Annotated in this window: 108 protein-coding genes and 1 pseudogene (2 of these 109 cut by a window edge); 71 read left to right on the top strand and 38 right to left on the bottom strand. The window is 56.8% G+C overall.

The features are described from left to right. Together BKP64_RS16445 and BKP64_RS16440 are read left to right on the top strand one after the other, a co-directional pair. On the top strand, positions 1–993 hold the 3' portion of the coding sequence (locus BKP64_RS16445) for a P-loop ATPase, Sll1717 family (protein ID WP_157755437.1). Its footprint begins 528 nt before the window's first position; 993 of the gene's 1521 nt are visible here — the last part of the coding sequence; its start codon lies off the left edge, out of view; it ends in the stop codon at positions 991–993. A gap of 158 nt (positions 994–1151) precedes the next feature. After that, the gene (locus tag BKP64_RS16440) at positions 1152–1931 is read left to right on the top strand and encodes a hypothetical protein (RefSeq protein WP_070972575.1); all 780 of its coding nucleotides are present in this window, start codon (positions 1152–1154) and stop codon (positions 1929–1931) included. Positions 1932–2122: 191 nt separating this feature from the next. Here the strand turns inward: BKP64_RS16440 and BKP64_RS16435 are convergent, their stop codons facing one another. Together BKP64_RS16435 and BKP64_RS16430 are read right to left on the bottom strand one after the other, a co-directional pair. Continuing rightward, a complete protein-coding gene (locus BKP64_RS16435; RefSeq protein ID WP_070972573.1) occupies positions 2123–3592 on the bottom strand; it encodes an OmpA family protein in 1470 nt (489 codons plus the stop codon). 216 nt (positions 3593–3808) lie between these two features. Continuing rightward, positions 3809–6607, bottom strand: a complete 2799-nt coding sequence (locus BKP64_RS16430) for a bifunctional diguanylate cyclase/phosphodiesterase (protein WP_070972571.1) — start codon at positions 6605–6607, stop codon at positions 3809–3811. Between the two features lie 345 nt (positions 6608–6952). Between BKP64_RS16430 and BKP64_RS16425 the strand changes: the two genes are divergently transcribed. Beyond that, positions 6953–7213 (top strand): acyl-CoA-binding protein, encoded by a 261-nt coding sequence (locus BKP64_RS16425; protein WP_070972569.1) that lies wholly within the window; start codon positions 6953–6955, stop codon positions 7211–7213. A gap of 137 nt (positions 7214–7350) precedes the next feature. Beyond that, positions 7351–7665: a site-specific integrase gene (locus BKP64_RS16420; protein ID WP_070972567.1), complete on the top strand. Its 315-nt coding sequence runs from the start codon at positions 7351–7353 to the stop codon at positions 7663–7665. On the opposite strand, the gene BKP64_RS16415 is transcribed toward BKP64_RS16420, so the two are convergent. Then, positions 7662–8135, bottom strand: a complete 474-nt coding sequence (locus BKP64_RS16415; protein ID WP_227515441.1) for a hypothetical protein — start codon at positions 8133–8135, stop codon at positions 7662–7664. The two genes, BKP64_RS16420 and BKP64_RS16415, sit on opposite strands and share 4 nt — an antisense overlap. Before the next feature lie 221 nt (positions 8136–8356). Here BKP64_RS16415 and greB point away from each other — a divergent pair, with 221 nt between their 5' ends. Together greB and BKP64_RS16405 are read left to right on the top strand one after the other, a co-directional pair. Further along, positions 8357–8833, top strand: coding sequence for a transcription elongation factor GreB (gene greB / locus BKP64_RS16410; RefSeq protein ID WP_070973732.1), 477 nt, complete (start codon positions 8357–8359; stop codon positions 8831–8833). 275 nt (positions 8834–9108) lie between these two features. Then, positions 9109–9390 (top strand): hypothetical protein, encoded by a 282-nt coding sequence (locus tag BKP64_RS16405; protein ID WP_070972565.1) that lies wholly within the window; start codon positions 9109–9111, stop codon positions 9388–9390. Positions 9391–9393: 3 nt separating this feature from the next. On the opposite strand, the gene BKP64_RS16400 is transcribed toward BKP64_RS16405, so the two are convergent. The 8 genes from BKP64_RS16400 to ftsY all read right to left on the bottom strand — a co-directional run bounded on the left by BKP64_RS16400 (position 9394) and on the right by ftsY (position 17396). Continuing rightward, the gene (locus BKP64_RS16400; protein WP_070972563.1) at positions 9394–10866 is read right to left on the bottom strand and encodes a HAMP domain-containing sensor histidine kinase; all 1473 of its coding nucleotides are present in this window, start codon (positions 10864–10866) and stop codon (positions 9394–9396) included. Further along, a complete protein-coding gene (locus BKP64_RS16395) occupies positions 10853–11533 on the bottom strand; it encodes a winged helix-turn-helix domain-containing protein (RefSeq protein WP_070972561.1) in 681 nt (226 codons plus the stop codon). Before BKP64_RS16395 ends, BKP64_RS16400 begins: the two co-directional genes overlap by 14 nt. Positions 11534–11648: 115 nt before the next feature. Continuing rightward, positions 11649–12428, bottom strand: a complete 780-nt coding sequence (gene hyi, locus BKP64_RS16390) for a hydroxypyruvate isomerase (RefSeq protein ID WP_070972559.1) — start codon at positions 12426–12428, stop codon at positions 11649–11651. Between the two features lie 4 nt (positions 12429–12432). Next, positions 12433–13344, bottom strand: a complete 912-nt coding sequence (locus tag BKP64_RS16385) for an NAD(P)-dependent oxidoreductase (protein WP_070972557.1) — start codon at positions 13342–13344, stop codon at positions 12433–12435. 131 nt (positions 13345–13475) lie between these two features. Next, on the bottom strand, positions 13476–14336 hold the full coding sequence (gene rpoH / locus BKP64_RS16380) for an RNA polymerase sigma factor RpoH (protein ID WP_070972555.1): 861 nt from the start codon (positions 14334–14336) through the stop codon (positions 13476–13478). A 192-nt stretch (positions 14337–14528) separates the two neighbouring features. After that, the gene (gene ftsX / locus BKP64_RS16375; protein ID WP_070972553.1) at positions 14529–15533 is read right to left on the bottom strand and encodes a permease-like cell division protein FtsX; all 1005 of its coding nucleotides are present in this window, start codon (positions 15531–15533) and stop codon (positions 14529–14531) included. Beyond that, complete coding sequence (gene ftsE / locus BKP64_RS16370; RefSeq protein WP_070972550.1) at positions 15523–16212, bottom strand: cell division ATP-binding protein FtsE; 690 nt, start codon at positions 16210–16212, stop codon at positions 15523–15525. Before ftsE ends, ftsX begins: the two co-directional genes overlap by 11 nt. A 32-nt stretch (positions 16213–16244) precedes the next feature. Next, positions 16245–17396, bottom strand: coding sequence for a signal recognition particle-docking protein FtsY (gene ftsY / locus BKP64_RS16365; protein WP_070972548.1), 1152 nt, complete (start codon positions 17394–17396; stop codon positions 16245–16247). Positions 17397–17557: 161 nt separating this feature from the next. Here ftsY and rsmD point away from each other — a divergent pair, with 161 nt between their 5' ends. Beyond that, positions 17558–18241, top strand: a complete 684-nt coding sequence (gene rsmD, locus BKP64_RS16360; protein ID WP_070972546.1) for a 16S rRNA (guanine(966)-N(2))-methyltransferase RsmD — start codon at positions 17558–17560, stop codon at positions 18239–18241. Between the two features lie 57 nt (positions 18242–18298). Here the strand turns inward: rsmD and BKP64_RS16355 are convergent, their stop codons facing one another. Continuing rightward, positions 18299–19477 carry a DesA family fatty acid desaturase gene (locus BKP64_RS16355; protein ID WP_070972543.1) on the bottom strand — a complete coding sequence of 393 codons (1179 nt, stop codon included), beginning with the start codon at positions 19475–19477 and terminating at the stop codon, positions 18299–18301. A 227-nt stretch (positions 19478–19704) separates the two neighbouring features. Between BKP64_RS16355 and mutM the strand changes: the two genes are divergently transcribed. The 8 genes from mutM to BKP64_RS16315 all read left to right on the top strand — a co-directional run bounded on the left by mutM (position 19705) and on the right by BKP64_RS16315 (position 26327). After that, entirely contained in the window at positions 19705–20517 is an 813-nt protein-coding gene (gene mutM / locus BKP64_RS16350; protein ID WP_070972541.1) for a bifunctional DNA-formamidopyrimidine glycosylase/DNA-(apurinic or apyrimidinic site) lyase, read from the top strand. 171 nt (positions 20518–20688) lie between these two features. Continuing rightward, positions 20689–21021, top strand: coding sequence for a hypothetical protein (locus BKP64_RS16345; protein ID WP_070972539.1), 333 nt, complete (start codon positions 20689–20691; stop codon positions 21019–21021). Positions 21022–21103: 82 nt separating this feature from the next. Next, on the top strand, positions 21104–21793 hold the full coding sequence (gene yrfG, locus BKP64_RS16340) for a GMP/IMP nucleotidase (protein WP_070972537.1): 690 nt from the start codon (positions 21104–21106) through the stop codon (positions 21791–21793). A gap of 41 nt (positions 21794–21834) precedes the next feature. Beyond that, positions 21835–22242: a ribosome-associated heat shock protein Hsp15 gene (hslR, locus tag BKP64_RS16335; RefSeq protein WP_070972534.1), complete on the top strand. Its 408-nt coding sequence runs from the start codon at positions 21835–21837 to the stop codon at positions 22240–22242. A 79-nt stretch (positions 22243–22321) separates the two neighbouring features. Further along, complete coding sequence (hslO, locus tag BKP64_RS16330) at positions 22322–23176, top strand: Hsp33 family molecular chaperone HslO (protein WP_070972532.1); 855 nt, start codon at positions 22322–22324, stop codon at positions 23174–23176. Between the two features lie 171 nt (positions 23177–23347). Further along, on the top strand, positions 23348–24880 hold the full coding sequence (locus tag BKP64_RS16325; RefSeq protein WP_070972530.1) for a phosphoenolpyruvate carboxykinase: 1533 nt from the start codon (positions 23348–23350) through the stop codon (positions 24878–24880). Between the two features lie 91 nt (positions 24881–24971). Next, positions 24972–25250, top strand: a complete 279-nt coding sequence (locus tag BKP64_RS16320; RefSeq protein WP_070972528.1) for a hypothetical protein — start codon at positions 24972–24974, stop codon at positions 25248–25250. A 42-nt stretch (positions 25251–25292) separates the two neighbouring features. Next, a complete protein-coding gene (locus BKP64_RS16315; protein WP_070972526.1) occupies positions 25293–26327 on the top strand; it encodes a DUF2157 domain-containing protein in 1035 nt (344 codons plus the stop codon). A 22-nt stretch (positions 26328–26349) separates the two neighbouring features. Here BKP64_RS16315 and BKP64_RS16310 read toward each other — a convergent pair whose 3' ends face one another. Continuing rightward, complete coding sequence (locus BKP64_RS16310) at positions 26350–28431, bottom strand: TRAP transporter large permease subunit (protein ID WP_070972524.1); 2082 nt, start codon at positions 28429–28431, stop codon at positions 26350–26352. A gap of 7 nt (positions 28432–28438) precedes the next feature. Then, positions 28439–29503, bottom strand: coding sequence for a hypothetical protein (locus tag BKP64_RS16305; protein WP_070972521.1), 1065 nt, complete (start codon positions 29501–29503; stop codon positions 28439–28441). Positions 29504–29711: 208 nt separating this feature from the next. On the opposite strand from BKP64_RS16305, the gene BKP64_RS16300 reads away from it, so the two are divergent. Beyond that, positions 29712–30065: an HU family DNA-binding protein gene (locus BKP64_RS16300; RefSeq protein ID WP_257785941.1), complete on the top strand. Its 354-nt coding sequence runs from the start codon at positions 29712–29714 to the stop codon at positions 30063–30065. 52 nt (positions 30066–30117) lie between these two features. On the opposite strand, the gene BKP64_RS16295 is transcribed toward BKP64_RS16300, so the two are convergent. The 8 genes from BKP64_RS16295 to gshB all read right to left on the bottom strand — a co-directional run bounded on the left by BKP64_RS16295 (position 30118) and on the right by gshB (position 37134). Further along, positions 30118–31143: a putative solute-binding protein gene (locus BKP64_RS16295; protein ID WP_070972517.1), complete on the bottom strand. Its 1026-nt coding sequence runs from the start codon at positions 31141–31143 to the stop codon at positions 30118–30120. A 214-nt stretch (positions 31144–31357) separates the two neighbouring features. Next, positions 31358–32665, bottom strand: a complete 1308-nt coding sequence (locus BKP64_RS16290; RefSeq protein WP_070972515.1) for a dihydroorotase — start codon at positions 32663–32665, stop codon at positions 31358–31360. Further along, the gene (locus BKP64_RS16285) at positions 32662–33675 is read right to left on the bottom strand and encodes an aspartate carbamoyltransferase catalytic subunit (RefSeq protein WP_070972513.1); all 1014 of its coding nucleotides are present in this window, start codon (positions 33673–33675) and stop codon (positions 32662–32664) included. Before BKP64_RS16285 ends, BKP64_RS16290 begins: the two co-directional genes overlap by 4 nt. A gap of 50 nt (positions 33676–33725) precedes the next feature. Next, positions 33726–34235 (bottom strand): bifunctional pyr operon transcriptional regulator/uracil phosphoribosyltransferase PyrR, encoded by a 510-nt coding sequence (gene pyrR / locus BKP64_RS16280; protein ID WP_070972511.1) that lies wholly within the window; start codon positions 34233–34235, stop codon positions 33726–33728. Positions 34236–34267: 32 nt separating this feature from the next. Next, a complete protein-coding gene (ruvX, locus tag BKP64_RS16275; protein ID WP_070972509.1) occupies positions 34268–34711 on the bottom strand; it encodes a Holliday junction resolvase RuvX in 444 nt (147 codons plus the stop codon). After that, a complete protein-coding gene (locus BKP64_RS16270) occupies positions 34704–35270 on the bottom strand; it encodes a YqgE/AlgH family protein (RefSeq protein WP_070972507.1) in 567 nt (188 codons plus the stop codon). The genes ruvX and BKP64_RS16270 overlap by 8 nt, the downstream gene beginning before the upstream one ends. Continuing rightward, on the bottom strand, positions 35267–36133 hold the full coding sequence (locus tag BKP64_RS16265; protein ID WP_070972505.1) for an energy transducer TonB: 867 nt from the start codon (positions 36131–36133) through the stop codon (positions 35267–35269). The genes BKP64_RS16270 and BKP64_RS16265 overlap by 4 nt, the downstream gene beginning before the upstream one ends. A gap of 38 nt (positions 36134–36171) precedes the next feature. Further along, the gene (gene gshB, locus BKP64_RS16260; RefSeq protein WP_083329245.1) at positions 36172–37134 is read right to left on the bottom strand and encodes a glutathione synthase; all 963 of its coding nucleotides are present in this window, start codon (positions 37132–37134) and stop codon (positions 36172–36174) included. Positions 37135–37430: 296 nt separating this feature from the next. On the opposite strand from gshB, the gene pilG reads away from it, so the two are divergent. The 12 genes from pilG (at position 37431) to BKP64_RS16200 (ending at position 54160) form a co-directional block, all read left to right on the top strand. Beyond that, positions 37431–37823: a twitching motility response regulator PilG gene (pilG, locus tag BKP64_RS16255; protein WP_008175635.1), complete on the top strand. Its 393-nt coding sequence runs from the start codon at positions 37431–37433 to the stop codon at positions 37821–37823. 32 nt (positions 37824–37855) lie between these two features. Continuing rightward, positions 37856–38218, top strand: coding sequence for a twitching motility response regulator PilH (pilH, locus tag BKP64_RS16250; RefSeq protein ID WP_070972503.1), 363 nt, complete (start codon positions 37856–37858; stop codon positions 38216–38218). 20 nt (positions 38219–38238) lie between these two features. Further along, positions 38239–38784 carry a chemotaxis protein CheW gene (locus BKP64_RS16245; protein ID WP_070972502.1) on the top strand — a complete coding sequence of 182 codons (546 nt, stop codon included), beginning with the start codon at positions 38239–38241 and terminating at the stop codon, positions 38782–38784. A gap of 92 nt (positions 38785–38876) precedes the next feature. Continuing rightward, positions 38877–40952, top strand: a complete 2076-nt coding sequence (locus BKP64_RS16240; RefSeq protein ID WP_070972500.1) for a methyl-accepting chemotaxis protein — start codon at positions 38877–38879, stop codon at positions 40950–40952. A 27-nt stretch (positions 40953–40979) separates the two neighbouring features. Continuing rightward, entirely contained in the window at positions 40980–41879 is a 900-nt protein-coding gene (locus BKP64_RS16235; RefSeq protein ID WP_070972497.1) for a CheR family methyltransferase, read from the top strand. Positions 41880–41890: 11 nt separating this feature from the next. Further along, positions 41891–49438, top strand: coding sequence for an Hpt domain-containing protein (locus tag BKP64_RS16230; protein WP_070972495.1), 7548 nt, complete (start codon positions 41891–41893; stop codon positions 49436–49438). Further along, a complete protein-coding gene (locus BKP64_RS16225; protein ID WP_070972494.1) occupies positions 49438–50490 on the top strand; it encodes a chemotaxis protein CheB in 1053 nt (350 codons plus the stop codon). Before BKP64_RS16230 ends, BKP64_RS16225 begins: the two co-directional genes overlap by 1 nt. Positions 50491–50501: 11 nt before the next feature. After that, positions 50502–50963, top strand: coding sequence for a chemotaxis protein CheW (locus BKP64_RS16220; RefSeq protein ID WP_070972492.1), 462 nt, complete (start codon positions 50502–50504; stop codon positions 50961–50963). A gap of 67 nt (positions 50964–51030) precedes the next feature. After that, positions 51031–51522 (top strand): Fur family transcriptional regulator, encoded by a 492-nt coding sequence (locus BKP64_RS16215; RefSeq protein ID WP_070972490.1) that lies wholly within the window; start codon positions 51031–51033, stop codon positions 51520–51522. Continuing rightward, positions 51515–52285: a zinc ABC transporter ATP-binding protein ZnuC gene (znuC, locus tag BKP64_RS16210; RefSeq protein ID WP_070972488.1), complete on the top strand. Its 771-nt coding sequence runs from the start codon at positions 51515–51517 to the stop codon at positions 52283–52285. Before BKP64_RS16215 ends, znuC begins: the two co-directional genes overlap by 8 nt. Continuing rightward, the gene (locus BKP64_RS16205; protein WP_070972486.1) at positions 52272–53084 is read left to right on the top strand and encodes an iron chelate uptake ABC transporter family permease subunit; all 813 of its coding nucleotides are present in this window, start codon (positions 52272–52274) and stop codon (positions 53082–53084) included. The genes znuC and BKP64_RS16205 overlap by 14 nt, the downstream gene beginning before the upstream one ends. A gap of 89 nt (positions 53085–53173) precedes the next feature. Continuing rightward, a complete protein-coding gene (locus BKP64_RS16200) occupies positions 53174–54160 on the top strand; it encodes a PAS domain-containing protein (RefSeq protein WP_070972483.1) in 987 nt (328 codons plus the stop codon). A 1-nt stretch (position 54161) separates the two neighbouring features. On the opposite strand, the gene BKP64_RS16195 is transcribed toward BKP64_RS16200, so the two are convergent. After that, a complete protein-coding gene (locus tag BKP64_RS16195; protein ID WP_070972481.1) occupies positions 54162–54410 on the bottom strand; it encodes a CDGSH iron-sulfur domain-containing protein in 249 nt (82 codons plus the stop codon). A gap of 70 nt (positions 54411–54480) precedes the next feature. Next, entirely contained in the window at positions 54481–55563 is a 1083-nt protein-coding gene (locus BKP64_RS16190; RefSeq protein WP_070972478.1) for a patatin-like phospholipase family protein, read from the bottom strand. A gap of 182 nt (positions 55564–55745) precedes the next feature. On the opposite strand from BKP64_RS16190, the gene BKP64_RS16185 reads away from it, so the two are divergent. Further along, positions 55746–56813, top strand: a complete 1068-nt coding sequence (locus BKP64_RS16185; RefSeq protein WP_070972476.1) for a GGDEF domain-containing protein — start codon at positions 55746–55748, stop codon at positions 56811–56813. A gap of 27 nt (positions 56814–56840) precedes the next feature. Here the strand turns inward: BKP64_RS16185 and BKP64_RS16180 are convergent, their stop codons facing one another. Continuing rightward, complete coding sequence (locus BKP64_RS16180) at positions 56841–57758, bottom strand: alpha/beta fold hydrolase (RefSeq protein WP_070972474.1); 918 nt, start codon at positions 57756–57758, stop codon at positions 56841–56843. A gap of 195 nt (positions 57759–57953) precedes the next feature. On the opposite strand from BKP64_RS16180, the gene folE reads away from it, so the two are divergent. From folE to BKP64_RS16120, 12 genes are all read left to right on the top strand, one after another. Next, a complete protein-coding gene (gene folE / locus BKP64_RS16175; protein ID WP_070972472.1) occupies positions 57954–58523 on the top strand; it encodes a GTP cyclohydrolase I FolE in 570 nt (189 codons plus the stop codon). Positions 58524–58548: 25 nt separating this feature from the next. After that, complete coding sequence (gene folX, locus BKP64_RS16170; RefSeq protein ID WP_070972470.1) at positions 58549–58923, top strand: dihydroneopterin triphosphate 2'-epimerase; 375 nt, start codon at positions 58549–58551, stop codon at positions 58921–58923. Between the two features lie 23 nt (positions 58924–58946). Then, positions 58947–59384: a CoA-binding protein gene (locus BKP64_RS16165; protein ID WP_070972468.1), complete on the top strand. Its 438-nt coding sequence runs from the start codon at positions 58947–58949 to the stop codon at positions 59382–59384. Positions 59385–59488: 104 nt separating this feature from the next. Then, on the top strand, positions 59489–60802 hold the full coding sequence (locus BKP64_RS16160; protein WP_083329244.1) for an HD-GYP domain-containing protein: 1314 nt from the start codon (positions 59489–59491) through the stop codon (positions 60800–60802). A 34-nt stretch (positions 60803–60836) separates the two neighbouring features. After that, positions 60837–63125, top strand: coding sequence for a putative bifunctional diguanylate cyclase/phosphodiesterase (locus BKP64_RS16155; protein ID WP_083329243.1), 2289 nt, complete (start codon positions 60837–60839; stop codon positions 63123–63125). A gap of 51 nt (positions 63126–63176) precedes the next feature. Then, a complete protein-coding gene (locus BKP64_RS16150; protein ID WP_070972463.1) occupies positions 63177–63491 on the top strand; it encodes a hypothetical protein in 315 nt (104 codons plus the stop codon). 136 nt (positions 63492–63627) lie between these two features. Further along, positions 63628–64059 (top strand): MerR family transcriptional regulator, encoded by a 432-nt coding sequence (locus BKP64_RS16145; RefSeq protein WP_070972461.1) that lies wholly within the window; start codon positions 63628–63630, stop codon positions 64057–64059. A 6-nt stretch (positions 64060–64065) separates the two neighbouring features. Then, on the top strand, positions 64066–66684 hold the full coding sequence (locus tag BKP64_RS16140) for a heavy metal translocating P-type ATPase (protein ID WP_070972459.1): 2619 nt from the start codon (positions 64066–64068) through the stop codon (positions 66682–66684). Positions 66685–66825: 141 nt separating this feature from the next. Then, positions 66826–67275 (top strand): DUF411 domain-containing protein, encoded by a 450-nt coding sequence (locus BKP64_RS16135; protein WP_070972457.1) that lies wholly within the window; start codon positions 66826–66828, stop codon positions 67273–67275. Positions 67276–67440: 165 nt separating this feature from the next. Beyond that, complete coding sequence (locus tag BKP64_RS16130; RefSeq protein WP_070972455.1) at positions 67441–69162, top strand: sensor domain-containing diguanylate cyclase; 1722 nt, start codon at positions 67441–67443, stop codon at positions 69160–69162. 132 nt (positions 69163–69294) lie between these two features. Then, on the top strand, positions 69295–71283 hold the full coding sequence (locus tag BKP64_RS16125; protein WP_070972452.1) for a ribonuclease R family protein: 1989 nt from the start codon (positions 69295–69297) through the stop codon (positions 71281–71283). Positions 71284–71345: 62 nt separating this feature from the next. Beyond that, the gene (locus BKP64_RS16120; RefSeq protein WP_070972450.1) at positions 71346–71558 is read left to right on the top strand and encodes a hypothetical protein; all 213 of its coding nucleotides are present in this window, start codon (positions 71346–71348) and stop codon (positions 71556–71558) included. Positions 71559–71565: 7 nt separating this feature from the next. Here BKP64_RS16120 and BKP64_RS16115 read toward each other — a convergent pair whose 3' ends face one another. Beyond that, positions 71566–72456: an acyltransferase gene (locus tag BKP64_RS16115; protein WP_070972447.1), complete on the bottom strand. Its 891-nt coding sequence runs from the start codon at positions 72454–72456 to the stop codon at positions 71566–71568. A gap of 195 nt (positions 72457–72651) precedes the next feature. On the opposite strand from BKP64_RS16115, the gene BKP64_RS16110 reads away from it, so the two are divergent. After that, complete coding sequence (locus BKP64_RS16110; protein ID WP_070972444.1) at positions 72652–73803, top strand: alpha/beta fold hydrolase; 1152 nt, start codon at positions 72652–72654, stop codon at positions 73801–73803. A gap of 18 nt (positions 73804–73821) precedes the next feature. Here the strand turns inward: BKP64_RS16110 and BKP64_RS16105 are convergent, their stop codons facing one another. Further along, entirely contained in the window at positions 73822–74493 is a 672-nt protein-coding gene (locus BKP64_RS16105; RefSeq protein WP_070972441.1) for a haloacid dehalogenase type II, read from the bottom strand. 129 nt (positions 74494–74622) lie between these two features. On the opposite strand from BKP64_RS16105, the gene BKP64_RS19580 reads away from it, so the two are divergent. From BKP64_RS19580 to BKP64_RS16080, 5 genes are all read left to right on the top strand, one after another. Continuing rightward, a complete protein-coding gene (locus BKP64_RS19580) occupies positions 74623–74898 on the top strand; it encodes a hypothetical protein (RefSeq protein WP_227515438.1) in 276 nt (91 codons plus the stop codon). After that, complete coding sequence (locus BKP64_RS16095; protein WP_070972435.1) at positions 74895–75806, top strand: LysR family transcriptional regulator; 912 nt, start codon at positions 74895–74897, stop codon at positions 75804–75806. Before BKP64_RS19580 ends, BKP64_RS16095 begins: the two co-directional genes overlap by 4 nt. A 219-nt stretch (positions 75807–76025) precedes the next feature. Further along, positions 76026–77246 (top strand): Bcr/CflA family multidrug efflux MFS transporter, encoded by a 1221-nt coding sequence (locus tag BKP64_RS16090; protein WP_070972432.1) that lies wholly within the window; start codon positions 76026–76028, stop codon positions 77244–77246. A 99-nt stretch (positions 77247–77345) separates the two neighbouring features. Next, positions 77346–77843, top strand: coding sequence for a thiol peroxidase (tpx, locus tag BKP64_RS16085; protein WP_070972429.1), 498 nt, complete (start codon positions 77346–77348; stop codon positions 77841–77843). A gap of 242 nt (positions 77844–78085) precedes the next feature. Beyond that, positions 78086–79375: an MATE family efflux transporter gene (locus BKP64_RS16080; RefSeq protein ID WP_070972426.1), complete on the top strand. Its 1290-nt coding sequence runs from the start codon at positions 78086–78088 to the stop codon at positions 79373–79375. Here the strand turns inward: BKP64_RS16080 and BKP64_RS16075 are convergent. Next, positions 79361–79786: a thioesterase family protein gene (locus BKP64_RS16075; protein WP_070973729.1), complete on the bottom strand. Its 426-nt coding sequence runs from the start codon at positions 79784–79786 to the stop codon at positions 79361–79363. The two genes, BKP64_RS16080 and BKP64_RS16075, sit on opposite strands and share 15 nt — an antisense overlap. A gap of 145 nt (positions 79787–79931) precedes the next feature. Between BKP64_RS16075 and BKP64_RS16070 the strand changes: the two genes are divergently transcribed. From BKP64_RS16070 to BKP64_RS16055, 4 genes are all read left to right on the top strand, one after another. After that, positions 79932–81569: an MBL fold metallo-hydrolase gene (locus BKP64_RS16070; RefSeq protein ID WP_070972423.1), complete on the top strand. Its 1638-nt coding sequence runs from the start codon at positions 79932–79934 to the stop codon at positions 81567–81569. Positions 81570–81876: 307 nt separating this feature from the next. After that, complete coding sequence (locus BKP64_RS16065; RefSeq protein ID WP_227515436.1) at positions 81877–83220, top strand: succinylglutamate desuccinylase/aspartoacylase domain-containing protein; 1344 nt, start codon at positions 81877–81879, stop codon at positions 83218–83220. A 46-nt stretch (positions 83221–83266) separates the two neighbouring features. After that, positions 83267–84211, top strand: coding sequence for a DMT family transporter (locus tag BKP64_RS16060; protein WP_070972417.1), 945 nt, complete (start codon positions 83267–83269; stop codon positions 84209–84211). Between the two features lie 13 nt (positions 84212–84224). Then, the gene (locus BKP64_RS16055; RefSeq protein ID WP_099092565.1) at positions 84225–84728 is read left to right on the top strand and encodes a carbohydrate-binding protein; all 504 of its coding nucleotides are present in this window, start codon (positions 84225–84227) and stop codon (positions 84726–84728) included. On the opposite strand, the gene BKP64_RS16050 is transcribed toward BKP64_RS16055, so the two are convergent. Next, positions 84729–85925: a MalY/PatB family protein gene (locus BKP64_RS16050; protein WP_070972414.1), complete on the bottom strand. Its 1197-nt coding sequence runs from the start codon at positions 85923–85925 to the stop codon at positions 84729–84731. A gap of 228 nt (positions 85926–86153) precedes the next feature. Here BKP64_RS16050 and BKP64_RS16045 point away from each other — a divergent pair, with 228 nt between their 5' ends. After that, positions 86154–87041 carry an AEC family transporter gene (locus BKP64_RS16045; protein WP_070972411.1) on the top strand — a complete coding sequence of 296 codons (888 nt, stop codon included), beginning with the start codon at positions 86154–86156 and terminating at the stop codon, positions 87039–87041. 22 nt (positions 87042–87063) lie between these two features. Next, the gene (locus tag BKP64_RS16040) at positions 87064–87954 is read left to right on the top strand and encodes a prenyltransferase (RefSeq protein ID WP_070972408.1); all 891 of its coding nucleotides are present in this window, start codon (positions 87064–87066) and stop codon (positions 87952–87954) included. Here BKP64_RS16040 and BKP64_RS16035 read toward each other — a convergent pair. Next, on the bottom strand, positions 87944–89587 hold the full coding sequence (locus BKP64_RS16035; protein ID WP_070973727.1) for a methyl-accepting chemotaxis protein: 1644 nt from the start codon (positions 89585–89587) through the stop codon (positions 87944–87946). The two genes, BKP64_RS16040 and BKP64_RS16035, sit on opposite strands and share 11 nt — an antisense overlap. Before the next feature lie 224 nt (positions 89588–89811). Between BKP64_RS16035 and BKP64_RS16030 the strand changes: the two genes are divergently transcribed. From BKP64_RS16030 to lhpI, 7 genes are all read left to right on the top strand, one after another. Further along, positions 89812–92319, top strand: a complete 2508-nt coding sequence (locus BKP64_RS16030; protein WP_070972405.1) for an acyl-CoA dehydrogenase — start codon at positions 89812–89814, stop codon at positions 92317–92319. Between the two features lie 245 nt (positions 92320–92564). Further along, complete coding sequence (locus tag BKP64_RS16025; RefSeq protein ID WP_070972402.1) at positions 92565–93338, top strand: ABC transporter ATP-binding protein; 774 nt, start codon at positions 92565–92567, stop codon at positions 93336–93338. Beyond that, a complete protein-coding gene (locus tag BKP64_RS16020) occupies positions 93328–94047 on the top strand; it encodes an ABC transporter ATP-binding protein (RefSeq protein WP_070972399.1) in 720 nt (239 codons plus the stop codon). The genes BKP64_RS16025 and BKP64_RS16020 overlap by 11 nt, the downstream gene beginning before the upstream one ends. A 64-nt stretch (positions 94048–94111) precedes the next feature. Continuing rightward, on the top strand, positions 94112–95329 hold the full coding sequence (locus BKP64_RS16015; RefSeq protein WP_070972396.1) for an ABC transporter substrate-binding protein: 1218 nt from the start codon (positions 94112–94114) through the stop codon (positions 95327–95329). A gap of 42 nt (positions 95330–95371) precedes the next feature. Beyond that, positions 95372–96262 carry a branched-chain amino acid ABC transporter permease gene (locus tag BKP64_RS16010; RefSeq protein ID WP_070972393.1) on the top strand — a complete coding sequence of 297 codons (891 nt, stop codon included), beginning with the start codon at positions 95372–95374 and terminating at the stop codon, positions 96260–96262. A 7-nt stretch (positions 96263–96269) separates the two neighbouring features. Beyond that, entirely contained in the window at positions 96270–97190 is a 921-nt protein-coding gene (locus BKP64_RS16005; protein ID WP_070972390.1) for a branched-chain amino acid ABC transporter permease, read from the top strand. Between the two features lie 12 nt (positions 97191–97202). Beyond that, complete coding sequence (gene lhpI / locus BKP64_RS16000) at positions 97203–98141, top strand: bifunctional Delta(1)-pyrroline-2-carboxylate/Delta(1)-piperideine-2-carboxylate reductase (protein WP_070972387.1); 939 nt, start codon at positions 97203–97205, stop codon at positions 98139–98141. Between the two features lie 33 nt (positions 98142–98174). Here lhpI and BKP64_RS15995 read toward each other — a convergent pair whose 3' ends face one another. Further along, the gene (locus BKP64_RS15995; RefSeq protein ID WP_070972384.1) at positions 98175–98480 is read right to left on the bottom strand and encodes a hypothetical protein; all 306 of its coding nucleotides are present in this window, start codon (positions 98478–98480) and stop codon (positions 98175–98177) included. A gap of 95 nt (positions 98481–98575) precedes the next feature. Further along, positions 98576–99517: a LysR family transcriptional regulator gene (locus BKP64_RS15990; RefSeq protein ID WP_070972381.1), complete on the bottom strand. Its 942-nt coding sequence runs from the start codon at positions 99515–99517 to the stop codon at positions 98576–98578. Positions 99518–99745: 228 nt separating this feature from the next. Here BKP64_RS15990 and BKP64_RS15985 point away from each other — a divergent pair, with 228 nt between their 5' ends. Further along, entirely contained in the window at positions 99746–100627 is an 882-nt protein-coding gene (locus BKP64_RS15985) for a DMT family transporter (RefSeq protein ID WP_070972378.1), read from the top strand. Between the two features lie 381 nt (positions 100628–101008). On the opposite strand, the gene BKP64_RS15980 is transcribed toward BKP64_RS15985, so the two are convergent. Genes BKP64_RS15980 through BKP64_RS15970 form a run of 3 tightly spaced genes read right to left on the bottom strand, consistent with a single transcriptional unit; the run spans position 101009 to position 102886 of the window. Further along, a complete protein-coding gene (locus tag BKP64_RS15980) occupies positions 101009–101704 on the bottom strand; it encodes a hypothetical protein (RefSeq protein ID WP_070972375.1) in 696 nt (231 codons plus the stop codon). A gap of 15 nt (positions 101705–101719) precedes the next feature. Continuing rightward, positions 101720–102454, bottom strand: a complete 735-nt coding sequence (locus BKP64_RS15975; protein WP_198402624.1) for a HupE/UreJ family protein — start codon at positions 102452–102454, stop codon at positions 101720–101722. 48 nt (positions 102455–102502) lie between these two features. Next, positions 102503–102886, bottom strand: coding sequence for a hypothetical protein (locus BKP64_RS15970; RefSeq protein WP_070972372.1), 384 nt, complete (start codon positions 102884–102886; stop codon positions 102503–102505). 80 nt (positions 102887–102966) lie between these two features. On the opposite strand from BKP64_RS15970, the gene BKP64_RS15965 reads away from it, so the two are divergent. From BKP64_RS15965 to BKP64_RS19655, 7 genes and pseudogenes are all read left to right on the top strand, one after another. Continuing rightward, the gene (locus BKP64_RS15965; RefSeq protein ID WP_070972369.1) at positions 102967–103245 is read left to right on the top strand and encodes a metal-sensing transcriptional repressor; all 279 of its coding nucleotides are present in this window, start codon (positions 102967–102969) and stop codon (positions 103243–103245) included. A gap of 382 nt (positions 103246–103627) precedes the next feature. Then, positions 103628–103954: a hypothetical protein gene (locus tag BKP64_RS15960; protein WP_157755436.1), complete on the top strand. Its 327-nt coding sequence runs from the start codon at positions 103628–103630 to the stop codon at positions 103952–103954. Positions 103955–104023: 69 nt separating this feature from the next. Further along, positions 104024–104755: a HupE/UreJ family protein gene (locus BKP64_RS15955; protein ID WP_070972363.1), complete on the top strand. Its 732-nt coding sequence runs from the start codon at positions 104024–104026 to the stop codon at positions 104753–104755. A gap of 11 nt (positions 104756–104766) precedes the next feature. Then, positions 104767–105366, top strand: a complete 600-nt coding sequence (locus BKP64_RS15950; protein WP_070972360.1) for a hypothetical protein — start codon at positions 104767–104769, stop codon at positions 105364–105366. A gap of 29 nt (positions 105367–105395) precedes the next feature. After that, positions 105396–105743 carry a DUF6488 family protein gene (locus BKP64_RS15945; protein ID WP_070972357.1) on the top strand — a complete coding sequence of 116 codons (348 nt, stop codon included), beginning with the start codon at positions 105396–105398 and terminating at the stop codon, positions 105741–105743. A 60-nt stretch (positions 105744–105803) separates the two neighbouring features. After that, positions 105804–107114 (top strand): MFS transporter, encoded by a 1311-nt coding sequence (locus BKP64_RS15940; protein WP_070972354.1) that lies wholly within the window; start codon positions 105804–105806, stop codon positions 107112–107114. Between the two features lie 536 nt (positions 107115–107650). Then, positions 107651–107902: pseudogene (locus tag BKP64_RS19655) on the top strand (DMT family transporter); the annotation flags it as partial. Positions 107903–108368: 466 nt separating this feature from the next. On the opposite strand, the gene BKP64_RS15930 reads toward BKP64_RS19655, so the two are convergent. From BKP64_RS15930 to BKP64_RS15920, 3 genes are all read right to left on the bottom strand, one after another. Continuing rightward, positions 108369–108944, bottom strand: a complete 576-nt coding sequence (locus BKP64_RS15930) for a gamma-glutamylcyclotransferase (RefSeq protein ID WP_070972349.1) — start codon at positions 108942–108944, stop codon at positions 108369–108371. A 33-nt stretch (positions 108945–108977) separates the two neighbouring features. Next, positions 108978–109601 (bottom strand): MarC family protein, encoded by a 624-nt coding sequence (locus BKP64_RS15925; RefSeq protein ID WP_070972347.1) that lies wholly within the window; start codon positions 109599–109601, stop codon positions 108978–108980. 100 nt (positions 109602–109701) lie between these two features. Beyond that, positions 109702–110322: a TetR/AcrR family transcriptional regulator gene (locus BKP64_RS15920; RefSeq protein WP_070972346.1), complete on the bottom strand. Its 621-nt coding sequence runs from the start codon at positions 110320–110322 to the stop codon at positions 109702–109704. 223 nt (positions 110323–110545) lie between these two features. Between BKP64_RS15920 and BKP64_RS15915 the strand changes: the two genes are divergently transcribed. The 3 genes from BKP64_RS15915 to BKP64_RS15905 form a co-directional block, all read left to right on the top strand. Beyond that, the gene (locus BKP64_RS15915; protein WP_070972343.1) at positions 110546–112642 is read left to right on the top strand and encodes a 3-hydroxyacyl-CoA dehydrogenase NAD-binding domain-containing protein; all 2097 of its coding nucleotides are present in this window, start codon (positions 110546–110548) and stop codon (positions 112640–112642) included. A gap of 62 nt (positions 112643–112704) precedes the next feature. Further along, positions 112705–113886 (top strand): acetyl-CoA C-acyltransferase, encoded by a 1182-nt coding sequence (locus tag BKP64_RS15910; RefSeq protein ID WP_070972340.1) that lies wholly within the window; start codon positions 112705–112707, stop codon positions 113884–113886. Between the two features lie 462 nt (positions 113887–114348). Continuing rightward, positions 114349–115343, top strand: the 5' portion of a protein-coding gene (locus BKP64_RS15905) for an acyl-CoA dehydrogenase family protein (protein ID WP_070972337.1). The gene runs 193 nt beyond the window's last position; only the first 995 of its 1188 coding nucleotides appear in the window; it begins with the start codon at positions 114349–114351; the stop codon falls past the right edge of the window.

The following is a 115343-nucleotide window of genomic DNA, read 5'->3' as shown; positions in this document are numbered from 1 at the left end:
ATTAACTTCCTACTTCGGACCTATGATCTAGAAAAAATTGATTTGCCTGACTCCAAGCAAGAGGAGAAAAGGCTTGGAGAAACTTATAAGTACCAGCTCGAAACTCTATTGGGTCTAGTGAGGAAAATTGGATTCCAATCAATTTATGTCTTGATTGATCGTCCCGACGAAACAGAGAAGACTGGGAATGATCCATCAGCGGCATACCAATTGATCCAGCCATTAATAAGGGATCTGGAGCTTTTAGGACTTAAGGGATATGCGTTCAAGTTTTTCTTGTGGGACAAGGTTGAACCCTACTATCGCGCTGATGCTCGTCCCGATCGAGTTCCAATGTATCAGTTAACCTGGAACAGGCCGGGTTTAAAAAGCGTCCTAGCGAAACGCATGGAAGCATACAGCGATGGTGGCATAAGTTCCTTTGACCAACTATTAGAGAAACCATGCGGTATTGATGACCATCTCTGCCTTCTCGCAAATGGGTCTCCCCGTAATCTCATTCGGATGTGCGAAACGATAATTGCGGTGCAGGCCGAGCGTGATGCAGCTGCGAGAAAAGTCTCCTTGGGGGCAGTCGACCAAGCTACAGTAATACATGGTGAAAAGGTCTTCATCGAAAATTACGGGGAGGCAGTGCTGAAGGACCTGCAACGTATCGGTAGAGAGCTATTTACTACTAACTTTGTGGCTAACGAGATACTGAAGATCTCAAGTAATGGCGCTCGGAACAAAATCACCGGCTGGGCTAATCAAGGCATCGTCGCACAGGTTGGTACCGTCATCGCTCCTCCCGCAACGCGACCAACTCATCTGTACGGAGTGCTAGATCCGTGTGCGGTTAGAATTATTCATAGAGCTGTGCCATTTGAAGAATTCGTACAAGATCGTTGGTTGCCTTGTGAGCATTGTGTTACCGACAATTTTATTGATCTAAATCTGTATCCTGAGGGAGAGGAACCGCTGTGTCGGGAGTGTGGGCGGGCGTTGGTTTGACGGCGCCCAACAATCGCAGGCACGGCGACGTCTTTTCCATTGCGGCTTCGCATCCATTTCAAAGCCGCGCATGCTGCGGGCGTTGTGCGGTCCTTGGTATACGTAGTGTGTTGTAAATAGTCTTTCTCTCAGGCGTGAATTGAATCAAAGGAGGATGGGTGCACCCGAAGGTTGAAACGGATGATAGAGGATGGGAGGTTTTTCTAACGGATTCCCTTTCTCCACGAACACACCGTCAAAAGATCCTGTTGCTGGTTGTATCTGCATATACTATTTTGGCTGCGGTTTTTGATGAGCAACCGCTGAGCTTGCTCCACCTTGGTGGGGTTACGAGAGAGCATGCCCTTGGGGCAGTTGCTGTGCTCCTTATCTATCTTTCCGTCTCGTACCTTTTTTACTTAAGGCAGGATTTGCTGAGCTGGTACTCAGTAAAAACAGCTTTTATTGGCGCAAAAGCTCGTGATTGTCTTTCTGAAATCCTCCAAGCGGAGCAGAGCATAATTTCCTCTTATGATGGTTTTTCGGAAAAAATCAACGAGTGGGAAAGAAAAATGAAAGAAACCTACTCTCAGCTCACCATACAAGTAGAGAATTGTGAACGCGCGATTTCAGAAGAAAATCCACACTGGGAAAAGATCGTTGAATACGTTGATAAGCATCATGAGAGAGCTAGGTTAAAAGGGCTCGATTCTTTACCAGAACAATGGAAGCAAAACTTTGCTATTCAAAATAAAATAATTAATGGTGCCCAAGGGCAGATTGAAATATCGCTCAAAAAATTGAACGCTCTAGATAAAGCGACCCGTAATCAAAGAGTTACCAAGTGGCTAGGAATCATAGGTTTTGAGATTATTGTCCCGTTTACTCTAGTGTACCTGGCTTTGATCAGAACGACTCAGTACGTCCCTGGTTTGTTGGAGAAAGTACTGTTTTTGTAGGCGCTTATTGTCACATCGCCCAACAAGTAGTTCCAGTTCGTTCCGGGCCTGCGGGCCCTGCACCGGACGCCCCTGTCGTGGCGCCGCTAAACAAAAGCGTTACGTGTTCCGATGAAACCGCAGCCTACCCCGCCCCATACAACCAATCTAAAAGTGAATGGCCTATCGACGGGCCACGGCCATATGAAACCTCAAAACCTGCGAACCAACTCAACCCGCCGATTCAAACGCCGCCCCTCGGTCCACTCATTACCCGCCACTGGCGCATAGGGGCCAACACCCGCAGGCTTCAGGCGACCACTTTCGATCGAGTATTGGGCCTTGAGCACATCCACAACCGACACTGCCCGTCGGCTGGAGAGGCTCAGGTTGTAGTCGCTTTCTCCGGTGTCATCGGTGTGCCCCACTACGTAAAGATTCAACTCTGAGTGCGATTTCATCAGGTCTGAAATCGCCTCTAGGGCATCGGCGGAGCCTTCCTTGACCGTGGCTGAGTCGGTGTCAAAGTAGATGCCATAGACCAACGCTTTGCCCGATTGCTGGAGTTCCTGGTAGAGCTGATCGGCATCGACCGTAATCAGATCTTTCTCAGTACCTTTCTCTTCAATGACAGCCTGCTGCACCCACACGCCACCTTCAAATCCGCCAACGTAAACCGCTACAACAATGCGACCTTGCGCGACCTCGCGGCTTGCAACGAAGTAGTATGGGTCTCGGAAATAGTTCTCTACATCTCCGGTAAGCGCCAGGCGTTGGCCCAAATCTCTGGATGCGTATTCTCCTCCACACTCGGCGCGTTCACAGGAATACTCCAGCGAAAACTCCAGCTTTTTTACGGCCTGGAGATAGTTTTGATAAACCTTCAGCGTCGAAACATTGTCTATCTGATAGGTGTGCTGGCTGATATCTCCGGTAAGGTCCAGGTTGTCAGGCGCCACTCCCTCGGCGTTCAGAACACTGAGAGGAAGGGACATGTTCTCGTATTCCACAGCACGGGATCGATAAAGGCGAGCGCCCGGATAGCGAGCCATCATGGGGTGATCCTGCAGCGTCTCCTCCGCCGTTCGCTGATCCCCCGAAGGTGACGACTCGGGCGCGCTGGTCAGGTAATCCTTTGCGACCGAAATCAGCGTGTTCTGGCTGGGCACTTCTTCTACAACAACCTGCTGGAGTCTGACGTCACCGTTGAATCCGCCCACAAAAAGGCCGATATGAACCTTGCCCTTCGCGCCAGACAGGCTTGCCCGGAGGAAATAAGGTTTAAAATAGTAATTGCCGACATAACCATCACCCGCTATCCCTGAAGCCAGTTCGAGCAGCCCGGAGTCTTTATCCCGGCACTCACTCAGTTCACAGACTGAAACGATCTTTGCGCCCGCATCGCTCAGGGCTTTCTCATAATTTTCGAAAACTTTAAGCGTGGAAACACCTTCAATCTCATAGGTGATTCGGGTGAGATCACCAACGAGGGTGTCGTAAGGAAGGTTGCCTTCGTCATCGGCAGGGCCCGAAGGCAATTCAGTTTGTTCGTAAGCGGTATAAAGCCTGTCTTTGATCTGCGCATCGGGATAGCGGCTTAACAACGGATGGTCCGACTCACTGGCATTAACCCAGGGCGCAAGCAGGCAAACCGTCAAAACGGAGAGGGTTCTCAAGAACATGAACATTCCTTATTCAGCGTCAAGAATAGCTGCCCGTCCTGGCAGCAGAGCGGCGTATGATGTCACTACTGAGTCGGTCCTGCAAAAATCGATTTTCATCGATCTGCCGACTATACCTGACAAGGTTTGATGGCCGGACGCTTACACTCGACCTGCACGCATAACAAGGCACATCCAGCGCCCGCGCCAGGGAAACTCTCTTCGCTCAGTTAGCTTTTATCGTTCCTGATATGCCAAAGGGCCCGGTTTGCCAAAATGAAACCCCTGAAAATAGTCCACATTTATAGCTCTAAGCACCTGCGCTATGTCTTCGCTGCTCACAAACTCAGCAATGACTTTTGATCCTATTTTGTGGGCAATGTCCACAATGCTTTCAGTGATCAATCGGCTTTTTTCATCGGAGAGAATCCTGGAGATTATCGAGCCATCAATCTTTACGTATTCCGGCTGCAGCTCAATGAGATATGAGAAATTGGAATAACCGCTGCCAAAGTCATCGATGGCAATTTGTGCGTTAAAGCTTCGAATCGATTCAACAAACCGTTTTACCCTGGAATAGTCCTGGATAGATTCAGTTTCAGTGATTTCAAAAATCAGGTTGGAACCGCCGTGCTCGGCCAGCTGACCGAGGATGAATTCAGACGTGCTGGTGTTTTCGATGTCTTCAGCAGAAAGATTCACGCTGACGGTGAAGTTCCGGGATGATGCCAGGCTAAAAGCATCAGCAACGACCTTTCGCGTAATCTCCGGGTAGTATTTTGACTTCTTCGCAAGGCCGAGAAACCGGAAGGGCGAAATAACCTCACCATCCCTGCCGATCATCCGTAACAGGGACTCGTGCTTGGCCGAACCTGAATCTCCAGACACACTCACGATGGGTTGGTAGTGGCTAACCATTCGACCATCCCTGAGTGCTTCCTTAATCTCATTGAGCCAATAAAAGTTCTCCGTATGATCGAAATCCTGTTCGCTGAGTTCAAAAACACTGTTTGGCGTATTTTCCTGTTTAACCCTCTGCAACGCCGTTTCAGCAAAGGTCAGTAGATTTTTCGACCCCCGCCCCACACCGAAGAAAAATTCGATATCGAAATGCTCGTTATTCACGGAAATCGGATTCGCCTGAAGCTCTCTGGCCAGGCCTTCCAGTATGATTTTGAACTCGCTGAATTCGATATCGCTGACTGGCATCAAGGCGAAATTGGCTCCATACAGCCGATAGACAATGATGCCCTGATCATGGCAACACCGTTCAAGTTCTGCCGCAAGTTCAATGAGAATACGATCGCCGATCGTGATGCCATAGTAATCGTTAAAGGACTTGAAGTTCCGTACGTCCATCAGTGCCAGCTGACTGGGCTGTTTGTTGGTGAGATCTTCGATAAGCCGGGCGCGACTGCGTAGGCCGGTAAGCTTGTCTGTGCGCTGTTGCGTCAGCAATTCCTGATTGAGGATGATATCCGTTATGTTGTTGCGGATACTGATGAACTCCAGAATATCGCCATTCTGGTCGATGATCGGAACGATGGTCGTGTCCACATAGTAATACCCGCCATTTTTCTTCCGGTTTTTGATCGTACCCTGCCAGACCTTTTTTTTGAGAATGGTTTGCCATAAATCCCTGAAAACCCTGGACGGCATGTCCGGATGGCGGAGCATACTGTGGCTTTTGCCGATTACTTCCTCAGCGGAGTAACCGCTGATGGATTCAAATAGGCGATTCACGTAGGTGATTTTGCCGCCCACATCGGTTTTGGTTACGATCGCTGTCTTGTCCAGAGCATGTTTGTATTGCTCCAGGAACTGCATAGACAGATTGAGTTCCCGCGCAGTGGTTTGAGCAAGGTGAGTCAAAGAACGTAGTGTGGAAACCTGGGGAATTGTGATTTCCTGATTGCTGGCAACATTGCGTTGGACTTCATTGTGTTCGGAGAGTGTTACCAACGTAGTGGTGATGTTCAGAAGGTGGCTTGCCTGTGCCGAGTAGAAATACTCTCCGTAGGTAAAGAATCCCGCATTGGGCCCCATGGTGCTAATTGCGCCGACCTCAGCCTTGATGACAGATTGCAGGAAAGACCTGCGCGCGGTGCAGGAATAGGTGTAGACCCCCTCTATCGGGTGTCTGCCGGAGAACGCTTCAAGAGTGCGCTTAACGCTATTGGTTATGGTACCTACGTCAGCAACGCCGAACTGAACAAGCTCGCCCTCCTCAAAGCTGCCAGCGAAGATCAACCCACCGTCTTCAGCCTCGCCAACGGGAGAACGGGCAATCAACTGCTTGCCAGCCATCTTGATCAACGGGAACTCCATAAGCGTCAGAGGGATATCCCGGGCTACTTCATCTCCCAGATAGTATTTGTACACCTCTGTCACCGGCTTGTGATTGAGCTCATAGAGCACATTACCAGTCGCTCGGGTAACCTCCATCTGGATGCCGATAGGAGCCCAGTCCAGAACATAGCTGTTATGAACCTGAAGAACATCGCTCCTCAGCAAAGCCAACACCATTCCGGAGTAATGAATATGGCCATCAATAATCACGAAGGTCCGTTCAAACCGGTTATTGTCTCCGGCGTTTCCACCAGCGAGGCAGATGTCCGGAGCAGACCCGGTAAAGCCCTTGATAAATTCTTCCGGGTTGGCGACGAGTCCGTTGCCAAAAGCAATGGCTAACCGAACGTCTGTCTCGTGATATGCCTCACCGAGTTGCTGACCAGCCAAGTAGCTTGATTCCGGTGAATAGACGAGCTCGACCCGGGTATCGTCGAACGCTGAAAAGCTGAGTAAAACCTCATTCTGAAGGTCTTGCCCTTCACAGATTTCACCGTTGGTGGAAGCGCCGATAACACGGAACCCAGGGACCAATCGTGGCAGTGACGCCAGCAAACGGCTCAACCTGCCCTCGTCCAGATCCCCGGAGAAAACCTGAAGCAGTCCATTCATTGAGGAAAGCGCACGTTCAGTTATGAACGCTGTCAACGAATCATCACTCTCAAACAGGTGATTGTAGATCTTCATTACTCTGCTTTCTGCCTATGCAATATTCGTTATTTTCGTGTTATTGCAACCTGACTTCACCTGACCGCTATCGAGTCTTTGACAGCGAAGGACTACGAGGATCAGCCTAAACTATATGTAATACTCCACCCTACGCATAAAGCCTTGTTTATTATAGGGGAATATACGCAACTGCAACATTTCCCCCATTCAATGAATCATCTTGTGACATTATATTTACATTATGGAACGTAGTCAGGAGAACGGCTTAAGCTGGAATATCATCAGAGATGACGACCGCCCACCCTGTGGCTATACTCCGCCCATCCCTGTCAGGACATAACACTTACCAAAAAGGAGATTGACATGAGTGACCTGAAGGCCAGATTCGACGAAGCCGTTAACTATATCCAGAACGCCGAAGGGGATTTCAAGCCGTCTAATGAGCTGAAACTGGAGTTTTACGCGCTCTACAAACAGGCCACCGAAGGCGACGTCTCCGGCAAGCGCCCAGGCATGATGGATTTTGTCGGCCGCGCGAAATACGACGCCTGGGAGAAAGCCAAAGGTATGTCCAGTGACGATGCCATGCAAAAGTACATCGATAAGCTGGAATCCCTGAAGTAATCCGCTCAAACAATTTTGATTGATCCCGGTCTCTAATGACCGGGATCAATCTTCCTCAGAAAAGTTTTGCGACGGTCAAACGGTTGTCATAAGATGCGCCCATTATAAGAACGACTCTTCTAACGGACGGATTGAAAATGGATATTACCGAGGCGCTGGAACAATCCCAGCCCGGCCTTGTGGGCCGTGTCAAGGAAGCCATCCGCAAGCATCAGCTGAACCACCGCGCTGAGCAAACCTACCTGCACTGGATCAGCCGCTTCGTGCTGTTTAATGATCTGAAGGACCCGGAAGCGCTGGCAAGCGAAGATCGTCAGCAGTTCCTGACCTATCTGAATGATCGCATTCGTGTTTCCAGGGCACGCCTGAATCAGGCCTCTCAGGCATTGGCGTTTTTCTATGAGGACGTGTTGGGGAAATCGACCCTGGGCGACCCTGCAGCGGCCGCTTAACGCTCTGTCATATTAACGTTTAGAGCGTCGTAGATACGGTTCTGGGGCGCGCGAATGACATAGTTGTTGCTGTGAGTCTGCCCCGGTACGGATTTAGGATTGCTGAACCGGATATCGACTGGAATCTCGGATCGCCCAAGGTCGGTGCGGCTATCGCCCGGCTGCAACGATAGCGGATCGAGGTAAAAGTCATCCTCCTTGCCGGGTGTTACGGGTACCCCTGCGGCCGGTGCAGCAAGCCCTCCCTCAATGACCGTGTTGGCCAGAACGTCCTCTTCAATCGAGCGAAGGGGGATATTGTCGATGGTCGACCGCTCCTGGTAACTGAAAGCACCGTCCTGGTTCTGCACAGTGGTTTCACTCTGGGCGGTCGCGATGGCGGAATACCCAATGGCCATGGCAAAGCCGGCAACCAAAGCCGAACGCCCCAAGAATCCCCTCGCCTTGCTCATCCCCGACAATTCATCCATAACTGAAATCCTGGCTAACTGATCCATTCGCCACAAGATATGACAATTTTTGATCAGTTTATCCACATTAATGCTGGCATGCTCATGCAGTCGACGATTCTGTGACGCTTTTCACTTGTCCTCATGGAGTTCCCGCAGTGGAAGCACTACCCCATGACAACGTTGTACTGAACGCGACCACCATAGATGATAGGCAAATTCCGGAAACTGGCTGTGAAAGTATGAAAACGAATCTTATTACCCGAGAAGGCTTTGACAAGCTTCAGGAAGAACTCGACTTTTTATGGCGCAAAGAGCGCCCCGAGGTAACCAAGAAGGTTAACTGGGCCGCCAGCCTTGGCGATCGCTCCGAGAACGCGGACTATCAGTACAACAAGAAGCGGCTCCGTGAGATTGATCGTAGGGTGAGGTACCTGAGGAAACGTCTTGAGGAAGTTCGCGTGGTTGATTACGCGCCAGTCCAGGAGGGAAAGATTTTCTTCGGTGCGTGGGTGGAGCTGATTGACGATGACAATGAAACGCTGACATTTCGCATTGTCGGTCCAGACGAAATCTACGAACGAAAAGATTACGTCTCTATTGATGCTCCCATAGCGCGGGCAAGCCTCAAGAAAGAGCCGGGAGACGAGGTTTATGTGAAAACACCGGTCAGTGAAAAAACCTGGTACGTGGAATCAGTCCGATACGATGCAACGTGAAGGGCCGGGTGCAATTCCGACATAAAAAAACCCCGCAATAAACGGGGTTAAGGCTAGCGCTGTGCTGGAGGGAGAAGCATGCGGCGGTTGCCGTTGTGCTTCTTTCTACAGTTTCCATTATGCACTTCCAGGATTACACCGTGGTGGCCGATGAATTACCTTTTTGACAGGCTTTTACAGAGCGAGGCCCTGGAATTAGGTTGCACACTCTAGTAGCCAGCGCTAGCGTTAGCGCATTAGATTTCTAACCGTTTTCCAGTCTCGGAGATTGCTAAATGAACACTCAAAAACTGTTGAACCTGGCCTTGGGCGGTCTCGATTCGCTGGGATTCAGGCTTGATCAGATGGGCATTACCGGCAAGGTTAACCGCCATAACATAGCGGCTTTCCTCATGGCTGAACAATGGCACCTTGAAGGTGAGTGGGACAGCATTCAGGCCAGGGTAGACCGTCGTCGCTCCCAGTTTGAGCACATTACCCATCTCGTGGAAAGCCGGGCAGATTCCGTTTTGGGCCCGGTGTTCAAGCGTGTAAACCGCTTCCGCACCGGCCAGTAAGAATCAGACACCGCTGGTTTCAGTCGGACTGCCGGTTTCCTCTCCGGCTGGGCCAGCAGCCGGTTCGGCCTTGATGCGTTTACGGGCGCCCGTGAACGCGGGCATGCGAATCGCGACAGTCAGGCCAGGCGAAGACTCCCCCGGATGGGTGTCGGAGAGTAAGATTCGACCCTTGTGGATCTCGGCTACCGCGCTGACCAGACTCAGGCCCAAGCCATTGCCTGGCAGAGAGCGGCTCTTGCCAACCCGGTAAAAACGCTGGAACACCTGGTCTTTTTCGTCATCGGGAATTCCGATACCACTGTCGCGTACTTCGAAGACCGCTTCGCTATCTTCTTTCCTCACCGATACCCCAATGACACCGTGCTCCGGCGTGTATTTGATCGCGTTATCGATCAGGTTACTGACCATCTGGAACAAAAGATCGCGATCGCCTTCAATCATCACTCCGCTTTCAAGCTCCTGCTGGAACTTCTGATCCTTGTCCTCCGCGAGGGCCTCGTACAGCTCACAGGCATCGGTCACCAGCTCATCCAGGGACACCGGTTTCATGTCTGCGGTATTGCCCCGGGTTTCCAGTCGCGCAATGCGCAACAGGGCATTGAAGGTGGCCAACAGCTGATCTGCTTCCGCGACAGCTCGTCCCGCCTGCTCGCGGGCCTCGTCGTTATCGACCGACATCAGGGTATTTTCCAGCTGGTTTCGCAGCCGGGTCAGTGGTGTTCTCAAGTCATGGGCAATGCTGTCGGAAACGTGACGAATCCCTTCCATCAGGTACACAATCCGGTCCAGCATCTGATTCAGGTTTTCTGCCAACTGATCAAAATCGTCGTCTGTTCCCCGGGTGGGGATTCGCAGGGACAGATGTCCGTTCATAATTCGGCGGGAGGTATTGTTGATAACCTCAATCCGGCGGGTCGTACTGCGGCTCATCAGAAAGCCACCCAGCAACGCAAGCGCCAGGGTAATCCCCATGCCCCAGTTGATTGCGGTCTCTATCACCCGTTTCAGGCTGGTCAGTTCGTCAACATCACGACCCACAAGCAGGCGCAACCCACCCTGGACTTCAAAGATTCTGGCGCGAGCCAGACGTTTTGGCCCCATCCAGCCTACCGAATCGTCGAGGGTGAAATTTATCCAGCCACTGTCGGAGCGTGCGCCCTCCGGCCAGGACTCAATATTGCCGGCAAGTTTCAGAAAATCGTCTGTCGTGAGCAGATAGATGGATTTGGCGTTCGGGTCACGGGCTACCCGCTCGCGGATGATGGTGATGAGGCCGTTCACCCCACGGCCACGGTACTGCTCCGCCAGACCGGCGATCTCAGCTTCAATGGTTTCGTCGGTCTGAGCGGTCATAAAACCCGCTGTACGCCAATAGATAAAGGCCAGCAACAAGAATACCGAGGTGGCAAACACCACCATGTACAGCAGGGCAAGCTGAAAGGACGAGGTCCTGAGCTGGCTAAGCAGTTTCACGTAACATGTACCCTGCACCCCGGATGGTCTGCAGCAGGGGTGTATCGAATTCCTTATCGATCTTCGCCCGCAGGCGACTGATGTGCACATCGATCACGTTGGTCTGGGGATCGAAGTGATAATCCCATACCTTCTCAAGCAGCATAGTCCGGGTAACCACCTGACCCGCGTTGCGCATCAGGTATTCCAGCAGCCGGAACTCACGGGGCTGAACATCGATGTTCTGACCGGCCCGCTTGACTGTGCGAGCCAGAAGGTCCATTTCCAGGTCCGCGACGCGCAGCACGGTCTCCGTTTCTGCAGCCTGTCGGTTACGACGGATCAACGACTCAATCCGCGCCAGCAGTTCCGTGAAGGAGAAAGGCTTGGTGAGATAATCATCACCGCCCCCTCTTAAACCTTCAACGCGGTCATCAACATCGCCCAGCGCACTCAGAATCAACACCGGCACCTGGTTGCCTGTCGCTCGCACCGTCTTGATGATGGACAAGCCGTCCATTCCCGGAAGCATGCGATCCACGATCATGATGTCGTAGTCTTCACTGGCCGCCATCATCATGCCTTCTTTTCCGTCGGCAGCGTGATCCACAACGAAATCGGATTCCTTCAGCCCTTTGACCAGGTAATTGGCTACGTCCTGATCGTCTTCGATTACCAGTGCTTTCACCGGCGTTCCTCCCGATAGCGGATTACATTAACGGCTTTCTTGATCACAAGGGTACGAAGAAGTAGCAAAGCCGGCCAGTTACGATCTTGTAAGAGGGTGTCGCCTATGGCGACGGTCAGCTCCAGCCATCAAACCACCCCAGGGTATCACTCGTTTCGGCCGAAGGCCGGTATTCTGCGCCTACCCAGCCTTCATACCCCATCCCGTCGATCGCCGCAAAAACATTCGAAAAGTTAATCTCTCCGGTCCCCGGCTCGTGACGGCCCGGATTATCGGCAAACTGGATATGGCCGATCCAGGGCAGCAGGCACTCCAGGGAGCGAATCAGGTCGCCTTCCATGATCTGCATGTGGTACAGATCGTACTGCAGCCGTATGTTGCTTCCGTCCAGCTCCTCAATCACCGACATGACTTTGCCGGACGTATCGAGCACAAAGCCCGGCATATCCACCCGGGAATTAATGGCTTCCAGGCACAAGGTTATACCCTCTGCCGCCAGCCGCTCCGCCGCATAATCCACGTTAGCCACCAGGGTTTGCCAGGCGGTATCCTCGTCCAGGGTCGCAGGCCTCAGGCCCGCCAGGCAATTGAGCTGCCTGCAGCCGAGGGCCCTGGCGTAGTCGAGCGCTTGATCAACCCCCGCACGAAACTCCTCCACCCGGTCTGGCAGGCAGGCAATACCCCGTTCGCCGGCATCCCAGTCTCCCGGAGGCAGATTGAATAACACCTGGGTAAGGTTGTTGTCATTGAGCAACCGGGCCAGGAGGTCGCTCGGATAGGCATAGGGGAAGAGATATTCCACACCCTCGAAGCCAGCAGCACGAGCGCGGGCGAACCGTTCTGTGAAATCAACCTCGGTGAACAGCATGGACAGATTAGCGGCAAAGCGGGGCATGGCATTATTCCTTCGGGCTACGACCAAGAGAGCCAAGAAGCGATCCGTTCAGATGCTCCAGCTCCAGCAACAGGCCACTGTGGTCAACGTCACTGTGGCCGTTGGCGACCAGCGACAGGTAGGCATTATGGGTCTGCTGAGCAAGCGGCAAGGTCAGACCCTCGGTTCGGGCTTCATCCAGAATCATCCGCATATCCTTCAGTTGAATACGGGCCGGTGCACCAGGGGCAAAATCCCGATCAATCATTCTCTGCCCATGCAACTCAAGGATACGGCTGCCGGCAAAACCACCCATCAGAGCCTCCCGAACCGCTGCCGGATCTGCGCCCCCCCTGGCTGCTAACAGCAGTGCCTCGGAAACCGCGCCAATAGTGATACCGACAATTGCCTGATTGGCAAGCTTGGCCAGCTGCCCGGCACCGACCGGGCCAATTCTCGTACAATTGCCCAGCACGTCGAAGACCGGCCCAGCCCGGGCAACGTCGTCTTCCGAGCCGCCAGCCATGATACTCAGTCTCGCCTCTTCTGCACCCACGGTGCCACCTGAAACGGGTGCGTCCACATAGCCGGCGCCCTTGCCGGCCAAAAGTCCCGCATGGCGCCGGGCTACCGATGGCTGAACAGAACTCATGTCGATCATCAATGCGCCCGGTTGCACGTCATCCAGAACGCCCTGACCCACCAGAACCTGCTCCACCACCTCACTGTTCTCCAGCATGGCAATAACTACATCCGCATCGCGAACCGCGTCGGCCGGAGAATCTGCAATGGTCGCTTCACCGGCAAAAGGGGAGCATTTGCTGGTCGTGCGGTTCCACAGTGTCATCGGAAAGCCTGCACTCAACAAATTTCGAGTCATGGGAGCGCCCATAAGGCCAATACCCAGGAAGGCGATATGCGGTCGTTCTGAAGTCATAACCGGGAGTCTCTTGTTGTCATCTGAAGTGTTGTTGGGTAGCGCCGATTATACAAACAAAAACGCCACCAGCCGGAACGGTGGTGGCGTTTTCAGGAGGCAGCTTTCTGGGCTGCTGGTCAGGGCCGGACTCAGGCAGCTTCCGCCATCTGATTCCGGATCTTCTTCATGGCGTTTTTCTCCAGCTGGCGAATCCGCTCTGCGGACACGCCATACCTGTCAGCCAGTTCGTGCAGCGTGGACTTGCTGCCCGAGAGCCAACGCTCACGTAGAATATCCTGACTGCGCTCATCCAGATTTCCAAGCGCCTCCATCAGGCGACCGTTGGAATCTTCAGTCCAGTCGGCGTTTTCCAGCTGAGTCGCCGGATCACTGCGGCGATCCTCCAGATAGTAAGCCGGAGCCTGATAGGCATTGTCGTCGTCATCATCCTGAGGACCATCAAACGCTGTATCATGGGAAGCCAGACGGCCTTCCATCTCGCGCACCACCCTCGGCTCCACACCGAGATCGGCGGCAACCGCGTTCAGTTCATCGTGACTCAACCAGGCCAGCTTCTTCTTCTGGCTCCGCAGATTGAAGAACAACTTACGCTGAGCCTTGGTGGTGGCCACTTTCACGATGCGCCAGTTGCGTAGAATGAACTCGTGAATCTCAGCCTTGATCCAATGAACCGCGAAGGACACCAAACGTACGCCGTATTCAGGATTGAACCGCTTGACCGCCTTCATCAGGCCTACGTTGCCTTCCTGGATCAGATCCGCCTGGGCCAGGCCATAACCCGAGTAACTGCGGGCAATATGAATGACAAAACGCAAATGAGAGAGCACCAGATGACGGGCCGCTTCCACATCCCCATCGTAATGGAGACGTTCTGCCAGTTCCCGCTCTTCATCCACGGTAAGCACCGAAATGCGACTCGCAGCCTGAATGTAGGACTCAAGATTGGCACCCGGAACCAGTCTGTCAACCAGTTGTAAACTCGTACCCATGCTTTAACCTCCGAACCTGACGGCCGTTAAATATATCAACTAAGTATTAGACCGCCAAGAACCCTAAAAGTTCCCGAAATTCCCAGTAAAACGTTATGAATCAACTGTCTGAGAAATTCACCCTGACTTTAACTAATCCCGAAGCTACTCTGAGAAGCCTGACTGTTCAATACGGTTTTCCCGCTATCCGGATCATCCTCCGGCGATTTCACCCGGCTCAATATCATCGAGATGTCGCTTCACCGCTACCCATGCGCCTAGCCAGCCTAGCAGCATGGCAATAATAATCAATGCGAATGCGCCATCGACACTGAGCCCACTCAGAGAAAAATCACTTCGGTACAACCCTGCCAACCGCTCAACAGGCCCACTCAGCCACCAAAGTGACAACTGCAGCAACAGCCACGCCACAATGCCACCCCCCAGACCAAACCAGGCCCCGGTGTAAAGAAATGGCCTCCGTACAAAGGCATCCGTGCCACCCACCAGTTTGGCCACCAGAATCTCGTCACGACGATTCTCAATCGCCAGCCGTACGGTATTACCGATAACCAATACGACGGCTGCGGCCAGCAGCAAAGAGAGCGCCCAAACGGCCCTCGCCAGCAGATCTGTCATCGCGTTTAGCCGCTGCAGCCAGCCCAGGTCCACTTGCACCCGCTCGATTCCGCCCATGGCCTGGACAAACCGCACGAGCCCCTCCACGCCTGCCTCGGTTCGAGCATTTTCTTGCGGTGTAATCAACAGGGTATGGGGCAGCGGGTTCTCTTCAAGGTAGTCCAGAGCGTCATCAAGACCAGAGGAGGCACGGAACTCAGCCAGCGCATCGTCCCGCTCTACCAGGTCAACCTCGGCAACACGGCCGTCAGCACCAATGTCACTTGCCAGGGCTCTTGCGTCTTCCAGAGGGGTATCCAGCCGAAGGTACGCTGTCAGACGGGCACTGCTCTCCCAGCCTGCGCTTACACCCTCAAGACTGCTCAGCAGCAACAACAGCGCCACCGGCAAAGCCAGCGCCACACCCATGACGGTCCACGTCATAAGACTGGCAATCGGCGTGCGCCAGAGACGCTGCGCACTGTCCCTGGCCACTTTGCGGTGATGGTTCAGGTAGCTCTCTGCCTGCTGCCCCCATGGCGAGCGCGACGTTTTCGCACCTCGCGCGGATTCAGGCTTGCGACGTGGGTCAGTGGCCACTCACACCTCCCACCAGCGGCTGTCCACCCGCGATGAGCCGACCCTGATCCAACGACAGGGTGCGACGTCCCATTTCATTAATCAGGGCAATATCGTGCGTGGCAATCAGCACGGTAACGCCCACCTGGCTGAATTGACCAAACAGATTCATGATATCTGCCGACAGCTCCGGATCCAGGTTACCGGTGGGCTCATCCGCCAACAACACGGGGGGCTTGTTGACCACCGCACGGGCAATGCCCACCCTTTGCTGCTCCCCACCGGAGAGCTGCATGGGATTCATTTTTTCCTTGCTGAGCAGCCCTACCTTATCGAGGGCCGCACGCACACGGCGCCCGGCATCACGCGGCGAGGCTCCCATCACCTCAAGAGGCATGGCCACGTTATCGTAAACCGTTCGATCAAACAGCAGCTGGTGATTCTGGAACACCACGCCAATGTGGCGCCGTATGTAGGGAATCTGTCGACGGGGCAAGCTGTTCAGCACCTGGCCACCAACAATGACCTCGCCGGCACTGGGCCGTTCCATCACCATAATGAGTTTCAGCAGCGTACTCTTGCCCGCACCGGAGTGCCCCGTCAAAAACGCCAGTTCGCCCCGGTCCAGAGTGAAATTCACCTGGCGCAGGGCGGTATGATCACTGTCATATCGCTTGGTGACTTGGCGAAACTCAATCATGGGCAGCTACAAGCTCCGATACAGCCGGTTTATCAGTCAAAAAGCGCATCCACAAAGGTTTCAGCATCGAAGCTGCGCAAATCATCTACCTGCTCGCCGACACCGATATAGCGAATAGGAAGCTGCAACTGGCGGGCGATGGCAAACACAATACCGCCTTTCGCGGTACCGTCCAGTTTCGTGAGAGTAATACCGCTCACACCCACCGCTTGCTGAAATACCTGAGCCTGACTCAGGGCGTTCTGTCCGGTACCGGCATCCAGGACCAGCATTACCTCATGGGGCGCGGTGTCATCCAGCTTCTTCATCACCCGCACAACCTTCTCAAGTTCGCTCATCAGGTTGTCTTTGTTTTGCAGGCGGCCAGCGGTATCGGCAATAACGACATCCACACCACGAGATTTGCCCGACTGAATGGCATCAAAGATCACCGAAGCGCTGTCCGCGCCCGTGTGCTGAGCTACCACGGGGACATTGTTTCGCTCACCCCAGACCTGAAGCTGCTCAACGGCGGCCGCACGGAAGGTGTCGCCCGCTGCCAGCATCACCGATTTGCCCTCATCCTGGAATTTCTTCGTGAGCTTACCAATGGTGGTTGTCTTTCCAACGCCGTTCACACCCACCATCAGAATCACATAAGGTTTCTTGTCAGAATCTATACTCAGCGGTTTGGTAACGTCCTTCAACAGTCCATGCAGCTCGCTCCGGAGCGCGTTACGCAGGGCTTCACCGTCTTTCAGCTGATTACGCTCGAGCTTCTCCGTCAGCGAATCGATGATTTCAGACGTGGCGGTCACACCAACATCCGCCATGAGCAGTGTGGTTTCGATTTCCTCCAGCAGCTCTTCATCAATCTTTTTGCCGACTGAAAACAGGTCTGCCAGGCCACCGGTCAGGCTGGCGCGGGTCTTCCCCAGCCCCTGTTTGACCCGCTCGAAGACACTGAGCTGGGACTCCGGTTCCGGTACTTTTTCGGGTTCCGGTGACGGGGCGGGGGGCGCCTCAGGCTCCGAAGGCGCTTCTTTCTCGGCTGGCTCGGCGGGTTTCGGGCCTTTCGCAACCTCCGGCTTGCGCTGGGGAACCGGTTTCGGTCGCGGCGCGCGGCTACGATTGCCAGCAATATCCAGAACAAATATAAGGACAAGAAAGGCCAGGAGGCCGATTGAAATCCACTCTGCCATCATAAAGTCATACCGTCAGTCTGAATGGGCGGGATAAAGAAAGCCGACATTCTAGCAGACTGTCCCGGTGAAGTGAGGGCGACATTCATTATCATGCGCGGCCCGGTTTCCGCTAACATGCTGACCGAAAACACCGAACCGAACACGCTTCCGGAGCTGGATACATGGCACGCAAAAAACCTGCCGGGCGGACCCCGAAAAACAAGTCTTCCCGCGCAACCGGGCCGGCGCCCTCCCGTGGCGAAAACAGCATGGGCGAGCTACGCATTATTGGGGGTGACTGGCGCAGCAGGAAGCTCCGTTTTCCCAGTGCCGGTGGCGTGAGACCCACCCCGGCCCGCACCCGCGAAACCCTGTTCAACTGGCTCTCTTTTCACGTGGAAGGCAGTGATTGTCTGGACCTGTTTGCCGGCTCCGGCGCCCTTGGCCTGGAGGCACTGTCCAGAGGTGCAGGCAACGTGACCCTGGTTGACCACACGCCGGCGCTGGCGCAGGCACTGAGGGCGAACCTCCAATTGCTCAAATCGGACAAAGGCGACGTCGTCTGCGCCGGAGTAGACGCCTATCTCAACCACCGCACCCGCGCACCTTTCGATATCGTGTTTATGGACCCCCCTTTTCGACAGGGATGGCTCGAACGGCTTTTCAGGGCGCTGGATGAGCAAGGATGGGTCAAGCCCCGGGGCTGGGTCTATGTGGAGCATGAAAGCGAGCTAGCCACTCCGGTTGCGCCAGCCAGCTGGCAATTACACCGGCAGAAAACAGCCGGACAGGTAACCTACTGCCTGTTCCGTCTCCAGGCCGAGGAACAGGACAACAGCCTCCCGGAATTGCCTGATAGTGAATAGGCGCCCATAAAAAAACCCGCAGCAGCGGGTTTTTCATATCTGGCTCCGGGAAAGCGATCAGGCCGCCGGGCGCAGTGAGTAGGCTCGCAAATGTGCCGCGAACTCCTCAAGGTAACGGATACCACTGGCCTCTGCCTCTTTGCACCAGTCCATCAATGCATTCAGTTTATCCTGAGGTTTCAGCCCACGCTGACGCCATAGCGCCTGCAATTCATGACTCTTGTCGTAGATCTGACGCAGAATCGCATTGCGCTCCAGAACCGCCTCAATCGTCTCTTTTTCCTTCGGCTGAATCAGTGAAACCTCACGGGACAACAATTGCTTCAGCTTCCGGTAACGAGGGCGAATCTCGTCATCCATCAGAGCTTTTTGCTGTTGCAGTACCGGCTCCATTACCCGCTTACGGTATTGGCGCATGATGTCGAACCGGTTATTGGCAATCGCCTGAACCGTGTCCACATCAACGTCCTGCTTACCCGGCACAAAGTGAGCAATCGGGCGGAAGCCCTTGGGCTTGGCCAGACCAAACAGCTGAAACAGACGAATGTAGCCCCAACCAATATCCACTTCGTACCAGCGACGGGAAAGCTTCGACGAGTTCGGGTAAGTGTGGTGGTTGTTGTGCAGTTCTTCGCCACCGATCAGGATGCCCAGCGGCGAGATGTTGCGAGCGTTATCCGCACACTCGAAGTTGCGGTAACCGAACCAGTGGCCAATACCGTTAACAACACCGGCGGCCCATACCGGGATCCACATCATCTGAAGCGCCCAGATCCAGATCCCGTGAACACCGAACAGCGCCAGATTGATGACCGCCATAAGGCCAATGCCCAGCATTTTATAACGGCTGTAGACGTTGCGCTCGACCCAGTCTTCCGGGGTACGCTGACCATAACGCTCAAGGGTTTCCGGCGTGGCGGCCGTCGCGTATAGCTCGGCGCCTTCCAGGAGTACCTTTTTGATGCCAAGCACAACCGGGCTGTGGGGGTCTTCCTCAGTCTCGCACTTGGCGTGATGCTTACGGTGGATCGCCGTCCACTCCTTCGTATTCTGACCGGTAGTCAACCACAGCCAGAGCCGGAAAAAGTGCTTCAACACAGGATGCAAATCCAGTGAGTTGTGAGCCGAGTGGCGGTGAAGATAAAGCGTTACACTGACAATGGTGATGTGGGTCATACCCAGAGCAACCAGGATCAGCTGCATCACCGACAGGTCAAGAAGACCGTTAAACCACATAAGAATTCCTCAAATCAATTCAGCGGTTTGCAGCCATTCGAAAAACAAGACAACAGGGTTTCTACGACTTTCGAAGGGTGAACAAACCATCACCACCACTTTAGCGTACAGCTGTGAGCTACAACAACCGCATTTGGACGCAATTTTGTTACTGATTACACTTATTCGCTCTCTCACCGACCCAATATGGCTACAATCAGCACATCCGTTGCTGCTCCGGAGCCCCAGTGCCTGAACTACCAGAAGTCGAAACGACCCGCCGGGGCATAGCCCCCCATTGCCAGGGCCAACACATCACTCGCGTGACGGTTCGCAACGGACGCCTTCGCTGGCCGGTGCCGGACGACCTTGCCGCAAGACTGGAGGGTCAGATCATCAAATCCGTAGACCGGCGGGCAAAGTACCTGTTCCTGCACCTGGAAGGCGGCGCTGTCATTGTCCACCTTGGCATGTCCGGCAGTTTGCGCGTCATTACCGACGACACTCCGCCGCTCACTCACGACCACATCGAACTGGAGTTGCAGTCAGGCGTCATTCTGCGCTTCAACGATCCGCGCCGGTTCGGTTGCTGGCTCTGGGCCGACTCACCGGAATCTCACCCGCTCATTGCCAGCCTCGGTCCGGAGCCGCTGTCGGCGGACTTCAATGGTCCAATGCTGTTCCGGCTGTCGCGCAGTAAACAAAGCCCGGTGAAATCTTTCATTATGGACAACCATATTGTCGTAGGCGTGGGGAATATCTACGCCAACGAAGCGCTGTTCAAGGCCGGCATTCACCCCAAACGGAAAGCCGGCCGCATCAGCCTCGACCGCTATCACAGGCTTGCTGAAGCCATTGCTGAAACCCTGAGTGCGGCCATTCTGATGGGCGGCACCACCCTCAGGGATTTCGTGAACAGTGACGGCAAGCCGGGCTACTTTGCCCAGTCCCTGCTGGTCTACGGGCGCGCCGGCGAACCCTGCAAGGAATGCGGCACTGCTCTTAAAGAGATCCGCATGAATAACCGCTCAACGGTCTACTGCCCCAGGTGCCAGCGATAAAGCTTTACGGGAATGCACCTTTTGAAACGAAAAACCGTTTGAAAATGCGCAAATATGATTCATAGTTAACAGCAGAATCATGCACTTCGTTTACAATGGGACGGCATAATTGGTCGCCTAAACAGCCGCGACCGAGAAAATAAAGGGCCGACCAGCTCAGGAGACAGTACGATGACCCGCAAGATTTCCCGCACACTGATGGCCACGCTCGCAGCGTGTCTGCTGGCATTCTCGTCCATCGGGCACGCAAAGACCGTTGAGGAAAGTCCCTCAGCACTGGCGATGACCGGTGATGCCATTTTCGCACGCCCGGTGCTGCTGGCAACAACCATCATTGGCAGCGCAGTGTACCTCGTGTCTCTGCCTTTCTCGCTGCTTGGCGGCAATGCTGATGAAGCGGGCGAAGTTCTGGTGATGGGCCCGGCCCGAGCCACGTTCGTCCGCTGTCTTGGCTGCACCCGAACCGGCCGCAAGCCTGAAACGGTTGACCGCACAGGCGACTGACGCCGCCTGATCCGTACTATCCCGGCTTGCCAAGGCCGGATATCTCCGGCAGCCTGAGGGAAATTCTTCAGGCTGTTTTTGTATGGTGGACTGGTCTTCCCTTGAGACGGTGTTCCTGGATATGGATGGAACCCTGCTCGACTTGCATTTTGACAACCATTTCTGGCTCGAGCACCTGCCCCTTCGCTACGCTGAGCACTTTGACCTTCATCCTCAGGAAGCCAAAGACCGGCTGATCCCGATGATCATGGCCGAGCGTGGTTCCCTGAACTGGTACTGTACCGACTACTGGAGCGACCGCCTGGCCCTGGATATCACCGGGCTGAAATCGGAAGTAGGCGACCGCATCGGCTACCGCCCCCATGTCACTGATTTTCTGGACGCCCTGCATGGATCCGGGCTCCGATCGGTCATTGTCACCAACTGCCATCCGGACCCGCTTGAGCTCAAACTCAAGCTTACCGGACTGGCTGATCGCGTTGATGCCATAATCTCCAGCCACCAGCTGGGCAAGGCCAAGGAAGAACCCGGGTTCTGGCAGGACCTTCAGCAACTTTCCCCCTATCAGGCTGACTCTACCCTGATGGTGGATGACAGCTTTCCTGTCCTGGAAAGTGCCCGCAAGGCCGGCATCGCCCAGTGTCTGGCGATACTGGCGCCAGACAGCCAGCAAGAGTCCAGACGACATCACCCTGAAATCCCCGGCATCCACCACTTCGACGAGATTCTGCCCGCTCTTCGTCAATGTCAGTCTCTGACATCCGGGCGATGAGCGGGTTATAATTGGCACATACGCTCATCAGGTGAGGAGACATGACGGCATCTACCGCTGACGATCAACGGGTAAGACTCGACAAATGGCTCTGGGCCGCGCGGTTTTACAAGACCCGGGCACTGGCCAAAGAGGCGATAGAAGGTGGCAAGGTCCACTACAACAGCCAGCGCTGCAAACCCGGCCGAGTTGTCGAGACTGGCGCCAGGCTGACATTGCGCCTGGGTTGGCAGGAGAAGGTCATCATCGTCGATGACATCAGCGACCGCCGTCGTGGTGCACCGGACGCGCAGAAGCTTTACCACGAAACCGAAGACAGCGTAAAAAAAAGGGAAGATCTGGCCTGGCAACGCAAAACGATGCAGGCCGCCCAGCTGCCGCCGGCGCGACGCCCATCCAAGAAAGACCGGCGCGACATTCAGCGTTTTCGCGAACAGAACAACATCTGAACCTTTTCAGGACGCCCTGCCGGCCATCGCAGGGCCCCGCCGAACCCAACTCAGCAAACAGATTTTCAGGAGATTTACCATGGCATCCCGTGACCAGTTCCAGCGATTCATCTTTGAGGACAGCCAGGTACGGGGAGCCTGGGTCCAGCTGGGAGAAAGCTACCAGGAAATCGGCGGCCAGGCACCCTACCCCGATTCCGTGCGGAGCCTGCTCGGCGAAGCCCTGGTGGCGAGCGTGCTGATGAGCAGCACACTGAAATTCGAAGGGACTCTGTCACTTCAGGCTCAGGGTGAAGGCTCCCTGAGCACGCTTATGGCCGAATGCAGCCATGACCGCTACATTCGCGGACTGGCAAGGTTCGATGAACACGCCGTGAGCGAGGAGAACTTCCACAACATGCTGGGCGAAGGCAGGATGGCCATTACCATCACCCCAAACCGGGGCAATCGCTACCAGGGCGTGGTGCCCCGTGAGCAGGAAACGCTCGCGGGCTGTCTGGAAGAGTATTTTGAGCGATCAGAGCAGATCCCCACCAGTCTTTTCCTGTTTGCCGACGAGAACAGCGCCGCCGGCTTACTGCTCCAGCGACTGCCCGGCGCTACCGAAGAAGACGATGATCTGTGGGGCCGGGTCAATCACCTGGCTCGTACCATCGAGGCTTCAGAGCTGCTGGAACTGGAGAGCGAAACCCTTCTGCATCGTCTGTTCCATGAGGAGACTGTCCGCCTGTTTGACCCGGAAACCGTTGCGTTTCGCTGCAGCTGCTCACGGGAACGAACACTGGGCGCCCTGGAAGCAATCGGGCAGGATGAATGCTACAGCATCCTGGATGAACAGGGGTCCATCGAAATGGATTGCCAGTTCTGTCACGCACACTATCGCTTCGATAGAAATGATATTGATCATCTTTTCACCGGTCATACGTTACACTAAAGGCATTATGGATTAGCCTTGAAGCCAGTCATGACGCGGCTTTCGGGGCAGTCGTTTTTTACCGGCGTCTCTGGCATAATAGCGCGCCTGAATTGACCCGATTGCTCAGATTTCCGTCAACTGTTGGGGCGGCCTGCGCAATCACGAAGACATCCCGAGGGCGAGGTCGAAGTGAGCAACACTTATAATGATCTGAGTACAGCACGACTGGTCGAGCTGGCACTGGCACGAAATGAGGGCCAGCTGGCTTCCAACGGTTCACTGGTTGTGAAAACCGGTGACCGGACAGGCCGGTCTCCGATGGACCGATTCATCGTCGAAGAGCCGAGTACCGCTGACGACATCCACTGGGGTCCAATCAATCGCCCGTTCGATGCCGAAAAGTTCGACGCTCTGTGGGAGCGCGTTGAGGCTTACATCGCCGAAAAAGACCAGTTCGTCTCTCACGTTCACGTCGGTTCTGATCCCGAGCACTACCTGCCGGTCAAAATGACCACGGAAACGGCGTGGCAGAACCTGTTCGGTCGCAATCTGTTCATTCGCCCGGACAGTTTCAACCCGGCTGACAAACAGGAATGGCAGATCCTGAACGCCGCCAACTTTGAGTGTGATCCTGAACGTGATGGCACCAACAGCGACGGCTGCGTCATGATCAACTTCGCCAAACGCAAAGTTCTTCTGGCTGGCATGCATTACGCCGGCGAAATGAAGAAGGCCATGTTCTCGGTACAGAACTTCCTGTTGCCTGAGAAAGACGTGCTGCCCATGCACTGTTCCGCCAATGTTGGTGAAGATGGCCAGACTACTCTGTTCTTTGGCCTGTCCGGTACGGGCAAAACCACCCTTTCTGCGGACCCGCATCGCTACCTGATCGGTGACGACGAGCACGGCTGGGGTCCGGGCACGGTCTTCAACATCGAGGGTGGCTGCTACGCCAAGTGCATTGACCTCTCCCAGAAGAACGAACCGATTATCTGGAATGCCATCCGCTTCGGTGCAATCGTTGAGAACGTCGCCATCGACCCGGAGACTCGGGAGCCTGATTACACCGACGTGTCTCTCACCGAGAACTCCCGCTGTGCCTATCCACTTGAGCATGTCGAGAAACGGGTTATCGAAAATCGCGCCGGCGAGCCCTCTCACATCGTGTTCCTGACCTGTGATATGACCGGCGTCTTGCCCCCGGTGTCCATCCTCTCCAAGGAAGCGGCGGCGTACCATTTCCTGAGTGGCTACACCGCACTGGTGGGTTCCACGGAAATGGGTTCTTCCTCGAAACTGAAATCCACGTTTTCTACCTGCTTTGGCGCGCCCTTCTTCCCGCGTCCGGCGGGTGTTTACGCGGAATTGCTGATGAAACGGATGGATGAATTCGGCAGCAAGGTATTCCTCGTGAACACCGGCTGGACCGGCGGCCCCTATGGTGAAGGCAGTCGCTTCAGCATCCCGACCACCCGCGCCATCATCGCTGGCATCCAGAACGGTGATCTGGATGATGCTGAAACCGAGCACCTTGATGCCCTGAACCTGGATGTGCCCAAGCATGTACCAGGCGTGGAAACCAAGCTGCTCAACCCGCGTAATACCTGGGTCAGCCCGGAGTACTACGATGGCAAGGCGGAAGAATTGATTTCCCAGTTCGTTGAGAATTTCAAGAAGTTCGACGTATCTGACGCGATTGTAGAGGCTGGCCCGAAGCTTTAAGCCCGGGAAGTCTCCGCCATGAGAAAGCGCCCTGCGAAAGCACGGCGCTTTTTTTGTATGATGAGCAAATCACAACCTGGGATAAGTTGTCATGAAACAGTTACTGAGAAAGCTTTTCGGGCCGATCCTCAAGCCTCTGGAAGCAGGGGAAGTCGGCGCCAATTACAAACCATCTCACCGAGCCATCCTGAATGCGGTGGGCGTGTTATGCCTGATCCTGGCCTCTGTCTCTTTCTTCTTACTCATTTTTACCGGTGAGCTGGGCGCACTTATTCCCGTGTTTGCCTTTTTCAGCATTGGAGGAGTGTCACTGATCGTAGGAACACTGGGTTCGGATGTAGCTGTATCAAAGATGTGGGGCAACCGGTAGTTTTACCGGCTAAAACGGACCATCTCAAACCAGGGACGTAAAATGGAACTGAAGCGCAGCCTCCTGAAAGAAGCCGCAGACAAGCACCTGATCACCAACGATCAGGCAGACCAACTCTGGGATTTTCTCGCGGAACATCGGCAGGATACGCCCGGCTTCCGCTTTACACACATCCTTTACTACCTCGGCGGGCTGATCGCTATTGGCGCCATGACCCTGTTCATGACCCTTGGCTGGGAGAGCTTTGGAGGATGGGGGCTGCTCCTGATTGCCCTCGTGTACGCTGCCGCCGGGCTTTGGCTTACCGAGTTTTTCCTCCACCGCCGGGCCCTGCCGATTCCCGCCGGTATCACCGCTGCCTTTGTGGTGGCGCTGACACCCTTGGCCATTTACGGGTTGCAGGTTGGTATGGGCTGGTGGTCGGGCGGTTTCGAGTACCGCGATTATCACCGGTACATTGACTGGAGCTGGCTATTCATGGAACTGGCCACTCTGGCGACGGGCGCTGCCATGCTTTGGCGGTATCGCCTGCCCTTCCTCGTTATGCCTGTGGCTGTAACCCTCTGGTACATGAGTATGGATCTCGCGCCTTTTATCGCGGGTGAAGACTACTTCTCATGGGAACTGCGCAAGCTGGTGTCGCTGTGGTTCGGTTTACTGATCGCCCTGTTCGCATTCTGGGTGGATATTCGCAACCGCAGTGACCGGGATTTTGCGTTCTGGTTGTATCTTTTTGGCGTGGTTGCTTTCTGGGGAGGCTTATCTCTGATGAGCTCAGACAGCGAATGGAACAAGTTCCTTTACGGCTGCATCAACCTGGTGATGATCCTGATTGGCGCGGTCCTCTCGCGCCGGGTATTTGTGGTATTCGGAGGCTTCGGCGTCGCGGGCTACCTGGGCCATCTGGCCTATGAAGTGTTTGAGGACAGCCTCCTGTTCCCGTTTGCGCTGACGTTCATTGGTTTGGCTATCATTTGGCTAGGGATTCTCTGGCAACGCCACGAAGAGAGGATCGCTGCCAGGCTGAGAGGCTTTCTGCCGACGGCAATGAGGGATCTGATCCTACGCCGGCATTAACCGGCGCAGGACACTTACGGCATCAGGCGTAGAACATCAGTGGGACGAAGGCCACCAACAACAACGAGATCCCCATAGCAATGAGCGGCATGATGATACGTTCATGACGTTGGTAAAAAGTCCCGTTTTGCTCATCGGCCGCCGCAAATTCCGCTTCGCCAACCACCTGTCGGGTTAAAAGGTGGTTCAACGCCACCGGCGGGCTCAGGTAACCCAGCTCGAAGGCCACCAACGTAACCATCCAGAAATGAACAGGATGGATGCCACTGGCGTATGCAATGGTCGCCACCGTTGCAGTCACCAGGATGACCGCACCGAAAGCGTCCATAATCATACCCAGTATCACCAGGATCACCACCATCAGCAGCATAGCCGACCAGGCGCTGTCGAAGGCCTGAGGAAAACTCTGCATAAGGTGGGAGCGCTCAATAACGCCACCAATACTGACCGACAGGCCAAGTAGCAAAAGCAACGCGCCGATCTCTGCCGTGGTGTCATTGGTGGCGCCCCGCAAACTGCGCTCAAGGCCCTGGTGGTTGAGTTCGCCGGTGGCCCTGCCTTTCCTGGTTTTCAAGCCCACATGCTCGTACAGCAGGATGGCCAGCATGATTACCGGCAGCAATCGTGGCGCCGAGAATTCATCCATGTGGACGTCCAGTGCAAAGCGGTACAGCAGGACCACAATAGCAATGACAACGACATAGGGTATCAGCGGCTTGAAGGACTGGATCATGACCGGAAAGGCTTCAGAAGCAGGCGCCAGATTGAACTTGCTCTCGCGGTTCACTGTGAGCGCCACCAGGGTGAACATGGTGGCGGTCAGGACAAACACCCAGATCCCCCAACCAAAGAGCTCATCCGTCGTCACTTCCCGGTTGAGGTATGCGATAACAACTACCAGCAGGCACGGTCGCATTACCACACCAAGAGAACCGGACATGGCGGTGGCTGCCAAGGCCAGCTGTCGGCGGGCCCCGGCAGCACGTAGCTCACTGTAGATAACCGCGCCCGCGGCAATCACGAAAATACCGGAGGCACCGGTGTAGGCAGTGGGCACTGCGGCAACCAGAACAGCGACGACGGCGAGTAGCTCCGGGGGCATTCTCCAGGGCCGGAAAACGTTGAATACCAGAGAAGCCAGGCGGGTCTGTTTGAGCATCATACCCACCCAGACATAGAGCCCCACATTCAGGAACATGTCTGCCAGCTCCATCATCTTGCCGAGATAGATCCCGATCCCTGAAGAGTGGCCAATGAAGAAGAAGTATGTTCCTGAAATAAGGCACATTACGGTGTACAGGGGCACGGCAAGGAATGCCTTGTTCGGGCTACCCCCCTCCTTCAGGCCATCCGGCACCTGGAACAGTCGATAAAGGCTGGCAAGGGTGAGGCAGGCAAAGCCGATAATCCAGAAATTGTGCAGCAGCAGCTCTTCCGCTGAAACCGTGGTCTCAGCCCCAAGGCTGGACTGGCGAAAAATCAAGCTGGAACCGAGCAGCATGGCGTTGGCGATGGTCTGCAAGGTATGTGAAACGGCGTAGTCCAGGCGGGTTTCCATGGCCCGCATGGCTATGTGGTGCCGGGTCAACGTGGCAGTCACAGCGCACAGCATAACCAGAATGACCAGAATATAACGCTGGGAGGAAAGACCAAAAGCAATCAGGTCAGCAACGAAGAGCTCCACCGCACGGTAGACTTTCACACCCGGAGTGAGCTGATCCTTGAGACTTTCATAGCTCTGATGGGCGGCCCTGCAGTCAGCCACCGCGCGCTCGATCGACAGCCGGACATCTGCCGGGTTCTTTTCCTCGGCTCCCAGCAAGCCCGCCATGGGGTCATCTGTCGGGGTTTCTTCCGCAAGTTCAGCGGCAACGGCGGCCTCTATGTCCCGGTTCGCGTTACAGGTCGGTGCGACCGGATCCATTCGGAGCTTGTAATAACCGCTCCAGAGCTGTTCACCACCACGCAGCATCTGGTTATGGATGTCACTGCTGGTGGAAAAAATGACGACAGCCAGCAACAGCAAACAGGCGGGCAAAGAGGAAAACCACTCCAGCCCGCTACGATGAAAACCAACCCTCGAAAGCGCTACATTCTGAGACATGGAATTGTTACAACAAATCGTCTAGGTTCATGGTTTCGACCTCTTCCTGCTGGTCATCCCAGAAGGTGCCGAGCTGCCCCAGAGGCGTACGGTGGCCGGTATTTTCCACCCAAAGGCGATCCGAGATCGCGACCATCATGTTAGTGGCCATGGCATCCACAAAACGCCATTCCTCGTCGGCCGGCTTTTCGTCCAGAGACTGCGCATGCTCGCGGATAACGTCTTTGACCATGTCCTGATCGCCCTTGTTGATGGCGGCAATGGCATGAAACACATGTGGTAGACGTACACCCGCTTCCTCACCCTGCTTGTCGGCGATCTCCAGGCGCTCAAACGCATTCTCGCCCTGTGGTTGTGCCCCGGGAATCATGGCCCAGACGGTCGCACGGAGTGCCATAGGGGCGCCCCACCACTTGTCGTTCTCAAGGCAACTGGTGGCCCGGGCGACAATAGAGCCGATGTTGGCCGGCACGCCAATAGAAGATGTGGACTGGATCTGGGCGTTCAGCGCCTGCAGGCCCGAGAGCAGACCGGCCATATAGATGAACTCGTCCATGTCATCGTCAAAGCCCGGGCATTCACCGTTCCCAGGCTCGCCATAAAACGCGTTGTGATGTTTCCAGGCCTTGAAGTAACGCGCTGACGCCAGCATGTACGCCCGTTTCTGGCGAATCATGGCGTCTTCAGCCTCATTGGCGTTCAGCGCATTCATGGCAGCAAGGCCGGCAAGCTCATGCTCGCGAGCCTCCTCCTCGGCACAGCCACCAGCAGAGAGATACAGCATGACGGCCAGCTGGTCAGGCTCGGAGGTTACCCGACCAAACGACATCAGCAGCGGAGCGGTAGCTTCGCTCATGGCACAACCCATAGCCAAATCGCCGCTTTTCATCAGGTAGGGCACAGTATGGTCTCGGGAGAAACCCTGCATCACATCACCGGTGGTCTTGTAGATCATCTGGTTCATCACACCACAGCCACTGAGAACCAGACTCGCGACAAGCACCGCGACATAGGCTTTCAGAGCGGACAAGTCGCGGGCGCAATCCAGTGAGGAAATTCGAAAATGTGCCATTACGTCTTCACCTTTTGCTTTTATTCTCGTGCTCGCTGAATTTGTTTGGCGGCCCCTCGTCTGACAAAGGAGCGCTTTGTTACAGACTGTAACCAGCGACACATTATGGCGTACAAGATCCTGTTTTTATGAGACCGACACCGCAAATGGCGCCAATGACCCCATACCCCAACCGCCACGCGGTTTGCACATTCGGCCACAAACCACTATAGATTGGTGCAACCGCCAGTCCTTCGGACTACGCGGACAGCACTCAGACCAAAAAACAGAAACAAAAAAGGATAAAACGATGCGCAAACCTGAACTCGCTGCAGCTATTGCCGACCGGACCGGCCTGACCAGGGAGAAAGCCAGTGAAGTCATCACGGCGGTCACCGATCAGATTTCTGCAGCCGCAGCGCGCGGCGAAGATGTAACCTTGATTGGTTTTGGGACCTTCAACATCCGAAATCGCGAAGCCCGGGATGGCAGAAATCCGCAAACCGGCGCTGCCATTCGCATCCCTGCCAGCAAGACCGTCGGATTCAAGGCCGGCAAGGCCCTGAAAGAGCAAATCACCTGAAACGAAAAGGCCCGCCTGATCGGCGGGCCAAGTCACACTTCCGACGCTCGGTTCAGGAGGCACACTCCGAACGCGCGCCATCCACACGACACCGAATAGCCTTCATCAGCCTGATAGCTCGCTCGTCGTAAACGCCATCCTCCAGAAGTGAAAGCCGCACCTTCCGCAGCATTTTGTCGTACTCCGCGGTGTCCTCCCGAGGCAAAGTCATCCAGACATCCTTCGGAATCTCCGCTTCGGCCTCGGCGATAATCTCGTAGGCTTCGTTGATGCGTTTGATGGACTCATCCCGGACCATCTGGCCCGCTTCATCAGGAAAACGGTCGCGATGAATGATGACCTGGAAATTCATATAACCCAGCGCATATTTAACAACCGCGCCGTTGGGCTGAACGCCCTTATAGAGTTCCAGCGGGGTATAGGCGACAGCAGGCGCATAGGCCAGGTCCACACTGCCATTGTTAAACTTGCCGGCAAAGTTGGCCGAATTGGACCCCACAACTGAGGCCCCCACATGGCGCACCATGCGAACCGATGCTTCATCGTAATCGAGCGTAGCTATGCGTTTGCCCTGAAGCTTCTCGACAGAGTCGATACGTCGGTCACGAGTGTGTAAGTAAATGGCCCCGCCCGGAAAAACGCCAGCCACTTCATAAGGGCCGTCAATCAGGAACGGCCGGGCCTTCGGCTGACTGAGCGTATTGTAGAGAAGGCGCATTTCGTGTTCGCCGGGCACTGCGCCCATGGCCTCGAGAGTTCCGGTAAACTTGTTGAACTCGCGTGCCCGGGTGCCGGTGAGCAAAACCGCATCGCACTGGCCGGCCTTGAAGTCCTCAGCCGCCACCTTTTCATCGGTATAGGCACTCAGATTGAGCTTGATACCCTGTTTCAGGGCTACCGGCTGGAATGTTTTGGTGATGGCAAACAACGGGCCGTTGGCCCCAACCGGATCGAACACGCAAAAGCTTCTTTCAAGTGGTTCGCTCTTCGCTTGAGCGTGGCTCAGGGAAGGTACTAGCAGACTGGCACACAGGGTGGCAGTCAAGGCCACCCGTTGCGGGAAGGTTGTTGATTTCACGGGATGACTCCTGATTTTTTTATTGTCGGGCGCCGATACGTCCATATGTACCGGTGGTGCCGCCCTTTCCTTGGCCGACCAAAGGCCGGCAGCTGCAAGAATACGTTGGCACCCGTGCCTGTCATCAAGAGTTTTTCAGCAAGGCGGTAGGATTCTGTGATGGGGTCGACAGAGGTTGTACAACCTCTGCCGCATTTCAGGCTCACCCGGCAAATTAGCCCGCTACTGGTTGCCAGGCGATCCGGCCTGCTGCGACCGTGAGGCGCACAACCCCAGGCAACTCCCGCCCCGTGATCGGGGCATGGCGCCCGGCAGAGACCAGAGTATCCTTTCCCGGAGTCCAGTATTCCTCGGGATCGAACACACAAAGGTCGGCTATTTCACCCTCCGCCAGCGACGCCTTCCGGCCAATGGCCGCAGCCGGTCCGGCAGTCAGTGCCCGCACAAGTTCCGGCAGGGTCATCTCGTTCAATTCCACCAGTTCAAGACCGAGGGACAACACGCTCTCTACACTCGACAAGCCAGGCTCGGTAGCGGCCAGGGGCGCCTGTTTGGCCGCAGAATCGTGAGGCTGGTGCTGGCTGACGATGGCATCAATCGTTCCCGCACGAACACCTGCAATCAAGGCCTTGCGATCCGCTTCCCTGCGCAGGGGCGGACGAACGTGGAAGCGGCTATCAAAGCCAGCCAGCGCGCTTTCGGTGAAAATCAGCTGATGCATGGCCACATCGGCCGTCACCGCAACCCCTCGCCGGCGGGCTTCGGCAAGCATGTCCACGCTGCGGGCGCAGGAAAGCTGACTGAGGTGCAGTCGCACACCGGTTTCCTCTGCCAGCAGAATCATTTCCATAACTGCGGCCGTTTCCGCGACTTCCGGAATACCCAGCAGGCCGAGACGGGACGTTACCAGACCATCGTGGGCATAGCCGTCAGCAGCCAGGGCCTGGTTTTCCGGGCTGAACATCACGGTCAGCCCGAACGTCTGGGCATAGGCCATACAACGGCGCAGGATGCGGGCGTTACGGACCCCTTTGGAACCGTTGCCTACCGCCACACATCCGGCTGCAGCCAGACCAGCCATGTCACTAAGAAGGTCCCCTTCCAGACCGCGGGTTACCGCGCCCACGGGCAGCACGTGAATGGGTGAGCGAGTTGCCGCAACATCCCGAATCAGATGGGTGACAGCACCGGAATCGTTCACCGGCGAGGTCTCCGGGGACGCACATACTGTTGTGAAGCCGCCATGGGCTGCTGCGCGGGTTTCCGAGGAGATATTGCCCTTCTGGCCGTTACCAGGCTCACGCAGGTTGCAGCACAGATCGACGAATCCCGGCGTGATCACACAGCCTTCCGCATTCACGGTTTCAGTGGCAGTCGCCCTTTTGGCGGTGTCCCCCGAGGCGGCGATCCTGCCATCGAGAATCAGCAGTGCGATGTTGTCCGATTCAGCGCCTGTCCCATCGATCAGGCGCCCACCGACAATCTTCAGACTGCCTCCGCTGGTTGCTTCTACCAAACTCATGCCCGGGCCCTCTCACTTTGTTTCTTCTGACGCTCTGCAACCTGGCCGCCCATCGCCATGGACATAACCGCCATCCGGATCGCAATGCCGTTCGTCACCTGATTCAGGATTACCGAGTGGGGTCCGTCCGCAACCGCCGATTCGATTTCCACGCCCCGGTTAATCGGCCCGGGGTGCATCACAATGCACTTGGGATGGGCCAGCGCCAGCTTTTCCTGGCTCAACCCGTACAAGCGATAGAACTCCCGTTCACTGGGCAGCAGCGCGCCCTCCATCCGCTCTTTTTGCAGCCGCAGCATGATAACCACATCCAGATCCTTCATGCCTTTCGCCATGTCGTATTCAACGCTGCAGCCCAGGCTTTCCACGTCCTTCGGCAACAAGGTACCGGGCGCGATCACCCGGACTTCGGCGGCACCCAGTTCGTTCAAGGCGCGGATTTGCGAGCGCGCGACGCGGGAGTGCAATACATCCCCGACAATGGCAACTTTCAGGCCGTCAAAAGTTCCTTTGTGCTGCCGGATAGTGAGCATGTCCAGCATCGCCTGGGTTGGATGCGCATGACGGCCGTCCCCGGCGTTGATAATGGCTACTCCAGGGGTCACGCTTTCGGCAATGAAATGCGGTGCGCCGCTCTGGGAATGGCGAACAACAAACATGTCGCTGGCCATGGCTTCGAGGTTCAGCAAGGTATCAGAGAGCGATTCGCCCTTTGAGGTAGCCGAGGTGCTGATATCGAGATTGAGTACGTCTGCCGACAGGCGCTTGGCCGCCAGCTCAAAAGTGCTTCGGGTTCGGGTGCTCGATTCGAAGAACAGGTTGACCACGGTCCGCCCCCGAAGCAGCGGCACCTTCTTGATGGTACGTTCACCAACTTCTATAAACGAATCGGCCGTGTCCAGAATATCGGTCAGCAATTCGCGGTCAAGGCCATCCAGGGTCAGGAAATGACGCAACTGACCGTCCCGGGTCAGCTGCAAGTGGTGCGGGGAAGGGTCGTTTGCGGTCATGAGTCGCCTGTTCGCTGTTCTGCGGTGTGAGTGGCCCGAGGTCTTGCTTCTTACTGCCCTGTTTCCAGAAGCTCTATGCGCAAGGGATCAGGGCCACGCAATTTTACGCGCTGGTGTGATTCCAGCGAAAGCGCCCTGCCTACAGCATCTGGCTGGACGGGAAGCTCCCGGGCGCCGAGGTCAATCAGCGTGGCCAATATGATACTGGCAGGGCGTCCATAATCGAAAATTTCGTTCATGGCGGCACGGATAGTCCGGCCGCTCATGATCACATCATCAATGAGAATGATGTCCCGGCCTTCGGTATCAAACGGCAGGCTGGAAGGTTTAACTTTTGGGTTCAGGCCAATGCGGCTGAAATCATCCCGGTAAAACGAAATGTCCAGTTCGCCGCAGGGTTCTTCCATCCCCAGACGTTTCCCGAGCGCATCCGCCAGCCAGACGCCACCGGTCCGGATACCGATCAGGGCCGGAGATTCCACGCCCCGCTCTTCGAGCACATGGCGCAAAGCCGTTTCGAGTTCATCCAGCAGCTGGTTGATATCAAGCTGTGCGGTCATTTCATCCCCATTGCTTTAAGGGCCGGCATCCATTAGTTGCCGGCGCGATTATCCTGCAGTCCAAACCAGGTTTCCAGAATCAATACAGCGGCCCGGTCATCCACACCGTTTCGACCGAAGTCCCGGTTGCCGCCCGCAGCCATAACCTCCCCCTTGGCTTCGAAGCTGGTCAGGCGTTCGTCCACCATCTCAACGGGCACATGATAGCGGCCATGGAGACGCTTCCCGAATTTGCGTGCGCGGGCGCACATCTCATTCTCGGTATCGTCCATATTGAGCGGCAAACCCACCACCACAAGGTTCGGACGCCACTCTTCCAGCAGTTTCTCAATCTGGCTCCAGTCGGGGACGCCATCACGTGCCGGAATCATCGCCACGGGCTGCCCAGTGCCGAGAACTTCCTGGCCCGAGGCCACACCGATACGGCGAGTCCCGAAATCAAAAGCCATTACCCGACGATGTCCTTCTTCAGGCATGACCGATGGACTCGCTGAGCTGGTTCAGATCAATTCCGATCAGTTCAAGCACCGCTTTGTAACGGTCTTTCCAGGGGGTACGAAACAGAATGTCTGTGTTGGCGGGACAGGTCAGCCAGGAGTTGCTACCCAGCTCTTCTTCAAGCTGGCCTTCGCCCCACCCTGAATAGCCAAGCGCCACGAGGAACTCGTCGGGGCCATCGCCACGACCAATTCCCGCCAGCACATCCCGAGAGGTGGTGAGCATGATGTCGTCGTCCACTTTCGCGGTGCTCTGCCAGCTGGTGCCGGATGGGTGCAGGACAAAACCCCGCTCAGGCTCGACCGGACCGCCGCTGAACACGGGCAGATCCAGCTCGCCTCCGTGCATATCCAGCTGCTCAAGGATCTCGCCCAGGTGGATATCCAGAGGGTGGTTCACCATTAACCCCAGTGCGCCGTCGTCAGAGTGCTCACACAGATAAATGACAGCACCATGAAAACGTGGATCAGCAAGGTACGGAGAAGCCACCAGAAAATGATGCCTGAGACTATGAGGAGAGTGTTTAGATGCTGTCATCCCGATGTCAGCCCCCGTTGCTGGAAAGACCAGGTTCGTATGATTTCCAGTTCATCAACCTCCTTCCTCATACCATCCGGGAAAGGAGCAAACGGTGACGCCATTCTGACAATACGGATCGCTGCGTCATCCAGCACCGTGCTGCCGGATGACTGCAGAATGGCCACTTCCTTGATTGTGCCATCTTTCTTCAGAGAAACCAGCATTCGTAACGTTCCATAGATGCCCGCACGCCGGGCCTCCGTGGGATAGTTAATGTTGCCGACCCGCGTCACCTTGCTGATCCAGTTCTGCACATACCAGGCGTTGGTTGATTTCAGGGTAGAAGCAGCTGTCACCCGCATAACCCGGGGTTTACGGGCATAGGCCCTTTGCTGGGCGTCAAAACGTGCTTCCAGACTGGCAATTTCCAGGCTCCGTTCCATCAGGCTTTTCTTTTCCCGGACGGGGAGGGGCTCTTCAACCGGTTCGGTGCGCTTCTCCGGCGCCTGAACTTTCCGGCTGGATGCACTCTCAGTCTTCACAACTTGCTGTTCCTGGCGAGGCTGAGGCTTCGTTTGTGCCGGAGGTTCCGGCTGCACCTCGGCCACTTCCGCCTGACTGACCTCCGCTGGCTGTGGAGTGGTCATTTCCCGGGCCTCTTCCTCTGAGCCGCTGCCCTGCTGGCTGGTCTGAGCCAGAAAGTCCGCTTTTTCAGGCGCTTTCTCGTCGTCAAACTGGGACAGGGTTATTTCCATCGTCTGCGCCGAAGAACGCGGCGGCTCAGGGGCGAAGGTAATCCCCAGCACGACGATGGCGTGCACCGCCAGCGCCATGAAAAGGGTGAAGGAAAACCGGTCGAAGTCGCTTACCTGAACTGCCATTCCTGATCCTGGTTAAATCGTTAGCCCTGCCATGACCTTTATGCCTGATGGCTCACGCCGAGACGCTTTGCAATGGCATCCATAAGCATGCCGCTAATGTCGATACCGAAAGCCGAGTCGAGTTCGCGGATACAGGTTGGACTGGTCACATTTATCTCTGTGAGGTACTCCCCGATCACATCCAGGCCGACAAAAATGAGGCCTTTTTCCTTGATGGCCGGAGCAACACGTTCGCAGATCTCACGGTCACGAGCAGTGAGTTCACGCCCTTCTCCACGACCGCCAGCCGCCAGATTGCCGCGATTCTCGCCCTGGGACGGAATCCGTGCAAGAGAATAAGGCACCGGCTCGCCCTCAATCAGGAGGATGCGCTTATCACCGTCGGAGATTTCGGGAATGTATTTCTGGGCCATCGCCTGGTGTGTGCCATAGTTGGTCAGGGTCTCAATGATGACGCCCAGATTGAAGTCGTTCTCCTTGATCCTGAAGATGGAATGCCCGCCCATACCGTCCACCGGCTTCATGATAACGTCGCCATGTTCGGCGTAGAACTTCCGGAAACGGGTTGCGGAACGACTCACCAACAGGGGCGGAGTCAGGTCCTCGAACTGGGTGGCGAACAACTTTTCGTTGCAGTCCCTGAGGGTCGCAGCCGGATTCACCACCAGAGCGCCTTGCTGCTCAGCCGCCTCCAGGATATAGGTCGCCATCAGGAACTCCCGGTCAACCGGGGGATCCTTGCGCATGAGAATAACATCCAGATCGCCCAGCGCCCGGTCCTGGCTCGGGCCAAAGCTGTACCAGTTTTCAGGATCCAAATGCACGGTCAGGTCACGGGTGTGCGCCATGGCCTTGCCACCATCCAGATACATATCCGGCAGTTCCATGTATTCGATTTCCCAGCCACGCTTTTGCGCCGCCAGCAACATCGCCAGTGAACTGTCTTTCTTGAAATGGATATCCTCAATTGGATCCATCACGATCCCGAGTCGGACTGTCATAGTGTCTCTTGAGCTCCGAGGTTAAAAACACGAACCGGTCTGCAGAGCGGACCGGGCGATAAGTGCTATGCTGAGACGTCAGATGGTATTGTACCCGAGCCACGAATGCATCCGCAGAAATCCTCAGCCGATTACGTGACGTTGCAGGCGAAAGTACATTTGGTCACAAAGTAATACTTTTTATCCAGCCATTGATAATCTATAAATGAGCGGGGTTTATAGAAGAACCTTAAGGTTTGTGTTAAAAACCTTCGTTTGAAAATAATGACAGTCGCTGAGCGCAAGGCAGTTGGACAATGGATGACAACTTCGAGAACTTGAAGATCATGGTGATCGACGACAGCAAAACGATCCGTCGCACCGCAGAAACCCTTCTGAAAAAGGTCGGCTGTGAGGTCATCACCGCAACTGACGGCTTTGACGCTCTGGCAAAAATTGCCGATTCCCAACCGGACATCATTTTTGTAGATATCATGATGCCCCGCCTGGACGGCTACCAGACCTGCGCACTTATCAAGAACAATTCCTCTTTCAAAAAGACGCCGGTTATCATGCTCTCCAGCAAAGACGGACTGTTTGACAAGGCCAAGGGACGTATCGTCGGCTCGGACCAGTATCTGACCAAACCGTTCAGCAAGGATGAGCTGCTCAACACTATCCGCCAGTATGTCCCCCAGGCGGAACAGTAAACCTGCTGAAACCAAGAACCATCGAGGAAACCATGGCTCGCATTCTTATTGTTGATGACTCCCCCACCGAGGTGAAAAAGATTTCCACCCTGTTGGAAAAACACCAGCACGAAGTCCTGACCGCCGACAATGGCGCGGACGGTGTTGCCAAGGCCCGTGCCGAAACGCCGGACCTGGTTCTGATGGATGTTGTGATGCCGGGCCTTAACGGCTTCCAGGCCACCCGCCAACTGACCCGCGCTCCTGAGACCGCGTCCATCCCGGTGGTTATCGTAACCACCAAGGATCAGGAAACTGACCGAGTCTGGGGCACCCGTCAGGGCGCCAAAGGTTATCTGGTCAAGCCGGTTAACGAAGACGATCTGATCAAAACAATCAACAGTCTGATTGCCTGATCCCTAACCGTGGAGTAAGCATGTCCGCCCAGGCCGCCCCTTTTGCCGTTCTGACGGATATCGCCCAGCGCAGCCGGTCCATGGCAGCCGGCCTGCCAGAACAACAGGAGGCCGTTGAACTCTGGAACGGCATCGGTTTTGTTCTCGCAGGTGAGCGTTACGTGGCGCCTATGGGCGAAGTCACTGAAATCCTCCATGTTCCCCGGTTCACCCATATACCGGGCGTTCGCCCGTTTCTTCTGGGTGCCGCCAACGTCCGTGGTCGTCTCCTCCCTCTGGTAGATCTAGCCGGCTTCTTCGACATCCCGCGCTCCTCACGCAGCATGCGTGAACGCCGCGTGCTGGTGGTCGAACAGGGAGACATTTTCAGCGGACTGGTCGTGGACAGCGTACTGGGCATGCAGTACTTCGCATCAGACAGTTTCAAGGACGCACCGGAAGGTGTACCTGAAAACGTTCAACCGTTTGTCACAGGCGGCTACGAACGTAACGAGGAAGTCTGGAAAGTATTTTCCGCCGTCGATCTGCTCGACGACGAACGCTTTCTTGACGTCGCACAGTGGTAAGGGTGGTGACAATGGCAGGAACATCACCCTGACCGCCTTATACCCGCTACAACAAACTTGCCAATCTTTATGAAGAGGCCGGGAGCCAGAAAATGAAAAACAGAGCCGGAAGACTCGGTATGGGACAGGGAGGCAACAAGCTGGTTGCCGGCCTGATCGCCGCACTGATTGCACTCACCGTCCTGCTCGTTGTGGTCCTGTTTATTATCAACAGGGACAGCCAGAACGACCAGGAGTACATTGCCAACACCGCTGAGCTGAGGGTTCTTTCGCAAGCCATTGCGAAGAACGCGACCGAAGCTGCGGGCGGCACCGCCGAGGCCTTCAACCAGCTCCGGCGCTCACGGGACGAGTTCCAGACGCTCTGGAGCAATGTAACTGAAGGCAACCCGGAAACCGGCCTCCCGCCCAGCGAACTGGCGAAACAGAGTGGCGTTCAGGAGAACTGGAACACCTTGCGTGAAAACGCCGACAGCATCCTCTCTACCCAGGATGCGGTGTTAGGCCTGCACGAAGTCGCCCGGACCCTGAACGAAACCATTCCGCAGCTGCAGGTGGAATACGACGACATCGTACAGATCCTGCTCGACAATGGCGCACCGGCTGAGCAGATTGCCCTGGCACAGCGCCAGTCATTGCTTGCAGAGCGGATTGTTCGCTCGGTCAACAACGTACTTTCCGGTGACGAAGATGCCGTTATCGCCGCCGACCGGTTCGGTCGGGATGCCAGCCTTTTCGGGCGCGTACTCGAAGGCCAGTTGAACGGCAACGCTGCCATGGGCATTTCCAAGGTAAACGATGAAGACGCGATTTACGGCCTTGAAGCCGTTGATGAGCTGTTCGAGTTTGTTTCCCAGAACGTAGACGCGATCCTTGAAGCCTCTCCCGACCTCTTCAAGGTGCGTACTGCTGCCAGTGACATCTTCCGGAATTCCGAAATCCTGCTCTCTGAGCTGTCTGTACTTGCAGACAGGTTCCGGAATCAGTCTGGTTCCGGCCTGATCAGTCCGACCCTGGCCTTCATCATTCTGGCAGCCATGGTTGGCATCGTCGTGATCATTGGTTTTGCTCTCTACCGCGAAGCCCAGGCTCGCCTGGCGACAACCCAGGAGCAGAACGAGCAAAACCAGAACGCGATCCTGCGACTGCTGGACGAACTCGCCGACCTGGCGGATGGTGACTTGACCACAGAGGCCACGGTAACCGAGGACTTCACCGGTGCTATCGCGGACTCCATCAACTACGCGATCGACCAGATGCGCGGACTGGTACAGGCGATTCGTGGAACCGCCGTACGGGTTGCTTCGGCGGCCCAGGAAACCCAGGCGACTGCGATGCATCTGGCCGACGCTTCCGAGCACCAGGCCCAGGAAATTGCCGGTGCTTCTGCCGCGGTGAACGAGATGGCGGTGTCCATCGACCAGGTATCCTCGAACGCCGCCGAATCCTCTGCGGTTGCGGAGCGGTCGGTTGCGATCGCGAAGAAAGGCGCGGAAGTGGTACAGAACACCATCCGCGGCATGGACAATATCCGTGAACAGATCCAGGAAACCTCCAAACGGATCAAGCGTCTGGGTGAGTCTTCCCAGGAAATCGGTGACATCGTATCCCTGATCAACGACATTGCCGACCAGACCAACATCCTGTCTTTGAACGCAGCGATCCAGGCCTCCATGGCCGGTGACGCGGGTCGAGGCTTTGCGGTAGTTGCGGACGAAGTCCAGCGACTGGCGGAACGTTCCTCCGCGGCAACCAAGCAGATTGAAGCACTGGTTAAGACGATCCAGTCGGATACCAACGAAGCCGTTATTTCCATGGAACACACCACCGCCGAGGTGGTCCGTGGTGCCCGCCTGGCACAGGACGCGGGTATCGCCCTCGAGGAAATCGAGAACGTATCCATGTCTCTGGCGGAATTGATCCAGAACATCTCCAACGCCGCACGTCAGCAGTCGTCTTCTGCGGCGCACATTTCCAACACCATGAACGTTATCCAGGAAATCACCTCCCAGACTTCCTCCGGTACCAACGCGACTGCGAAGTCTATCGGTAACCTGGCAGAAATGGCGTCCGAGCTGCGGTCCTCCGTTGCCGGCTTCACACTGCCGGAAGAGGATATGGCCGATCAGGAAGAAGAGGAAGACAGCGACGTCCCGGTGGTGGGCTGATTTCTGTTCCAGGGCTGTTGACGGTTTATGGCGCAAATGCATAACACCCTGTCGCCTGCCGATGGCATCTGGTCGCTGCGCCGACTCCCAGACATGGACGAGGCGCAGTTCAGCCAGTGGCAGACCTTGTTGGAGCACCGCACCGGTATAACACTGTCTGCGGAGCGCCGATCCTTTCTGGAGACCAACCTTGGTATCCGGATGCGGGAAATAGGGTGCGGCAGCTACCAGGCCTATTACGAAAAAATCGTATCCGGGCCTGATGCGATCAGGGAGTGGTCAACGCTGGTGGACCGGCTAACGGTCCAGGAAACGCGGTTCTTCCGGGACCCGGATGCTTTCCGGTTGGTGTCGGACTATGTCATGACACGGCCAAGGGAGCTTCTGAAGAAGCGACCCCTCGAGGCCTGGAGCGTCGGTTGTTCCACTGGAGAGGAGCCATACACGTTGGCCATGGTGCTGAATGAATGCATGGGTCAGCTCGCATTACAGCCGCTGTTCGGTGTGACCGGCTCTGACATTAGCAAGCCTGTGATCGAGAAGGCTCGAAACGGCCAGTTCAACCCCCGCAAACTGCTGGGCATGGACGAAGACATGAAATCCCGGTACTTCCGCCCGGCCGAGCGGAATACCGTAGAAATAGTGCAAAGCATCCGGGACAGGGTGTGCTTTACCAGACTGAATGTACTGGACCTTGATAAAGCACCCATGCACGGAATGAACATTATCTTCTGCCAGAATCTGCTGATTTATTTCCGCCGCTGGCGCCGGCGGGAAATTGTCAAGCGACTTGCAGAGCGGCTGGCGCCCGGGGGGTTGCTGGTGCTGGGCCAGGGAGAGCTGACCGACTGGCAGCCTCCAGGCCTGCAGAGGGTACCCTCGGAACATGTACTGGCGTGGATCAAGCGCCAGACTGACGAAGAATAACCGGAGAGGTTATGGGCAATCACCATGACAGCATCGCCCTCGACTGGGTTCGGGGCGAGATACAGGACACGCTGACCCAAGGTCAGCATGCACTGGAAGCGTATGTCGAAAATCGTGACGACACCGCGCGCCTGCGCTTCTGCCTGAATTATCTCCATCAGGTGCATGGCACCCTGCAGATGGTTGAACTCTATGGTGCAGCATTGCTCACCGAAGAGATGGAGAAGCTCACCCAGGCCATACTGAACGACGACGCAGTCAATGTTGACGAGGCCGTCGAAGTCCTCATGCAGGCAATTCTTCAGTTGCCTCAGTACCTGGAACACCTGGCCAGCAGCCAGGACGATTTCCCTATGGTGCTGCTGCCTCTATTGAATGATTTGCGTGCAGCACGTGGCGACTCTCTGCTCTCAGATACCTCACTGTTCAAGCCTGACCTCAGCCCTTCCCGAATCAACGTCAGCGCCAAGGTTTCGCAGCGTCTCCAGGACCCCAAGGTCCTTGGCCATATCCGGAAACTCCGCCAGATGTACCAGTACGCTCTTGCCGGCGTGGTGCGCGAGGCAGATCTGGACGCCCATTTCGACTACATGCAGAAGGTAATTCAGCGGTTGATGCGCCTGTGCCAGCAAACACCACGGGGTGAACTCTGGAAATCTGCCAGCGCTTTCGTTGAGACCCTGCAGGCTCATGTCAATCCGGTAAATGCTGCCGTCAAATCCCTGCTGCGCGAACTGGACAGCGAAATCCGGCGCTTGGCCGACGAGCACGCAGATATCCTGCAACAGCCGGCACCCGAAGCCCTGCTGAAGCATCTGCTCTACTACGTTGCCCGCGCGCGGGATCTTGGCTCGCCCCAGGTTAAAACCCTCCGTGACGCATACCAGCTGAATCAGGCGCTGCCGTCCGAAGACGATGTGGATGCCGCCCGCAGCCGGGTTTCAGGTCCCGGACGCGAAGCCATTCACTCCGTTGTGAGCGCCCTGAATGAAGAACTGGCCAAGCTGAAAGACCAGCTGGACCTTTTTGTCCGGTCGGAACTGCGCCAGAACAGTGAACTCGAAGATTTGCTTCCCGGTCTGCAACAGGTCGCCAACACACTGGCGGTACTTGGCCTGGGAATTCCCCGCAAGGTGGTTACTGAACAAATTGAGCTGGTTGAAAAACTGAGTAATCAGAGCGAGCTGGTTGATGACGGCACCCTGATGGATATTGCCGGTGCGCTGCTCTACGTTGAAGCCAGTTTGGCAGGCCTTGACAGCGACAGGCAACGGGAAGCCAGCGAAGACGAGAGCGATCAGCGGATCAATCTCGGCTCCCGCGAGCTGGGAGAGGCCAGTGGCGCGCTACTCAGAGAGTCCAGAAACACCCTCGAGCAGGTAAAATCCGCCATTGTGAATTTTATCGCCTCGCAATGGGATACCCGTGAAATTGAGCATGTCCCCGGGTTACTGCACAGCATTCGTGGCGGTCTGAGTCTGGTCCCACTGGACCGTGTAGCCGACATGCTGGCGGCCTCGGAGCGCTACGTTACCGACGTTCTCCTGGGCGGCAAACAGGTGCCTGACTGGAAGCAGCTCGATACCCTGGCCGATGCAGTGACCAGTATCGAGTATTACCTGGAGCGACTTGCCGAGGGCATTGGCGAGAATGACAGTGTGCTTCGGGTAGCCGAAGACAGCCTGGCCGCCCTTGGTTTCCCAGTTGGCGCTGAACCGACCTGGACCGAAGCCACGGCGGAACAAGATATTCCGGTCGTTCAAACACAGGTTGCTGAGACTCCGTCTGGGGCGGCAACAGAAGATGATTCCACGGGCTCAGACGAAGAGCTCCTGGATGACGAGATCCTCGGCATATTTGTGGAAGAAGCCGAGGAAGTGCTCGAAACCATTCACGAATTCTACCCGCGTCTCCGACAGAACCACGAAGACCGCGAAGCGCTGACGGAAGTTCGCCGGGCATTCCATACGCTCAAGGGCAGCGGGCGCCTCGTTGGGGCAACAAGTCTGGGTGAGCTGGCCTGGTCGGTAGAAAACCTGCTGAACCGTGTCATCGATCAAACCATCAAACCCAATGATGACCTGTTCTCGCTCATCGATGAGGTTAATGCCCGAATTCCCGCATTGATTCAGGAGTTCCGGGATGGCATTGCCACGGGCGACGTTGACGCGCTGATTCAGCGTGCCGAAGCCATGGCCACCACCCGCCGGACTGACGACGACTCAGTACATTCCGGGAGCGAGACGACAGACGAGCCAGAGGTTGCCACAACTCCGACATCAGAACCGGTGCCGGCGGAAACCTCCAATGAGGAGGCAGCAAGCGCTGCTGCAGGATCAGCGGACGACGATGACCTCATCGATGACGAGATCCTTGAAATATTCATCGAAGAAGCCGGTGAGGTACTCGAAACCATTCGGGAATACCTGCCAATGCTTCTTCGCCAGCACGATGACCGAAGCGCCCTGTCGGAAGTCCGTCGCGCCTTCCATACTCTGAAGGGCAGTGGCCGAATGGTTGGCGCGCTGGCAGTCGGCGAGCTCGCCTGGTCCGTTGAGAACATGCTGAATCGCGTCATAGACGGCAGCATCTTCATGAATGACGACATCGCAGCCCTGCTGGAGAGCGTAACCGGTGCGTTACCAACACTGGTCGAAGACTTTGAAAAACGGCGGGGCCCTAGCATCGATACGGGTAACCTCGAGGCCCGGGCCAATGCCCTGGCCAACGGTGAAATCCCGGATACAAGCACAATGCCGGATGCGGAATCGGACGGAGCCATCCAGGCCGACGCACCTGCTGCCATGGCCGACATTGAGAATGTAGATGCAGATGAACCCGGAGTAGATCCGGTACTGCTCGATATCTTTGAAAGCGAGACCGAGACCCATCTGCAAACGCTTAAGGACTATCTGGCCGCCGCCGGTAACAAGACGTCGCTCTCCTACACCGATGATTTGTCCCGCGCCCTACATACGCTCAAAGGCAGTGCCCACACCGCAGGTATCGCTCCTATTGCAGCGGTAATTGCGCCTCTGGAAAGGTTCATCAAGGAGTCCCGGGCCCAGAACAAACGGGCCGACCGCGAGGTTCTGTCCCTCATTGAATCCGCCTGCGAGTTTCTGGCTCAGGGGCTGTCCCAGCTCCGACAAAGTCCGCAGGCTTCTCTGCCGGGCACGGACGCCTACCTTGAGAAACTGGAGCGGATCTCCAACGAAACTCTGAGAAGTCACAGTGAAGTCGTCAGCGACAAGTCAGAAAGCCAGTCGCAGCCACAACTGGTGCAGCTGTTCCTGAACGAAGGTCTGGATATTGTCCTTGATGCCGATCGCATCCTGGACCACTGGTCTGCACATCCGGAAGAAACCGATGCTCTCAACCAGTTGCGTGCCGAACTGGGACAATTAACCGAGGGTGCTGCAGATGCCGGATTATCCGATATAGCCGCACTGTCCGGGGCACTGACGGATGTCTACGACACCAGTGCAGCCCACAGTGAGGCACCGGACCGAGATTTCTTCGAGACCGTACGTGCTGCCCACGAACAATTGATTAACATGATGGATCAGGTCGCGGCCGGCCTTGCGACGGAATCCAGCGACGAGCTTCTGGCCCGGCTGGAAGTCCTGACACAAACCCATGGCCAAGCCACAGAAGATGCTCCCGAACCGGATGAATTCGAGCAGGAATTCACCAGTGACCTGGAAGAGATTGATCTTAGCTTTGACATGGAAGACGTCGAGACTCCCCAGGTGCCGGAGGAAGTTTCGGAACAGCCGCCGCGCCCGGAGCTCACCGAATCCGATGATGAAATGGATCAGGAACTGGCGGAAATTTTTCTGGAGGAAGCCCGGGACCTGATCGACAGCACCGCAGAAGCGCTGCAGAGCTGGAGTGAGAGTACTCACAACCTTGATATCCTCCGCCTTCTGCAACGTGACCTCCATACACTGAAGGGCGGTGCCCGGCTCGCAGATATCCCGGCTGTTGGTGACCTCTCCCACGAGCTGGAAAACCTGTTTGAAGGCCTGACCGAACAGCGACTGTCCATCAATAACGAACTGTCAGACCTGCTGTTCCGGTCCCATGACCGTCTCGCGGGAATGGTAGAGGCTCTGGAAGAGAAGGAAACGCCTCGCCCGGCACCGGATCTTATCGGAGAAATCCGCGCCTACATGGACACCGCTAACGGCTCCCGACCCGTCACCGACGTCAGTCCGGCCGAAGAGGCCGGGGCCGATGACGAAGTGGCTGCAGTAGCGGAGCCTGAGGAAACGTCAACAGAGGATGGCGTGGCCGAAGCAGCTGAGGAGCACGCGGCTACCGATCTATCGCACCTGGACCCGGAACTGGTCGGCATTTTCCTCGAAGAAGCCTATGACCTGATCAATTCCACCGGTAGTGCACTCCATACCTGGAGCGAAGACCCATCGAACCGTGCGGTCGCTGCAGAGCTACAACGCGACGTGCATACCCTTAAGGGTGGCGCTCGTATGGCGGGTGTTGAGGCGATTGGTGATCTGACGCACGTATTGGAAGACCTGTTCGAGAAAGTCGCCGAGGGTCAACTGGATGCCAGCGACGCCATGAATGACCTATTGTTCGCCTGCCATGACCGGCTTGCGCAAATGGTTGAACAGGCTGCGACTCAAAAACCCTGCCCGCCCGCTACCGAACTGGTTACTCAGGTTCAGGCCATTCTTCGCGGGGAAGCTCCCGCGTCCCGGGCCCCGGAAAACGAGGTCGAGCCACCAGAGCCTGACATTGAAGAATCATCCCCGATTGAGTCCCTGGCAGAAGCCAGTGACGACGACCTGACGGGCATTTTCCTTGACGAAGGCATGGAGATTCACAGCGCCATTGGTGAATGTCTGGCGCAATGGCGTGAAGAACCGGAAGAGCTAACCGGTGTCACCCAGCTTCAGCAGGAACTGCATACTCTCAAGGGTGGCGCGCGCCTGTCGGACGTTGACACCATTGCTGACCTGGCCGAGGCCTGGTCAGACGCTCTTGACCCGCTTATTGCCGGCTCGAATAACCAGCCCGCACTGCTTGAACTCAGTGAGAAGGCTCTGGGCTCGCTCAAGCTTATGCTCACGAGCCTGGAAGAGGGCCGCAAACCGAATGCCGACGACGACCTGGTAGAGGCACTGAAAGCGGCTCACGAGATGGCCGCTGACGACACTCAGGCAAAACCGGCAGAGACCGAAAGCGCCCCGGCCGAAGAAGTAGATCCGGAAGTTCTCGAAATCTTCCTGGAAGAAGCCGGAGAGATTCTGGACCAGCTCGAACAGATGCTTGATGACTGGCGCAAGGAGCCAGCCAACCATACGTTCAATCAGGAAGCTCAGCGTGCTCTGCATACTCTTAAAGGTGGTGCGCGCCTGTCACAGCTGACGCAACTGGGCGACAAGGCTCACGCGTTCGAAACCCGCCTGATTGATCTTGGCGGCAATGCTCCGGACGAAAGCCAGTGGCAAGCAATTACCGAAGACCACGACGCCATTATTGCAATGGTCGCCGAGATCCGGAAACGCTTTGAATCGGGCGCCGTATCACCAGAACCCGCGAAGGCGCCGGAGCCAGAATCCAAGCCCGAACAAAAGGCAGCACCCGGGCCAGCGCCAGCAGAGCCCACGCCGGAAAAACCGACTGAGCCCGCAGCCAAGCCCGTTAAGGCACAGGCCAAAGCCCGCAACCGAGCCGCCGAGGTTCAGCGCGCAGCCCAGGAAACCATCCGGGTATCGGCGCCGCTGCTTGACGAGATGGTTAACCTGGCCGGTGAAACCAGTATTACCCGTGGCCGCCTGGAACAGCAGACCAGTGACTTTGGCCACACCCTGGACGAAATGGCGGCCACCATCGAGCGTCTGCGTGAACAGCTGCGCCGGATGGAAATTGAAACCGAGGCGCAGATTCTGTTCAGCGCCGAAAAGGAGCACGGCCCCGACTACGGCGAGGACTTCGACCCTCTGGAAATGGACCGTTATTCGTCCATCCAGCAGTTGTCACGAGCTTTGACCGAATCATCCTCCGACCTTGCGGATCTGCGTGAGACCCTGTCCGATCGGGTACGGGACACGGAAACCCTGCTGGTCCAGCAGTCCCGTATCAACACGGAACTGCAGGAAGGTCTCATGAAGACCCGGATGATTCCGTTCGCCTCCATGGTGCCGCGTCTACGCCGAATCGTACGACAAATCAGCGGCGAGCTCGGCAAGAAGGTCGACTTCGACGTTCGCAACGCCGAGGGCGAAATGGATCGCAACATCCTGGAGAGGATGATTGCCCCGCTTGAACACATGCTTCGTAACGCGCTTGATCACGGCATCGAAGCGCCTGGCGACCGGAAGAACGCCGGCAAGCCCGAAACCGGTGAGGTCACCCTGTCCCTGACCCGCGAAGGCGGTGATGTGGTACTTCGCATGATGGACGATGGCGCCGGCATTCCTTCTTCGGTAATCCGTGATAAAGCTATCCGACAGGGCATGATGCGCGAGGACGAGGATCTTTCTGACCGGGAAGTGCTGCAGTTCATCCTTCAGCCCGGGTTCTCCACCGCCCAGCAGGTCACCCAGATTTCCGGGCGTGGCGTCGGTATGGACGTGGTAGCCAGCGAGATCAAACAGCTCGGAGGCAGTCTCGACATCGATTCCGCCGTCGGCCGTGGCACGACCTTCACGGTTCGCCTGCCGTTCACGGTGTCCGTCAACCGCGCGTTGATGGTATCGACCGGCGAAGACTTTTATGCGATCCCGCTCAACACCATTGAAGGCATCGTTCGCGTCAGCACTTACGAGCTGGAAGAATACTATAAGCCGGAAGCGCCAATGTACGAGTACGCCGGCCAAGAGTATCGCCTGCAGTACCTTGGCAGCTTGCTGAACAGCGACCATCAGCCCAAGCTCCAGGGCCAGGCCCTTCCACTGCCGGTCATTCTGGTGCGGGGTGCGGAGCAGCCAATGGCGCTGCAGGTAGACAACCTGATGGGTAGCCGGGAAATTGTGGTCAAATCTCTCGGTCCGCAGTTCGGCACCGTCCGGGGCGTATCCGGCGCAACCATTCTCGGTGATGGTAACGTGGTGGTGATTCTCGACCTGCCAGCGATGATCCGTTCCGATATTCTGTCCGAGCGCCAACGCCTCGCCAGCCTTGAGAAAGCGCGCGAAGCGGCACGCTATGAGGAGCGGGTCACCACAGTCATGGTGGTGGATGACTCGGTTACCGTGCGGAAGGTTACATCCCGTCTGCTTGAGCGGAATGGTATGGAAGTCATCACGGCCAAAGATGGCCTGGATGCCGTGGCCCAGCTGCAGGATCATCAGCCTGACATCATCCTGCTGGATATCGAGATGCCTCGAATGGACGGCTTTGAGGTGGCCAGCTTTGTCCGCCATGACGACAATCTGCGGGAGACACCCATCTGCATGATTACGTCCCGTACCGGAGAAAAGCACAGGGAGCGTGCCATGGCCATCGGCGTCAATGAGTATCTCGGCAAGCCGTTCCAGGAAACCGAGCTGCTTGAGACCATTAAACGGCTAACTGGTAACCAGTGATGGCCGGCCACAGTGGCCGGCCCAGAGTCGGGATCGTCTCGGATGTCGTTTTGCAGCGCCATCGTCTGCAAGAGGCAACAGCGAAGTTCGGCCTCGAGGTGTGTTTTTCCGGTGATCCCGAACGCCTTCTGGGCTACCCGGGATTTCCCGACGCTGCTTTGTGGCTGGTTACCCTGGCAGACGAAGCCGACCACCCGGCCCTGTTTGATCACTTATTGGAAAACACCGATACGCCAGTCCTGTTTGGACTCGATCAGGCCCCCAAACCCGGCGGTACCGACTATTTCCGGTGGGAGCGTCGACTGCTGGGCAAGCTTGAACAACAGCTCGGCCACCTTGAGGAACTGGACTCCGAATCCAGTCTTGAGGCCCTTGAGGCGCAGCCTCCCTCCGAGCCGGTCAGCGCGACCTTACCGCACTGGATCCCCCCCGCAGCACCTAACTCGGTGGCCGAGGAAATCTGGATTCTCGGTGCCTCACTTGGTGGGCCTGCCGCAGTCAAAACGTTTCTCGATAATCTACCGCCAGCGCTGCCGGTAGGTTTTATCTACGCCCAACATATTGACGGCAATTTCACCGACGCACTGACGCGGGTACTTGGACGTCACGCACATTACCAGCTGAAAACTGCAGAGGAAGGCAAGCGCGTGCATAACGGAGATGTTGTGCTGATGCCGGTGGAACACGAGTGGAAAATCGACAAGACCGGGGAGCTGAGCAAGCTCAACAGTGCCTGGCCAGGCCCCTACGGCCCCTCGATTGATCAGGTATTGCTGAATGTTGCAGACCATTTCGGTCCACGATGCCATGCTATCCTGTTTTCCGGCATGGGCAACGACGGCGCCATCGCTGCACCCCTGCTAAAGGCGTATGGAAGCAAGATCTGGGTTCAGGAAAGTAACAGCTGTGGCAACAGCTCCATGCCGGATTCCGTGGCCGCTACCGGTTGCTCCACTTTCTGTGGCACCCCGGAAGAACTGGCCCGGGAGCTGGTCAAAACCATTGAAGAAGCCTGTCTGCTGAAAGGCCGGCAAAAACGGGATTCCGCCTGAGGACACAAGCCATGAACGACAACAGTCAGACCCTCTCCTGCGTTATGATTCCCATGAGTGGGCGTCAACTGTTACTGCCAAACGTCACTATCGCCGAGGTGGTGGATTACGCCAGCACGGATGCGGGAAGAAACGCGCCTGATTGGCTGGTGGGTTATCTGGACTGGCGGGGACTGAACTTGCCCGTCATCTCTTACGATTCCGCCAACGGCGGGACGATGATCGTTCCGGGCGATAACCGCGGCCGAATTGTGGTTCTTAACACCGTCGGTGAACATCATCAGGAGGTTCCGTTCGTTGCCCTGATTACCCAAGGCATTCCGAGCCAGGCACGCCTTACTGAAGATCAGATACGAAAACTGGATGGCGAGGCCGGTCCCGCTGACCTGATGCAGGTTGAAGTGGACGGCGAACAGGCCTGGATTCCGAATCTGGAGTACATCGAATCCCTGGCCAGACAATCCCTTCTCTGAATGCCCACCCCCGTAGCAGGGATTCTTGCAAATGTTATAATGTTACAAATTTTGCAGGATCCCGACCATGTCTGCCAGTGCACTGCCCTATCGCCCACACAATCATGATGCCTGCGTCACTCGGGCAATTGCTGACGCCAGGTCAATCTGCCAGCAACATAATGCAAGGCTGACCCCTACCCGCGAACGGGTATTGGAGCTGATCTGGCAATCACACAAGCCTCTGGGCGCCTATGACGTTCTGGCGGGGCTGGCCGAAGACGGGCACAACGCCGCACCACCCACGGTCTATCGGGCGCTCGACTTTCTCCAGCAACAGGGACTGGTTCATCGCATCGCATCCCTCAACGCCTTTATCGGATGCACTCACGCTGGCGAAACCCACACTGGCATGTTTCTCATCTGCCGAGCCTGCAGGAACGTTCTGGAACTGAAGGCGCCTGCTGTTTCCCGGGCTGTTCAGGCTGCCGCCGAGCGGGAGGCCTTCAAAATGGATGACGTTACCCTGGAAATCGCAGGTCTATGTCCTGGATGTCAGGCGGATTCTGATAATGAGTGAGTCGCTGGTCACCCTTGACAATCTGACCGTTGAGTTTGAGGGTCGCCCGGTGGTGGACAGGGTGAATCTGAACGTTCACCGGGGTGATATCATTACGATCATCGGTCCGAACGGTGCCGGCAAAACCACACTGATCAAAGCCATTCTGGGTATTCAGAAGCTGACCCGGGGAGCGGTCAGGCTGGCAAATAATCTGGTCATTGGTTATGTACCGCAGCACCTCACTCTGGAGCCAACCCTGCCACTGAGCGTCAAGCGTTTCATGTTGCTGAGTGGGCGCCCCCTGTCGGAATGTGAAAACGCGCTGGCCCGGACTGGCGTCAGCCACCTGCTCGATGCGTCAGTCCACCATCTTTCCGGGGGCGAAAGGCAGCGTTTGTTGCTGGCCCGGGCACTGGTCCGGCAACCGGACCTGCTGGTTCTCGATGAACCGGCCCAAGGTGTGGACATTAACGGTCAGGCTGCATTGTACGAGCTGATTCGACAGCTACGTGACGAACTCCACTGCGGCGTCATCATGATCTCCCATGACCTTCACCTTGTCATGGCGGCCACCGACAAAGTTATCTGCCTGAACCAGCATGTCTGTTGCAGTGGGTACCCGGCCGACATCTCCCATGATCCCGCCTTTATTGACACCTTTGGACACCAGGTGGCGGAATCACTGGCGGTCTACCATCACCATCACAATCATCGTCACGATCTTCATGGCAATGTCGTTGGCTCGGGCCACGAGGAGTGCTCCGGCCATGCCCATCATTAACGCTATCCTGGATGACTTCTTCTGGCGGGCGCTGATTGGCGGTTTGGGCGTAGCCCTGGTGGCCGGTCCTCTCGGCTGTTTTGTCGTATGGCGACGAATGGCGTACTTCGGCGACACCCTCGCCCACTCTGCCCTGCTCGGCATCGCTCTGAGCTTTGTGATCAGCATTCCGCTCAATCTCGGCGTGGTTATCACCTGCATTATCCTCGCCCTGGCACTGGTTTTATTTTCCCGTACCAAGGCGCTGGCGACTGACACCCTGCTCGGCATTCTCGCCCACAGTGCCCTTGCTATCGGTCTGGTGACACTGAGTTTCATGCCCGACGTACGAGTGGATCTGACTGGCCTGTTGTTCGGCGACCTTCTGGCCATGAGTCGGAAGGATCTGTTCTGGATTTACGGTGGAGCCGGGCTGGTTTTGATTCTGCTTGCCACTCTCTGGCGAGGTTTGCTGATGAGCACCATCCATGAAGAGCTCGCTCGCGTTGAAGGTGTCCCCGTGGAGCGGCTTCGACTGGTCCTCGTCCTGATGTTCTCAGTCGTGATTGCAGTTGCCATGAAAATCGTGGGCGTTCTCCTGATCACGGCACTGCTCATAATACCGGCGGCAACGGCACGGAGGCTGGCCCACAACCCGGAACACATGGTGGGGCTTGCCATGATCTTCGGCTTTGTGGCGGTAACCGGTGGTCTCAGCCTGTCCTGGTATCTGGATACGCCGGCGGGGCCCTCGGTCGTGGTAACGGCCTTTATGGCTTTCCTGGTGGTTTACGGCGGCGCCGGCAAGGTCCGTGGGTGAACACTTCCCCGAAACCGGGGACTGGTCTAAAGTGAAGGGAAACACGAGGTGGGTCCGGTCGCGGAACCACATCAGCCGGGATGTCGTGCATGGAAGGCTTAAAAGTCCCTTTTCCGTGGAAGCTGGTGCTCTGGCCCGGTCTCTGGGTGCCACTGGTCATTCTGGTGTGCGGCCTGTTAACAACGGGCATTGCAGCCAGCATTGAATCCAGCCGCGCCAGGGATCTGGCCGAAGCCCGCTACCATGCCCAGCATCAGGCGCTTGTCAATTTGCTCCTGGCCCATGCACCAGCCAGAATTTCTGGCACCACAGACACGTCGGTGTGGTTGCAGTCCCTGTTCGACGAAGTCCTGCCACCCGCCCTGGGACTGCGTATCGACACGCTTGATCGCCACACGAAAGTACCTTTGTTTCAGGCTCATACCAATGGCGCCATTGACCCAACTCGTTCCCTTCGCACCGAAGTAAGCCCCGGCGATGTCCGCTGGATGCTGACAACCGTGCCCTCGTCCTGGCTGCTCGAAGAGGCGGCTCAGAAAGCAGGCAGAACCATCTGGATAACCGGCCTGGCGCTTTGCACCACCGCAACCCTGCTTACCTTGCTCCTGTGCCGACGCCTTTACATGCAGTCATTGCAGATCATTGATCTCAGTCGGGGACAGGCAAGCGCAGAAGGGCAGGTAAACAATCTTCAGGTCGAAAAATCGGTCCTGCGCCAGGCACTGAACGACAGCGAACAGCGCAGCAGGGACCTGGTCGCCCTGTCTGGCGCCATGATTTGTGAGCTCGATGAATCCGGGCAGATAGGATTCATCTCGGCCCAGATCGCCGACCTGCTGAATCGGGCTCCTACCGACATGACAGGCCAAGCCTTCGAATCCCTGGTCGTCCCGTCTTCGAGGGAGAATTTCAGACGTACTCTGGAGGCGTCCAGAAAGGACCACAGCATTGAACGAATTGACCTGTCGCTGGTACACCAGAATACCGAAACCCTGGTGCCCGTCACGCTCCGTATCCGGTCCCTCAAGGATCCTGTTTACGGGTTTAACGGCTACCGTATCAGCGCACTACCGTAGCCTAAGCCAGGGATTTATGGGTGCCATCACAGATCGGGGGTGACCCGGCCTGCTTGCAACCGCAAAACCAGACCCACTCCTTTTTCTCGGCCGTGTACTTCACCGGGGTAAACTCAGTGCCTTTGTGAGAACCGTCGCAAAACGGCTGACTCTGACTTCTTCCGCAGGCACACCAGAAATAGTTCTTCCCGCCTTCTACCAGAACGGAATAAGGCGTCGTGCTCGCCACCCGGGCTTTCTCATCACTCATCCAACCTCCGAACTTTCTTTGTCCGCAATGATGTAAGCAGTATAGACAATTCTCAGCGGAGGCCTTGCCATCAGAGCGCACTGATGACACCCGGCAACTTTCCGGTATCCACCAGTTCCAGGAACTCATCACCCAAACGGTCGCTCTCGGCAATGGCCCTTCGCCAGGAAGCTTCCCGGCCTCGGTCATCGCCTACGTACTTCTCAAAATCCTTTCGGTCCGGCAGTTTGCGATCGGGTAAAGAGGCCAGGTAGTCAGCGGAGGGAGCAACCAGCAGGACGTCCTGCAAGCGGGCGGCATTGCCACGGCGCCAGGGAAGCGTTTTGTCGAACCATCCGGGAACGATCTTGTCAGTGAAGTGAGGATAGAGGATGACTCCAGATTGTTCGTACGGCAGGTCCAGGTGGTAATCCAGCAAACCTCCGTCACGGTATACCCCGTCGGGGGCACCCGGTATGTTGCGCACACCGGACATAACCATCGGGATCGAAGCCGACGCCAGCAGTGCTGGCAAAAGATTGTCTCGGGTCAGGGCAACTTCGTGACTGGGGAAATCGACGAGCTTAGACACCGGAGTCTTCAGACGGGCATCACAAATGATCCCACGTTCCATAAAGCGGCCAAGATGGCGCCGACTGACCATATTGGCACTGATCGCGTTCAGCAGCCCGAGACTGAGGCGGCCCCTGGTATCGGACTCCAACATGCCAAGGCTACGAACCACGACAATATTCAGCCGATACCAGGGGTGGTTGAGAATGGAGTCTTCCCGGCCCCCTAGCAGTTCTTCGAGGAACAATACGCTCTTGCGGCTCACTTCCGCAGGGCTGACACCCTTGGCAAAACGCTGGGCTGTGTATAGTTCCGCCAACCTCTCAAGCTGGGATCTCGGGTCATCCGAAGACGCCACCGCCGCAAAACGCCAGCTGCCGATGGAGGAGCCTATCAGGGAACGCTCCTGCTCTACCCGGGGCAACCAATCGCCGAAAACGGCCTTGTCCAGCCCGCTGATGCCCAACGCTTTCGGGCCACCTGCCGCGCCTGGGATAACGTGAACATCACCCGGCGTCAGCGGTTTTTCTTTCAGGCGCTGCAAGGCCCGGCGTCCTGCGCGGATAGTTAAAGCCGGTTCACGGGTGTGGATAGCGGTCATGGCAAATTCCCTGATTACAACGCGCGGAGTTTAGCGAAGAGGGCAGGCACCAGCCAACTGAACAAAACTAATGATGGTCATAAGCCTCGCTGTGTGCTTCATTAATGGACACGCCATGCTAGACTTCAAAGTAGCCTAAAGTCGGACCTGGGCGGATTTTCCTCAGACAGCGGGAGCTTGCTGTGAACGTTTTTGCCTCACCCAATTCACTGGCAACCAACCCGACTCTCGCAGTTCTGGGATTTAAAAAGCAACTGGTATACCACCTTCACTTCTGGGCTTTTATCGCTGTCGCACCGTTGGTCATGGTGCAATGGCGGCAGGATCATTTTCTGCTTTCCAGTATTCTGATCCTGTTTTGCCTGAATGCCCTGATGGTTATTGCCTTCCTCCGTTTTCGCAATGCCTATTTCTTCAAGGGCCGCCTGTTCCCTCTGCTGGCCGTGGTATCCGCAGCGTACTCAACCAGTATTAACGGCCATGCCGGACTGTATTGGGCTTATCCCGCAGCCACCGCCCTGTTTTTCCTGCTGCCACTTAGAGAAGCGATCGTCAGCAACACCATTTTCGTGACGGTTATGGCGGTGGTGTCGTTCATGAAATTTCCCGAAGCCGACTTCTGGCGTATCACCTTTTCTCTTGGCCTGACATGCCTGTTTGCCATGATTTTTGCCTGGCTCGTGGGCAAGCTCCAGCAGGAACTGACCCGACTGGCAACAACCGATCCTTTAACCGGTTGCCTGAACCGCTCCCAACTGGCCGACATTCTTAACAGCCAGATCCAGATGCGGGAGCGCTACGAGCGGGTATCCAGCCTGGTACTGCTGGATCTCGATTTTTTCAAGACCATCAACGATCAATGGGGCCACCTGGCCGGAGACAGAGTGCTCAGGGAAATGGCCTTGCGAATGCGCAAGCGACTGAGAGAAAGCGATCAACTGTTCCGCATCGGCGGAGAGGAATTCATGATCGTGCTACCGGAAACTCGCCAGAAGGATGCGGACAGCCTCGCCCAACAGTTATTAACCAGCATCAGTTCCCGACCGTTTCTGGAAGACATAAAAATAACGGCAAGCGCCAGTGTCGCAGAGGTGTGCCAGGGAGAAACCTGGTCGGTCTGGCTCAACCGGGCGGACCAGGCCCTTTACGAAGCGAAGTCCCGGGGCAGAAATCAGGTTGTCAACGCCGTCCGTCCTTCACCCGAGCATCTGGAAGAGTCTGATGAGTTGCCAAACCAGGTACCGGATTAACCTACCGCACTGAACAAAGAATCCGGATTACTGCGCCCGCTTTCTGAAATCCCGATAAGCGCTGAATACATCCCAGGGACACTCGAAATGGGGATAGTGCCCCACGTTCCTGAGGCTCACCACATCCGCTTCCGAGATCAGCTCCCGATAACGTCTTGCCATGGCAGCCCCGGACACAGGATCCGAAGTTCCGGAAATCAGGCGCATTGGCTGACGGGCATTTTGCAGAGCACCTACCCAGCGATTTCGGTGGCACCGACGCTCTTCCATGAACTGAATCAGATGATGAAGGATGCCGCGTCCATTGTTGTAGGTCAGCAACTGCCAGAAGTCCTCCAGATCCTGATGATCTGGCGGGTTCTGGCTGCCGAACAGGCGGCGGAAGTTCCGCTCGAAGGTGCGGCGGGTCAAGCCACGACTGATCAGCCCCCCCAGCCGGCTATTCAAGAGCTTCTGAATCAGCAATGGGTTGTGGACTTCAGGAAACAGGGCTCCATTGAGAAAGCAGACACTGGCAATGCCAAACTGCAGCACTCCCTCCTGCTCTCGGGCCATTAGCTCCTGAGTCACACTGCACCCGTAGTCATGGGCCATCAAATGGACCGACGCCAGGCCAAGTCCCTCGATCCAGCCCTGGAGCAGGTCTGCCTGATCCTCAATGCTGTACGGGTAGGCCACGGGCTTGTCCGAGAAACCGAATCCAAGCATGTCGATCGTCAGGACATTGTGTTGCTGAGCCAGCATCGGCCATACCCGGCTCCAATCCCAACTGGCCGTTGGAAAGCCATGAATCAGAACCAGTGGTTCACCGTGACCGGCCATGCGACTGAAGATCGCATGCCCCCCGTAACTGAACCACTTGCCTCCATGCTGCCATCCCTCAAGGCTACTCGCCTCGCGCCCTTTATTGGCGTCGGTTCGGGCGTTGGCTATCACCTGTTCCATGCATTATCCCCGGTGACTTTCAGAGCCTCAAACTGTAAAACAATCCGGGATCATCTGCCATAGCCCTGCAGCAGAGCAGGCACGGCATCAAAGCCAAAGTGGTCTTTTCCTGACAGGTCAGCGTAAAGCGTAGAGATCATGGGCGAATTGCCTTAAGCTTTCGCCCATGTACGACACAGCTGACCGGAATTGACTATGACCAAACTCCTTGACGACCTCGCGGGCCACTACACCGCCATTATCAACGGACTCGGTGAAGACACCAGCCGCGAAGGTCTGCAAGACACTCCAATGCGTGCCGCCAAGGCGATGCAGTTCCTTACCCAGGGCTACCAGCAAAGTCTGGGCGACCTGGTGAATAACGCCGTCTTCGAATCTGCCATGGATGAAATGGTGGTTGTCCAGGACATTGAACTGTATAGCATGTGTGAACACCACATGTTGCCGTTTATCGGCAAGTGCCACATTGCCTACCTGCCTCAGGGCAAGGTTCTCGGACTGTCCAAGTTCGCCCGCATCGTCGATATGTATGCACGCCGCCTTCAGATTCAGGAGAATCTGACCCGCCAGATTGCCGAGGCCGTCGAAAGCGTCACTAATGCCAAGGGTGTGGCCGTGGTTATCGAAGCCCAGCACATGTGCATGATGATGCGGGGCGTGGAAAAACAGAACTCGCGAATGAAAACGTCGATGATGCTTGGGCAGTTCCGGAAATCCCAGGCAACTCGCACCGAGTTCCTCAACCTCATTGGCAACAACCGCTGATCCAACCCTGGATAACGGAGACGCTATGACAGACGTAATCGGAAACCATCAGGCCCGAGTCCGCATCAAGGATCTTCTGCTGCGAGCCTATATCGGCATAAAAGACGAAGAGATCAACAATCAGCAGGACGTGTTGATCAACGTCTGTTTGACCTACGATGCCGCCGATGCCATCAATGAGAATGAGATTTCCGCGGCGCTCAACTACCGCACAATCACCAAGCAGATCATCCATCATGTGGATGGTAACCGGTTTGCCCTGCTGGAACGGCTTACACACGAAGTACTGAGTATCGTCATGGAACACCAGGCGGTACGGTGGGCCCAGGTGGAAATCGACAAGCCTCACGCGTTACGCTATGCCGAGTCCGTGTCTGTATGTCTTGAGGCACATCGTTAAACCCATTCAGGCTTATCCCGACCATGCCGAGTAACTCTCCGGAACAGATGCGCGCCCTCCTGGAGCGCGTTCGCACAATCGCGCTTGTGGGCGCCAGTGAAAAGACCAACCGTCCGTCCCATGAAGTCATGGAGTTTCTACAGGAGCAGGGTTACCGGGTGATTCCGGTCAACCCCCGGATTGCCGGCAAAACGCTGCTGGGGGAAACCGTCTATGCCGACCTCGCTTCGCTGCCTGAGCCGGTGGACATGGTGGATCTGTTCCTGGCTCCTGAGCGCACTGACGCCCTCATTGATGAAGCTATCGAGCTAAGCATTCCCGCTCTCTGGCTTCAGATTGGCGTGATTAATGAAGACGGCGCCGCCCGAGCTGAAGCGGCTGGGCTGACCGTGGTCATGGACCGATGCCCCAAGCAGGAAATACCCCGCCTCGGCGTTTCAAGGCTGCCTGGCCGGGCCTGAATTTGCTCCGAAGTGAGAGGTTCGTCACACTTCCCCCCGCTCGCTATGACACGGCCGCCGGGTCTGCCATAATCCGCTGAAATAATCAAAAGACTGGTTGAGCCATGTGGTTCCGACGTAAATCCAGCAATTCAGCAGCACCGGCGAAGTCTGCCTCCAAAAGCCCTAGCGTTAAAGCGCCAAGCCAGACAACCACGTTGCAGCGGGTGAGACTGCCGGTCGACTTGCTCGAACCCGGTCTGAAAATCGTGAAGCTGGATCGCCCCTGGACGGAAGTGCCTGTCCTTTTCCAGGGGTTCACCCTCACCGATGACTCCCAGGCGCAAATTCTTCGCCAATATTGCGAGTGGGTCTTGGTGGAAGATACTGAAGAGCGCCTGAACCCGATTCTGGATTGCATTTCCGCACTTAAAAAACGGACGACAGAACCACAGGCAGAGGCCCGGTCTCTGGCAGAGGAAATACCCCGGGCCCATCAGGCCTGGAATCGGACCCAACAATTCGTCCAGCAGATTACTGCAGAAATCAACGGGGGTAATTATCCCGATCTTCAGGCCGCCCGCCCGATAATCTGCGAGTGCGTTGAAAGCATAAAAAACAACGCCAGTGCCATGTTCTGGATGAGCCGCATCAAGAGCAGGGATGCCTACACTGCCGAACACTGTCTTCGTGTCGCCGTTTTTTCAGTGGCTTTTGCCCGCTTTCTCGGAGTGCCGGATGAAGACCTGGAAACCGTCGGCATGTGCGGACTGCTTCATGACCTGGGCAAACTGAAAGTATCAGATGCGATCCTGAACAAACCTGGCGCACTGACTCCCGATGAGTTCCGGGCGATGAGGGAGCACACCACTCTGGGTTACGAACTGTTGCGTGCCGACAGGACTCTGGACCCGATCATCAGTGACGTAACCCGACACCATCACGAACGCATAGATGGACAGGGCTACCCCCAGCAACTGACAGAGTGGCAAATCAGCCGGTTTGCCCGCCTGATTTCCATCGTGGATGCGTTCGATGCCATTACCAGTGATCGTTGTTACCGGGACGGCCTCTCTACTCCGGAGGCAATCAGTATCCTGTTCCGCAATCGCGGGCAACAGTTTGATGCCAGCATGGTGGAGGCCTTCATCCGGATGATTGGCGTTTATCCGCCTGGCAGCCTGGTCGAACTTAACACCGGCGAAGTCGCCATTGTGGTCGCCACCCATCCGGGACGAAAGTTGAAACCCCGTGTTGAAGTGTTGCTGGATGCCAACAAGAACCCTGTCAGACCCCGCATCGTCGATTTGGCCAGCACGGTAACAGAGGATCAGAGTCTGCCGGAGATCATTTCGCCCTTGCCAGACGGCGCGTATGGTGTTTCCCTCAGGGGGCGCCTTCACGAACTGATGGCAACCTCAAGCGAAAATGCCTCATAATCGCCACCGGCCTGCCGACAATCCGGTAACCTTCATGCCAGCTGCGGAGCATACTGTGGAAAAACCGGCACCACCTATCAATATTATAGTGAAAGGCCTGCTCAGTCCGGCGTTTCCGGTGGTGATCTTTCTGGTTTTTCTCGGTCTCGCTGCTGGTCTTCGGGAAGGCCTTATCCGGCAAGACAACAGTCAAATCAACACCAATCTCGCCAACGAAACCCGTGCGCTCGCGAACACCCTGGAACGGGAGTTCACTATTCTTGCCGGAGCAATCCGGCGCATGGCCGACCGCATGCACACCAACCCGGAAACCTCTGAGCAGAACTGGCGCCGCGACGCCCGGAATCATCTCCAGGATTTTGGTGTTTATCAGGCAATTGAGTGGATTGACAGGGATTTCATTATTCGCTGGCTGGAACCCTACTCCGGGAACGAGGATGTTATCGGTTTTAACGTGGCCTTTTCCGATCAGCGTCGCGAAGCCCTGGAAATCGCCCAACGCTCGGGAGAGCTCGACATCTCGGGTGTGATCGATTTACGGCAGGGGGGCAAGGGGCTTGTCATCTATGCGCCGGTTGGCGCAGCCGCAGACAATCGTGGGTTTATTGCCGGTGTGTTCCGGATGGAAACCCTGGCCCGGCAGTTACTGACGAACCGGGTTCTGGAATCCTTCAAAATTGAGATCCGACGGAATGGTGTAATGAGCTATGAGCTCAACGACTCCATGACCACCAGTCCCTTATTCTCTCAAACCGAGCAGGTTGAGCAGCCCATTCTGAATTGGTCGATTACCGTGAAACCAAGCGTGGAGTGGGTCGACGAACGGCGCAGCTATTGGCCGGCAGTGACCTTTTCCTCACTGCTTTTGATGGGTCTGCTGACCAGCCTGACAACCTTGCTCGTCCAGCTTATTCTGAAACGCAATCAGGCCCTGCTGAAAACCCGTAAGGAGCTGGACAGGGAAATTTATCAGCGCAAGAGCATGCAGCAGGATCTGGCAAGGCTGGAGTCCACCGACACCCTGACCGGCCTGGCCAACCGTCGATTCTTCATGGAGGACCTAGCTCACACACTGAACATTGCCGATCGCCAGATGCGACAGGTTGCCCTGATCATGCTGGATCTTGACCGGTTCCAGATGCTTAACGATTCCCTTGGCCACCAGTTCGGTGATGAATTGCTGATAAAAATATCCGAGCGGCTGAACCAACTGAGCAATGAACGAATTCTGGTGGCTTATTCCGGCGGCGATGAATTTATGATCTGCCAACAGCAAGTGGATGACATCGACGATGTTATTCACCTGCTCGGCCAGATCAAGCAATGCTTCGAGCAACCCTTCGATGTTCAGAACGAAGGACACAGTGTCACGGCTACAATGGGCGTCGCGGTATATCCACAAAGTGGCCTGGATGCAGATACTTTGATGCGCAATGCCGACATAGCCCTGTATCGGGCAAAGGAGCAGGGCCGCAACACCTACCAGTTCTACACCGAGGGCATGCAGGACCGGGAGGTCCTGCGGCTGGAGCTCGACAAGGATCTGAGCCAGGCACTCACTAACAACGAATTTGTCCTCTATTACCAGCCACAGTTGGACCTTGACAGCTCCGAGATACACAGTGTTGAGGCGTTGATTCGCTGGCACCACCCGCGCCGGGGCCTGCTGCCGCCGATCGAGTTTATTCCGCTGGCCGAGGAAAGCGGACGGATTACCGAGATTGGCCGCTGGGTCGTGATGGCCGCATGTCGCCAACTGGCGGCCTGGAAGGGCACTCCCTATGAACATCTGAAAATCGCGGTGAACCTGTCTGGCCGGGAGCTGGATGATGAAAAGCTGGTGGATAATATCCGAGAAGCCCTGGATGCCGAGAATGTGTCCGCCGATCGCCTCGAAGTCGAACTGACCGAGGAAATTTTCATCCAGAACATCGAGCACAACCTGAACCAGCTTTCGCGCCTGCGTCAGCTGGGGGTGCACCTCGCCATAGATGATTTCGGAGTTGGCTATTCCTCGCTGGGTTACCTGCGGGATTTCCCGGTAGATTTGCTGAAGATTGACCGTTCGTTCATCACTGATGTGGCAGAACGACACGACGACGCCGTTATCACCCGCGCTGTAATAAATCTGGCCCACAATCTGGGCATCCAGGTGGTAGCTGAAGGCGTGGAAACCGAAGCGCAGCTGACCTTCCTGAAAAATCATCGATGCAACCTGGTTCAGGGATACCTGATCAGCCGGCCGATTCCGGCCGAAGAACTGGAAAAGGTATTAGCCGAGGGCATACTGGTGCCGGGTGCGGTAATGGATAGCGGATTGTAATAGCGATCAGCCACCCCCACCATTAGGGTTACATTGTTTGGGTGACTTTCTATGGCTGCAAAATACCTGACTCCGGAACAGGACAGCGAGATCCGCCGCTGGGAACGCTGGAACCGCAACTACTTCATGTTTGCCTTCTTGGCACTGACCATCATCCTGGTGTTCAGCAGCCAGCTGGGGCTGTCCAGTGGCGAAAGCTGGGAGTCTCTGGGCATTCTGATTGCCCTGCTGATTGTTCCAATCATCGTTCTCCAGCTGAAACTGAAGTGTCCGGCCTGTGGCCATAAGATTGGCTGGCAGGCGAAGCTGATGGCGCCAGACCAGTGCAAGAGTTGCGGTGCCTTTCTGCGCGCCAAAAGTAAGTAACTCTCCCTTCCAAAAAAGCTTTGACCTGTGAGTAGCTCACAGGTTTTAGTCTATTCTCAATAAGTTCATGTGGGGTGCATGCCGTGTCCGCTTGGGGGTAGCGGCCACTTCGCCAACTCAGGCAGGGGATTCACGAATGAAAGTCAAAGAAATAGCAGAAGCGGCGGCGGTAAACCCCGACACTGTCCGTTTCTACACCCGGGAAGGATTGCTGAACCCGACCCGTAATCCGGACAACAATTATCAACAATTCGATACCGACGACCTCCGCCGTCTGCGTTTTGCGCGAAAAGCCAGGCAATTAGGTTTCTCGCTGCCTGAGATCCGGGCCATTCTGGACCAGGCGGACGATCACCATTCGCCCTGCCCGATGGTTCGTAAGGTGTTTGAACAGCGATTGCTGGAGGTTGAGCGGGAGATCACAGAGCTTCAGCAGCTGCGTGAACGAATGGAAACGGCGCTCAGCGCCTGGCGCGATATGCCTGATGGGACCCCGGATGGACATACCATCTGTCGATTGATTGAACACTGGGACGACAGCATCCCGGCAAAGCAGGCTCAGGAGTAAATCATCATGAGCGATATACCCGTGCTTCAGACGACTCTCAGCATCTCTGGCGCCTCATGCCAGGGCTGCGCTAAGAAGATCCGCAATGCCCTGGAACCTCTGACCGGCGATACCGAACTGGTAGAGGTCAACCTTGAGGATCAGACGGTGGCATTGCCCGAAGGCACTGACGCTGATGAAGCTGCGCGCATTGTGACCGAGACCGGCTATCCCGCCGAACCGGTGCACAGATCGGCAGAATCCGGCGCCAGTTGTTGCAGCTCGAAGCAGGCCAATGACCAGAATAAACCGGAGACCGGACACAAAGGGCACCAGAAATCCGACGAGGCACAGACCACGCCAGCAACATCCGGCGATGACCAGATTCATTTGTCGGTGACCGGCGCGACCTGTGCGTCTTGCGTCAATACCATTGAGAAGGCGCTGAAATCGGTTCCGGGCGTTACCCATGCCCATATGAACCTGGCGGACAACACAGCCACTGCCGCCGGGCAGGCCGACCCCCACGCGCTGGTAAAGGCTGTTGAAAGCTCGGGCTATGGCGCCAGCGTGATAGAGGATCCGGACCAGGCGGATGACCGCAAGCAGGCACAGGACCGGAAACAGTACCGCACGCTATTGATAAAGATGGCGGTGAGTCTGTCCCTTGGCCTGGGCCTGATGGTCTGGGGCATGGGCTTCAGCACGATGATGGTGACCGGCGCAAACCAGGGCATCTGGCTTGGGCTGGGAATGCTCACATTGATTGTCATGGCCGCAACAGGCGGGCATTTTTATACCGGCGCCTGGAAAGCCTTCAAGCACCATAACGCCAACATGGATACGCTGATTGCATTGGGTACCGGCACCGCCTGGATTTATTCCATGGTTGTCGCAAGCGTGCCCGGAGCCTTACCGGAAATGGCGCGGCACGTTTATTTTGAGGCCTCCGCCATGATTATCGGCCTGATCAATCTCGGTCAGGCTTTGGAGCTTCGCGCCAAAGGCAAGACCTCGGAAGCGGTACGCCGGCTGCTGGACCTTCGGGCCAAAACCGCCCGGGTGCTTCGCGATGGAGAGGAGCGGGATATTCCCGTGGAAGACGTCCAGAGAGGCGACCGCATAAGAGTACGTCCCGGTGAAAAACTTCCGGTGGACGGCTTGATTACCGAGGGCCACACCCGAATCGATGAAAGCATGCTGACGGGTGAGCCAATGCCCGTCAGTAAGGGTGAAGGGGACGAGGTTTCTGCCGGTACCCTGAATACCCACGGCTCCGTCATCTATGAAGCCACCCGGGTGGGTAGCGAGACAGCTCTGGCCCAGATCATCAGGCTGGTTAAAAAGGCCCAGGGCTCGAAACCGGCTATCGGTCGCCTGGCGGACAAGATTTCATCGGTTTTCGTACCAACCGTCATGTTGATTGCCGTGGTGGCCGCCCTCATCTGGTATAACGTCGGGCCGGAACCTGCCGTCGTTCACATGATGGTGGCAGCAACCACGGTGCTAATCATCGCCTGTCCCTGTGCTCTGGGTCTGGCCACGCCCATGTCGGTCATGGTTGGCGTGGGCAAGGCCGCTGAATACGGTGCGCTGATTCGCCAGGGTGATGCCCTGCAGACCGCGGGCAAGCTGGACCTGGTTATTCTTGACAAGACCGGCACCATTACCGAAGGCCACCCCGCCGTCACCCGGGTTCATGCCGTAAACGGTGATGAAAACAGACTGCTGAGCCTGGCCGCCGGTCTCGAACAGCATTCAGAACACCCGCTGGCCGAAGCCATTCTCAGCAAGGCTAAAGCCGACGATGTACAAGCTGACCGGGTCGATGGCTTCGAGGCACTGAATGGTAAAGGGGTCAAAGGCAATTTCGAAGGCCAGCCTGTGCGCCTTGGCAATCGTCGCTGGCTTGAAACCCAGGGGCTGGACCTCACACCCCTGAAGGGCGCAGCCCGGGAAATTACAGAAGAAGCGGGCACGCCATTGTTTCTGGCCCACGGGGAGCAGGTGCTTGGTGTGATCGGCGTGGCTGATGCTATCAAGCCCGATTCCAAAGCCGCCATTGCACGGCTTCACGACGCGGGCCTCAAGGTCATGATGGTTACCGGCGATGTCGATGCCACTGCCAAAGCCATCGCCACCAAAGCAGGCATTGATGACTACCGGGCGGAGGTCCTGCCGGAAGACAAAGCTGACGTCGTCAGCCAGATGCGTGGTTTGGGTTATACCGTCGCCATGGTCGGTGACGGCATCAACGATGCTCCGGCTCTGGCGGCCGCGGATGTGGGCTTCGCCATTGGAACCGGCACCGATGTAGCCATCGAAAGTGCTGCCATTACCCTGATGCGCGGTTCCCTGCATGGCGTGCCTGACGCCATCGAAATTTCCCGGGCCACGGTGAAAAACATCCACCAGAACCTGTTTGGCGCCTTCATCTATAACAGCCTGGGCATCCCGGTCGCCGCCGGTCTGTTGTACCCGGCATGGGGCATCCTGATGAGCCCTATCCTGGCTGGCGCGGCCATGTCGATGTCGTCGGTTACCGTGGTATCCAACGCCAACCGGTTACGGCTGTTTAGAACCAGTCAAAATCCCCGGAAAGACTCATCATTTACCGAGCAAAATCCAAGACAGGAGCGGAACTGATGGATACCCTATTGGTCAATGCTGGAGGCGTGCTACTTATGGCGGCTATTGTCTGGTGGTTCTGGCTGTCGCCATCAACCGGCGAGCCTCAGGAAAACGATCACAGTCATCACTAGTCTTTCTCTCACTGAGGACACTCTCATGAAAAAACAGGCTCTCGGGTTCGCACTGACCGCCGTCATCAGCTTCAGTACGCCTTTGATGGCTGCAGGCGCGGCGCAGAACATCCATGTCTACAAGTCACCTACCTGTGGCTGCTGCAAGGACTGGGTCAGACACCTGGAAGACAACGGCTTTGACGTGGACGTCACAGAAACCAATAACCTCAACCCGGTAAAAATCGACGCCGGTCTCACCCCGGCTTTGGCAAGCTGCCATACCGCATTCATTGGTGACTACGTGATCGAAGGCCACGTTCCCGCCAGCGATATCCGCCGTCTCATCGCTGAAGCTCCACAGGCCAAAGGTCTGAGCGTTCCCGGCATGCCGGTCGGCTCTCCGGGCATGGAAATGGGCGGTCGCAAGGACCACTACCAGGTGCTGCTGTTCAACGACAAGGGGCAGACGCGGGTGTTCTCCGAACACAACTGATACGGCGCCGGCATCAAGCCCTGATCCGGGCGATCTGGTCCGGGGCTATGCTGGCAAACAGCCTCTCCAACAAACAACTATTCTGTCTGTTTTTTCTACACTCTGCTCATTCAGTGTTCTATCATTGCCTCCGACCATTCTGTTCACCGATGAGGGACCCTTTTTTTGAGCCTGAAAACTCGTATTCTCGGCCTGGCAGCCTGCCTGATCACCGTTGCAGCCATCGCATCCTGGCTCGCCTACCGGGAGTTGTCCGAAGACATTATCGAGCGATGGGGACAGCAAGTTGCGGAAATACAGGTTCGCTATGACAGCGCCCGGCTCTTGCAGTCCCTTGAGCGTGAAATCGGTCTCGCGAAGCAGATGGCCCAGTCATCGGCACTGGTCAACTGGGCCCAAGCTCCGGCAGTTGACGGGCTTAAGACCGAAGCCATACGCCAGATGGAAAGTTTCCGTTCCAATTTTCGAGACAACAGTTACTTCGTTGCCTTGCGTAAAAATGGGCATTATTACTACAACAACGCCGCTAATGAATTCGCCGGGGATCAGTTCCGGTACGTACTGGACCAGGACAAGCCGGATGACGCCTGGTTTTTTCAGCTGATCGAAGAAGGCCGGGATTTTCACCTGAACGTGAACCCTGATGTTGAGCTCGGAGTCACCAAACTCTGGATCGATGTGCTGATGCGGGATGCGGAAAACCAGGTGGTCGGTATGGTCGGCACCGGACTCAACCTCGACGACTTCCTCCAGGATATTGTCGATATCGGTCAGGAAGGCATTACCACTCTGTTCGTGGATTACAACGGTGCGATTCAGCTGTACCGCGACCGTAACTACATAGACTTCGCCAGCATCATCAAGCCCGAAGGCCAGAAGAACACGGTTGATCTGCTGTTTGACGACCCCGAAGACAAACAACAGATTCTCGGCATGCTGCAACTCCTTAAAAAGAAGGGAGATCAGGCAGGCGAAGTTGAAAGTGGCTTTGTCACCGTCGACGGGCGCAAGCACCTGGCCGGTGTCGCCTTCCTGCCTGCCATCGGCTGGTTCGAAATCACACTGCTGGACCTCAATACCCTGCTGCCCACCAGTTACCTCTGGCCACTTGTCGGTGTTTTCCTGGTAAGCCTGCTCGTGACGCTGGCACTGTTCCACCTGATTATCCAGTCCAAGATCCTTAAACCCATCATGACTCTGGAGCATGCGGTAGAGAAAGTCCGGGACGGTAGCTTTGAGCTGCCCAGAATGGACAAACCCGATAATGAAATTGGCCGGCTGGCAGACCACTTTGAAAAAATGAGCCAGGGGCTTCGGCACTCTACCCGGGACCTTGAAAACAAGGTGGCCCAACGCACGGACGAACTGAACCGTCTTGCCCGTATTGACCCGCTCACGGGGCTGAAAAACCGGCGGGGACTCGATGAAGTCCTGGATGAGGAAATTCAGCGGGCGAAACGACAGGGCACCGGGTTCGGCATTATCTGGCTCGATATCGATCACTTCAAAACCATCAATGACCAGCTCGGGCATCAGGCGGGCGACGAGATTCTCTGCCGCGTGGCACTCTGGCTGAAGGCCGGCGTTCGTCCTTACGACCACCCGGGGCGCTGGGGCGGCGACGAGTTTGTGGTTCTGCTGTCGCCGTGTGACCAACAGACACTTGAGCAAATCGCCGGGCGCATACGCCAGCTGGTGGAACAGGAAAGCCGAAAAACCGGGCATGTCGTGACAGTCAGTGTGGGTGGCTACCTGTGCAGCCCCGAGGACAATAGCAATACCATCCTTCGACAAGCTGACAGAGCGCTGTACCAGGCCAAGAACCAGGGGCGCAATCGAGTGTGCATTGCCAAATATGAAGATGGGCCGGTAACGGCCGGGGGATAACCCGGCCGTTACCGGCTAGAGATCTGACCCGCACCTTTAAAAGTCCTTAATACCTGCTTCCTCCATCTGACGCATGGGGCCATAACCGTTATACTCCGCCCCATCATTCATTTTTACCAGCCAGGTTACTTCATGCTTAATGCCGACGCTCTCAGCCAATTGCGCCAGCTGAAATCCGACATCGAGGAAAACAAGGTGGTCTTTCCCGGCACCGTTAAAGCCACCAACGGTCGTTTCGGGTTTGTCGCCCTGGATGAAGGGCGGGACGTTTTTCTGCCCCCCGAAGAGATGCAAAAGGTTCTGCCCGGCGATCGCGTAAACGTAACCGAGCAGGAAGTAGAAAAGGGCAAAACCCAGGGTGTGGTAGACGAACTGCTGGCAACCCGGCTGACCACCTTTGTCGGCCGTTACCTGGTCAAGGGCAAAGGGCATTTCGTGGTGCCGGAGACTCCGGGCATTAACCGCTGGATTTTCATTCCACCAAAAGAGCGGATGAACGCCCAGCCGGACGATTACATCTATTGCGAGATCTCCAAGCATCCGATAAAGGACGGTAAGGGACAGGCCCGCGTCCTGCGGGTGATCGGCAAGGCCGGGGAGCCTGGTATTGAGCGGTCGCTGACACTGGCCACATACGATCTGGCGGATACCTGGCCGGATGCCGTTCAGCAACAGGCTGACCAGCTGAGTGAGCAGGATATTGGAGCCGGGAGAGCCGATCGACAGGACCGGACTGACCAGCCCTACGTGACCATAGACAGCCCAGGCACTCAGGACATGGATGACGCTCTGCAGGCGGAGCCCAATGCCACCGGCTGGACCCTGTCAATCGCCATCGCTGACCCAACCTCGCTGATAGGGTCTGACAGCCCGGTCGAGCAGGAAGCGTTCAATCGCGCCACGGCCATCTACTTTCCGGGCGAACCACTGCCGATGCTGCCAGACAGCATCAGCACCCGTCTCTGCTCCCTGATGCCGGAAGTCAACCGCTTGGCACTGGTGTGTGACCTGCAAGTCAACAACGATGGCAGTCTTGGCGATTACAGCTTTCATGAGGCCGTCATCCGCTCCCAGCGCAAGCTCAGCTATGAGCTGGTTGCCAACCTGATTGAGGGGCGCGAAGACGACGAGATCAAGGCACTGCCGGATGCAGTAGCCAACAGCCTGGATCAGTTGCACCAGGTTGCCACTGCGTTGCGCAAATGGCGGAGCGAGCATGCCCTGCTCAGCGGTGACCGACCCGAGTTCCGGTTGCGGCTGGACGAGAACAAGCGCATCCGCCTGATCGAGCCCTCAGTGCAGAATGAAGCCCACCGACTCGTTGAGGAATGCATGGTGGCCGCTAACCGCTGTGCGGCCGATTTTCTGACTCGTCAGGCCTCCGGGCTGTTTATCCGGCATCCCGGTCTCCGGGACGACCGTATCGACAACATTCGTGCGTTGCTGGAGAGTCATGCCCCCCACCTATCCGAGGTAGATGCCAACAGCGCGGACGGCTTCCGCCAACTCATGAAGCATACCGATCAGCTGGAAGCAGAAGTACCGGTAAAAGCCATCATTTCAAGGCAGCTGGCCCGGGCCGAGCTGGCCTTCCAGGCCGCTCCACACCAGGGCATGGGACTTGACGCCTATACGACGTTCACCTCACCGCTGCGGAAGTTCTCGGACTTCTACGTACATCGGCTGATCAAGGCCGCCCTGTGGGATATTCCCATGAAGGCACTGACAGAGGACCAGCTGGAAAGCCTTCAGAGTGCCCAGATCCGGGCCCGCCAGGCCGCGAACAGCCTTGAGGCGTGGCTGAAGAGCGACTTTGCCAGAACTCTGGGGGAGGAGCCCATGACCGGCGTTATCAGCCGCACAGTCCCGGCCGGGTTCTTCGTCCGGCTCGACACCAATGGACTGGAAGGGTTTGTCAGCTGCAAGGACCTGGACGGAAAGTACAGCTTCGATCCGGTCACCCTGCGCCTGATTCACAACAAGAACGGCCGCATCTTCCAGCTGGAACAGCCGGTGAAAGTCATCTTTGCAGGTGTGGACGAAGAACGCCGACAGATCAATTTCAAACTGGTGGAAAACAAAGAGGCTCAGTCTGCCAGCAAGGATTCAACAGACAATTGAAAAACCGGCCGGGCAGGCGCATCGTAAAACAAAGGACAATTCCTGTTTGATGGAGGTGCGTCATGCCCATCACGCCCGATGAGTTTCTGAAAAAATACGGTTTCGACAACGAAGAAGAGGGCCGGGATCACAGCCTGCGCCACAACGCCATGGAGCATGCGAAACACCTGCGCCGGCCCCACGCCGGCACACCTCACGACTGGGAAGAATGGGAGCGCTACAAGCGTGAACACCCGGATGAGGTGGAAAACGATGACGACAAAGGCGAACGCTGAGTCGTTTTTAACCCAACATCTTTTCCAGCCGTTCGTCCTTGGCCCGCCATTGCTCCGCCAGCCAATCCTTCACGTTTCTGCGATGCTCCGCGTCCTTTGAGTAGTCCCGGCCTTTAAGGTGTTCCGGGATATCAACGGTATGAATCTCCATCTTGATTTCCTTTACCCGCCCGCAGATGAAATCCCAGAACGTCGGCGCTCCGCCCGGATAGGCGATGGTGACATCGACCAGTGTCTGGATAGAGTCACCCATAGCGTCCAGCACAAACGCCACGCCACCGGCCTTGGGTATGAGCAGGTGCTTGTAGGGCGACTTCTGCTTATCATGCTTGGCCTGGGTAAAGCGGGTGCCTTCCACAAAATTCATGACGCTGACCGGTGTGTACCGAAACTTCTCGCAGGCGATACGGGTGGCCTTGAGGTCCTCGCCACGCTTTTCCGGATGCTTGATCAGATACTCGCGGGTGTAGCGTTTCATGAACGGGAAATCCAGCCCCCACCAGGCCAGACCAATCACCGGTACCCAGATCAGCTGCTGCTTCAGGAAAAACTTCAAAAACGGTGCCCGATGATTGAACACCCGCTGCATGGCCAGAATATCCACCCAGCTCTGATGGTTGCTAAGCACCAGGTACCAACTCTCCCGCTTGAGGTTTTCCGCGCCCTTCACCTCCCACTTCGTTCCGTGGGTCAGCTTCATCCAGCCGACATTACAGGCCACCCAGGCTTCAGCAATGGCAATGATCGCCTTGGTACAGAGCACCCGGAAGCCCTGAATCGGGACAATGAGCTTCAGCAGTGCCGGGATATACAACAGAATGCACCAGAACAAAGTATTGATGCCCAGCAGAAGGGAATTAAGTACGCCAGTAACGGGAGCGGGAAGAAAACTAAGCATGGGATTCCAGTTGTGGTTGTTGTGTCCAAATGGTGGGTAATGATAACAATCGCAGCAAGACTTGGGCAGTAGCCGAAAGTGACCTCTTTGCCAATGGAGTTGGACGGATATGCCATAGCCTGGCCAGGGCGCTTGCCGTATTGTTGATGATGTTTTTCTGCGATACGCCCGGGTCACGTTTCCATGGACATGCCAATGCCAGACTTCGTCAAAGCCGCCATTACCAAAGCCTCGGGATTAAAACGTCAGACGGCGCACTACGCCAGCAACGCCTTTGATCGCGTATTCCGCACGGCCAGCCTGGTTCAGGCCGGCCAGACACCCTTTGAGACACTTTTCAGCGATGGGCTGGTTAGTCTTCGTTACTATCCGCCGCTGGACGAAGATTTTATCGAGCTGGACGACATGGTACTGACGGTTGAGCGCCAGACTCACAGAACCCCGGTCGTCATCATCCCGCCGCTGGCCGTAAACATGCTCATCTATGACCTGTTTCCCCAGCGTAGCCTGGTTCGTTTCCTGCGCGCTAAAGGCTTCGAGGTCTACCTGATCGATTGGGGAGTGCCTACTCGAGCACACAGCCACTACAACCTGCACACCTACGTGGCCGAGCTTTTGCCGTCTTACCTGAACAGGGTACGGGAACACAGCGGCGAACAGGAACTTACCCTGCACGGCTGGAGCCTCGGCGGCATGTTCACCCTGTTTTACTCCGCCCTGAGCCAGGATCAGCATGTCCGCAACGCCATCGTGCTCGGCTCGCCGATCGACAGCCACGCCTCCGGCATCCTCGGACTGCTGAACCAGCGCATGGCCGACGTTGCCGAGTTCGTGCGCACACGCACCGGTTTTCGGATTCACAACGTCAAGCCACACTGGTTCCACACGCCCGGCTGGGCCAACACCATCGGCTTCAAGCTGACAAACCCCGTCGCCAGCGCCATGGGCTACTGGGAACTTGTGGTCCGTCTGGGCGACCGCGAATTCGTCACCAGCCATGCCACCACCTCGGCGTTCCTTGACCGGATGGTCGCCTATCCCGGCGGTATAATTCAGGACACCGTCGTGCGCGTCTGGATCGACAATCAGCTATCCAGGGGCGAGATCCAGATTGGCGAAGACATCGCCCGCCTGGAAAACGTAAACGCCAACCTACTGGCGATCGCCGGCAGCGAGGACACACTGGTCACGCCGGACGCCGCCAATCGGGTGATGGATCACGTCAGCTCTGAAGACAAAACCTTTCGGGTCGTACCTGGTGGTCATATGGGCATTCTGGCAGGCAGCAAAGCGCCAAAGGAAAGCTGGCTGGAATTGGCTGAGTGGCTGGCAGAGCGATCTGATTAAACAACCAGGCCACCTCGGTCAAAGGCGATTCAGGGTTTCCGGCAGCTCCGAAAGCGAACCGATCACAGCCGAAGGCTCAATCCCCCAGTCCTCAAACACCTTCTCCGAATCCCGCTTGACCCATACTGCCAGCAACCCCGCAGCCCGAGCCCCGATCACGTCCCAGGCATTACTGGACACCAGACATAACGGCTCGTCCCAAGCACCGGTGGCCCGACGGGCATAGGTATAGACGGCCGGATCCGGCTTGAAACTCTTAATGTCATCCACCGACACCAACCCGTCAAACTGCTCAAGCAAACCATTGTGTCCGAGCACCTTCTCCAGCGCTGGATAACTGCCATTGGAAAACGCAAACAACGGATACTGCCCTTTCAGGGTTTTCAACGCCGGTAACGAGTCATCGAATGCAGGCAGGGACAGATAGGCCGCCATCAACTCGTCCTCACGCTGCTCAGATAATGGCAGCTTGCGAGTCGCCATAGCAAAGCGCAGCGCCTGGCGGGTACAAACCCCGAAATCCTCATAGACTCTCATCAGCCCCTTTCGAAAGGAGAACTCCAGCTGCTTTTCCCGCCACAGCGCTGCCACCGCTTCAGCATCATCACCGGCATCCTGTTTCAGCAACTCTGACATACCCATGGGATCTACCAGAGTGCCATAGACATCAAACGCGACCCGCATCTTCATGACCACACTTCCCCTTCATCCAGTTGTGCCCGATTGACCGTACAACGTACTGTAACGACTTGAACAATCACTCAACCCTAACAGATAAAAGAGCCCCATGCCCCAAACCCCAGAGCCCTCCAGCAGGCAATGGCGCACCCCGACCACCGGCAGTGCTGTTGCACTGATGCTCATGGCCATCACCACGGCATGCACTTCACCGTTCTGTCACGGGAGGTAGACCACGCCTTCATCGGCGGCTTCTCCCTCGGAGGCGCTCTGGCAACGGAATATGCCCTGTCTGACCAGAAACCCAGACCCGAAGGCCTCATTGCCCTTGCCCCGGCATGGCAACCTTTATTCATGGCCAGACCGCACCGTAGCCATTCCGACAAAGGCATCTCTGAGGTAGACTGCCATTCATGAACCCCGTTGATGCATTTAACCTCGATATCCGTGCCCTGGTCACCTTTATTGCCGTACTGGACGAAGGCAGTGTTTCCCGCGCTGCAGTCAAACTCGGTGTCAGCCAATCCGCAGTCAGCCACACCCTGGACCGCCTGAGACAGGCGTTGGGCGATCCGCTGTTCGTAAAATCCGGGCGCGGCATCACCCCGACCCGATACGCCCTGCAGGCTGGACCCCACATCCGTCAGATCCTGGATGACCTGCACTCGCTGTCATCGGGGCCACCATTCTCACCGCAAACCGCAGAGTTCACATTCACCATCGCCGCCAACGATTACCAGCGTGACCTCCTGCTGCCAGCTCTGGTGACCATCCTGCGCCGGGAAGCGCCCGGCATACGGCTGCAGGTGATTCCGTCAGGCATTCCCAGTGCTGACTTGCTGCGCAAGGATGTCTGCGATCTGATTATCTCACCCCATGCTCCGGAAGCGACGGACATCATGCAGCGGGGCCTGATGGCGGATCGTATGGTGGTATTCTATGACCCGGACCAACGGGAAGCGCCGCAGGATCTGCCGGAGTATCTGAAGGCCGACCACATTGCCCTGCTGTTTGCCACCGGCGAGAAACCAAGCCTCGAGATATCCCTCACTGCCCAGGGCCTGACCCGGCGCACGGTGGTCACCGTCTCCAACTTTTCCGGGCTGCCCGAATTCCTCCGCGGTACCGACATGCTGGCCACCGCCCCTGAGCTGATGAGCAAACACTTACTCCGGGATTTCGCCTGGACGCCCCTGCCCTTCGATTTCAAGCCCTTCACTCTGCTGATGCTGTGGCACCGCCGCAACCAGAACGACCCCGCCCATCGCTGGTTACGGAATCAGGTGAATAGCGTCGCAGCCACCATGAACAGCCTGAACCCGTAATCAATCGATATTGTTCATATATCGTATGAAGCCTGCGGCCGTTATCTTTCAGGCCACACACCACTAGACTCCCTGCTCACAGTACTTCGGCGAGGCGAGGCAGGGCTTTCCGAAACCCGCTCAAGCACATCCCTGTGACGCTTGAGCTCCGCCATCCATGGCTCCGCACAGTTTCGGAAAGCCCTGCCTCACCCCGCCTGTTCTAACTTCAGGATCAGCATGCTTACGTTAACCAGTATCTGGACAACCGTTCTGCTAGCAGCCGCCGTGGCCCTTGGCCCGCTTGCGACCGACATGTATCTGCCGGCACTGCCGCAGATCGGCAGTGATTTTGGTACCGGTACCGATCAGGTCCAGCTGACACTGAGTCTGTACATGGCCGGTTTCGCCATCGCCCAGCTTATCTGTGGACCGCTGGCGGATCGCTTCGGTCGCAAACCGATCATGATCGGCGGTTTCGTGCTGTTCGCCCTCGCCAGCATCGGCTGCGCATTGGCAACGAATATCGAAACACTGATCCTGTGCCGATTCCTGCAAGCGTTGGGCGGTTCCGCCGGCCCGGTGCTTGGCCGCGCCGCCATCCGTGACATCTACACACCGCGCGAAGCCGCAAAAATACTCGCCATCCTGGCCAGCATCATGGCCCTTGCGCCAGCTATTGCGCCAACCATCGGCGGTTTCCTGGTCACCGGCCTCGGCTGGTCGTCCATCTTCCTGGCACTCGGTGGCTACGCTCTGGTCATGGCAGTGGTTGTGGCGTTCGGTATTCCAGAGCCCATGCGCCCGGAAAACCGCCAGACGCTGAAACTCTGCAGCCTGCTGCGGAACTATCGGAAGATCGGTACCGATGTCAGCTTTCTGGGCTATACCCTGACCAATGCACTGACTTTCTCAGGTCTGTTCGCATTTCTGTCCGGTTCCTCGTTCGTACTGATCGACTTTCTTGGCGTTGCTCCCGAACACTTTGGACTCTACTTTGCCTTGATGGTGGCAGGCTTTGTCACCGGCAACCTGTTCGCCGTTCGCCTGGGTAGTATGCTTGTTCCTGATCAGATTCTGGTGCGGGGATTGGTCATAGCGGTGGCCGGTGGCAGCCTGATGGCGGGACTGGCGTTGAGCGAAGTTTACAACGTCTGGGCCGTTATCCTGCCCCAGGCTCTGTTCATGGTCGGTACCGGCATGGTGCTGCCCCAAACCATGGCAGGCGCCATGGCCAACTTCCCACGCATGGCCGGCTCCGCTTCCGCACTGTTCGGCTTCGTTCAGATGGCCCTTGCCGCCGGTGCCGGCATGCTTGTGGGCCATCTCCACGACGGCACTTCGCTCGTCATGGCGGTGGTCATCGCCACCTGTGCCTGCGCGGCACTGGCCAGTTACCTGCTACTGGTGCAACGCCATCCCGCGGCAGGCTTCGAACCCCAGGGAGTTTCCGCCCAGTAAGCGGAAACAGGGTATTTGTCGGGTGCAAGATAGTCCAAACTGGACTACAAAGAGTAAATTACCATCAGATAAACCCACGCACCCGAAAAAGGACCTTCCATGAGTACAGTCAACCTCGACGGTAATCCCATTGAACTGAGCGGCACCTTTCCCAAGCCGGGCGACAACGCAGCTCCCTTCACTCTGACCAACAGCGGCCTGGAAGAAGTGAAACTGGACAGCTGGGCGGGCAAACGCAAGATCCTGAACATCATCCCCAGCATCGACACCGGCGTATGCGCGGCCTCGACCCGAAAATTCAATGAAAAGGCCAGCGGCCTCGACAACACCGTTGTTCTGGTGATTTCCGCAGACCTGCCCTTCGCGGCCGCACGCTTCTGCGGCGCCGAAGGCCTGAAAGATGTCATTACCCTGTCCACGTTCCGTAACTACAGCTTTCAGCAGGACTATGGTGTCGCCATTCAGGATGGCCCGCTGGCCGGTCTTTGCGCCCGCGCGGTTGTGGTCCTGGACGAGGACAACAAGGTGCTGCACAGCCAACTGGTCGACGAAATTAAAGACGAGCCTGATTATGAGGCGGCATTGAAGGCACTCTGACCAGGACTGATTCACTCGGGCTGGCAACCGGGGTGTGTCCTCTGAAACCGTGCGGAGCCATGGATGGCGGAGCCGAGCGTACATGGATGTATTCACAGCGTGTTTCAGGGGGCACATCCTGGTTGCCCGCATGCACCGGCAGCCAAACCTGTTAGAATCCCTCCCCCATTCAAACCAAAGCCCAATCCTGACCTGTGAGCAAACCACCCGAGAACGCCAGCCTCTCCCGCCAGCTCTACACCATGACCTGGCCTATGCTCTTCGGCGTGCTCTCACTGATGACCTTCCAGCTGGCAGACAGTGCCTTTATCGGCCAACTGGGCAGAGACCCACTGGCGGCACTCGGTTTCACCCTGCCAATGCAGCAACTCATCATTGGCCTTCAGGTTGGCCTGGGAATCGCCACCACCGCCATCATTTCACGAACACTGGGCGCTGGTGACGAACTCCGGGCTTACCGACTCGGCGGTCTGATCATCACCGTAGGCGGAACCCTGGTCTTCTTATTGTGTGTCAGCCTATGGCTGTTACAGAGCCGCATCATGACCGCGCTCGGCGCCGAGGATTCACTGTTGCCGTTAATCCGCAGTTACTGGATTCCCTGGCTTCTGGCTGCCTGGGCGGGGGCAGTTCTGTATTTTGGCTACAGCGTGTGCCGCTCCCACGGCGACACCAAATTGCCCGGCTATATGATGGTCGCAACCAGCCTGACCAACATTGCCCTGGATCCTTTGTACATCTTTATTTTTGACTGGGGCCTTCCCGGTGCGGCCTGGGCGACCGTCACTTCCTTTGGCATCGGCTGCCTGGTGATTTATCCGAAGCTCCTGAAGCGTTCCTGGGTCCGTTTTGATCTGCGCGAACTTGCCCTGGTTCAGGCACTGAAGCAGCTCAACGGCATCATGGCACCGGCCATGGTCAGCCAGCTTATGCCGCCAGCCTCTGCCATGCTGGCAACGGCACTGGTGGCGGGCTTCGGATCTGCTGCTGTAGCGGCCTGGGGGCTCGGCACCCGTCTGGAGTTTTTCTCGATCGTAGTGGTGTTGGCCCTGACCATGTCCATGCCGCCGATGATCGGCCGCCTGCTGGGTGCCGGCGATATCGAACAGATCCGGAAGCTGGTGCGCATTGCGGTCCGCTTTGTGGTGGTCTGGCAATTGGCGATCGGCCTGATCTGGCTGGTGGCTTCGGGACTGGTTTCCGAATTGTTCACCAGTGACCAGGAGGTTCAGGGCATACTGGCCGGCTACCTGGTTCGCGTGCCGCTCAGCTACAGCGGCCTGGGTGTGTGTATGCTGATGGTGTCTGTGTGCAACGCCCTGGGGCTGGCTATGCGGGCGTTGCTGGTGTCCACACTACGCCTGTTTCTCTGTTTTCTGCCCCTCCTCTGGCTCGGCAGCCAGATCAATGGCATCTTTGGTCTGATGAGCGGAGCGCTGGTGGGCAACCTGTTCGCCGGAGCCATGGCTTACAGTTTCTATCGCGCCGGCATGACCAGCCTGAGGGCCAGCCTGTCCTCAGCCAAAGCGTGAACGAAAACTCTCCGGTATCGGCACCACTTCTTTGCGCTGGTAGTTGAAGAAGACAAAGCCATACTTCGCCAGCGCTACGGGCTGACCACTTTCAGCCTTGGTGACCCGAAACACGAAATCTCCGCCATACCTGTTGAAATCCATCAGACCCACTTCAAAACGCAGCATTTCCGGGAAAAAAGATTCCGACTGATACATGGTGGCCAGATCGGTCACGATGATACCCGTGCCATCCTTACCCGCTTCCTGTATGCCATAGTTCACCAGAAACTGGGCCCGGGCTTCTGACAGCATGGAAATCAGAGCATCGTTACCCAGATGATTGGCACCGTTGATGTCAGTGATTCTTACCGGCATTCTGGTTTCAAAACAGAAAACATCGTCCGGAAAGGAGAGTTTGATTCTGGCCACGTTGGCTACCTTGTCTGATGAGGTAAACTGGAGCACAGAATGATACGCCTTCGGCATTTTCTGTTCACCTCCCGGTGAATTCGGTATCTTGCTTATTATCCTGTGCGCACCAAGAACAACGACAGACTGGAATAATGGAAAACCTATGGATATTCGCCCTGCCGCAACGCTGGTTCTGACACGCGATACTCAGGACGGCCTTGAAGTGTTACTGCTCCAACGTACCTGGAGTGCCGTGTTTATGCCGGGCTATTTCGTATTCCCCGGCGGGGCCGTCGACCAGCAGGAATCCTTCGCACGCCAACACGTGGTCGGCCCGGAAGATGCCGAGATCAGCCATACTATGAGCCTCGACGAGGGCGGCGCCGACTATATGCTTGCGGCTGTCCGTGAATGTTTCGAGGAGGCCGGAGTTCTGCTGGCAGTGGATCAGGCGGGGCGCACCGTCGGTGGAGATCACGAAGTTCATGCGGATCGGGATGCGGTATTTCGGGGCAACCTGACGCTGGCAGACATCTGCCAGCGTCACAAGCTGACCATTCCGCTGGACCGGGTAGCCTACCTCAGCCATTGGACGACGCCACCGGGCCCGCCTCGCCGTTTCGATACCCGCTTTTTTGTCACTACGGCACCCGAGGGTCAACCGGCCTGCCATGATGGCGTGGAGACCATTGACCATCTCTGGATCCGTCCGGAAGAGGCGCTGGAAGACCACCGCAGCGGTCGCCGGTTACTGGGTCTGCCAACCCTTCGCACGCTTCGGGTATTGAGCGATTTCAGCACGTGTGACGCGCTGATGCGTTATGCCCACGCCAATCCCCCGGAAGCGGCTCCGGACAAACCCTGGCCAGCCATCAGGAAGGGTAAACCGGTGGTCCTGGAACCAGGTGCACCCGCCTATGATGAAGCTGCCAAACTGGACCCGGAGGGAGAGGGTTCGGTCGGTGCCGAGATTATTCCCGGCACTGCGGTGGAAGTTGCCGCCGGCGTAAAGCGGCTCACGGCCCCCAACCCCGGTGTGATGACTGGCCCTGGCACCAACACCTATATCATCGGTCACGATCGGTATACGGTGATTGATCCGGGCCCCGACGACCCGGTGCACATAGCCCGCATTCTTGAGCTGACCGGCGGTCAGATTGACCGTGTGCTGGTCACCCATACGCACCGTGACCACTCCCCTGGCGCACGGTCGCTGAAACAGGAAACCGGCAGCCCGCTGACCGGCCTTCCCGCTCCGGATGGCGCGTCTCAGGATTCCGGTTTTGCACCGGATGAACAGCCGGTTCACGGCGAGTTTATCCACACCGATGCGGGATTACTGAAAGTAATTCACACGCCAGGCCACGCCTCTAACCACTTGTGTTTTCTGCTGACGGATCAGGAACTGCTGTTCTCCGGGGATCACATCATGCAGGGGTCCACCGTCGTGATTAATCCGCCGGACGGCGATATGAAAGCCTACCTGGAATCGCTCTATGACCTGCTGTCAGAGCCAATCCGGTTTATTGCTCCCGGTCATGGTTTCCTTATGGGCCAGCCGGAGGCCGTAATCGATTACCTGATAACCCACCGCCTTGCCCGGGAGCATAAGGTCGCCAAAGCGCTGAAAGAACTGGCGCCGGTAACCCTGAAGGATCTGACCACCAAAGCCTACGATGATGTGCCCGCTGCTATCCACGGCGTTGCGGCACGCTCAGCCCTGGCACATCTGGTGAAGCTTGAATCCGATGGCCGCGCGGATCAGAGCGGCGAACTCTGGCACGCTACAGAGGAAACCTGAATGATAACGGTGGTAACAAAATCGCAACCAGAATTCGCAAAAGTTCCATACCGTTATTCTTCTTCGCGGCGTATAAAGTCCCTTGAAACGCGCTAGAGCACCGGTAACGCTGCTTTGAAGGCTGCGTGAAGAAACCAGGCCCGATTTTCATGAAAGTGGCATTAAACCTTTGTCACAGCTGTATTCATGACCGGCAGTGGCCCTCTATCCTTGAGCGCATTCTGACGACCCGTGAGGAATTATGCTGTTTCACTGGCTTCGAAAACCGACGTTATCCAGATTGTTTCCCTGCCTGATGGCTTTCTTGATGATGCCGACACCCCTGTTTGCCGGTTCATCCGCCGCCTCGGGGAAAAGCAGTTCGGAGATGCTGGTTGCCGAACTGGCCGAAGACGAAAACGTTGAAGATGTTGAGCAGTCCGAACCACGGAAAACGGCAAAACCCCCGAAGACCAAACCTTTAACCTCAACGGTCAGCCAGGCTCCCAAACCGAAACCGGCCAAAAAAGTTGCGCCCAACATTGATCTCAAGGACGTCGCTCCGGCACCGAAAACCGAAGCCGAACCGGTGGTTCAGGACATCGAAACTCCCGAACCGGAGCAGATGGCAAAGACTCCCTTACCGGAAGATAGCGAGGTCCGTCCCGGAGAAGAAGTGACAGCAGCGCCGGTGGAGAAGGCGGTTAAAGCAGCTGAGAACTTCACGTTACTGGGCAACGAAGTACTGCCGGCCACCTCCACCCGACTCGCCTGGTCTCCGGGCATCCAGATTGCAGGCTTGTCACAGCCCACGCCGGTTCTGGTGGTGAACGGGGCCAAGGCCGGCCCAACATTGTGCCTGACCGGCGCGATTCACGGCGACGAGCTCAATGGCATCGAGATCATTCGCCGCACCATGTACGACCTTGAGCCGGAAAAACTCTCCGGCAGGGTAGTCGGTGTCCCGATTGTGAATCTACCGGGATTTCAGCAGGGCAGTCGCTACCTGCCCGACCGTCGCGATCTGAATCGCCACTTTCCGGGCAGTCCGGAAGGCAGTCTGGCCGATCGGATCGCCCATTCCCTGTTCGAGAACATCATCCGCCGCTGCGACATGCTGGTGGATATCCACACCGGTTCACTCAAGCGCACAAACCTTCCGCAGCTTCGGGCCGACATGAATAATCCCGATGTGGCCACCTTCACTCAGGGGTTCGACCGGATGGCGGTTGTCCACAGTACGGGCTCACCCGGCATGCTTCGCAGCGCTTCCGTGGAAGCGGGCATTACCACCGTCACCCTTGAGGCCGGGGAATCCCACCGTATTCAGGAACACCAGATTGAAGCCGGCGTGAACAGCCTTACCAGCCTGATGGAAAGACAGGGCATGATTTCCCGAATGTTCGTCTGGGGCGACCCGGAGCCGGTCTACTACGACTCCGACTGGATCCGGGCGGAACACGGCGGCATCCTGTTCAGTGACGTGGAGCTGGGCGCCCGGGTCTCAGAAGGTGAAGTGCTGGGCTATGTGGCAGATCCGATCACCAATGCCCAGTACCCGATTCGCTCCAGCAGCAATGGCCGAATTATCGGTATGGCGGTCGACCAGGTGGTAATGGCCGGCTTTGCCGCCTACCACATTGGTACGGAGGCAGAAGTTCCGGGAGAGTAGTATCCTATGCGTTTTACCTGACAACACCCAACCAACGGGAGCGAGTGTGTCTTCGGAAAACGCTGTCAGTAATACCAGGTCACTGGGCCTGGCCTACATCGGCCTGGTTCTTACCCCCTTGTTCTGGGCTGGCAATGCAGTGGTGGCACGAGGCACTGTGGAGAGTATCCCGCCCCTGTCCATGTCCTTCTGGCGCTGGGTCATAGCGCTCGCGTTCCTGCTGCCGTTCGGGCTGCCAGGCGTATGGCAACACCGCAAAATCATTCGTCAGCGGCTGGGTTCGATGCTGGCGTTGGCCACCTTCAGTGTCGGCGCATTCAATTCGCTGCTGTATTTTGCAGCCACAACCACCACGGCAACCAATATTGCCCTGATCAATGCCACCATTCCGATCTTTGTTGCCTTTCTGGCGTGGGTCCTGCTGGGCGATCGCACCCGCCCCATTCAGGCAGTGGGTATTGCTCTGGCTGTACTGGGGATTCTGACCGTGGTGGCCAGAGGGGACATTACTGTGCTCACTGGTCTCGAAGCCCAACCCGGGGATCTGATCATGGTCGCTGCGGTCTTCAGCTGGGGGCTGTTCTCAGTGTTGTTGCGCCGCCAGTCGGTTCCACTGCCAGCACTAACATTTCTGACGACGCAGATCTTCCTGGGCGCAATGGTCATTCTGCCGTTTTATCTGACAGATCTGTTTTTCTTCAGCGGCGGATTCGAACTCTCCGGGGAGACCGCGCTACCCTTGCTCTTCGTCGCCATTTTCCCCGGTATTCTGGCCTATGGCTTCTGGAACCACGGTGTGCAAAAAATAGGACCGTCCAAAGCTGCCATTTTCATGTATCTGACACCGGTGTTCGCCTCTGTGCTCGCGGGTATCCTTCTGGGAGAATCCCTGGGGCTGTTCCACATTATCGGCGGACTGTTGATTCTCTGCGGGCTGCTACTGGCTACCCGTGCCGGTCGTCGCACACCTGAGTACCGAAAAATGGGATGAAAAAGGAGACCTTATGCGTGACAAATATTCACTCCAACGCCTCATTTCAATACTGGGATCGGTTAGCCTGGCCGTTGTCGCAAGCCTGGCGATAGCATCAACCGCCGTTGCCCAGCAGCCATGCGATCCAGAAGAGGCAAAATGGGCGCCGGACCAGCACTACACCAAGGACATGGTGGTCCATCACAAAGAGCATTGGTACCAGGCACGAGAATTAAACAACGGCAAGGAGCCGGGCATCACCTTCGAATGGGAGGAACTGGACCAAACTCCCGACTGTGGCCAGCCGTCCCTACCCGGTAACACAGCCGAACGTTCGTCTGCGAAGTCCGGATCGACTCTGTGCGTGCGCCCGGAACACTGGCGTTTCTCCCATGGTTACAGCACAGGAGCGCTGGTCACCCATGGCGGCAAGGTCTGGAAAGCCACCAGCTCAACGTCCGGCGATATGCCCGGCATGGGGGAGCCACCAAGCTGGCAACTGGTGCCGGACCACTGCTCCATGAAACTCGACTGATCAGCTCTTAGCAGTCAGCGCCGTTTCGATACGGGTGAGCACCTCAGTGAGCACCGATCTCGGGCAGCCAATATTCAGTCGCATAAACCCGCTGCCCTGCTCGCCAAAAGAGATGCCGGGGTTCATCCCCACTCCGGTATACCGGACAAAAAACCGTTTCAGCTCGGTATCCAGCATACCGAGCTCGCGACAGTCGAGCCACATCAGGTAGGTGCCCTCCGGGGACGAAACGCTGATACCCGGTAAACGCTGGTTTACCATCTCTTCAACGTAATCCCGATTGGCCTGCAGATAACCCATCAACTCATCCAGCCAGGGGGCGCCTGCCCGGTAGCCGGCTTCAAAGCCGGCTATGCTGAACGGATTGCACTGGGGCATGTGCATGGATTCAAACACGGTTTTCATGGCCCTTCGGTGCTCCGGATCCGGAATCACCAGGGCGGACAGCCCCAGACCGGGCATGTTGAAGGTCTTGCTTGGTGCGATGGCGGTCACCAGTGCATCCTCGGGCCCTGCAAGCGTGGCAAGTACCGAATGCTTCGGCCGATCGGCGAAGGTCAGGTCACAATGGATTTCGTCGGAAATCACCACCAGATTGTGTTTTCGGGCAATGGCCAGAACTCCCTTCAGCTCATCCTCTGACCACACGCGCCCTACCGGATTATGGGGCGAGCACAACAGGAGGATGCGCGCATCCGGACGGGCGGCGCAGGCCTCAAGATGCTCAAGATCCATACCGTAGTGACCTTTACCGGCCCCGACACCTTCCTTCAGGACCAGAGGGTTTTCAATCACCGTCCGGCCAGTTTGCCGGACCGAGCTGAAGAAGGGCGGGTACACCGGGGGCTGGACAATCGCCCCCTCTCCCGGTTCCGAATAAGCCAGACAGGCCGCGTGTAGTGAAGGCACAACCCCCGGGGCCATCAGAATCCAGTCACGCTGGATCTTCCAGCCGTGCCGGACCCCGAACCACTCGACGATGGACTGGTACAGGCTGTCCGGAAACAGGGTATAGCCATACACCGGGTGGGCTGCCCGTTCCCTGAGTGCGTTTGTAACGGCTTCAGGCGCCGCGAAATCCATGTCCGCCACCCACACAGGAACAACGTCATCCCGTCCGAAAACGGCCTTGCGAGCATCGAATTTGACCGAGCAGGTATGTTCACGGAATACGGGCTGATCAAACGGGATGGTCACGAAAGCTCTCCATAAGAGGGTCGAATCAACGGTGGTCACCGCTATTCTGGGGTGGTCGTCGAACCATCGCAACCGCCGGTCTCGCATGACCACGGCCACCCAGACCTTCGGCTTTGGTCGAAAGCCGGCGAATAATACTTGCCGAGAGCGCCGGATACTTGCGAACCTAACGGATTATTCAGACGAATATCCGTTTCTTATTTGCCAAACCCTGGTCGGAGCTCATTGATGATTGGTCAGATTCTGTCCACCATGCTGCCGGTTTTCCTTATTGCCGGCTGCGGCGCACTTTACGGTCGCTACCGCACACCTGACATTCAGGGACTGAATGTGCTCAATATGGAGCTGTTCGTTCCCATGCTGGTGTTTGCGGTTCTCGCCGACCAGCAGGCGCCCCTTCAGGAATACGCCCGGCTCGCCCTGGCCGCGACTGTTGTGGTGCTCGGCTCCGGCATTGTGCTCTACCCGCTGGCGAAAGTTCTGAAGCTGAACCTGAAGACGTTCCTGCCGCCAATGATGTTCAACAACTCCGGCAACATGGGCATTCCGCTGCTGGTTCTGGCTTTTGGCGATGCCGCCTTGCCCGCCGCCATTGTGCTGTTCATTGTCGAAATGCTGCTGCACTTCTCCGTTGGGCTGTACATGCTGGACCCCCACACGTCCATCGTTCAACGCCTGAAACTGCCTATCGTGTTTGCCAGTATCGCGGGCCTCGCGGTCAACCTCGGAGGTGTGCCTCTGCCGGAATGGCTTTTGGAGACCCTGAACATGCTCGGCGGGGTTTGCATACCGCTAATGCTGTTTGCCCTCGGTGTGCGCATGCTGGATGTCGACTTCAGTGACTGGAAACTGGGTATGCTCGGCGCCATTGCCTGCCCGGCCAGTGGCCTGATTCTGGCCTGGCCGATGATTGAGATCCTCAACCTGCCCGGCCTGCAGGTGGCGTCGCTCTGGGTCTTTGCCGCCCTGCCCCCGGCGGTACTCAATTACATAGTCGCCGAACAATACCGACAGGAGCCTCACAAGGTCGCATCCCTGGTGCTGCTCAGCAATCTTGGCAGCCTTGTTGTCATGCCTGTCGTGCTCGGGCTGGTTTTTGCCGCAGGATACATCTAGAACCGGATAGGAACGGAAATCCATGTCTGAAGCCGCCGCAGTCGTACGTGCGTCTCGACCCAACTTCCTGATTCTCGCACCCTTGTGCGCAGGGCTGGGCATAGCCGTCGCCTGGCAACAGGGCGAACCGCCCGCTGCGGTTGATACCCTGCTGGTCCTGATCGGAGCACTGCTCGCTCACGCGGCGGTGAATCTGTTCAATGAATACGAAGACTTTGCCTCTGGCCTGGATCTGATCACCGAGCGGACCCCGTTTTCAGGCGGTAGCGGCGCCCTGCCGGAAGTTCCAACCGCAGCAAGAGGCGTACTCATGGCTGCCCTTGGCACTCTTGGGCTGGTCATCGCCATCGGCTGTTACTTCCTCTGGCAGCGAGGCCTGCCAATGCTGGTACTGGGGGCGGCCGGCGTAGCCCTGGTACTCACCTATACCCGCTGGATCACCCGCTCCCCGCTGTTATGCCTGCTCGCCCCGGGCATGGGCTTCGGCCCGGTGATGGTACTCGGAACACTGGTTGCCCTTGGTGCACGGATGGATGCCACGGCTATCGCCGCCTCGGCCGTCAGTTTGTTGCTGGTGAGTGAACTGCTGCTCATCAATCAGATTCCGGACGTAGAAGCCGACCGGAAAATTGGTCGTCGTCACCTCGTTGTTACCCTGGGTCGGCAGGCTGCAGCCAGACTGGTCGCAGCCCTGCTCGCCGGAAGTTACGCTCTTGTCATCGCGGGCATTGGGGCGGGATGGCTACCTCCGTGGACCTCTGTGAGTCTGTTGCCATCGCCGGCGGCGCTGTGGATCAGCCGGACCTTACCGGCCTGTCTGGACCGGCCAGCTCGCCTCAACGTCGTTCTCGGGGTCAACGTGGCCACCTTGCTGGCCACGCTCGCACTGCTGATCGTCGGACTCAGCCTTTGACCTGAAAAACGCTGACACGGGAGCGCATCTGGCCTGCAAGAGTGGCCAGATCACGACTGGCGCTGGCCACCTGGTCAGAACCGGCCGAGGTTTCAATAGTCGCATCGTGAATACGGCTGATATTCTGGTTAACTTCTTCGGCAACCGAACTCTGCTCCTCTGCGGCACTGGCAATCTGAGCATTCATATCATTGATTGCACTCATTTCGCTGCGAATCCTGCTCAAGGCTTCTTCAGCCCTGGCGGTTTTCTCGACGGTTGTTCGCGCCAGCTCACGACTGCTTTTCATCACCTCAGCCGCATCCCCGGCACCCGTCTGCAGATTACCAATCATTTCCTGGATTTCCCGGGTCGAGTCCTGCGTCCTTGAGGCCAGCGACCGAACTTCATCCGCCACCACCGCGAAGCCCCGGCCGTGGCTGCCCGCCCGAGCGGCCTCGATGGCCGCATTAAGTGCCAGTAAATTGGTCTGCTCGGCAATGGCATTGATGACTTCAATTATTTTCCCAATGTTGGCACTGTCATCTGATACCCGCTGAACAGTTTGCGAAGCCTGCTCAAGGGTCTCTGACAGCTCACCAATCGACGTCGCTGTCTCCTGGACGACCCGATTACCACTCTCCACCTCGGAATCGGCCTTCTGTGTTGCCGTCGCGGCGCTGGCGGCGAATCCGGCAACTTCATTAACCGTTGCGGCCATCTGGTTCACCGCGGTCGCCATCTGCTCGGCCTCGGTGGCCTGCAGGCGAATCTGACGGCTATTATTGTCCGATGTGGCCTCCAGCTCAGAAGATGAGCCGGACAACTCCTCAGCGGCGGAACGAACCTCACGGATAATGCCATCGAGCCGAGTCACGGTTTCCTGCAGTGCCCCCATGACGCTGTCCGGGTAGTCGGTTCGGATATCCTGATCCAGCACACCGTCCGCCAGGCGCCGGATTGCATCCGACACTTCTTCCGGCTCGCCCCCCAATGTATGTCTGATGCTCTGGATTATGATCCAGGCGATCAACGCGCCCAGCAGTATCGCAATGCCGGTCACTGAAAGGTTCAGCGTATTGAAGCCGCTGGCCGTTGCCCGAACCTCGTCCACATCCGCGGCAATAACCTCCTCCTGATGGTTGATGAAGTTATTCACCCGGGCCAGCCATTCGGTGTAGGCGCCGGCGACCTGTTCCAGCAAAAATCGCCGTGAGGCCTCAATCTCGCCGTCCCCGCGCATGCCCAGCAGCTCATTGGTCAGCGCCAGTGCCTGTCGCTCAATAGCTTTGATATCTGCGAGCAACGCCTTCTCGGTATCCGTAGCGCCTTCTTCCCGGAACATCTGATCCATGGGCGCGGCATTGTCACGATAGAACCTTTTCAGCCGTTCGATATCGGCCAGGTGATGCTCCAGTGCCCGATCATTGTGCACCAGCACCGCATCGCGGATCGCGATCGCCCGATCATGAACACTACCCCGGAAATTAATGGCGTAACGCTGCTTAACAGCGGCACCTTCTCCGACCGAGGTCAGCGTGCGGTCGATGAAGCCCACCCGCTGGTTGCCAATCAGACTGATCACGATCATGAGCGACAGAATCAATCCAAAGCCGAGCGCGAGGCGTTTTGAAACAGTAAGCGGGCCAAACATCAGGAGCTCCAAACCAGTTTTATAATAGAACGAGGTTATGTCTTCTGTTAAACCGTCAGTTTGGATCAATCGATGGCAGCGAATGCACCCGATTTTGACAGTTGTTGTCATTATCGAAATCTTTCTTTACCTGGAAGGGGACCACCCGCTTGCAACTGCACGAAAATTAACCGATGGTTGGGAATGAATCTGGTTGATTTCATTCATGATATGGAGGTCTGCCCATGAGTGTTCTACTTTTGCTGATCAGTGCGCTGGTACTGATCTACCTCGGCATCGGCGGCAAAACCGCTGCGGCCGTAATGGCTGCTGCCACGGTAGTGGGCTTGGTGCAGGATGAATGGCATCTTCTCAGCATTCTGTGCGGCGGTGTGTTGCTGGCGCTCGCCATGATTCTGGTGCTGCCCGGTGATTTGCGTCTCGACAAACTGAGCCGGCCACTGCTGGGCTGGGTTCGCAGTCGTTTGCCCAAACTCTCTGATACTGAAGCGGAAGCACTGAAATCCGGTTCGGTTGACTGGGACGGCGAGCTATTTTCCGGCAAACCGGAGTGGAACAAACTGCTGGATGCCAAGCCCGCACACCTCACCAGCGAGGAGCAGGCGTTTCTGGACGGCCCGGTAGAAAAGCTGTGCGGGATGCTGGATGACTGGAAGATCACTCATGAGCAGTACGACCTGCCGGACAAAGTCTGGAAGTTCATTCGCGAGAAGGGCTTCTTCGGGCTTGTGATTCCCAGGGAAGATGGTGGTCTGGGTTTTTCCAACACCGCCCACTCCGAAATCGTCATGAAAATCTCCACCCGTAGCGTTTCGGCGGCAGTCACCGTCATGGTGCCGAACTCCCTCGGCCCGGGCGAGCTGCTGATGCATTACGGCACCGACGACCAGAAACATCACTACCTGCCCAGGCTGGCCGGCGGTGAAGAAATCCCCTGTTTCGCGCTGACCTCTCCGGTCGCCGGCTCCGATGCCGGTGCCATTCCGGATAAAGGTATCGTCTGCAAGGGAAGCTGGAACGGCAAGGAAGTTCTGGGCCTGAAGGTCACCTGGAACAAGCGCTACATCACCCTGGCGCCGGTCGCAACACTCATCGGACTGGCCATCAAGGTCTATGATCCGGACAAACTGCTGGGCGGCAGCGACGACATTGGCGTGACCTGCGTGCTGGTGCCCCGGGAAACCGAAGGCGTGAACGCGGGTGCCCGCCACCTGCCCATGAACACCGTCTTCATGAACGGGCCCACCTGGGGCAATGATGTGTTCATCCCCATGGAACAGGTCATCGGCGGCCAGGACATGCTCGGCAAGGGCTGGACCATGCTGCTGGAATGCCTGTCCATTGGTCGCTCCATTTCCCTGCCAGCGCTCGGTACCGGTGCCGGCAAGGTCGCCAGTCTGGCCACCGGCTCCTACGCCTATACCCGCGAACAGTTTGGCCGCTCCATCAGCCAGTTCGAGGGGGTTCAGGAAGCGCTGGAACCCATCGCAGGCTATACCTACATGATGGACGCCGCCCGCCTGTTGACCTCGGGCATGCTGGACCGGGGTGTACGACCCTCGGTACCTTCGGCGGTGCTGAAATACCGGAACACAGACCTGATGCGGGAAGTCATTAACCACGCCATGGATGTGGTTGCCGGCCGGGGCGTCATCACCGGCCCCCGGAACTTTCTCGCCAGAGCTTACCAGGCCGTGCCCATCGGCATCACCGTGGAAGGAGCGAACATCCTGACCCGCAGCCTGATGATCTTTGGTCAGGGTTCTATCCGCTGCCATCCCTTCATTGTCGAGGAAATTGAAGCCGCCGGCATGGAAGATCAGGACGCGGCGGCGAAGAAGTTTGACGGCATCTTCTACCGGCACCTGGCCCACACCACCCGGAACGCTTTGCGGGCGTGCGTGCTCGGACTGACCAAAGGTTGGGCAGAATCGGTACCACGGCAAGGCAACATCAAATCCAGCTACCGGCAACTGGCCCGCTTCTCGGCGGCGTTTGCCCTGATGACCGACGTCACACTGCTCACCGTCGGCGGTGGCCTGAAAGCCCGTCAGCGCCTGTCAGGCCGAATGGCCGACTGCCTGACCCACCTGTACTACGCGACCGCTGTGATCAAACAATGGCATGAAGAAGGCTATCCGGACGATCAACGGCCACTGGTGGAGTGGAGCTTGCAGACCTGCCTCCGGGACCTGCAGCGCTCCATGCGCGAGGCCATCATAAACTTCCCGGTCCCCGCGCTGCGCTGGCCACTGCGCCTGCTGATTTTCCCTCTCGGTGCCACTGGTTTGAACGGCCCCGACGACAAGCTGGGTGCCAGAGTGGCTGAATCCATCGTCAAGGACACCCCGGTACGCCAGCGAATCAGCCGAGGCGCATTCATTACCATGGATCCCGAAGACCCACTCGGCCGGGTATTGAATGCTTACAAGCTGGCCAATGAAACCGCCGACATGCGTAGCCGGCTGCACGAAGCCATCCGGAATCGGGACGAAGACGAGCTCGACGGCATTGCCCTGCTAATGGGTCATCAGCGCAAGGAACTGGTGGACTGGGCCTGCGCCCAGGGAGTTGTGAAAGCGGACGAGTGCGACAAACTGCTGGAGGCATTGACAGCTCTGTACGACGTGATCCGTGTCGACGCTTTTGAAAGCGACGGCCTCAAGGCATTGGCGCGGTGCGCCAAGGGTAAACGCAAAGTGGTGGAGCGCCCTCCCCAGAATGAAGAGTAATTGCTAGCAATCACGGGCCGGAAAGCGGCCCGTGATTATTTTTAACTTTCTGTTTTACAATCTTTTCCCCACCCCTCCCACGCACTCACCTGACTGGCGCAACTTGACAGAATTGCGGTTCAGCATCTTTACTCAATCATGCATCTGGCATATCAACATGCCTCTTTAAACTGAACAGCAATAAAAACAAACAATAACCGCCAGTGTCTGGATCTCAGCCCACTGGCCTGACAGGGGTGCTTTCCGTGACCGATCACGCCCGAGAACAGGCCACTATCCTGGAAACCCATGGCCTAACCAAAGACTTCAAGGGCTTTACTGCCATCAAAGACATTAATCTCAGCGTCCAAACCGGATCGATCCATGCCCTGATCGGTCCAAACGGCGCGGGCAAAACCACGTTTTTCAATCTGCTGACCAAGTTCCTGAAACCGACCTCCGGTCAGATCATCTATGACGGCAGAGACATCACCCATGCAAGACCAGCAGGCATCGCCCAGCGTGGTCTGATCCGCTCGTTTCAGATTTCCGCCGTGTTTCCCCACCTGTCGGCTAGGGAAAATGTTCGCATTGCCCTCCAACGGAAATTGAAAGTGTCTTATCACTTCTGGCGCCCGCTAAGAATTCTCGACCAGCTCAACGAGCAGGCCCAGGCCACGCTGGAGCAGGTCGGGCTTGGCAAGTTCGGGGATGTAAAAGCGGTTGAGTTGCCCTACGGGCAAAAAAGGGCTCTGGAAATAGCCACCACTATTGCCCTGGAACCGAGGCTGATGTTGCTGGATGAACCCACCCAGGGCATGAGTGCGGAAGATGTAAGCACAGTGACCGACCTGATCAAACGTGTGATCGAGGGCAGGACGATTGTCATGGTTGAGCACAATCTCAATGTGGTGGCGACGCTGGCTGATCAGATCACCGTGCTGAACCGGGGCGAGATCCTCGCGGAGGGCAATTACGACGAGGTCTCGAATAACCCCGAGGTGATGGAAGCTTATATGGGAACGACCGATGCAGCCTGACCAGAAGCCGGAACTACTTCGGATCGAGAACCTGCACGCCTGGTACGGTGAGTCGCATATACTCCATGGCCTGAATCTGACCCTGCACGAGGGTGAAGTCATTACTCTGCTTGGCCGGAATGGCTCCGGACGAACAACAACCCTGAAAGCCATTCTCGGACTGGTCAGTAAACGCACCGGTTCCATCAGGATCCAGGGCACCGAAATCATCAATATGCCGACACACCGGATTGCCCACGTGGGCAAGCTGGGGTATTGCCCGGAAGAACGGGGGATTTTCGCCTCCCTGAACGTTGATGAAAACCTGGAATTGCCACCGGTGATCGCCAAAGGCGGACTGTCGGTGGACGAAATCTACGCAATGTTCCCGAACCTTAAAGAGCGCCGTAAAAGCCAGGGATCCAAGCTCTCCGGCGGCGAGCAGCAGATGCTGGCGATTGCCCGAATCCTGCGCACTGGCGCCAATCTTCTGTTACTGGACGAAATTACCGAGGGGCTTGCCCCGGTGATCCTGAAAGCCCTGGATGATGTCATTCGCAAACTCAGGGAAAAGGGCTTCACGATCATCCTGGTGGAACAGAATTTTCGCTTTGCCGCGCCTCTGGCCGATCGGCACTACGTGATCGAACACGGTCAGGTGGTCGAACAGATTGATGCAGCCGATCTTGAGGCCAAAAAAGAGCAGTTAAACAGACACCTGAGTGTCTGAGCCTGTGGGCCTGGACCGCCTTTTAAGGTCCGGCCCAGAACCTAATAACAAAAGGAAACCCACTATGTTCAAGCACTGGAAACAAGGACTGGTCGGCGCTGTAACTGCAGCGACCCTCACATTGCCGCTAACCGCAGCCGGAGCCTTGTCTGACGACAAGATCAAAATCGGTGTACTCAGTGACATGTCCGGGGTCTACAAATCGCTGGAAGGCCCTGGCGCCGTTATCGCGGCCCAAATGGCCATCGACGACTTCGGCGGCTCGGTTATGGGCAATCCCATCGAAATCATTTCTGCCGATCACCAGAACAAACCGGATATTGGCGCCAGCACTGCCCGGGAGTGGATCGACGCCAAAGAAGTGGACATGATTACGGCCCTGGACAACTCCTCGGTGGCGCTCTCGGTACAGGGCCTGGCCAAGGACAAGAAAATTATCACCATGAACACCGGCGCAGGCTCCACCGCACTGACCGAAGAGCAGTGCTCCCCCTATGGCATTCACTACGTGTATGACACCCATGCATTGCCGGTGGGCACAGCCACAGCGATGGTTAAAAACGGCGGCAAGAAGTGGTTCTTTATCACCGCAGACTATGCCTTCGGACACTCATTGCGGGATAACACCGGTGCCGTCGTGGAGAGCCTGGGCGGCGAGGTAGTTGGCAATGTCAACGCTCCCCTCTCCACCAACGACTTCTCCTCTTACCTGCTACAGGCGCAATCATCCGGTGCCGATGTCATCGGGCTTGCCAACGCAGGTCAGGACACTGTGAACGCCATTAAACAGGCCAATCAGTTCAGGATTGTCCAGAGCGGCCAGAAACTGGCGGGCATGCTGGTTTTCATCACCGATGTACACAGTATGGGGCTCGATATTGCCCAGGGCCTGCAATTTACCACCGCCTTTGTCTGGAATCAGAACGAAGAAACCAAAGCGTGGTCTGAACGCTTCCATGAGCTCCACGGTGCCATGCCAACGATGGTACATGCGGGCGTCTATTCGGCGGTGACCAACTACCTGAATGCGGTAAAAGAGACCGGAACAGACGATACCGAAACGGTTCGCGCCAAGCTTGGAGAAATGACCCTGAACGATATGTTCGTAAAGGGCGGAAAAATCGCCCCCAACGGCTCCATGCTACACGACATGTACCTTGTGGAAGTGAAAAAGCCGTCGGAATCGAAAAGCGAGTGGGACCTGCTGAGAGTCGTCTCCAAGATTCCCGCAGACCAGGCCTACATCTCTATGGCTGACACCAAGTGTTCGTTGGTTAACTAACACGGATTGACCACCACCTGAAGGGAGATAGCCAACGTGTCGATGCAGGTCATTCTGGCCCAGGCGCTGCTTGGGCTTAATGTCGGTGTGTTCTACGCCATGTTGAGCCTCGGGCTTGCGGTGATATTCGGACTGTTGAACATCATCAACTTTGCCCACGGCGCCATGTATATGCTCGGTGCCTTTATCGCACTGATTGGTTACTCCTTTCTGGAGCAGTGGCTTGGCATCAGCCTCCAGATCGGCTTCTGGGCGTCACTGATTCTGGTGCCACTGCTGGTCGGTCTGTTGGGGGTTCTCATTGAGCGCCTCCTGCTTCGACGCCTGTATGATCTGGATCACATATACGGGTTGCTGCTGACCTTTGGCATCACGCTGATTCTGCAGGGCCTGTTTTCCAACTACTTCAACGTCTCCGGCACCCCCTACCCGGGCCAGCCGGAAAGCCTGAGCGGTGTGGTCAATCTCGGTTTTATGTACTTCCCCACCTACCGCTTGTTCGCCATCGTTTTTTCTCTGGTGGTGTGTTTTGCAACCTGGTTCTTTATTGAACACACCAAACTCGGCTCGCGGCTACGGGCCGGTGTCGAGAACCCGGATCTTACTCAGGCGTTTGGCCTAAATGTGCCGCTGATGATCACTCTGACCTTTGCCTTCGGCGCCGGCCTGGCGGGCCTGGCCGGCGTACTGGCAGCGCCAATTTACTCAGTCAGCCCGCTGATGGGGGCCGACCTGATCATCGTGGTGTTCGCCGTTGTGGTGATCGGTGGCATGGGCTCCATCATGGGCGCCATTCTCTCCGGCCTCGCACTCGGCCTCATTGAGGGACTGACCAAGGTCATCTATCCACCCGCCGCCAGCACCGTGATTTTCTTCCTGATGGTCCTGGTGTTGCTGTTCCGCCCGGCGGGACTGTTCGGTAAGGAAAAGTGAGCCGCCCATGACCAATCGTATTCTGTTCATACTGATGCTCGTTGCCGGCCTGACCGCACCGTTCTATGCCTATCCGGTATTTGTGATGGACCTGCTGTGCTTCGCGCTGTTCGCCTGCGCTTTCAACCTGTTGCTGGGTTATGCCGGGCTCTTGTCCTTCGGTCATGCCGCCTTCTTCGGCGGGGCGGCTTACATCACCGGATACGTCACCAAGGAGTGGGGATTTTCTCCACTGCTGGGTATATTGGCTGGGACCGGATTCACTCTGGTTCTTGGGGGCATCTTCGGATTTCTGGCGATTCGCCGGCAAGGCATCTATTTTGCCATGGTCACCCTGGCACTGGCACAAATCATCTATTTCATGGCGTTACAGTTGCCCTTTACCGGCGGCGAGAATGGGCTGCAAGGCATTCCCCGGGGTGAGCTTTTCGGGTTTATTGACCTCAACAACCCGCTCGCCATGTACTATTTCGTATTCGCCATTTTCCTGATCGGGTTCGGAATCATCCACCGCACCATCCATTCGCCCTTTGGCGAGGTGCTCCAGGCCATCCGTGAGAACGAATCTCGCGCCCTTTCGCTGGGGTATGACGTCGACCACTTCAAGCTACTGGCGTTCGTCATCTCTGCCACCCTGGCCGGGCTGGCCGGCGCCACCAAGGCGATCATTTTCCAGTTTGCTGCCCTCACCAGCGCCCATTGGCAAACCTCCGGGGAGGTAATCCTCATGACCCTCGTCGGTGGCCTGGGTACTGTATTTGGACCGGTACTTGGCGCCATCACCGTGGGTGCCCTCAGCCACGAACTGTCAGCTTTCGGCTCGTGGGTTCAGGTGATCCTGGGCACTATATTTGTGGTTTGTGTCATGACATTCCGGCGTGGCATCATCGGTGAGATCCAGCGATTGGTCAGCCGTAAACAGAGTTAAGGGTTAAGCACTATGCGAGTCATTTCTGCACAAGAGGTGGCCGGCGCTCTGGCGTGGCCGGCACTGATCGAACGTCTCGCCAGTACTTTTTGCCAGGGCGTGGAAGCGCCACCGCGGCACCACCACGCCATGCATCGCCCGGACGGCGAGGCCACCATGCTGCTGATGCCGGCCTGGGAACCGGCCGGGTATATCGGCATGAAAATGGTCAACGTATTCCCGCAAAATGCGAACGCAGGCCTGCCGGCCATCTCCGGTCTCTATATTCTGTGTGAGGGCCTGCACGGCACCCCCGTGGCCTGCCTTGATGGCAGCGCACTAACCAGCCGACGGACCGCAGCCGCGTCTGCTCTGGCCGCCCGTGAGCTGGCACGGCAAGACGCCTCGTCCTTGCTGGTGATCGGCACCGGCAAACTGGCGCCCATGCTAGTCGAGGCCCATGCTGCGGTACGCCCCATCCGCAAGGTCCGAATCTGGGGCCGGAATCCGGAGAAGGCCACAGCACTGGCTGAACGTTTCCGCGACCGCTTCGACTGTGAGGCGGTGAACGATCTGGAAACCTCCGTTCCGCAGGCAGACATCATCAGTTGTGCAACACTGTCGACCGAACCTCTGGTCAGGGGGGAATGGCTGCAACCCGGCAGCCATCTGGACCTTGTCGGCGCCTTCCGGCCGACCATGCGGGAAACCGACGCTGAGTGCCTGGCCCGTAGCGAGGTATTCGTGGATACCTACGCCGGTGCCATGGGCGAAGCCGGAGACATTCTGCAGGCCATAGACGAAGGAGCATTCCGTGAATCCGACCTGCGCGCCGAACTGGCGGAACTGCTAAAAGGCCAGAAGCCTGGACGCACGAATGACGAAGCCATTACCCTTTTCAAATCTGTGGGTGCTTCGCTGGAGGACCTCGCCGCGGCCATCGAGGTGTGGGAAGCCCTGAAAGATGACTAACAGAGCTTATCTGGCCCAATAACACCGTTGAATCTACTGGTTAAGAATATCAACAATCTCGCGGGTATCCTTGATGATCGTGTAAACGCGATCTTCCACCTCGACTCGCTGACGGTTGTCACCGATATCGCGAATATCACCGTAGTGCAGTAACTCCCGATCAAAGTGATCACCTTCACGGTAGTTCAGCTTTTTCTGCCAACCCGGCGGAAGTGGCTGGCCCCGCTCGACCTTCTTTTCCAGGCCCGGAGGCAGCTGTTCACCGTGGGGCGACTTGGCCATAGCCGGTGCGGCACCGACCAGAACGCCTAACAGGGCCGTCATCAGAATCGCTCTCATCGTCTAGCTACTCCTTATGATCCATCGAATTTCGCAAGTTAACACGGGATTGAACTCTGTGTAGTTAACGTTGATTCATCCCAAAAGGTTCGCTTTCATTCGCCCCTCAGCCCACCCCTAATGGCCTCATCAACCAACCACCGGCGCAGCAGCTGCAGCCCCCGCTCGCTGCGCCGGCTGGTTTTCCAGGCAAAATAGAACTCGTCACCCGTCATCACCGGATGACAGGGAAGTCGCACAAAATCCTCGGAATCCTTACGGGTACTCAGCATATAGTCGTTGGTCAGGGCAATGCCCTGATGAAACCGCGCGGCCTCAAGTGCCAGCAACATATGGCTGAAATGCTGGACCCGGGCATTGCCGGGGATGGACTTGTCCACCGCCCGATACCAGACCTCCCAGTCGCCGGCGGGCTTTTCGAAAATACTGTGGGTGGAGAGCAACGGAAACCGGGCGATGTCTTCGGGTGTTAATGCCAGATCATCAGCGTCAGCCCCCTCCCGACCCAGTTCCCGACGAATCCGCTGCCAATAGTCCTGGCTACAGACGGGGAACAGACGCTCCACATACAGCAACTCATAGCTGTAGGCAGGTGAGCTCCTGTTGACGGTGATAAAACAGTCTGCCACCCGATCAGACAGCACCGGGTTCTCGCTACTCATCTCCAGGGACAATTCCACCTGAGGGTGCAGGCGTTGCAGATCCGGCAACCGGGGCACCAGCCAGCGCACAGCAAAGGAACTGAACACCGAAAGGCGTATACGCGACTCTTCGTGGCCCAGCAGGTGCTCGCTGGCCCGCTCAATCTGAAGCAAAGCAGAGCTGATGCCATCCAGATACTGGCGGCCCTCATCAGTCAGCGTTACGGTTCGCCCACTGCGCCAGAACAGCATCTCTCCAAGATAGGTTTCCAGCTGTTTAATCTGGTGACTCACCGCACTCTGGCTCACCGCCAGCTCTTCGGCAGCGAGTGAGAAGCTGTTGAGACGGGCAACAGCTTCGAATACAGGGAGGGCTTTTAAGGGTGGCAGTTTCATTATCTAATTTTCTAATACATACCAAATAAAGATCATTTTATCGGATATTAACACTCCCTTAGACTGCCCTCCATGTTAAAGGAGCAGATCGGGTGGCTCCCTCCGAAAATGCTCGGAGCCATGGATGGCGGAGAGCAAGCGTACAGGGACGTATTCACAGCGGTTTTCGGAGGGAGCCACGCGATTTGCTCTTGCACAGAGCTGTAAGTCCAAAAAAGGGGAAAGAATATGTCAGGAAAAACCGTAAACAGTGCGATTCTGCTGCTGGTGGTCGGCAACGCCATGGCATTGATCTCTGACGTATTCATCAAGCTACTCGAACCCGGCGCCCCGGTGTTCCAGTTTGCTTTCCTGCGCTGCCTTCTAACTCTACTGATGCTGCTGCCGCTCTGGCCGCAAATAGATCGGAGCCGATTCTTCGAAGGTCTTGGCATTCACTTCGTCAGGGCCCATATCCACCTGGCAGGCCTTATCTGCATGGTTGTCGCCCTGATGAGCTTGCCGCTGGCCACAGCCAATGCGGTTTTCTACGCCGCCCCAATCTTGGTGATGCTGCTCTCAGTACTGATTTTTCGCGAGCGTCTGTCGCTCCTGAGTTTGTTAGCGGTGGTAAGCGGTTTTGCCGGCATTTTAGTGATATTGCGGCCCGTGGAACTCGGATGGGGGGCCCTCGCCGCTTTAGGCTCGGCTCTTGCGTTGGCCATTAACGCCGTGATGGTGCGTAAGCTGCCCAGCGGCCAATCGACTGTACACAAATTGATGCTCAACTACCTTCTTATCCTGCCCGCCAGTTTCGTTCTGATGCTGTCGGAAGGCGCGGCTTGGGATCCGTCAATACTCGTCAGTGCTCTGGGCTCGGCCCTGTTTATTCTGGGTTACAACATCACTGTTCTGCTATCCTACCGCCAGGTAGACGCAAACCAGGTCACCAGCGCCGAATACACAGGCCTGATTTGGGCAGTGCTGATTGGCTGGATTGGTTTCAACGAGGTGCCCGACCTTTGGTTCGCCGTAGGCAGCGCGATGATCGTGGTGCCACTTATTATGGTGGGGGTGCGTTCGCGTCAGCGGAGTCGCAGTGGGCTCCGGGCCCAACCGGTGAATGGGTGAGGCCTCGGCCTATAACGGTGTTGAGGGATGATCTGCTCCCATTTAGATGGACCTAATATGGAGTCAGGGTCAGTAATGACCCTACCCCAGAATTTCGGTCCATTTAAAACTGGAGAATCCGGCTGTTCAGCTCAGCAGGTCACACCAAAACTGAGTGCGTAACAAAGGTTGATTGGCGAAGGTACAAAACTGATGCGGCAGTCGCAAAGCGAACATTGAGACGCAACTCGTTGCGATCACGTTTTTAACCTTCCATGCCGCTTAGAATTGGCTTGGCAGTCACCCGGACGGATGACTCGCCATGCTCCATATTGCTGTTCTCGAGACATTCGGGCCTTTGAAAGCACAGGCCCGAATGTCGTCACAATATTCAATGGTTAATCACAACATCTTTTTCAACTGCCCGTAATCCCCTCCGGTGCGAAGCACCAAAGTGATGTCGTTGTCGTTCCGGTTTCTGAAGAACCAGCCATGGTTGCCAGTGAACGCAGCCTCCAGCGTGCCCTCGTCTTCGGGCACGCCCCGGCCTTTCTCGTAAGAAATTGACTGACCACCTCCATCACCATGGGTATCGAAGTTGATGGGGCCACCTTCTGACACCCAGGAGAACCGGGCAACAGCACCCTCTTCCATAGTGAGTTTGAATTCTGTGCCTTCTCCGGGCGTGAGAACCACGCGCACTTTATCCTGCCACTGCGGTTCCGCAATTTCTGGTTCAGGCGCAGGCTCTGGCTTGCCAGGTGCTACCTCTGCTTCAGGTGAGGAGGCTGGTTCCTCAACGACTTCAACTACAACAGGTTCTTTGGATTCCGGGGCCTCTCGCTCAGTTGAGGATTGAACAGCAACCATCTGAGCAGCATCGTCAGCAGCAGCCTCTTCGGCGAGCTGCTCCTTGATCTCGCCCATTTCAGTCAGGCCCAAAAGGCGACCTGCGCCGGTTGGGTCCAGGGCGTACTCGGCGGGCATGACCATGGTTACCAGCAGAACCAGCGCCACAATTGCGGCAATGATGGTTGATCGAACCAGTTTGGCAGTGCTGGGCAGTTCTTCACGGTTTGGTATATCGGTGTTGTACATGGCGAATCTCCAGAATCAGGCGACAAAGTAACCGGTGAGCTGATAGCCAAAGAGCAGAAAACCTGCACTCATCATGGCCACGTTGGCGGTGTAGGCATGGCGGAAAAATCCGTCGGTTTTTCGCCAGAAGCTGATGACAATCAGGATCATGGCCAGGGCGATCAACTGTCCGATTTCCACGCCCACGTTGAAGGCAAGGAGGTTCGGAATCAGGCCGTCCTGTGAGATGTCGTATTCGATGATCTTGGTGGAGAGGCCGAAACCATGGAAGAACCCGAAGATCAGCGTAGCGGCCTTGGTATTGGGCTGGAAGCCAAACCAACGCTGATAGGCACCGATGTTGTCCAGTGCCTTGTAGACGATGGACAGACCGATAATCGCATCAATGATGTAGCTGTTGATGCCCACGTTGAAGTACACCCCCAGCAGCATTGTGGTGGAATGCCCCAGGGCAAACAGGCTCACGTAGATCGCGATGTGCTTCATTTGGTAGAGGAAGAAAATGACACCCAGCAGGAACAGCAGGTGGTCATAGCCGGTGACCATGTGTTTGGCCCCCAGATAGATGAACGCAATAAGGTTTATCCCGGTAATTTCCTGGATGTACCCCTTGTCGCCCTGAGCGACTGCATGGGCGAGCGCATCGGTGCTCACACTCAGCAAGCCCAGGGTCAGAAATATCCAGAACAGACGACTGCCGGTGCCCGTTGAGGACACGCCACGACAACCGCCAAGCAAGCTTGACAACATAAAGACTCCAATCGAATTTGTTTTCTCGGGCCGCGTAAGCGGCAAGAATCAAGTGGGAAGGGAGGCTTTTGGAGGGCGTTCAAGCCGATAGCGCAAACTGCGGGGAGAACCTCCGGCAAAGGGCACGGGCTGTCGGAGAACGGTCAGGCTTTGGGAAACAAACGGAACCCTGAGGTGGTCCACGGTCTCGTGGGTATGATTGCCAGCATCATGATGCAGTGATGATGTCTCTGGCTCTTCGTCAAAATCGTGGGTGTGTCCATGCGCACCATGACTGCCCGGTTGGCCGTCAAACTGCGATTCCCAATCGCCTGCCAAGTTAGCCACACCGTGAGAGAATGACTCGCCAATCACCGACAGTGACAGGCCCGCCAATGCAAACAGCATGACGAGCGTCGGAAGCAGTTTTCTCTGGTGAATGGCCGAAATCATCAATCTAATGCGTCGAGTCTGTGGTTGGATTTCAACGAAAACCGAGGATACCATCCCCCCATGGGGGATAGGAATTAAACATGGTAAATGATCACACGCATCAATCTCACCCGAACATTATCAAACGTCTGAAGCGGGCTAACGGCCACCTTGAAAGCGTGATTGGCATGATTGATCAGGGAAAACCCTGCCTGGAACTGGCGCAGCAGCTTCACGCCGTGGAAAAGGCCATTCAACAGGCCAAGCGCGTATTGGTACAGGACCACATTGAGCATTGCCTGGACGATGCCATCGGGCCGCTGGACCCAGAGCAGCAGCGGCGTGTCGATGAATTCAAGGCAATCGCCCGGTATCTTTGACCTCATTACTTTTCAACATGCGCCCTCCCTGTTAATTACACCGGAGAGGCTCCACCGTTGCCCGCGTCAGGCCCACTACGATGAGTGTTCTGGTTTCGCCAGATCGCTTCAGATTCTGACCAAAGACATGATTGTGTTGCCAACGGTCGAGTCTTTCGTGATGCATAGACAAGTTCCTGAAATAGAGTAATGGGTGGCTAGAGGTTGGTCTGTGGTCTGCTCGTCGCTCCTCCTGCCAGGAACCAAACGCTTCAAATGCGCACCTTTGCAAAGCAGACCGGACTTGGATAGTCTTCCTGCCAATAGATCGACGCTAACGAGATACGAAGTGTTAATAAACCAGGCCCAATTTTCCACCGGCAGAAGCATTTTGGTGGTGACCGTGCTGTCACTCATGATGCTCTTTCGCATCGCCTGGGCTTCAGATCAGAGCGTTCATGACGCATCACAGAGCCTTTCTATTGCAGAATTTGTCGAGAACCATGGACATATCCATCCATCCTCTCTCGATCATCTCCACGTTTCGACTGTTGAAATGACGGACCAGGATCATCTGCTACTCCATGCGCTTGGCGCAGTCGAAAAGCACGTGCCCCTCAACCTGGGTGCAGTGCCGCTTTTCCACAGGCAGAACGAACCTGCGCTCCACAGAACGCCGTCTCCTCTGCCAGAGCAGACATCCGCACTTTATCGTCCCCCGAAAGCCTGACAACGTTGTTCAGAACTGACGCGTCAGCGTCTGTATCTAAATTTCTGTCAATATTTCGGAGATCACCGAATGAATCATATGCCGTTTCCCCGCCGAACAGGCGGGGGCGTTGGCGTGCGCTGGCTGTACCTTTTAGGGACAGCGCTCGTAGGCCTGATGCTTTCTCCTCTGCTCTTTGCCCATGGTGTTGAAGAAGGCGATGCCACGTTCATAGAGCAGGCCAAGGGGGCACAATTGCTGCCCTTCATCTATCTGGGGGCCAAACACATGGTCACCGGCTATGACCACCTTCTATTCCTGGCAGGTGTCATCTTCTTTCTTTACCGCATGAAAGACGTGGGTATCTACGTCACGCTTTTTGCGGTTGGACACAGCCTCACGCTTCTTTACGGTGTGCTCAGCGAGACCAACGTCAATGCCTATATGGTGGATGCCATCATCGGCTTTTCCGTGGTCTACAAGGCTCTGGATAATCTTGGTGCGTTTCGCCGTTGGTTTGGATTTCAGCCCAATACCAAGGCCGCTGTCCTGATTTTCGGGTTTTTCCATGGGTTCGGCCTCGCCACTAAGCTTCAGGATTTTACGCTTGCAGAGGATGGCCTGGTGGCGAACATTCTGGCGTTTAATGTCGGAGTTGAGATTGGCCAGTTGATGGCCCTGGGCATCATTCTGATTGCGATGAACTTCTGGCGCCGGACGGATGTTTTTCCCCGGCAGGCACTTGCAGCCAACGTTCTGTTGATGAGCGCCGGTTTTATGCTGATGGGTTATCAGTTGACCGGCCTGTACACCGTTTCCTGAGGAGCTAGACCATGCAAGACATTTCCAATATGAATCGTGAGGGCCTTCCTTCCTCAAAAAGCCTGTTCAAGGCGACCGGAGTGGCTGCCGTTATCGGCAGTGTGGTTCTGGTTACAACCATCCTCCCGGCCGAATATGGCATCGATCCTACGGGACTCGGCCAGACCATGGGGTTGACCGTACTCAGTCAGGCCAACGCCGCTGAGTCCGCGCAGCCTGAGTCGGAATCGGCCTCGTCGGGTAACCTGCTGGCATTGCCGGCTGGTCCGGTCTGGAAAACGCCAGAAGGGTTGAGTTCTGATTCCACGACCGTAACTTTGGGACCAAACGAGGGTCTGGAAGTCAAAGCCACAATGGCTGAGGGCGATCGAATGGTCTTTAACTGGACCACGGAGGGGGGTCCGGTGAACTTCGATATGCACGGTGAACGGTTCAATGACGGCGACAATTTCACCAGCTACTGGCGGGGGCGCGACCAGCCGTCTGCCAGCGGCGCATTTGAGGCACCGTTCGATGGCACGCACGGATGGTACTGGGAAAACCGCGGAGAAGTCGCGGTCACCGTTGTTCTTAACACCAGCGGGTTTTACAACGACATCATCAAGAAGTAATTCAATCATTCTCACTTAGGAGTTATCTCATGAAAAACATGATCCACGTATTTGCAGCAGTTATTGCTTTGTCCGTTTCAGGACATGCTTTCGCAGGAGCAGGCCATAGCCATGGCGTTTCCGAGCCTGTGTCGAAAGCACAAGCGACTGAGCGGGCCGCTGTTGTTAAAAAGCAGCTCGTTGACTCTGAGCAGGTTGCGTCTACCTGGACGAAGGTTTCCGAAGGCACGGCAGAGCAGCGGTCTACGTCAGCCGGTAAACTATGGGTAGTCCAATTTTCGAATCCGGACGCTGCCAATGAAGACAAGGCAAAACTGTTTGTCTTTATGGATGAGTACGGTAACCCGATCGGTGCTAACCACTCGGGCAAGATGTAAAGCTGAGATAGAACAAAGGCCCGCTGACCGCTTGGTTGCGGGTCTTTAGTCAGGAAAACCATGCTTGAGATTCTGAAGAACCGCACCTACCGGCACCTGTTTTTAGCCCAGGTCGTCGCCCTGCTGGGAACTGGCCTGGCAACGGTTGCCTTGAGCCTTCTGGCTTTTGATCTAGCCAGCGACAAAGCAGGACAAGTGGTAGGTACGGCTATGGCGATCAAAATGGTCGCCTATGTTTTTATTGCCCCGATTGCTGCAGCGCTGGCAGAGAGCATATCCCGTCGAGTAATGCTGGTATCGCTGGATCTGGTGCGCGCTACCGTTGCACTTGCATTGCCCTTTGTGACCGAAGTCTGGGAAGTGTATGTACTGATCGCCGTTCTGCAATCGGCATCTGCAGCCTTTACGCCAACCTTCCAGTCTACGATTCCGGATACTCTCCCGGATGAAGACGATTACACCAAGGCGCTGTCGCTTTCCCGGCTGGCTTACGATCTGGAAAACCTCATCAGCCCTGCGCTCGCAGCGTTGATTCTGCTTGCCACCAGCTGGCAGGCATTGTTCTCGGGCACGGTAATCGGTTTTATCGCATCAGCCTTGCTCGTGGTGTCCGTTGCTTTGCCCTCCGGGGCCAAATCGGAAAAACGTCGCGGCGTTTATGATCGCGCACGGGCCGGATTCAGAATTTTCATGGCAACTCCTCGCATGCGCGGGGTAATGTCGCTGAACCTGGTTGTCAGCCTTGCAGGGGCGATGGTGATCGTGAACACCGTTGTTCTGGTGCAGGGACAGTTTGGCCTTACCGATCAGCATACGGCCATGGCTTTTGCAGCGTTTGGTGGCGGTTCCATGTTGGCGGCATTGGCGTTACCAGCTCTACTGAAACGCTGGCAGGACCGGCAAGTTATGCTCACGGGAGGTGGGATTCTTGTTTTCGGGTTGGTTCTCGCGCTGCCGGTAGGCTCTCTGGAATGGCTGTTACCCGTGTGGGCATGGTTAGGCGTTGGTTTTTCCACCGTTCAAACCCCCATCGGCAGGGTCCTTACGCGGTCATCGCATGCTCAAGACAGGCCAGCTCTGTTCGCTGCCCAGTTCTCACTATCGCACGCCGGATGGCTGTTCACGTATCCACTGGCGGGATGGCTTGGGTCGACTGCGGGGATGACCATTACTCTGTTGGTTCTTCTGGGGCTTGCTCTCGCCGGGCTGATCCTTGCCGTGAAGTTATGGCCATCTGTTGATCCGTCAGAACGCTCGCACCACCACGACGATCTTCCAAGTGACCATCCTCATATCGCAAGTGATTCCAACTCCAGTGTCCACAGTCACACCTACGTCATTGATAGCTTGCATCCCAAATGGCCGGATTGAGTTTTGCAGTTACCGCTTTCGACAAAGCTTGAAACACAATCCGTTGAAGTTTTGTTAGTTCAACGTTGGCCAATATGCCTTCTACCCGCCGCTTAGAAAACTTCAATCGCCGCCACCTCTGGAATGGGGGGGGTGAATGCAGGGGCGTTTCTTGGGCAACTCGGGGGAATCACATCCAGAAATTTGGGATGCTGCGAACGTTCGCTTTTGTTTATAAAACCAACACCAGTTTTAGGTGCTCGGCTTTTTATCTTCTTCCGCTAGTCTCCAAACACCTCAGCTGAATGGACGCCTTCACCTGCGCCCATATTAGTTTCAGCCAACGCTGGGAGTTGCGACTCCAGTTATACCCAAAACTCGAAACTCGCCATTCCTGACAAAGTTTGATGGCCAGGCGCCTACTCAGCACTGCCCCTGTCAAATCGATCATCCGACTACAACTAGGTTTAGTCATTCACTGCCCTACTTCTCCTATACCCGCCGCAAGTATCTGATTTCAAAAATTACACGATCTCACCATAGCGTTGGACTGACAGCTTGCCTGGTGGGAGGGCGCCACGTGGGATCCAGGTATCCTGGTCAGCGCCCTGGGTTCAGCCCTGTTCATCCTGGGCTACAACATCACTGTGCTGCTGGCCTATCGTCAGGTGGACGCCAATCAGGTCACCAGCGCCGAATACACCGGCCTTATCTGAGCCGTTGGTATCGGCTGGGTCGGGTTTGGCGAAGTTCCGGACCTGTGGTTCCTGGCCGGCAGCCTGATGATTGTGGTGCCGGTCATAGCGGTCCTTTTGATGGAAGTGCCGGCCCTTGTCCCGATGGTGATGGCCCCGGTCATAGCGGCTGTAATGATCCCGGTCCCGCTTGTGGTGCCGGTATTTCTTTCTGTCCCTGCGATCACCGTCGTGGCGGTCCCGGCGATAATGAGCCTGCAGGAATTGCTTTTTCTGGTGTCCCGGAGGCAGGGCCTTGCCCCGGTCCAGCTGCTTCTGGATACCAGGAGGATGGCCGAAGCTGCGGTGGTCGTCGGCCATTGCCGGAGCTGCTGCTCCAAGCAGAACCGCAATACAGGTTCCAATCAGTAATCGTTTCATGGTGACTCTCCTGCCTTTATCAGAGACTGGACCCGCACCCGGAAGGTTTTCCGGATGCCTCTGAAATCAGGTTATAGAATCACCGGCGAAAGTCAGCGGGTAGCCGTCGCCTTTGCACGAACTTTACCCAAGGTGCTTTACAGTTGACGCTCCCACCCGCTCAGGTGTCGCTTTCGGTGACAGAGCGAAGGTGAGATTCAATGGCGAAGGTATGTGGGCAGTCATCACCCAGAGCCCTCAGGGATTCTGCCAACCGCAGCAAGTACTCTGCATTAGGTCCGCTTGGGCCGGCTGCGAATTTGATCTGCCGGGCAATATCCGCGTCCGGTGCATGGCCAAGGAAGGCGTCGTTGCTTTCGGTGGCAATATAAACCAGCCCCTCGGCATGGCTACCATTGTCAAAAGTCATGGTGGTGGTGAATCGCAGATAGCCGTTTTTCTCGCGCACATCCAGATGCTCGAAAACCTTCGGGGAAACCCGATAGGCCATGCCCATGCAGGTTGCGCCGGGTTCTGCAATCAGTGTGACCACCCGGCCCGGTGCCTCCGGAGTGCCCCGGTGGTCATGGGAAGCCTGCCAGAACCGGCGCTGCCAGCCATGGATCGTTGCCGGACGTTTTTCCAGAAATGGAAAATCCACCTTGTAAATCAGCGAGCCATAGCCAAACAGCCAGATGGAATCCACGCCAGAAAAGTCAAAGCGGTTGCGATTGTGTTCGATGGTATCGGCAGACATACATCCCCGTAAGCACTGGAACCTGAGGCTACTCTAGGTAGTTGCGATGAAACCGGCAATACCCGTCAACACGATCTCGGCAGCCATGGCCGAGAGAATCAGGCCGCTGATCTTGGACATGATATTCAGGCCGGTTTTACCCAGAACTTTTTCCAGGTAACCAGACAGGTGAAGCAATACCGCCAGAATCAGCAGGCTCGACACCAGCCCCAGCAGGCCACCGACCACTTCGGTCACTTTGCTCAGCTCCGCACCGTAGACCAGAATGGCACCGATAGTGGCGGGACCAATCATTACCGGAATGGCAAGGGGCACCACCGCAATGTCGTCCCGGTCTTCATCAGGCAGACCCGTGGCGTGGTTACGAGTACCGCTGGTAACCAGACTGATTGCGGTCAAGAACAGCAGACTGCCGGCGCCAATACGAAAGGAATTCAGGGTAATACCAATGGCGCTGAACAGTAGCGGCCCAGCGAAGAAGAGAATCAGTCCGAGAATAAATGCGGACACGGTCGAACGGCGAATAATCGAGGTTTTCTCCGCTGCCGGCAGGCCTCTGGTCAGTGCCAGAAACATGGTAACCACAAAAAACGGGGCCAGCAGGAACAGAAAACGAACGGTACTGCTGATATAGGTGCTGAAAAATACTTCGATCATTCCGGACATCCGATAGCTTGGAAAGGCGCTAGCATAACGATACGGTCCGCAACTTACCGTACGGAACTGAACGTATTCTCAGGCAACCCGCCGACCAAGCTCAGTCCGTCCCCATTTCGCCCAGAACGATCCGCGCCATCAGGTCCTCAATGCGCTTGATGGTATCTTCCTCCCCTTTCCGGCCGGTCAGAACGACCTGGGAACCAATGGTCGCCACATACAGCAACAGTGACAAATCTTCGATACGCTGGGGATCGCGGCTCAGGCGTTCAAACAGGGTGCAGTTCTGGCGAATGCGCGCCCCATCCACCTCCGCCACCAATCCGGCTGCATAGTCGTTGCGTCGGGCGTAATCCCTGACGGCGAGCTCAACCTGCAAGCGGCGAATGTTTCGGGAGGCGTCGGTCAGCAGCAGTTCCAGGATCTGCCGGAGCTCCGTTTCCACATCCCCGCCCTGGGGTTTCCAGTACTGCAGTTCGTGTAATCGCCGATCCCGCCACCGATCGAGAAAGCTGACCACCAGATCCTCATGGTCCCGGAAGTGCCAATAGAAGCTGCCGCGGGTCACTCCGAGCTTCTTTGACAAAGTCAGCACCCGCAGCTGGCTGAACCCCCCCGCCGCGACCTCCCCTGCCGCGGCATCAAGCCAGTCGTCACGGGTAAGCTGGGTTTTCTCCGAGGCGCTCCGGCCACGGCGTTTTGGACTCTGGGGGTCACTCATTCCGGGATTGAATCCTGCTCTGGTGTGTCTGGTCAGTGTTGGTCATGCATTCTACATGAACGGAAACAGCAACACTGAAACCGTTGACCACACTTAAAACATACATTAGTGTATGGAAAAACAATACACCAGTGTATGGAGATTTCAAGGTATGTCTCCACACACCTCCGACCACTTTTAATCACCTTTAATCACACCGATATCAGTACCAGGGAGCTGCCAAATGAGTACCGCCCACTACGACGTACACGGCAACGTCGCCGTCATTCGACTCGACAACCCGCCAGTCAACGGCCTGGGCCTGGCGCTTCGCCAGGGCATTGTGAACGGCATCCGCCAGGCGGAATCCGATGAAGCGGTGAAGGCCGTCATACTTATCGGTTCAGACCGGGCCTTCTCCGGTGGCGCAGACATCAGTGAGTTCGGCACGGACAAGGCCATGACCCAACCCGTGCTGCCCACCGTCATCAACTACGTGGAAAGCAGTCGCAAACCGGTGATCGCCGCCATCAGCGGCGCCTGCATGGGTGGCGGCCTGGAACTGGCACTCGGTTGTCACTACCGCATCGCCAAACCGGACGCCCAGATCGCCCTGCCGGAAGTAAAGCTCGGTCTGTTGCCGGGTGCCGGTGGTACCCAGCGCCTGCCCCGGGTGATCGGCGCCGAACACGCCCTCAACATGATCGTCTCCGGCAGCGTGGTCCCGGCCAAGCAGTTCAAGGGCAGTGCCCTGTTTGACGAGATCGTCGACGGCGAGCTGTTCGACGCCGCAGTCGCCTACGCCACCAAGGTGGTTAGTGAAAACCTGCCACTGAAAAAAGTGCGCGACCTGAAGGCCAGGCATCCGAATCCGGAAGGCTTCTTCATGTTCACCCGCAATACCGTGGGTGCCATGGCGAAAAACTACCCGGCCCCGCTGAAGTGCGTGGACGCCGTGCACGCGGCCGTGACAATGCCTTTCGACAAGGGCATGGAGGTCGAGCGCGAAGCGTTCGTGAACCTGATGCAGACTCCGGAATCCCGCGCCCTGCGCCACGCGTTTTTCTCCGAGCGCCTGACCAGCAAGATTGCCGATGTTCCGTCTGACACCCCGGTTCGCGACGTTAAGTCTGTCGGAGTGATTGGTGGTGGCACCATGGGCACCGGAATCAGCATCAACTTCCTGAACGCCGGCATTCCGGTCACCCTGGTGGAGATGAAGCAGGAAGGCCTGGACCGCGGCGTGGCGGCGATTCAGAAAGTCTACGAAGGCCGCGTCAAGAAAGGCCGGATGAGCGAAGACGACGCCAAGGCCAAGATGGCCCTGCTTACTCCCTCCCTGACCTATGACGACCTGAGCGATGTGGACCTGGTCATCGAAGCGGTGTTCGAGGAAATGGGCGTGAAGCAGTCCGTGTTCGAGAAGCTGGACGAGGTGTGCAAGCCCGGCGCGATTCTGGCGTCCAACACCTCCACTCTGGACCTCAACAAGATCGCCAGCTTCACCAAGCGCCCGGGAGACGTCATCGGCCTGCACTTCTTCAGCCCGGCCAACATCATGAAGCTGCTGGAAGTGGTGCGTGGTGAGAAGACCGCCAAGGACGTACTGGCCACCGCCATGAAATTGGCCAAAGCCATCCGCAAGACCGCCGTCGTTTCCGGCGTCTGTGACGGCTTTATCGGCAACCGCATGATCAACCAGTACCAGCGCGAAGCCCTGCTGATGCTCGAAGAAGGCGCCAGCGTGCAGCAGATCGACAAGGCCATCGAGAAGTTCGGCTTTGCCATGGGCCCGCTGCGCATGGCCGACCTGGCCGGCGGCGACATCGGCTGGGCCATCCGCAAGCGCCAGTATGAAGAGAACCCGGACATGGTGAAGATGGTTGTGGCCGACCGCCTGTGTGAAATGGGCCGCTATGGCCAGAAGACCGGCGCCGGTTTCTACCGCTACGAGCCGGGCAACCGCAACGCCCTGCCCGATCCGGAAGTGGACAAGGTGGTGGAGGAAGTCCGCGCCGAGCTGGGCATTACCCCGCGCAAGATCAGCAATCAGGAAATCGTCGAGCGCTGCGTCTACGCCCTGGTGAACGAAGGCGCCCAGATTCTGGACGAAGGCATCGCCCAGCGCGCCTCCGACATCGACATGGTGTACCTCACCGGTTACGGCTTCCCGGTATTCCGTGGTGGCCCCATGCATTATGCCGAAGAAGTCGGGCTGCCGAATGTGGTGCGCGCCATGCAAGCCTTTACCGAAGACCGGCACACCCAGCCGGGCTTCTGGGAGCCTGCGGCCCTGCTGGCCAAGCGTGCCGAGGAAGGTAAGGGTTTCGATAGCAAATAACCGGTCCACGAATTGATCCGGGGCGGCCTAAAGACCGCCGCTCCGAGCTTAGGAGAATTGTTATGTCCACTGATGTTGTCATCGTATCCACTGCCCGCACGCCCTTGGCCAAATCCTGGCGCGGCGGCCTGAACATGACCCACGGCGCGACCCTGGCGGGTCACGCCATCCAGCACGCGGTCGAGCGCTCCAAGGTCGACCCCAACGAAATCGAAGACGTGCTGATGGGCTGCGCCCTGCCTGAAGGCTCCACCGGTAACGATGTGGCACGCATGGGCGCCATCCGTGCCGGCCTGCCGGTCACCGTTGGCGGCGCCACCATCAACCGCTTCTGCTCATCCGGCCTGCAGGCCATTGCCATGGCCGCCCAGCACATTGCCGTAGATAAAGTACCGGTGATGGTCGCCGGTGGTGTCGAATCCATCTCCACCGTTCAGGCCAACGTCAACCAGAACTACTTCATGGATCCCTGGCTGGCGAAGCACAAGCCGGAGCTGTACTGGTCCATGCTGGATACTGCTGAAACCGTGGCCAAGCGTTACGGCATCAAGAAAGAAGACATGGACGAGTACGGCGTACGCAGCCAGCAGCTGGCCACCCAGGCCCGCGAAGACGGCAAATTCGACGACGAAATCGTGCCTATCACCACAACCATGGGCGTTGCGGATAAAGCCACCGGCCAGCTTAGCAGCCAGGAAGTCACCGTCAGCCAGGACGAAGGCATCCGCCCCGGCACCAATCTCGAAGGCGTGAGCAAAATCCGCTCCGCGATGGAAGGCGGCGTAGTCACCGCCGGCAACGCCAGCCAGTTCTCCGACGGTGCGTCCGCGTGCGTCCTGATGGACAGCAAAATCGCCGAACAGCGCGGCGCCACCCCGCTGGGCATCTTCCGCGGCTTCGCTGTCGCCGGCTGTGAGCCGGACGAGATGGGCATCGGCCCGGTCTTCGCCGTGCCCAAACTGCTCAAGCGCGCCGGCCTGACCGTCGATGACATCGGCCTTTGGGAACTCAACGAAGCCTTCGCCGTGCAGGTGCTCTATTGCCAGCGCAAATTGGGTATCCCGATGGACCGCCTGAACGTCAACGGCGGCGCCATTGCTGTCGGCCACCCCTACGGTACCACCGGCTCACGCCTGGTCGGCCATGCGCTGATCGAAGGCAAGCGCCGTGGTGTGAAATACGTGGTGGTCACCATGTGTGTCGGCACTGGCATGGGTGCTGCTGGGTTGTTTGAGGTGGCCTAAAACTTTGGTTGCCTGAAGCCTCGGTTGCCTTTTGCTTTGGGGGAAGCGCCTGTTGGGTCGGGCTGTCCAAAACTCGCTCCTTCGGCACGTCCATGTGACGCTCGAGCTCCGCCATCCATGGCTCCGCACGGCTTTGGACAGCCCGACCCAACAGACGCCCATAGCTCTGCGTAATGGTCAGCAGGTGCAGGAATTCTAGGCTGGGCACTGACCGCCAAAAGCACTTTAAAACGGCAGACACACACTGACTCGAAGCTTCGGGCGGGAAGAGCCTTTCGAAACTGTGCGGAGCCATGGATGGCGGAGCCCAAGCGCCCCATGGATGGGCCGAAGGAGCGTGTTTCGAAAGGCTCTTCCCGCCCGAAGCAGCCGCCCAAGCCAGAAGGCCCGGCATTCAGAATCATCAGGCAGTTCCAATAGCTCGAAAACCATTTACCTCAGCCACCAGACAAGAGGTGCAACATGGATCTGAATTACACCCCCGAACAAGAGGCGTTCCGCGCCGACGTTCGCCAGTTTCTCGAAAACAACCTTCCGGACGACATCCGCGAGCGGGTCCAGAAAAGCCTGCGCCCGGACAAAGCCATGACCGAGCGCTGGCAGAAAATCCTGTTCGACAAAGGCTGGGGCGCATCCACCTGGCCGAAAGAATTCGGCGGCCCGGGCTGGAGCCCGATCGAACAACTGATCTTCGAGGAAGAGTGCGCCCTCGCCGGCGCCCCCCGACAGCTCGACTTTGGCCTGCGCATGGTGGCCCCGGTGATCATGACCTTTGGCAACGACGAGCAGAAACAGCGCTTCCTGCCCGGCATTCTCAGCGGCGAGGACTGGTGGTGTCAGGGCTACTCCGAGCCGGGGTCCGGCTCTGACTTGGCCTCGCTGCGCACCTCTGCCAAGCGTGAAGGCGACTACTACATCGTTAATGGCCAGAAGACCTGGACCACCCTGGGCCAGCATGCCGACTGGATCTTCTGCCTGGTACGAACCAGCACCGAAGGCAAGCCACAACAGGGCATTTCCTTCCTCCTGATCGACATGAACAACCCCGGCATTGAGGTTCGCCCCATCATCATGCTGGACGGTGAACATGAGATTAACGAAGTCTACTTTGACAACGTAAAGGTGCCGGCCGAGAACCTCATCGGCGAAGAGAATCAGGGCTGGACCTACGCCAAATTCCTGCTGGGCCACGAGCGTACCGGGCTGGCCAACGTCGGCCAGTGGAAAGCCACCATGAAGCGACTGAAGGAAGTGGCCCGGGAAGAGCGGGACGGCCAGCGGCCGTTGATCGAAAACACCCGGTTCCGGGACCGACTGGCCCAGCTGGACATCGAACTCCGCGCCCTGGAACTGACTGTATTACGGGTGCTGACCGACAAGCGCGGCCCCGGCCCCCAGGCCTCGATCCTGAAAATCCGCGGCACCGAAATCGGCCAGGAACTGTTCGAGATGCTGAT

Origin of the sequence: Marinobacter salinus (assembly GCF_001854125.1) — a bacterium.
Taxonomy (GTDB): Bacteria; Pseudomonadota; Gammaproteobacteria; order Pseudomonadales; family Oleiphilaceae; genus Marinobacter; species Marinobacter salinus.
Note: the sequence above shows the minus strand (reverse complement) of the source record. Positions and strands in the feature narration are given on the sequence as shown.

Coding starts and splice junctions, on each gene's coding strand:
- BKP64_RS16110 (WP_070972444.1), top strand. CDS start 72,652: ATGCCAGACTTCGTCAAAGCCGCCATTACCAAAGCCTCGGGATTAAAA.
- BKP64_RS16120 (WP_070972450.1), top strand. CDS start 71,346: ATGCCCATCACGCCCGATGAGTTTCTGAAAAAATACGGTTTCGACAAC.
- BKP64_RS15920 (WP_070972346.1), bottom strand. CDS start 110,322: ATGAGTGACCCCCAGAGTCCAAAACGCCGTGGCCGGAGCGCCTCGGAG.
- BKP64_RS16160 (WP_083329244.1), top strand. CDS start 59,489: ATGTGGTTCCGACGTAAATCCAGCAATTCAGCAGCACCGGCGAAGTCT.
- yrfG (WP_070972537.1), top strand. CDS start 21,104: ATGGTGGACTGGTCTTCCCTTGAGACGGTGTTCCTGGATATGGATGGA.
- BKP64_RS15955 (WP_070972363.1), top strand. CDS start 104,024: ATGAATCATATGCCGTTTCCCCGCCGAACAGGCGGGGGCGTTGGCGTG.
- BKP64_RS16310 (WP_070972524.1), bottom strand. CDS start 28,431: ATGTCTCAGAATGTAGCGCTTTCGAGGGTTGGTTTTCATCGTAGCGGG.
- hyi (WP_070972559.1), bottom strand. CDS start 12,428: ATGCCCCGCTTTGCCGCTAATCTGTCCATGCTGTTCACCGAGGTTGAT.
- BKP64_RS16070 (WP_070972423.1), top strand. CDS start 79,932: ATGGATATTCGCCCTGCCGCAACGCTGGTTCTGACACGCGATACTCAG.
- folX (WP_070972470.1), top strand. CDS start 58,549: ATGACAGACGTAATCGGAAACCATCAGGCCCGAGTCCGCATCAAGGAT.
- BKP64_RS15980 (WP_070972375.1), bottom strand. CDS start 101,704: ATGTACAACACCGATATACCAAACCGTGAAGAACTGCCCAGCACTGCC.
- BKP64_RS15965 (WP_070972369.1), top strand. CDS start 102,967: ATGGTAAATGATCACACGCATCAATCTCACCCGAACATTATCAAACGT.
- BKP64_RS16420 (WP_070972567.1), top strand. CDS start 7,351: ATGGATATTACCGAGGCGCTGGAACAATCCCAGCCCGGCCTTGTGGGC.
- BKP64_RS15970 (WP_070972372.1), bottom strand. CDS start 102,886: ATGATTTCGGCCATTCACCAGAGAAAACTGCTTCCGACGCTCGTCATG.
- BKP64_RS16245 (WP_070972502.1), top strand. CDS start 38,239: ATGTCCGCCCAGGCCGCCCCTTTTGCCGTTCTGACGGATATCGCCCAG.
- BKP64_RS16035 (WP_070973727.1), bottom strand. CDS start 89,587: ATGTTTGGCCCGCTTACTGTTTCAAAACGCCTCGCGCTCGGCTTTGGA.
- BKP64_RS16290 (WP_070972515.1), bottom strand. CDS start 32,665: ATGAGTTTGGTAGAAGCAACCAGCGGAGGCAGTCTGAAGATTGTCGGT.
- gshB (WP_083329245.1), bottom strand. CDS start 37,134: ATGACAGTCCGACTCGGGATCGTGATGGATCCAATTGAGGATATCCAT.
- BKP64_RS16040 (WP_070972408.1), top strand. CDS start 87,064: ATGTCTGAAGCCGCCGCAGTCGTACGTGCGTCTCGACCCAACTTCCTG.
- BKP64_RS16020 (WP_070972399.1), top strand. CDS start 93,328: ATGCAGCCTGACCAGAAGCCGGAACTACTTCGGATCGAGAACCTGCAC.
- BKP64_RS16215 (WP_070972490.1), top strand. CDS start 51,031: ATGTCTGCCAGTGCACTGCCCTATCGCCCACACAATCATGATGCCTGC.
- tpx (WP_070972429.1), top strand. CDS start 77,346: ATGAGTACAGTCAACCTCGACGGTAATCCCATTGAACTGAGCGGCACC.
- BKP64_RS16405 (WP_070972565.1), top strand. CDS start 9,109: ATGAACACTCAAAAACTGTTGAACCTGGCCTTGGGCGGTCTCGATTCG.
- hslR (WP_070972534.1), top strand. CDS start 21,835: ATGACGGCATCTACCGCTGACGATCAACGGGTAAGACTCGACAAATGG.
- BKP64_RS16425 (WP_070972569.1), top strand. CDS start 6,953: ATGAGTGACCTGAAGGCCAGATTCGACGAAGCCGTTAACTATATCCAG.
- BKP64_RS16220 (WP_070972492.1), top strand. CDS start 50,502: ATGAACGACAACAGTCAGACCCTCTCCTGCGTTATGATTCCCATGAGT.
- BKP64_RS15930 (WP_070972349.1), bottom strand. CDS start 108,944: ATGTCTGCCGATACCATCGAACACAATCGCAACCGCTTTGACTTTTCT.
- lhpI (WP_070972387.1), top strand. CDS start 97,203: ATGCGAGTCATTTCTGCACAAGAGGTGGCCGGCGCTCTGGCGTGGCCG.
- BKP64_RS15995 (WP_070972384.1), bottom strand. CDS start 98,480: ATGAGAGCGATTCTGATGACGGCCCTGTTAGGCGTTCTGGTCGGTGCC.
- BKP64_RS16190 (WP_070972478.1), bottom strand. CDS start 55,563: ATGACCGCTATCCACACCCGTGAACCGGCTTTAACTATCCGCGCAGGA.
- BKP64_RS16305 (WP_070972521.1), bottom strand. CDS start 29,503: ATGGCACATTTTCGAATTTCCTCACTGGATTGCGCCCGCGACTTGTCC.
- BKP64_RS16165 (WP_070972468.1), top strand. CDS start 58,947: ATGCCGAGTAACTCTCCGGAACAGATGCGCGCCCTCCTGGAGCGCGTT.
- BKP64_RS16355 (WP_070972543.1), bottom strand. CDS start 19,477: ATGTGGTTTAACGGTCTTCTTGACCTGTCGGTGATGCAGCTGATCCTG.
- BKP64_RS16430 (WP_070972571.1), bottom strand. CDS start 6,607: ATGAAGATCTACAATCACCTGTTTGAGAGTGATGATTCGTTGACAGCG.
- ftsE (WP_070972550.1), bottom strand. CDS start 16,212: ATGATTGAGTTTCGCCAAGTCACCAAGCGATATGACAGTGATCATACC.
- BKP64_RS16080 (WP_070972426.1), top strand. CDS start 78,086: ATGACCTGGCCTATGCTCTTCGGCGTGCTCTCACTGATGACCTTCCAG.
- BKP64_RS16055 (WP_099092565.1), top strand. CDS start 84,225: ATGCGTGACAAATATTCACTCCAACGCCTCATTTCAATACTGGGATCG.
- BKP64_RS16065 (WP_227515436.1), top strand. CDS start 81,877: ATGATGCCGACACCCCTGTTTGCCGGTTCATCCGCCGCCTCGGGGAAA.
- BKP64_RS15950 (WP_070972360.1), top strand. CDS start 104,767: ATGCAAGACATTTCCAATATGAATCGTGAGGGCCTTCCTTCCTCAAAA.
- BKP64_RS16125 (WP_070972452.1), top strand. CDS start 69,295: ATGCTTAATGCCGACGCTCTCAGCCAATTGCGCCAGCTGAAATCCGAC.
- BKP64_RS16315 (WP_070972526.1), top strand. CDS start 25,293: ATGGAACTGAAGCGCAGCCTCCTGAAAGAAGCCGCAGACAAGCACCTG.
- BKP64_RS16240 (WP_070972500.1), top strand. CDS start 38,877: ATGAAAAACAGAGCCGGAAGACTCGGTATGGGACAGGGAGGCAACAAG.
- BKP64_RS16345 (WP_070972539.1), top strand. CDS start 20,689: ATGACCCGCAAGATTTCCCGCACACTGATGGCCACGCTCGCAGCGTGT.
- BKP64_RS16150 (WP_070972463.1), top strand. CDS start 63,177: ATGGCTGCAAAATACCTGACTCCGGAACAGGACAGCGAGATCCGCCGC.
- rsmD (WP_070972546.1), top strand. CDS start 17,558: ATGGCACGCAAAAAACCTGCCGGGCGGACCCCGAAAAACAAGTCTTCC.
- hslO (WP_070972532.1), top strand. CDS start 22,322: ATGGCATCCCGTGACCAGTTCCAGCGATTCATCTTTGAGGACAGCCAG.
- BKP64_RS16200 (WP_070972483.1), top strand. CDS start 53,174: ATGGAAGGCTTAAAAGTCCCTTTTCCGTGGAAGCTGGTGCTCTGGCCC.
- BKP64_RS16135 (WP_070972457.1), top strand. CDS start 66,826: ATGAAAAAACAGGCTCTCGGGTTCGCACTGACCGCCGTCATCAGCTTC.
- pyrR (WP_070972511.1), bottom strand. CDS start 34,235: ATGACCGCACAGCTTGATATCAACCAGCTGCTGGATGAACTCGAAACG.
- BKP64_RS16230 (WP_070972495.1), top strand. CDS start 41,891: ATGGGCAATCACCATGACAGCATCGCCCTCGACTGGGTTCGGGGCGAG.
- BKP64_RS16155 (WP_083329243.1), top strand. CDS start 60,837: ATGCCAGCTGCGGAGCATACTGTGGAAAAACCGGCACCACCTATCAAT.
- BKP64_RS15990 (WP_070972381.1), bottom strand. CDS start 99,517: ATGAAACTGCCACCCTTAAAAGCCCTCCCTGTATTCGAAGCTGTTGCC.
- BKP64_RS15925 (WP_070972347.1), bottom strand. CDS start 109,601: ATGATCGAAGTATTTTTCAGCACCTATATCAGCAGTACCGTTCGTTTT.
- BKP64_RS16095 (WP_070972435.1), top strand. CDS start 74,895: ATGAACCCCGTTGATGCATTTAACCTCGATATCCGTGCCCTGGTCACC.
- folE (WP_070972472.1), top strand. CDS start 57,954: ATGACCAAACTCCTTGACGACCTCGCGGGCCACTACACCGCCATTATC.
- BKP64_RS15915 (WP_070972343.1), top strand. CDS start 110,546: ATGAGTACCGCCCACTACGACGTACACGGCAACGTCGCCGTCATTCGA.
- BKP64_RS16285 (WP_070972513.1), bottom strand. CDS start 33,675: ATGACCGCAAACGACCCTTCCCCGCACCACTTGCAGCTGACCCGGGAC.
- BKP64_RS16180 (WP_070972474.1), bottom strand. CDS start 57,758: ATGGAACAGGTGATAGCCAACGCCCGAACCGACGCCAATAAAGGGCGC.
- BKP64_RS16435 (WP_070972573.1), bottom strand. CDS start 3,592: ATGTTCTTGAGAACCCTCTCCGTTTTGACGGTTTGCCTGCTTGCGCCC.
- BKP64_RS16030 (WP_070972405.1), top strand. CDS start 89,812: ATGAGTGTTCTACTTTTGCTGATCAGTGCGCTGGTACTGATCTACCTC.
- znuC (WP_070972488.1), top strand. CDS start 51,515: ATGAGTGAGTCGCTGGTCACCCTTGACAATCTGACCGTTGAGTTTGAG.
- pilG (WP_008175635.1), top strand. CDS start 37,431: ATGGATGACAACTTCGAGAACTTGAAGATCATGGTGATCGACGACAGC.
- greB (WP_070973732.1), top strand. CDS start 8,357: ATGAAAACGAATCTTATTACCCGAGAAGGCTTTGACAAGCTTCAGGAA.
- BKP64_RS16195 (WP_070972481.1), bottom strand. CDS start 54,410: ATGAGTGATGAGAAAGCCCGGGTGGCGAGCACGACGCCTTATTCCGTT.
- BKP64_RS15985 (WP_070972378.1), top strand. CDS start 99,746: ATGTCAGGAAAAACCGTAAACAGTGCGATTCTGCTGCTGGTGGTCGGC.
- BKP64_RS15910 (WP_070972340.1), top strand. CDS start 112,705: ATGTCCACTGATGTTGTCATCGTATCCACTGCCCGCACGCCCTTGGCC.
- rpoH (WP_070972555.1), bottom strand. CDS start 14,336: ATGGGTACGAGTTTACAACTGGTTGACAGACTGGTTCCGGGTGCCAAT.
- BKP64_RS16140 (WP_070972459.1), top strand. CDS start 64,066: ATGAGCGATATACCCGTGCTTCAGACGACTCTCAGCATCTCTGGCGCC.
- BKP64_RS16265 (WP_070972505.1), bottom strand. CDS start 36,133: ATGGCAGTTCAGGTAAGCGACTTCGACCGGTTTTCCTTCACCCTTTTC.
- ruvX (WP_070972509.1), bottom strand. CDS start 34,711: ATGCCTGAAGAAGGACATCGTCGGGTAATGGCTTTTGATTTCGGGACT.
- BKP64_RS16090 (WP_070972432.1), top strand. CDS start 76,026: ATGCTTACGTTAACCAGTATCTGGACAACCGTTCTGCTAGCAGCCGCC.
- BKP64_RS16415 (WP_227515441.1), bottom strand. CDS start 8,135: ATGGATGAATTGTCGGGGATGAGCAAGGCGAGGGGATTCTTGGGGCGT.
- ftsY (WP_070972548.1), bottom strand. CDS start 17,396: ATGATGGCAGAGTGGATTTCAATCGGCCTCCTGGCCTTTCTTGTCCTT.
- BKP64_RS16235 (WP_070972497.1), top strand. CDS start 40,980: ATGGCGCAAATGCATAACACCCTGTCGCCTGCCGATGGCATCTGGTCG.
- BKP64_RS16205 (WP_070972486.1), top strand. CDS start 52,272: ATGCCCATCATTAACGCTATCCTGGATGACTTCTTCTGGCGGGCGCTG.
- BKP64_RS16225 (WP_070972494.1), top strand. CDS start 49,438: ATGGCCGGCCACAGTGGCCGGCCCAGAGTCGGGATCGTCTCGGATGTC.
- BKP64_RS16145 (WP_070972461.1), top strand. CDS start 63,628: ATGAAAGTCAAAGAAATAGCAGAAGCGGCGGCGGTAAACCCCGACACT.
- BKP64_RS15945 (WP_070972357.1), top strand. CDS start 105,396: ATGAAAAACATGATCCACGTATTTGCAGCAGTTATTGCTTTGTCCGTT.
- BKP64_RS16385 (WP_070972557.1), bottom strand. CDS start 13,344: ATGACTTCAGAACGACCGCATATCGCCTTCCTGGGTATTGGCCTTATG.
- BKP64_RS16005 (WP_070972390.1), top strand. CDS start 96,270: ATGACCAATCGTATTCTGTTCATACTGATGCTCGTTGCCGGCCTGACC.
- BKP64_RS16320 (WP_070972528.1), top strand. CDS start 24,972: ATGAAACAGTTACTGAGAAAGCTTTTCGGGCCGATCCTCAAGCCTCTG.
- BKP64_RS16105 (WP_070972441.1), bottom strand. CDS start 74,493: ATGAAGATGCGGGTCGCGTTTGATGTCTATGGCACTCTGGTAGATCCC.
- BKP64_RS16010 (WP_070972393.1), top strand. CDS start 95,372: ATGCAGGTCATTCTGGCCCAGGCGCTGCTTGGGCTTAATGTCGGTGTG.
- BKP64_RS15975 (WP_198402624.1), bottom strand. CDS start 102,454: ATGTTGTCAAGCTTGCTTGGCGGTTGTCGTGGCGTGTCCTCAACGGGC.
- BKP64_RS15940 (WP_070972354.1), top strand. CDS start 105,804: ATGCTTGAGATTCTGAAGAACCGCACCTACCGGCACCTGTTTTTAGCC.
- BKP64_RS16045 (WP_070972411.1), top strand. CDS start 86,154: ATGATTGGTCAGATTCTGTCCACCATGCTGCCGGTTTTCCTTATTGCC.
- BKP64_RS16270 (WP_070972507.1), bottom strand. CDS start 35,270: ATGACAGCATCTAAACACTCTCCTCATAGTCTCAGGCATCATTTTCTG.
- BKP64_RS19580 (WP_227515438.1), top strand. CDS start 74,623: ATGGCGCACCCCGACCACCGGCAGTGCTGTTGCACTGATGCTCATGGC.
- BKP64_RS16115 (WP_070972447.1), bottom strand. CDS start 72,456: ATGCTTAGTTTTCTTCCCGCTCCCGTTACTGGCGTACTTAATTCCCTT.
- pilH (WP_070972503.1), top strand. CDS start 37,856: ATGGCTCGCATTCTTATTGTTGATGACTCCCCCACCGAGGTGAAAAAG.
- BKP64_RS16015 (WP_070972396.1), top strand. CDS start 94,112: ATGTTCAAGCACTGGAAACAAGGACTGGTCGGCGCTGTAACTGCAGCG.